Raw genomic sequence first — 109,079 nt, forward strand, 5'->3', positions numbered from 1 at the left:
AGTGCGCACCATCGACACGGCCAGCGAGAGCGGCTGGCGCGAGGAAGTGGTGGACCTCGCCATCGGCGGAGACAAAAGCGGCATGACAGGCTCCCACGGCGGCGGAGACCTGCGGCTGGTGGAGGACTTTGTGCGCGTGCTGCAGGGCGAACAGCCGTCCATCTCCTGCACGAACATCAACGATTCCCTCAATGGCCATCTGGCTGTGTTTCAGGCGGAAAAGGCACGCAAAACGGGAACCGTATGCACGATGCCGCAGATATAAAAACGCCGCATCCGGCCGGTTCATACAAAAAAGCTCCCGCATGGAGGCCGCATCTGCGGCCCCCCGCGGGAGCTTTTTTATTGCTCCGCAATAAAAACGTATCTCAATGGCCGCGGGTAAGGACGGCCCGCGTGGCCGAAAGAATAGCCTGTGGCTGTTTTTTGTCGGACATTGCGCCTGAGCGGCGGCGAACAGCCAAAGCGATGCGCCTGAGGACGCAAGGCGTCATCCATCCTCCAGTGTGTATTTCAAAAGAGAAAGCCCGCGGAACGCGGCGTATTCCTGCGCGCGTATTTCCAGCATGCTTTGCTGCCGTGCCGAAAACGCCTGCCAGGCTGTGACGGAAAGCTCCAGCCTGTCCCGGACGGTCCGGGCCGTCCACATGCCGGAGATGCGGCCATCCAGCACGACAGCGCCGGGATTGCCGACGGTGCGCCACACCAGCTTCTGAAGCGCTTTGTCGGGCAGCAGCACGTCCCGGTCCCGGGTGTCGAGGTAAGGGTCGTGCGGCCCGAGCAGGAGCAGCCGCTCCTGCGGGCCGCAGGGATGGGCCAGCGCATCGCGGTCGGCAGAAAGGAGCCAGCGCGCTTTGCCCTCCACAGATACCGGCTCCAGCTCCTGCGCCACGCTGTTCCAAAGCCGCCGCGCCTGTGCGGGCGAGCAGCCGAGCCACTCTGCCAGGAGGGCCGGCGTGGAGGGGCCGTGGCAGTGCAGGAATTTTCGGACCAACAGCCTGTCCGCGTCCGGCGGAGTTTCGGGCGCGCGGCCCAGCCAGCTTCGGAACGACGCAAAGGTCGGGCTGCCGCCCTGGCGGCAGCCAAATACCACAAGGCCGGAAAAGGAACAGGGCCGCAGCAGGAACGATACGGCCGCGCCGCCCACAGTCTGCCGGTCCGGCGCGCCGTACATAGAGGGTGCGTCCCACAGTGTCCGTTTTTCCGACGGCAGGTGTTCCCGTACGGCATCCGCCAGTACACGGTCCAGCGTTTCCTTGCCTTGAACGGTGTGGGCATCCAGATACCCCGCTGCCTGCTTCACAAGCGGCAGCAGGCTGTCAAAGCTCATTTGCAGGTGCTCCAGCGCCAGAGCGATGCCGCGGGTATAGATCCACGGCGCTTCCCCCTTAAGCGCGGCGAGCGGGGAGAGAAAAATTCCGCTTTCCGCAGTGGGAAACACAACGGGCACGCCCCGGTAGCTCCAGGCCTGCAGCAGGGTTTTCCGGCGGTACAGCGCGTCGTGCAGCTCCGGCAGAGTGCAGCCTTCCACGCGGTTGAACAGAGCTGTTTCCCACGCACCGGGCGGCGAGTTCTGTACTCCGCAGGCCCCGGCGGCGGTTTCAATTTGCCCGGATGGGAGCATTTTGTCCAGATGATGTGCCCGGAGCCGAAAGCTCCGCACAGCTTGCGCACGGATGTCCACAGAATACGCCCCGCTTTCCTTTTTTGAATCGTCTTGTCATCATTATACCATGACGCCGCGAAGCGGCCACAACAAAACCGCACGTGCTGCGGTTTTGGATGGTTCAATGTTCTCAAAGCCCTGTGCGCCGGCACAGGGGCGTGTGCCTTGCACACGCACAGCCGCGAAGCGGCAGCTTTGAGGTTATTATACCATGACGCCGCGAAGCGGCCTCAACAAAACCGCATTGAGCGCGGCGCTTTCGCCCAAAGGGCGAAATGCGACCGGATGGGAGCAAGCCGCCTCGCGCGAGGATGTGCCTTTGAGCGCGGCGCTTTCGCCCAAAGGGCGAAATGCGACCGGATGGGAGCAAGCCGCCCCGCGCGAGGATGTGCCTTTGAGCGCGGCGCTTTCGCCCAAAGGGCGAAATGCGACCGGATGGGAGCAAGCCGCCCCGCGCGAGGATGTGCCTTTGAGCGCGGCGTTTTCGCTCAAAGGGCGAAGTGCGTGCGGGCTGCGGGCCTGGCCAGCCCGGTTGGCACAGCAAATGCCTGCCGGGGAAAAAATCCGGCCCGGTCTGTTTGAAAAGCGAAAGCCGCTTTTGCCGCAGACCGGGCGGGGAAAGACTGTGTCACGCCTGCCCGGGAGCAGGCAATTCCTCCGGCGGCACGCTGTGCACGACGGGGGAACAGACGCGGTGGATGAGATAATGCAGATAGTCGATATCCTTGAACAAATCCAGCCCCTGAGACTGGGATTTCATTGTGCCCTGCAGTGAGCGCATTGCTACAAGCAGGCCCGGCGCTTCGTCAAATTTCACCGTCAGCCCGCCGTCCGGCCGGAACACGAATTTCAGCAGACGGGAGCTGGAGCTTTCCAGAAAACAAAGCGTCACTTTCAAAACGGGTTCGTCGTCCTCGTTGGCGGTAAAGCGCCCCGTCACGCCCACGGCGAAGCGGTTGCCACCCAAGTCCAGCTCGTATTCCAGCGCGTTTTCAAAGCCCACGGGAATGCAGTACTCCACGCCGCCTTCGGTCCAGAGCAGCGAAAGCGTGTTGTCCCCCACACGGAAAGCTGCTTTTTCCGAGCCTTTGGTATACCAGTCCTCCATGCAGCCCAGAATGGCGGGCAGCAGGCCGGCCCGGTTTTCCTCCAGCCGGTATGTTTGGGCGAGAGCGGGGCGCACGCTGTCCGGGATAGGAGAGGGAGCAGACGGCGCGGCAGGGGGGAACAGTGCGTTACGGACACGCGCGTACCAGGGATGCCTGACGGGAACAGGCGGTTCCGGCACAGCCTCGCCGAAGCGCAGATGCGCCGCCGTAAAGGCAAGGCGCGCGTCTGCGGCGGGGTCGGCCGGCAGGGGCGCGGGAGCACGGGCCACGGCCTTCAGAAATTCTCTCACAGCGGTGTAGCTGCGGCTGCGGGTAAATAAATTGCCCGCGCCTGCGTTCACGGCCAGCACCAGGTCCAGGTCCGGCGCAACGACGACATACTGGCCGAACATGCCGTTGAACATATAAGTGTGGTCGGCGCTGTGCGGCCAGAGCTGATAGCCGTATTCTTCGCCGTTCTCATGCACGGTGTCGGGTTTGACGGCGGCTTCCACCCAGGCGGCGCTCAAAAGGCGCTGTTCCTTTCCGTCGGCACCCGTCCATTTGCCCTTTTGCAGATAGAGCTGGCCCAGCTTGGCGATGTCCTCCAGATAAACGTACATGCCCCAGCCGCCTTTTTCGATGCCCTGGGGGCAGGTCTCCCACGCTACATCGCCGAAGCCCAGCGGCTCGAACAGGCGCGGGCGCAGATAGGCCGAAAGACCCAGCCCTGTTTTGCGCTTGACGATGGCGGAAAGCATGTAGCTGTTCATGCTGTTGTAATCGAATGCGGAGCCGGGCTCGAACAGAACATCTGCGTCCAGAAAGCCTTTGACCCAGTCGCCTTCCAGAACCGCGCCGGCCTCCTTGAAAGCGACGCCGCTTGTCATGGTGACGAGGTGCCGCACTGTGACGGCGCGCATGCGGCGGCTGGTGAGCAGGCCGCACTTTTCAGGAAAGATCTCGCATACATGCTCATCCAGTGAAAGGCGGCCTTCATCTGCCAGCATGCCTATGGCGGTGCCCGTCACGCTTTTGCACATGCTGTGCGTCACATGCCAATACCGGCTTGAATAGGGCGCGTACCATCCCTCGCTCACCACACGGCCGTGGCGCAGTACGATGCAGGCATGGGTGCCGCACTCGGCGCCGGACAGGCTGCGGTACAGCGTATCCAGCGCGGCAGCAGGCACACCCTCGTCCCGCGGCGCACTGCGCGGCAGGAGTGTGGGCAGCCTGCCCGTGCGGGGCGGCTTTTGCGGCCGCACGGGGAACGGCAGGATGTTGTCCGTATCGTTCAGCAGATATTTGCGGGCGTAATTCAGCATTTTGATGTTGCTGCGCAGTTCCATGAATGGTTCTCCCTCAGCCCGGGCGCGCGCGGAGCGGCCTGCCGGGCGGTCTGTCTGTAAATACTTTCCGACAACTAAAGTATAGCATCTTTGCACAGTTTTTCTATAAACAGTTTGTAAAGAATGTCGTGAGCCTGTGTCTGCGCCCGCTTCCCGAACGGCGGGCGGAAGCGCGGCCGTGCGCGCGAACGGGGGATGCAGCATACCGGCCCTCCTCCGGGAGAGTTCTCCCGTTTCTTTTGAGGATGGGCGTGCAGGGCGCGGTGTAATCCGCCGTTCGGGGGAGGCGGCAAAAAAGCATGCGGCCAGGGGAAAAGCAAACGCCCGGAACCGCCGGAAAAGACGGTCCCGGGCGCGGAAGGGTCATTCCACCGTCACGCTCTTGGCCAGATTGCGGGGTTTATCCACGTCGCAGCCGCGCAGCACGCTCATGTAATAGGCAAACAGCTGCAGCGGTACGATCAGCAGCAGCGGCATGAACACGCCCTCAAATTCGGGCAGGCGCACCACATGATCCGCTGCGTCGGCAGGGACCTTTGCGTCCTGTTTGCAAAGCAGGATCACCCGGCCGCCGCGTGTCTTTACCTCCTTGACGTTGCTGATGGTTTTTTCATATACGCTGTCCTGTGTGGCAAGCGCCACTACGGGCGTGCCCTCCACGATCAGAGAGATGGTGCCGTGCTTCAGCTCGCCGGCCGCGTAGGCCTCGCTGTGCACATAGCTGATCTCCTTCAGCTTGAGGCTGCCCTCCAGCGAGAGCGCATAGTCGAACCCGCGTCCCATGAAGAACAGATGATCGCTGTTCATGAACTGGCTGGCGAGGTATTTGATGTTGTCACAGTCCTTCAGAATGGGGCGCAGCAGCTCCGGAACGCGCTGCAGCTCGACCGTCAGGTGGCGCACGATGCATTCGTCCTGTGCGCCGCGGGCCAGCGCCAGACGCAGCGCGAACAGATACAGCACGGCCATCTGCACGCTGTACGCCTTGGTGCTGGCGACGGCGATCTCCGGCCCGGCGTAGGTGTACAGAACCCAGTCGGCCGCGCGGGCGATGGAAGAACCAACCACGTTCACCACAGCAAGCGTTTTTGCGCCGCGCTCCCTGGCAAGCTTCAGTGCGGCCAGCGTATCCAGAGTCTCGCCGCTCTGGCTGATGATGACCACCAGATCGTTTTTGCCAAGGACGGGGTCCCGGTAGCGGAATTCACTGGCGATGTCTACATAAACGGGCACGCGGGCGATGCGCTCAATGGCGGTCTTGCCGACCATGCCGGCGTGCATGGCTGTGCCGCAGGCAACGATGTGGATATTCTCCACTCCTGCAAGGTATTCGTCCGTCAGTCCGGGCACGCCCAGCGCGGGCAGGCCGTCCTGTACGCGCGGATTGACGGTGGCGCGCAGGGCCTCCGGCTGCTCGTGGATCTCCTTGAGCATAAAGTGAGGATAACCGCCTTTTTCGGCGGCGCCGATGTCCCAGTCGGCCGTGAGGTGCTGCTTTTGCACCGGATGGCCGAAAGCGTCGTATACGTCGATCTTATCCGCGCTCAGCACAGCGATTTCGCCCTCTTCCAGCACCGCATAATCGCGGGTATAGCGCAGCAGAGCGGGAATGTCGCTGGCGAGAAAGTTTTCTCCGGCGCCGTAACCGACGATCAGAGGGCTTTCCTTGCGCACGGAGAAGATCTGCCCGGGAAAATCTTTGAACAGGATGGCGAGCCCGTAGCTGCCGCGCACCTGCTCCAGCGTCCGCAGGATGGCGTCCAGCGGTTCGCCGTGATAGTTGTGGTCCAGCAGCTTTACCAGCACCTCGGTGTCTGTTTCGCTGCAGAATTCATAGCCTCGTTTCATAAGGTGCTCCTTGAGCTGGGCGTAGTTTTCAATGATGCCGTTGTGCACCAGGCTGACGCGCGCGGCGCAATGGGGATGGCTGTTTACGTCGCTGGGGGCGCCGTGCGTAGCCCAGCGTGTGTGCCCGATGCCGCAGTGCGAGGCCATGGGCGGCATGCCGTTCAGTTTTTCTGCCAGAACGGCCAGCCTGCCCTGTGCTTTGACGACCCGGATCTCATCGTTTACGCACAATGCGACTCCGGCTGAATCATAGCCCCGGTATTCCAGCTTGGAAAGTCCGTCCAGCAGTACGTCCGTGCTCTGGCGCGAGCCGATATATCCAACAATTCCACACATAAATTCTATCTCCCAACATTGTCATTTGAAAAATGGTACAATGCGAAAGACGCAAAAACACAAAACAATACCAAGGCCATGCCGCCGCGCAGAAAAGCGCCGCATGGCCTGCCGAAAGACACAACACGTCCGGGGCGTACCCCGCCGGCGCGCCCGCGTTTTTGCGTCTTTGCATTTATGTATTTTGTGCCGCGCCGCTTAAGCTGCGGCACAGCCGAAGAGACAGGCGTACCGCGGCGGCGCCCGGAGGCTGCCGCGGTCGGATAACGTCTGTCCGGGCGGCGTACTGCACCGCCCGCAAAAAAACGCCGCCCGCCGCGCGGGGACGCAAAATTTTATGTGTAAAATCCCGGTGTGCCATGCGTCTCTGTTTCGGCGTTGCCGCCGTGTTTTGCCCGCATGGTGTCGGCCGCCCGGAACCCCGGCCGTGGGAGCATCCGCCGAATCTTTCGATGCCGCCCGCTTCGGCACATTGCCGAAAACGGGTTATCTCCCATCCTCGTCACCCTTCGTGGCGGTGGGCAAGCCCATGGGGAAGCAGCGCTTCCCGCTCCGCTGTTGCAAAAGGGCCCGGCGCTTCATAGCTGCATGGAATATCAAACCTCCCGGTGTTGTAAAGCCGGCGCCCCGCGGCTCAGTGCATTTTCATCAGCCTTGCCCGAAAGCGGGCGCAGTACAGGCCGATGATGCGGGCCACGGCGACGTCGTATATCACAAAGGTGACGTTGCCCATCAAGAGCAGCAGCCCCGTGAACGGGATGCCCATGCTCTCGAATTCCTCGACAACGGCGCCGATGGGAAACAAAAATAAAATGATGCCGTACATGCCGACGATGCATGCGTTGAACACGGCCAGCTTGACGGCCCACTGGGCCGCACGGGAGCGCATGCGCTCGATGCTGGCCTTAAGCAGGGGATAAAAGCCAAGAAAAAAGACGAAGATCAGGCTCATTTCCTTGTCGGGAACGACAAAGAGCGAGAGCAGGCCGATGGCGGCGTACAGAACATAGCCTGTTTTTATGCCGAATTCAATGGCCACGGGCACGATGAGAATGCCCGCAAGCGCGGGCGCGACGTAGGTGGCCAGCGGCAGGATGCCGCCCATCAGCATCAGGACGGCGGCCAGCGAGCCGAACACGCCGGAAAGCGCGATCTTACGGCTTTCACTGCTGCGTTTCTGCATGGCGTCAGCAGCCTCCCCGGCCACAGCCGCAGCACATGTCCATGCACATCATGGCCGTGCACATGTCGCAGCAGGAGCAGCCCACGGCCTGAGCGCCCGCCATACCGTTGTTCCCATAAGGGTTGCCGGGCATCGCGCCGCCGGCGCTGTTCTGCAAATTGCGCAGCGCGGCCTCATATTCCCGGTTGCCCGGAGCAAGGCGGCACGCCGTCTGGAAATAGCGCAGCGCGTCGGCTACCCATCCCTTATAATAATATGCGCTGCCCACAAGGAAGTTCCATTCCGCGTCGTTGGCACCGCCCTGGATCGCGTTCAATTCCGCAAGGGCCTGCTCCACCGCGCCGCTGTTGATCATCTGGCGGATGGCTCGGTAGCGTCCGTTGGCCGCCGCGCCTGTGTCCGGCTCCGGCTCGCCTGCGTTTGCAGCGCGCCTGCTGTTTACGGGCGTGCCGGTGCGGATGGCGCCCATCAGCGCGTCGAAAGCCTCGTTCAGTTCGGTCATTTTGGCCTCGGCCTCCTCGCGCAGGGGGCCGGCCTCATAATTGTCCGGGTTGTACTTCTGCGCCAGAGCCCGGTATGCGGTTTTGATCTCTTCTTCTGTCGCGCCCTCGGTAAGGCCCAGAACTTTGTATGCGTCCATTTGAATTCCTTTCTGTTGTCGGATGTCAGGCTGTATGTTTCCGCCGCACGGAGCGGAGATGCATCACGTTCCGCGCACAGCTTTATGCGCCGTGCCTGGGCTGCGTGCGCTTTTGCCCGGCCAGTGCGATACTCTGCGGCAGGCCGAGAAAGACGATGTTGTCCAGGATCGCCTTGCAGGGCCCCGGCTCCAGCAGGTTGTAGGCCAGAGCCGCCTCGCCCGCGCACATGCGGCACAGGCGCTGTGCCTCGGCCACTGCCTCCGCCTTGGAAAGGCCCTGCAGCGCAAACACATTGTACGCGCCGTTCCGGATGTCCTTTTCGTAATCCTCGGCCGCGTCCAGGTAATAGATGATCTTCCCCACAAACAGGCCCATGCGCTCCAGCGCACGGCTGCCCGGCGCGGCCAGGCGGAACAGCGCGGCCGTCATGCGGGCCGTGGGGTCCGCCGCTTCATCGGCGCTTTTGCTGGCGCGGCGCTCCAGTGCCTGCTGGGTGGCCGTCTGTTCGCGCAGCGTCTCGTCCAGCGCGGGCCTGCGGACCGCCGCCTTTTTGCGCATGCGGCTCAAAAAGGGCCACAGGACCAGAGCGGGCAGACGCTTGAAAAAACGTTCGTCCGCAAGGTCGTCCGCCAGCTTGTAATACACCGTCAGCACCAGCGCGTCCGCAGCCAGGGCAAGGCCTGCGGTGCTTTGGCACATCGGCCGTTTTTCCACCGGGTTGGCCATGCAGCGCTCCGGGCACATACGCGCCTGCGTGCCCGCCATACCGTCCGCCAGCAGAGCCGGCAGGACAAGGTCGTAATTCAGCAGAAAACGGGACAAAAAGCCATATTCACGCTTCAGCTCCTTGCACAGGCCGCAGTAATAGGCGCGGTAGGCGTGCCACTCGCGTACCTTCAGCTCTGCTGTCAGGGGCAAAACATAGCCGAACATGTGCGCACGCCCTTTCCGCTGCAAGATACGAAACACATTCAGTATACAATATCTTGTGCCTTTTTACAATTCTCACGACGGATTTTCAGGCTTTTTGCTGTTAAAATTTGCATTTTTTTCATATTCCGGCCGTATTTTGTCCACAGCAGGCGGGGCGACGGCGGCGGTTACGGCTTTTTTTCCAGATGGTCCACGGTATCGAATCGGTAGCCTGCATTTTTGAACCAGCGGATAACATCCGGCAGCGCGGCGGCCGTGTTCTTCGTGGCGTTGGTGTCGTGCATCAGCACCACGCAGGTGTTTTTGTCGCCGACCTCGCGGATGATGTTGTTGTAAATGGTAGAGGCCGAGGGGTGGCCGCCGAGGGAATCCTCCGCGCACACGTTCCAGTCGACATAGGTGAAGCCGCGGCTTTCCGCATCGGCTTTCAGCTTTTTCATGATATCACTGCCGCCGTAGCGGTGGCTGACGGTGTTGGTGCTGCCGCCGGGAAAGCGCAGCCATTTGATTTCATGGTCCGCGGGCACATATGGAAGCAGCTTTTCGCGCAGCTTCTGCAGATCATCCCAATAGGCGTCCGGGCTTTTATAGATGCTTTTGTAATCGTGGCTGCAGGTGTGCAGTGCGATGAGATGCCCTTCCTGGACGGTGCGCTCCAGCAGGGGCAGGTATTCCTCGTTGTTGTCTGCCGCCATGACAAAAAAAGTAGCGGGCACGCCCTCGGCCTTCAGCGTGTCCAGCACGCTTTCCGTAGTGGCGGAGGGGCCGTCGTCGAATGTCAGATAGACCACCTTGTCCGCGGCCGCGCCGCTCTGCGCGTCCGTGCTGCCGGAGACGGAAGCCTGCACGGCCATGACGGCCCGCGTGTCCGCAAGGTCCTCCTGTGTACAGCCTACAGGCGCGCCGCCCGGCAGCAGGTGCATGCCCAGCCCCGCCGCCGCGCACAGGCACAGCCCCAGCACGGCGCCGCGCCGCGCCCGTTTTGAAATGCGTACTTGCTTCAGCTTGTCAAACAAATCCATCGCCGCCTTCGTTGTTGCTTTATAGGGGAATTCCTCGTATACTATACTTTATGAAAGCGCCCCCGCGGATATCACACAACCCGGGAGGCAAGGCAAAGGAGACAAGCGAATGACCGAATATATTACACTGGCGCTGGCGGGTATCGCGGCTGTTTTGTCGCTGGTCTGCGTACTTATCAGGCCGAAACAGGGGGCGACACTGCGCGACCTGCAGAACCTTTCACAGGAGCTGCAGGAAGAGATGCGCGCGCTGCGCACGGAGGTGGGCGGCACCATCCACGGAACGCTGCAGTCCACGGCGGAGCTTCAGGCAAACGCACAAAGGCAGGTGGCGGAGGCGCAGAACACCCGCCTGCGGGAGCTGAGCGAACAGCTTGCCGTGCGCCAGACTGCGCTGCAAAAAGCCGTGACGGACCAGCTGCAGTTCATTGAGCAGCGCATGAAAACGGGCGCGCTGGAGAGCGAGCAGAAGCTGGAGAACATCCGCACCACGATGGAAACGCGCATTGCGGCCATGCAGGCGGACAACGGCAAGCGCCTGGACGAGATGCGCCACACTGTGGACGAGAAGCTGCAGAAAACGCTGGACGAAAAGCTGCAGCAGTCCTTCAGCCGTGTGAGCGAGCAGTTGGAGAGCGTATACAAGGGCCTGGGCGAGATGCAGACGCTGGCAACAGGCGTGGGCGACCTGAAAAAGGTTTTGAGCAATGTGAAAACGCGCGGCATTTTGGGAGAGATCCAGCTGGGCGCGATTCTGGAGCAGATCCTTGCGCCGGAGCAGTACGCAGAGAACGTGGCTACCGTGAAGGGCAGCAGCGAGCGCGTGGAATACGCCGTGAGGCTGCCGGGCGACGGCACCTCCTGTGTGTATCTGCCCATCGACGCAAAATTTCCCATCGACGCATACAACGGCCTGCTGGACGCCTACGACACCGCCGATGCGGCGCAGGTGGAGGCGGCCGCCAAGGTTCTGGAGCAGCGCATCCGCCAGTTTGCGAAGGACATCCATACTAAGTACATCCATGTGCCTGAAACGACGGATTTCGGCATTATGTTCCTGCCCATCGAGGGCCTTTACGCCGAGGTGGTGCGGCGGGGCATGGTGGAGCGCCTGCAGGCGGAGTTCAAGGTCGTCATCGCAGGGCCGACGACCATGGCTGCGCTGCTGAACAGCCTGCAGATGGGCTTCAAGACGCTGGCCATCCAAAAGCGGTCCAGCGAAGTGTGGGATGTGCTGAGCAGTGTGAAATCCGAGTTTGAAACGTTCGGCACGGCACTGGAGCAGGCACAGACGCGCATCAATCAGGCGGGCAACGCGCTGGAGAGCCTGGTGGGCGTGCGCACACGTCAGATCCAGCGAAAGCTGCGCAGCGTCACCACGCTGCCGGAAGCGGGCGCCGCCGGAGAAGCGTTGGAGGAATGAGCGAAGCGGGCCGGGCGGCGGGGCGCCCCGGCCGGTATTTTGCCGCGGCGCTGCGTTTTGCCCGCACCACAGGGCATACTGGTATTGATGTTTCAGCGGGCGGCGGCCGAAGCGCGCCGCGAAAGAAAGGGGCGAATACCATGTGCGGACGGTATCAGTTTTCCTGGGAGGAGAGCCGGATGCTGGCACGCATCCGGGAGGCGGTGCGGAAGGCGGGTGCGCAGGCGCCGCGGGATGAGGTGTTCCCCTCGGACGGCGCGCCGGTGCTTGTTTTGCGGGAGGGGAAGGTCGTTCCCGCGGTGATGGGTTGGGGCTTTCCCGGTATGCAGGGGGGAAGGAATGTCATCAACGCCCGGGCCGAGACGGCCGAGGAACGGCCCATGTTTCGTGACGGCGTGGCCGCCCGGCGGTGTGTGGTGCCGGCCACCGGCTTTTATGAATGGGACGCGGATAAACGCAGATATCTTTTCCGTATGCCCGCCCGGACGGAGCTGTATATGGCGGCGCTGTACGGCGTGTTCGGGGGAGAGGCGCGGTACTGCATCCTGACGACGCAGGCCAATGCCAGCGTGGCCCCGGTGCACCACCGTATGCCGCTGGTGCTGCGCGCACAGGAGGTGCGCCCCTGGCTGGAGGATGAACAAACCGCGCGCCGCCTGCTGCACGAAACGCCGCCGGAGCTGGAGCGGCGGGAGACGGACGGCCAGCTGCGGCTGTGGTAAAAAAACGCGCCCCGGAAACCATCCAGGGCGCGTTTTGTATGCCGGAAGCAGGCGCGCCGGCGCCGCGTTTATTTGGAGCCTGAGCCGTTCGTTTGAGCCGTGCCGGAGAAATCCTTGGGGCTGATGCCGTATTCGGCCTTGAAAGCGCGGTAAAAATTGGAGTAATCCCCGAAGCCGCAGTGCTGGTAGACGTCGGTGGGCGGCAGGCCGTCCGAAAGCATCTGTTTTGCAATGACAAGCCGCTTTTGAATGACATAGCGGTAGATGCTGGTGCCCACAAGGCGGTTGAACTCATGGGACAGGTGATATTTGTTGACAAAGAAGCGCGAGGCCAGCATGTCGAGGGAAAGCTCCTCGTGATAGTGGTCGTTGATATAGTTGAGCACGTTCGTCACGATCGGCCCGGACTTATCCGTCAGCTCGTGGTGCTGGGCGGAGTTGGCCGCTTGCCGGTTCAGCTCCACCAGAAGCTGGATGAGGCAGCCGATGGAAGCAAGGTCCGAGCCGTAATCGGCGCTGTTGGTCTCGGCCACAAGGCGCTCCATCAGGTCTGTCACATGCTGGCGCGGCGTGGGCGCCAGACGCAGCAGATTGGTGTGGCCGGGCACGGTGGAATCGAAGCAGTGCGTCAGCGTGGTGTGGGGCGTGCTGAACTGCTCCAGAAAGCTTTTGTTCACCCACAGCACGATACGCTCGTAGGGATGCTTTTCCAGCGTGATGCGGGGCTGGTGCAGCTCCAGCGGGCTGATGAGCAGGATGTCCCCCGGCAGAAGATGGTAGTTCCGGCTCTCGATGGTATAATTGACGTTCCCGTTTAAAAACAGGTATACTTCATAGAAATCATGATGATGCAGCGCCACGTTATTCAGATAGGAATCCCGGTAACGGTAGATCTCGTAGTTATTGGTGAGCATCTGTTGGCGCACGGTGAATTTCTGGATCTTATTTCCCAACACAGTCCCTGCCTTTCCTCAGCCTGAACCGGCATTCGGCGGCTCGATCACCCTTAATGATAAAGTATGATAGCCTTGTAAACAGTTTAAGACAATTTTCGCAATGTGTCAAGCAATAATAGCAATCACGGTTGCAAATCGGTGTGCTATACTTGACATAGTACCTAATTTTGGACCATGCTGCCCTGATGAATCATGGCACAACAACCAATCGGCAAGAAAAGGGGTAACGTATTTTATGAAAGAAAACATTTATATTTCCGGTTTTGCGGACGAGATCAGTCCGGATTTTACCGAGCAGCTCAAGACGGTGACGTCGCTGGGCATGCATTACATCTCCCTGCGCTCGGCGGACGGCAAGAACATTGCCGAATACACGCCGGATGAAGTGCGTGAAAAGCTGATGCCGCGCCTCGCCCAGTATGGTGTGAAGGTGTCGTCCATCGGTTCGCCCGTCGGCAAGGTGGGTGTGGAGGACGAGGCCGGCTTTGCCGAGCATCTGGCGGGCCTGGAACGCCTGTGTGAGATCTGCAAGCTGCTGGACTGCCGCTATATCCGCATGTTCAGTTTCTTCATCCCCCACGGCAAAGATCCGGACAGCTACCGCGACGTGGTGATCGAAAAGCTGCGCAAGTTTGCCGCCGTGGCTGAAAAGCACGACGTCATCCTGCTGCACGAGAATGAAAAAGACATTTACGGCGACACCGGCGCGCGCTGCAGGGTCATTTTTGAAGCGCTGGCCAGCCCGCATTTCCGCGCGGCATTCGACTTTGCGAATTTTGTGCAGTGCGGCGAGGATACGGAAAAGTGCTGGGAGCTGCTGCGCCCCTATATTGAGTATATCCATATCAAGGATGCCGTCTCTCACGACAAGGAGAATGTGCTGTGCGGTACAGGCGAAGGCAAGATCAAGGCACTGCTCACCCGCGCCATCCGCGACGAAGGCTACGAGGGATTCCTGACACTGGAGCCGCATCTGGTGCTGTTCGCGTCGCTGCAGTCCCTGGAGACGGAGGATGCTGCCAACATCATCAAGAAGAACAAGGCGAAAGACGGCGCGGAGGGCTACGCCATGCAGTACCACGCGCTCAGGGAGATCCTGGACGCCATCTGAGCTGTTTTCCCGGCGGGTGGTCCCGCTTTTGACATACCGGCAATGAAATGCAAACATAAAGGAGAGAGTGTACTTATGGAAAAAGTAAGATTTGGCCTCATCGGCATCGGCGCCCAGGGCGGCGCTTACGCAGGATTTTTGACAGGCCAGGGCGGATTCCCCGGCATGCCTGCCCCTCAATGCCCCCCGCACTGCGCGCTGGGCGCCTTGTGCGACATTGACCCCGAGAAGGAGAAAATGTGCCGGGAAAAATATCCCGACGTCCCGTTCTTCAAGGATTGGAAGGAAATGGTTGCCTCCGGCACAGTGGACGCCGTTATCACCACGGTTCCGCACTATCTGCATCACGAGATCGCTATCTACTGCCTGGAGCACGGCATGAATGTTCTGGTGGAAAAGCCCGCCGGCGTGCGTGCGAAGGACGTTATGGCCATGAACAAGTGCGCCGAGGAGCACCCCGACGTTGCGTTCGGCATCATGTTCAACCAGCGCACCAATAAGCTGTACCAGAAGATTAAGGAGATCGTTGCCTCCGGCGAGCTGGGTGAGATCCGCCGCTCCAACTGGATCATCAACACCTGGTGGCGTCCGGACAGCTACTACCAGCAGAGCGAATGGCGCGCCACCTGGGGCGGCGAAGGCGGCGGTGTTCTGGTGAACCAAGCTCCGCACCAGCTCGACCTCTGGCAGTGGATCTGCGGCATCCCCACGAAGGTCACCTCCAAGAACATCAATGGTTCTCACCGCAAGATCGACGTTGAGAACGATGTCACCATCGTGACCGAGTACGCCAACGGTGCTACCGGCAGCTTTATCACCTGCACCCACGATGCCATCGGCACCGACCGGCTGGAGATCGACCTGGACGGCGGCAAGATCGTTGTTGAGGACAGCAAGAAAGCCAAGATCTACCGCATGAAAAAGACCGAGCCTGAGATGAACGAGACCATGTCCATGATGGACGTTGCCAAGCTGACGATGGGCAACGCCGCGGGCGGCCTGTATGACCTTGAGGAGTTTGAGAACCAGGACGGCTGGGGCTATCAGCACACTACTGTTATGGAAAACTTTGCCTGCCACATCATTGAGGGCACTCCGCTGCTGGCTCCGGGCTCCGACGGCATCAACGGCGTGAACCTGGCCAATGCTTCCCAGCTTTCCGCCTGGACGAACCGCACCGTAAGCAACCCGGTGGATCCCGAGGAATATGCGGCCGAGCTGAACAAGCGCATCGAGGCCGAGGGCAAATTCCCCGTCCGCGAGTAAACAGCACCGCGCGGCGGGACAAAGCGGCGGCGGCCGTTCGCCGTCCGCCGCTTTGCCTGTTTTGCCGCTGAAAGCGAGGAAAGAATATGAAAAAAGCAGCAGTGATCGGTTTGGGAGATATTTCTCCCATCCATCTGGCCGCCATCGCGGGCAACCCGGACATCGAGCTGTGCGCGGTGTGCGACATTGATCCCGAAGCAGGGCAGCGCGCCCCGGAGGGTGTGCCCTTTTACACGGATTATGAGGAGATGCTGCGGGAGGCAAAGCCGGACTGCGTACACGTTTGTCTGCCGCATTACCTGCATTATCCCGTCTCGAAATATTTTGCCGAGCACGGCGTGAACGTATTCTGCGAAAAGCCCGTGGCGCTGAACACCGCGCAGGCAAAGGAATTTGCCGCGCTGGAGACCGCGCACCCCGAGGTGCACATCGGCATCTGCCTGCAGAACAGGCTGAACGAATCCGTCGAGATGCTCAAGAGCATCATCGAGAGCGGTGAATACGGCAGGGTGCTGGGGACAAAAGGCATCGTGCCCTGGGCGCGCCCCAAGCAGTATTATGACTGCAAGCCCTGGCGCGGCAAGTGGGAAACGGCCGGCGGCGGCTGTATGATCAACCAGTCTGTGCATACGCTGGACCTGCTGTACTTTCTCGGCGGCCCGGTAAAAAGCCTGCGGGCAAGCGTCAGCCAGCTTTTGGACTACGGCATTGAAGTGGAAGACACCGTGGCCGCGCAGCTCACCTATGCGGACGGAGGCAAAGGCCTGTTCATGGCCACCAACGCCAACTACAAAAATGAAAGCGTGCAGATTGGCGTACAGTTGGAAAAGGCGGATTTCGCCATCATCGAAAACGTGCTGTACCGCGTCGCCCAGGACGGTTCCCGCGAGGAGCTGTGTGAGGACGCGCGCCTTCCGGGCACCAAGTTCTATTACGGCGCCAGCCATGCAAAGCTCATCGGCAAGTTCTACAAGGCGCTGGAAGACGGTACGGACGGTTACATCCATGTGCGCGACGCCGAAATGAGCATACGGCTCATCGACGCTGTGCAGGAGGCAGGCCGCACGGGCGGCAGTGTGGCGCTGTAAGCGTGCAGGGCCGCAAAAAACGAAAGAAAAAGGAGCAGAACTTATGAAAAAAGGTTTGATCGGCGTTCAGATGAGCACCATCGCCCCCGCCAAAATGCCCAGCTTCGACGCGTTTGACGCAATGAAGAAGCTTACGGATATCGGTTATCACTGCATCGAGATCTCTCAGGTGCCCATGACGCCGGAGAACGTGGCGGGTTTCCGCAAGTCCATCGACGAGCTTGGTATGAATGTTTCTTCCTGCACCGCTTCCGTGGCGCCCATGGTGCCCGGCATGCCCGGCGAATATCTGAACAACCCGGACGATTTCAAGAAGATTGTTGAGGACTGCCGCAAGCTGGACTGCGATATGCTGCGCATCGGCATGCTGCCGATGACCTGCATGGGCAGCTACGAGAAGGCCATGGATTTCGCCAAGGAGGCGGACGAGACCGCTGCCAGGCTGAAGGAAGAGGGCATCGATCTGTACTACCACAACCACCATGTGGAGTTCGCACGCTACAACGGCAAGTATCTGCTGGACATCATCAAGGACAACACCAAAAACCTGGGCTTTGAGCTGGACATCCACTGGATTCACCGCGGCGGCGAGAATCCCGTTGAGTTTATCAAAAAGTACGCGGGCCGCATCCGCCTGCTGCACCTGAAGGATTACCGCATCGGCGAAATGAAAATGCCCGAGGGCGGTATTGATTTCACCAATCGTGAGTCCATTATGAAGTTCATGGGCGGGTTCAACAACGTGGTGCAGTTCGCCGAGGTGGGCGAGGGCACGCTGCCCGTGGCCGCCTGCATCGAGGCGGGCCTGGCCGGCGGCAGTGAGTATTTCCTGGTCGAGCAGGACGACACCTACGGCCGCGACCCGTTTGAGAGCCTGAAAATCAGCCACGATAACCTCGTCAAGCTGGGCTACGGCGAGTGGTTCTAAGCGCATAAACGGTGATTTTTCCGCCCATGCTTTGCGGACGGAAAAACAGCAGCCCTCCGGCCGGTTCGTCCGCAGCCGGGGGGTTGTCTCTTTTCGGGGCGCGCAAGCATTGCAATGCAAGAAGCAATAATAGCAATTTCTATTACAAATCCGTATGGTAAACTTGAGACAGCAGATAAAAGGGCCGGTGTTTTGCGGTGTTCCCGTGTGCAAAATGCGGCGCCCGGAATAAAATGAACAGGAGGAACGATCCCAATGAAACCCTTTATGGACAAGGATTTTTTGCTTTCCACTCCCACGGCGCAGAAGCTCTATCATGAATATGCGGCGGATATGCCCATCATCGACTATCACTGCCACGTCAGCCCGCGGGAGATCTTCGAGGACCGCCGGTTTGAGAACATCACCCAGGTGTGGCTGGGCGGCGACCATTACAAATGGCGTGTGATGCGCTCCAACGGCGTGGAGGAAAAGTACATTACGGGCGATGCGCCGGACCGGGAGAAATTCCAGAAATTTGCCGAGGCTCTGCCTCGTGCCATCGGAAACCCCATGTACCATTGGTGCCATTTGGAGCTGAAAAAGTACTTCGGTTATGAGGGCGCTCTGAATGGAGAAACAGCCGAAGAGGTCTGGAATCTGTGCAACGAAAAGCTGAAGGAGCCGGGCATGAGCGTGCGCGGGCTGATCGCCCAGAGCAACGTGGCCTTTGTCGGTACCACAGACGACCCTGTGGATTCTCTGGAATGGCATCAGAAAATCAAGGAAGATCCGTCCATTACCACTGTGGTGGCGCCGTCTTTCCGCCCGGACAAGGCTCTGAACATCGACAAGGCGGGTTGGAAGGAGTATATTGCGAAGCTGGCCGAGGTGTGCGGCTGCGAGATCAAAGACAGCGCCGCGCTGGAGTGCGCGCTGGCCTCCCGCATCGACCATTTTGACGCCGCGGGCTGCCGCGCGTCCGACCACGGCCTTGACTATGTCATTTACCGCCCGGCGGACCGCGCTGCAGTGGATATGGTGTTCAGCAAGGGGATGAACGACGAAGCCCTCACCGTGGAGGAGATCGAGCTGTTCAAGACGGATCTGCTGCTGTTCTGCGGCCGTGAGTATGCAAAGCGCGGCTGGGTGATGCAGCTGCACTATAATTGTCTGCGCAACCCCAACAAGAAAATGTTTGCGAAGCTCGGCCCGGACACCGGTTACGACGTGATCAACACTGTCAATTGCGGCGAGGCTGTGGCCGGTGTGCTGAACGCGCTGGAGGAAACAGGCGAGCTGCCCCGCACCATTCTGTACAGTTTGAATCCGGCGGACAACCAGCTGCTGGATACCATCATCGGCGCGTTCCAGGGCACTGAAGTGGCGGGTAAGGTCCAGCACGGCAGCGCCTGGTGGTTCAACGATACAAAGACGGGCATGCAGGAGCAGATGACCAGCTTGGCCAACCTGAGCCTGTTGGGCAACTTCGTGGGTATGCTGACGGACAGCCGCAGCTTCCTGAGCTACACCCGCCACGAATATTTCCGCCGCATTCTGTGTGAACTGATCGGCGGCTGGGTAGAGAACGGCGAGTATCCGGCCGATATGGAGATGCTGGGCGGCATTGTGCGCGATATCAGCTTTAACAATGCTGCAAGGTATTTCGGCATTGGACGCTGAAGCCAATATATTGCGAATATTGCAGAAGGTTTTTCGTCGCTTTAAAAGGAGGGCTCCTTAGGGAGCCTTCCTTTTTTATTGCGTCCTTGTAAATTTTTTTATTATGACTCTTAATTTCATAAAAAATCCCCTCTATTTTGAAATCAAAATATGAAAAACAATTTCAAACTGTGTGCGTGATGTACAAAAAGAAAATAATTTTTATTGCAGAATGTCAATGAAGCAATATTTGCAATATCGGAACCGCAATAATAACATATGTATTGTTGTTAATAAACTGTTAAGATATCGATAAGAAGTCTTAACTTCTTTGCGCGGACAAAGGAGCTGAGGAACAGTAAGAAAGAAAAGGAGAGGGTATCATGAATGATTCCAAAGCGGTCCCGGCGGCGGGAATGCATCGTGCAAAAACCTGGGAGATCGGTTTTTATGCACTGAACAACACCTCGACGAATACATACATGATGATGATGATGTATGTGTCCTACCTGGTGGGAGGAATTATGGGCGTTGGATTCGCCTTGGTGAGTGTTCTGCTTACTGTTATGCGCGTATGGGACGGTGTGACGGATCCGATCATCGGGTTCATGGTAGACAAGACGAACGGCAGGCTGGGGAAGAACCGTCCTTTCATCATCATCGGAAATTTGATCTTGATGGTGTGCTCGTTCATTATGTTTTTTGTGGGCCCGCAGCTGCCGGAGAATTTTGTGCTCCGCCTGCTGTTTTTCATTGTAGTGTATGCAATCTATATCATCGGCTACACCTGCCAGTGTGTTGTCACCAAATCGGCGCAGTCCTGCATGACGAACGATCCAAAGCAGCGGCCGACATTTGCCATCTTTGACTCTATCTACAACGCTGTTATCATGACGGGCCTCGGCATGCTGGTGACGATGTATCTTGTGCCGAAATACACGGTGGGTGAGGTATCCGGGTTTATGAATCCCGCGATGTTCCGTGAACTGTGGTTTATCTGTGTTTCGATGGCCACGGTGTTCGCGATCCTAGCGCTCATTGGCATCTGGCGCAAGGACCGTCCGGAATATTTCGGTTTGGGTGTGGCACAGCGTATCCGTATTCGCGATTACTGGGAAGTGCTTAAAAACAACCGTGCCATTCAGATGCTGGTCGTCGCTGCTTCTACGGATAAACTGTTCATGAGCGTGCAGTCCAATACGACCATCATGGCGGTGCTTTACGGCGTGCTGTTCGGCAACATCGCGCTGCAGGGGCAGATGAGTTCGCTGGTGCTGATCCCGACTGTCATCATCAATTTTCTGGGCATCAAATTCATCGCTTCCCGGATGGGGCAAAAGAAAGCGCTGCTGTTCGGCACCTACGGCGCCATCGGCACGTCCGTGCTGATGTTCTGCTTGATGGTTTGGGGCGACCCCGGCTCGTTCAGCTTCACAAATATCAGCTTTTTCACCATCGCGTTCTGCCTGCTGTGGATCTTCCAGAAGGGCTTTTCGGGCATCTCCGGTAATATCGTTATCCCGATGACCGCCGATTGCGCGGATTATGAGACATACCGCACCGGCAAATACGTCCCGGGCCTGATGGGCACTCTGTTCAGCTTTGTGGACAAGGTGATCTCTTCGCTGGCTTCCACCATCGTCGCCCTGATGTTCGCGCTGGTCGGCTATGCGCAGGAAGTCCCCACCGATAAATCGCCGTGGAGCGAGGGCCTGTTCTGGGTCGTAGTGATCGCGTTTACCATCGTCCCCATCATCGGCTGGCTGTGCAATGTGGTGGCGATGAAGTTCTATCCGCTGACCAAGGAAAAGATGGAGGAGATACAGGAAAAGATCGCGGAGATCAAGGCAAAGAACCTGGCGGAGAACGAGGCCGCCGCCGCTGCGGAAGCAGTCGAGGCCGAGCTGCCCTGACCCGTGGAGGGATCTCTCGTTCAAGAGCCTATGCCTGCAAATCAAAAAGGACCGTCCTGCTTTCACAGGACGGTCCTTTTTAATGGCGCCTTCCGGCGGAGCGGTCAAAGCAAGACGCCTTCCAGGCGCAGCAGCGCTTCTTTCTTATCCAGCCCGCCCCCGTATCCCGTCAGCTGTCCGGATGCGCCGATAACGCGGTGGCAGGGCACGAAGATGGAAAGCGGATTGCGCCCGTTGGCGCGGCCCACCGCCCGGCAGGCGGCAGGACGGCCGATCTGCCGGGCGATGTCCGCATAACTGCGTGTTTCTCCATAGGGGATGGTGGACAGCGCCTGCCAGACCGTACGCTCAAAGGGTGTACCGATTTCAAACTCCAGCGGCAGCTCGAACTCCGTGCGCAGGCCGCCGAAATATTCCGCAAGCTGCTCCGCGGCCTTTTGCAGCAAGGGCGTTTCCCGTATCTCCGCATCCGCCGGGTGTTCGCCGTGCAGCAGCACGTCTGTGACAGCGCGGCCGTTTTCTGCGAGGCCCAGCCTGCCGATGGGAGTGTCGTAATAGAAAACTGATTTCATGGCGTTCGTTCCTTTCTGTCCTTCGTATGGCTCGTCTGCCCTCATTCTACCATGTTTTGCGCAAAAAATCTTCCAGTTTCGGCGCAAATCGTTTATACTATACAATTGAGGTGATACCAATGAAACTGTTGTTTGCAAGCGACCTCCACGGCTCCGCCTATTACGCGGAAAAGCTGGAGGAGCTGATTCGGAACGAGGCGCCCGACAAGACTGTCCTGCTGGGCGACCTGCTGTACCACGGCCCCCGCAACGACCTGCCCCGGGAGTACGATCCCAAAAAAGTGACGGCCATTCTGAACGGCCTGAAAACACAGGTGCTGGCTGTGCGCGGCAATTGCGACGCTGAGGTGGACCAGATGGTGCTGGAGTTTCCCATCATGGCGGATTACATGGCTCTGTTTCTGGAAGGACGCATGGTGTTCGTCACTCACGGGCATTTGTTCAACGAGGAAAATCTGCCCAATTTCAACCCGGGCGACGTACTCATCCACGGCCATACCCACGTGCGTGCTGCGGCGGACCGGGGCGCTTATTTCTTCCTGAACCCCGGAAGCATGGCGCTTCCAAAAGGCGACGGCGTTCACAGCTATATGGTGTATGAGGACGGCGTGTTCACCACGAAGGATATGGACGGCGCGGTGCTGGAAACGCTGGACATCCGGCGCTGACCCATGGAAAAGACGGTAGAGATAGAGCGCAGCATCATCAAAAAATACAAGAAACCCATTTGGCATCGGTTCATCGGCGGCTGTAAGGACTATCGGCTGGTGAACGCGGGGGACCGCATCGCGGTGTGTATTTCCGGCGGAAAGGACAGCTTTCTGCTTGCCAAATGCATGCAGCAGCTGCAAAAGCACAGCGACGTTCCGTTTGAATTGGAATTTTTGTGTATGGACCCGGGCTACCGCCCGGAAAACCGCGCCATGATCGAGCGCAACGCCGCGCTCATGGGGGTGCCGCTGCATATTTTCGAGACGGATATCTTTGACACAGTGGTGAATATCGAACAGTCGCCGTGTTATCTGTGCGCGCGCATGCGGCGCGGACATCTGTATAAAAACGCACGGGCGCTGGGCTGCAATAAGATCGCGCTGGGGCACCATTTCGACGACGTGATCGAAACGACGCTTATGAGCATGCTGTGGGGCGCGGAGGTCAAGACCATGATGCCGAAGCTGCACAGCACCAATTATCCGGGTATGGAGCTTATCCGTCCGCTGTACCTGGTGCGTGAGACGGATATTTTGGCGTGGAAACGCTACAACGGTCTGACATTTCTGCAGTGCGCCTGCCGTTTCACCGAGCAGGAAGCGGATGAAGGCATGCACGGCGCACGCAGCGAAACAAAGGCTCTCATTGCGGCACTGCGCAAAACGAATCCGCAGGCAGACGTAAATATCTTCCGAAGCATGCATCATGTCAATTTGAACATGGCGCTGGGATGGACGCAAGACGGGCAGCTCCGCAGCTTTCTGGACGGCTATGAAACACAGCGCACTGCGGCGGGCGGCGGGCCGGAAAACGAGTGAACAGGCACGAAAAAATCCCGGACGGTATTGGACCATACGTGCCATTCCGTCCGCTTCGCGGCGGGCGCTGCCTGTGCAGATGACTGCCGTGTCAGCATGGGCAAAGACAAAAAACAGCACCGCGCCCCGCCCGGTTCCTGCCGGGATGGGCGCGGTGCTGTTTCGCGCAGGGGAAAAGGGCGCACGCGGGCGGCAGCGTGCGGCGGTCGAGGCTGCACAAGACGTACGGAAAGGTGGGCGGCAGCCGCTTGCCCGGCGGACTTCACAGTGGCGCCGCAGGCGCGAAAACGGAGTTCACGCCGCCAGTGCCGCGGGCTCAACAAGGCTCCACACGCCGTTTTCGCGTACCAGTGCAAGACCATCCGGTGTGGGACAGGCGTATTCGTAGCGGCAGGGAACAGCTTCCGCGCCGTCGGCATTGAGGAAGCCCCAAAGCCCGTCCCGGCACACGGGGGCGTAGCCGTTGCGAAGCGGGTAGCCGCAGCCCGGGCGGGCATACACGACCTCGTCTGCATAAGTGCCTGTTTTTTCGTCCAGCACGCTTTGTGTGGCGCAGCGAGCCGCCCACACGCCGTCGTAAAGAAAATCTGTCACGGCCCGGCCCTCGGCGTTGAGATAGGCGGTCTTGCCATTCTTATATACGGAGCCGAGTCCTTCCCGAAACCAGCCCACAGCCTCGTAGGCTTCTTCGGTGAGCAGGTGCGGCGCATCCGCCTCGGCGGGCCCGGCGAAATTGTAGCAGAAAGCGCTGTCGATGGGCTGGGGATACAGCCCGCCCGTCATCTCGCTTTCAGCCATGACGGAAAGCTGAACGGGGAGGAATACGCCGTATCGCTCATAATCGGCGGCGGTGACAGGAGAAGGGGCTTGTGCGGCTTCACCCGTCCGGCAGAAGCCGGGCGCGGATGCGTCCACGTCCCAATAAAAAAGTGTGCCGCTGCCGCCGTGCCCCACTTCCAATGCGCCGTCCCCGGTTTCGGACAAGCGGGCGTTGACTGCATCCAGTTCATCCCAGTTCATTCCGTCGCTGCCCCATGACCAGTGCCCCAGATGGCACCGCGTCACGGGCTGCGGTGCGCGGCATTCCAGCACAACGGTGAAATCTTCCCGCATCAGGCCCCACAGGCCGCCTCGGCACATGGTGTAATACACAGGTCCGCTGCCGTCAAAGCCGCAGGCAAGGTACGGGTACGGTGTGGCATGATCCGCCACAGGCTGAATCTTTTCATAGGGAAGGTCCAAAGGCGGCGCTGCCTGTCCGGCCGTGCCGGAAGCCGGCGGTAGGGAGGAGGCTGCGGCGGAAGAGGATGGCACGGAGGCGGAAGAAGCGCCCGGCTCCGGCGCACACGCGGCCAGAACAAAGCACAGCGCCAGCGCGGCGGCACAGACATGTTTTTTCATAGAAGCTCCTCCTTGCGTGGATGTTTCCCGGATATGTCCGGCTCTGTCTGCTGTATTCAATATAGACGTTTTTTGTATCCGCGTTGTAACGAAAGCAGTGGAAACCAAAAAATGGCTGTCGCAAAATGCCCTTCAAAAGCACTTTGCGACAGCCATTTTCGTTGGCGGCCGAACCGTATTTTAGCCGATCTCCACCATGACCTTGGTGCCTTCGCGCACGGCGGCAGCACGCATGACCACGCGGATCGCCTTGGCGATGCGGCCCTGCTTGCCAATGACGCGGCCCATGTCGTCCTCCGCAACGGTGAGGTGATACACGATGATTCCGTCCTCATTGGCCTCGTCCACCGTAACCTTTACGGCGTCCTTGTCTTCCACAAGGCCTTTGGCGACTGCTAATAATAGCTCTTCCATTGTGTGCTCCTTCACGATTACAGAATCTCGTTCTTCTTCAGCAGAACACGAACGGTATCGGTGGGCTGAGCGCCGGTCGCGATCCACTTCTTCGCCTTCTCAGCGTCGATCTGGACAACAGCGGGCTCCTTGGTCGGGTCATAGTAACCGATCTCTTCGATGAAACGGCCGTCGCGGGGGAAGCGGGAATCCGCAACAACCACACGGTAGAACGGAGCCTTCTTCGCGCCCATGCGGCGCAGTCTGATTTTAACAGCCAATCCTGTCACCTCCTGTAATTTTTTAAAAACTGTATATCAGCGGGGCAAAGCCCCGTGATTACCGAAATAAAAGCGGCGCTTAGCGGAACATGCCGCCCAGGCCTTTCATGCCGCGCCCAAACCCCTTGGGGTTCTTTTTGAACTGCTTCATCATCTTCTGCATCTGTTCATACTGGCGAAGCAGGCGGTTAACGTCCTCCACGCGCGTTCCGCTGCCGGCGGCAATGCGGCGCTTGCGTTTGGGGTCAATGGTAGAGGGTTTGGCGCGTTCGCCCTTTGTCATGCTCTGGATGATAGCCTTCATGCGGCCAAGCTCTTTTTCGCTTTTGTCCAGCTCGTCGTCCGAAATGCGTCCCGCGCCGGGGAACATGGACATCATGGCGGCAGCGCCGCCCATTTTCTTTACCTGTTCGAACTGATCCAGCATATCGTTCATGTCGAATTTGTTCTGCATCAGGCGCTTGGCGGTTTCTTCGGCCTTTTTCTGGTCGGCGGTGTCCTGCGCTTTTTCAATCAGCGTCAGTACGTCGCCCATGCCCAGAATGCGGCTGGCCATGCGGCTGGGATGGAATACCTCCAGGTCGTCCAGCTTTTCGCCCACGCCCGCGAATTTGATGGGCTTGCCTGTAACGGCACGCACGGAAAGCGCACTGCCGCCGCGGGTATCGCCATCCAGCTTCGTCAGGATAACGCCGTCCAGGCCGGTGCTTTCAGAGAAGCTTTTGGCTACATTCACAGCGTCCTGGCCGGCCATTGCGTCGATGACGAGCAGCGTTTCGTCCACCTGGACGTTTTCCTTGATGCGCTGCAATTCGGCCATCAGGTCCCCGTCCACATGCAGGCGGCCCGCCGTGTCGAGGATGACGATGTCGTTCCCGTAGTCCTTTGCGTGGGCCACGGCCTTTTTGGCAATGGCCTCGGGCTTTTCACCCGGAAGGGCGAACACCGGCGCACCGGCCTTTTCGCCTACGATCTTCAGCTGATCGACTGCGGCGGGGCGGTAAATATCGCATGCGGCGAGCAGCGGGCGGTGGCCCTCCTTGATAAAGTGTTTGGCCAGCTTGGCGGTATGCGTGGTTTTGCCCGCACCCTGCAGGCCGCACATCATGATCACCGTCGGCGGCTTGGACTTGATGTGGATGCGCGCGGCCTCGCTGCCGCCCATCAGTTCCGTCAGCTCGTCGTTGACGATCTTGATGACCTGCTGCGCAGGGGTCAGGCTCTCCATGACCTCCTGTCCCATGGCGCGCTGGGTGACGCCGGCGATAAAATCTTTCGCAACTTTATAGTTGACGTCCGCTTCCAGCAGGGCCATGCGCACCTCGCGCATAGCGTCCTTAATGTCCTGCTCGGTCAGCTTGCCCTTGCCGCGCAGCTTTTTGAATACCGAAGCCAGCTTATCGCTTAAACTCTCAAATGCCATCGGCGGCACGCCTCGCTTTCCGTTCGTTATGCAGCGCTGTTCACGCCTCGCTCATGCGGTTGATGATATGCAGCATCTCGTCCGCAGCGCGATGGATGTCCTCGGACATCGCGTAATTGTTGTTGTTGTAGAAATTGATGTCGCGGGCGAGCTGCTCCAGCGATTCAATGCCCTCCTGTACAGCGCGGTACCGCCGCGCAAAGCCGACCTTGTCCTCCAGCTCCAGGATCGTACCCTCGCCGCGCTTGATGGCGTCGCGTACACCCTGGCGGGTGATGCCGAAGTTGTCCGCGATCTCAGAAAGGGAGAGGTCGTCGTTGTAATACTGCTCCATCACGTCGCGCTGTTTTTCCGTCAGCACGTCGCCGTAAAAATCAAGCAGGTACGAAATTTCGAGGTTTTTTGTAACCACCGCGGCCGCTCCTTTTCTCAAAATCATTGTGTAAAGCAAACCACTTTACACATCTTGTTCATTATACCGCACATGCGGTGTAAAGTCAAGGCCTTTTCAGCGGTTTGCCCATTTTTTTTGCAGCTTTTTGTGCGCTTGGCGCATGCCGGCGGCGAAATGCAAATTTTATGGAAAACGCATTCCCAAAACTGGGATTTTATAGTATAATAATCGTGATATTGTGTGCGGTTTCGCCGGGAAGGGAGCTGTTTCGTTTTGAATATCCACAAAAGCTATTATGAAACGCTGTACAGCCGCCCCGTGGTGGCGCTTTCCGGGTACTGTGCGAAGTACGATCTGCCGGATTCCCTGTATGCATATCTGGCCTACGGCGGGACGACGGGCTCCGCAAAGGACGCGCTGGCCGAAGGAATGCTGGCTCTGGCCACGGAAAAAGGCCTTTTGCAGCCGGGCCAGACGGTGATCGAGTGTTCCAGCGGCAGCTTTGCCGTGGCGCTGGCCGTGGCCTGCGCCCACAGCCGCCACCCGCTGATGCTCTGCATGCCGGCTACCGTGCCGCTGGAGCGCCAGCAGATGCTGACGAAGTTCGGCGCGCAAATCGTGCTTTCCAACTATGTTTACGGCCGCAGGGGCGTGGAGCAGCGCGCGCAGGAGGCCGTGGAGCAGACGGGCGGCTATTTCCTGAACTATTTCGACAATGACTTGAACGCTGAATTTCACCGCCGTGTAACGGGCCCGAACATCGCCAAGGCAACGGGCGGCGCGCTGGACGCGGTTGTTGCGGGCGTAGGCAGCGGCGGCACTATTACGGGCGTGGGCGAATACATCAAGGCATGGTACCCGGATGTAAAGGTGGTTGCCGTAGAGCCTTACGAGAGCCAGGCCATCGGCGGCGGGTACATCGGACGGCACAACATCCCGGGCCTGGGCGCGGGCTTTGTGCCGGAAAACTATAACCCGTACATCGTGGATGCCGTGATGGCCGTGCCCAGCCATACGGCCAACGTCACGGCGCGTGAGGTGCTGGAGACAGACGCCATTCCGGCTTCGCCCAGCGCGGGCGCCGTGCTGACGGCAGCGCACCAGTTGATGGCGGAGCACCCGGATCTGAAGCGGGTGGTCTGTGTGTTTGCGGGGCAGGTTTTGTATGAATAGGCAGCTGCCGTGCAGCCCGGTCCGGGCTGCGGGCAATAAAACGGTATAAAAATGAAGCGCGTGTGGAAGCCCACACGCGCTTTTTGAATGCTCCGGTATGCCGTGCTCACAGAAACAGCGCCGCGACCACGGTGATCAGCCCGCATACGCCGATGGCGATGCCGCTCATCGCCCCCTGAACTTCGCCCAGCTCCGCCGCCTTTGTGGTGCCCAGCGCATGGCTGCATGCGCCGATGGCAAGGCCCTCGGCCACAGGCTCCGTCACGTGCATCAGCTTGGCGAACAAAGGGGCGCACACCGCGCCGATGAACCCGGTGACGAGCACGGCCACCATGGTGATGGCCGCGATGCCGCCATGGCTTTCGGCAATGCCTACGGCGATGGGCGTGGTGCAGCTTTTGGGCAGCAGCGCGGCGGTGACGGCTTCGTCCAGCCGGAACAGGCGGCACAGCAGCAGCACACTTGCCAGGCTGAACAGGCTGCCCGCGGTGCAGCCCACTAAAACGGGTACGAAGTGGCGCTTGAGCACGGCATACTGGTTGTAGATGTTCAAGGCGAGCACAGCCGTGGCGGGGCCGAGCATCATGTTCACGATATCGCCGCCAATGGCGAAATCCTCGTAAGGAATGTCGAATATAAGCAGCACGCCGATGCACAGCAGAATAGCGATGACCAGCGGGTTTGCCAGTGTCAGCCCTGTTTTTTTCTGGACCCAGCGCCCGATCTGGAACGTGCCGATGCACAGCACGATGCCGAACAGCGGCGAGGTGGTGACAGCCTCAATCATGACGGGCCTCCTTTTTCTGAATGGCGCGCATGGTGAGCTGCACGGCCCAGGCCGTAACGCCGTACACCAGCGGCGTGGTGATGAAGCAGATGGCCAGCAGCGGCAGCAGGTTGGCCCACAGCACATCCGCATAGCGCAGGATACCCACGCCGGCGGGCACAAAAAAACAGGCCATGTTGGTGATGAGAAAATTGGATTTTTCTTTGATGTGGTGGGGGCGAAGCAGCTTTGTGGCAAGCAGGAGGAACAGCAGCACCATACTGATGACGCTGGCGGGGAAGGGGATGGGAAGCAGCGCCGCGATGCCCTCGCCTACCAGGCAGACCGCAAGCACGATGCCGATTTGTGCCATGATACCCATTGTAAGAACTCCTTTGGCATTTTTACAAAAAGAACGGTTATAATTATAGCACAATACTGATGCGCGAAAAAGACGGGTTCCCCAAAACACAGGGAAACCGCCGCGGTTCGGCCGCGGCGGTTTAGCGGAACTTCAAAAGCAGATAAGGCTCAATTTCAAGTGCGTCGGCAATGTCGAACAAAGTGTCCAGCGAAATGCCGATTTTGGCCGTTTCAAGGCGGCTGAGATGTTTGGGGCCGATGCCGATTTTTTCGGCCAATTGTTCTTGAGTGTAATTGCTTTTTAAACGGTAGTGCTTGATGTTCAGACCGAGTTCTCGCTTGTATTGTAAATTTTTATCGTCCATATCCGTTCACCACCTGTATTAAGTTTACAGATGAGAGCGGAATTTATGTACTATGCAAGAAATCAATTTTCCTATTTGACAGATTGATTTATGGCCTTTATACTGAGAATTATCAACTTGTGGTTACCAGTGAGGAAAGGGGAAAATATGGATTTTTTCGAAATCATTTATGGCCTGATGTACGGCGAATATGTCCTGGAAGGATACCGTGTGCCGCTTTCCCACATTGTTCGGCATGAGTTTCGTCCCGGTTCAAAAGCAAGCCGCATCTGGCAGAGGGCGGGCGATGCGCGGGAACGCATCGCCCGGCGCCTGGGCACGGATGATGAAGACCCGGACCTGCTTGCAATGGTGGAGAGCTACGAGGAGCTTCAGGAGTATATGTGCCGGCGCTGCTATGAATACGGCAGGCTTTGCCTGCGCCCGGCCCGGCACGGCGGGCAGAAGGGAAAAAGGCACGCGGTACATCGGCGCGCGGCCCAATAAAAACGGGGAACCCCGGCCCTGCGCCAGATAACGCAGCGGCCGGGGTTCCTGTCCCCAAGCTCTTTATACTTTCCCCAAAAGCACGCCGGTGAAAAAAACAGAATCCTCCACACCGGCATGCTTTGTTCGTGTGCGCTCAAATTTCCGCGCAGATGGCGTCGCCCATGGCCCTGCAGCCCACAGGCGTGCAGCCCTCGCTCATCATGTCGCCCGTGCGCAGGCCTTTTTCCAGCACCCGGTTCACCGCGGCCTCAATGGCGTCGCTTTCCTCTGCAAGGCCGAAGGAGTATTTCAGCATCATCGCGGCGGACAGGATGGTGCCGATGGGGTTGGCCTTGTCCTGCCCGGCAATGTCCGGCGCGCTGCCGTGGATTGGCTCATATAGCCCGCGTGTGCCTTCGCCCAAACTGGAGGACGGAATCATGCCGATGCTGCCCGTGATCATGCTGGCTTCGTCCGAAAGAATATCGCCGAACATGTTCTCCGTCACGATCACGTCAAACTGGGACGGGTCTTTCACGATCTGCATGGACGCGTTGTCCACATACATATAGTTGACCTCTACCTGCGGGTAGTCCCCGGCCACGCGCGCGGCCACGGCGCGCCACAGGCGGCTGGTGTCCAGCACGTTCGCCTTGTCCACCACCGTCAGCTTATTGCGGCGCTTCATGGCCGTTTCAAAGCCCACGCGCAGAATGCGCTCGATCTCATGCTCAGCATAGGGCATCACGTCTGTGGCCACGCGCTCGCCGTTTACGGTCTCGGTTTTGTGCTCGCCGAAGTACACGCCGCCGATCAATTCCCGCGCCACCATGAAGTCAATGCCTCTCGCCACGATGTCCCCCCGCAGAGGGCTCGCGCCGGCCAACTGCGGGAACAGCTTGGCCGGGCGCATATTGGCGAACAGGCCCATGGCGCTGCGGATGCCCAGCAGGCCCTTTTCCGGCCGCTTATCCCCGGGCACGCCGTCCCACTTGGGGCCGCCCACCGCGCCCAGCAGCACGCTGTCCGCCTCAAGGCAGGCGTCGATGGTCGCCTGGGGCAGGGGCGTGCCGTAGTTGTCGATGGCCACGCCGCCGATATCAACAAAATTATAGGCGAAATGGTGGCCGTATTTTGAAGCTACGGTCTCCAGCACCTTCAGCGCCTCGTTTACGATCTCCGGCCCGATGCCGTCGCCCTTCATCACTGCAATGCGTTTGCGCATGGTATTCCTCCGTTCCGGGCCGCCCGCGCCCTGCGCAAGAGCGGCCTGATTGATCATTATTTCAGCGAGTTCAGCAGCCCGCCCCTGTTCACGATGTTCTGAATGAACGGGGGCAGAGGCTGGGCCTGGTAGGTTTCGTTTTTCGTCAGGTCGGTGATGACGCCTGTGTCGAAATCCACACGCACCTCATCGCCCGCCGCGATGCCGTCGCTGGCGGCCTCGCACTCGAAAATGGGCAGGCCGATGTTGATGGCGTTGCGGTAGAAAATGCGCGCAAAGGATTTGGCGATGACGCAGGCCACGCCGCTCTCCTTGATGGCGATGGGCGCGTGCTCCCGGGAGGAGCCGCAGCCGAAGTTCCAGCCCGCCGCCATCACGTCTCCGGGCCTTACGTTGTTTTTGAACTGCGCGTCAATGTCCTCCATGCAGTGGGCGGCCAGCTCCTTATGGTCGGCCGTGTTCAGGTAGCGCGCGGGGATGATGACGTCGGTATCCACGTTGTCGGGATATTTGTGTGCTTTGCCCTGTACCATTGTGCCGTTCCTCCTTACACTGTCTCCGGGCTGGCGATGTGCCCGGCAATGGCGCTTGCCGCGGCGACGGCCGGGCTTGCGAGATACACTTCGCTGGCGGTATGGCCCATGCGGCCAACAAAGTTGCGGTTGGTGGTGGCAACACAGCGCTCGCCCTCGGCCAGAACGCCCATGTAGCCGCCCAGGCAGGGGCCGCAGGTGGGTGTGCTCACAACGCAGCCCGCGTCGATGAACGTGTCCATATAGCCCAGCCGGATGCACTCCTTATAGACGTGCTGCGTGGCGGGAATGATGATGGCGCGCACGCGGCGGGCCACCTTTCTGCCCTTGAGGATGGCCGCCGCCGCGGCCATGTCGGACAAGCGTCCGTTGGTGCAGCTGCCGATGACCACCTGGTCGATCTTCACGTTCAGCGCCGCAGCCTCGTCGATGGTCTTTGTGTTTTCGGGCAGATGGGGGAAGGCGACTGTAGGCTGGATGGCCGAAAGGTCGACGTCGATCACCTGCTCGTATGGCGCGTCTGCGTCGGGAGCATACACGGTATATGCGTGCTGCGCCCGGCCGTCCATGTAGGCGCGGGTCACGTCGTCCACCTCGAAAATGCCGTTTTTTGCTCCGGCCTCGATGGCCATGTTCGCCATGCACAGGCGGTCGTCGATGGAAAGGCTGGCCAGCCCCGGCCCGCCGAACTCCATGCTTTTATAAAGCGCGCCGTCCACGCCGATCCTGCCGATGATGTGCAGGATCACATCCTTGCCGCTGGCATGGCCCTGTAAAGCGCCTGTCAGGTTGAAACGGATGGCGGCGGGCACCTTGAACCAGCACTGGCCCGTGGCCATACCAGCGGCCATGTCCGTGCTGCCCACGCCTGTGGAAAACGCGCCCAGTGCACCGTAGGTGCAGGTGTGGCTGTCCGCGCCAATGACGCAGTCGCCTGCGGCCACAAGGCCTTTTTCGGGCAGCAGCGCGTGCTCGATGCCCATTTCCCCCACATCGTAGAAATTCAGGATATCGTATTTGTCCGCAAACATGCGGCTCTGCCTGGCCTGCTGCGCGGCTTTGATGTCCTTATTGGGGACGAAATGGTCCATCACCAGGCTGATCTTTGTTTTGTCGAACACGGCGTCAAAGCCCGCCTTTTCAAATTCGTTGATGGCCACGGGGCTGGTGATGTCGTTGCCCAGCACCATATCCAGCTTTGCCATGATGAGCTGGCCCGATACAACGGAATCCAGCCCGGCATGCGCCGCCAGGATCTTCTGTGTCATTGTCATTCCCATCGTTTTGCTTCTCCCTCCGGTGTTGTGTTTTTTGGACGGGTGTTTCCGTCAAATCAAAACAGTTCGCTCTGCCGGCGCCATTCGTGATTGTTGATGGCGCTTGCCAGTGCCTTGACGCTGGCCACCATGATATCCGTGTGCTGGCCCGCGCCCCATGTGGTTTCTCCGTCGGCCCACGTCAGGCCCACATAGGCCACGGCGTGGCTGGTGGAGCCTGTCTCCAGCGCGTGCTCTTTGTAGGTGAGCACCGAGAAATCCCGTCCGCTGCCTTTTTTGATGGCGTTGGAAACCGCATCCAGGCGGCCGTTGCCCTTGCCGGTATACTCCATGGTAATGTCGTTTTCCGTGACGGTGACCATCGCGTAAATGCCGTCTTTCTGGATGTAATGGGCCTCGGGAATGGCGAAGGGCGTTTCTTTATTGAGAAACTCGCTTTCAAAGATGCCGTAAACATCCTTGGGGTTCAGCTCCTTGTGCAGATGGTCGCTGACATCCTTCACCGCGTAGCCCAGCGCCTCGCGCATCTTGGGCGGCAGATCGTAGCCGTAATTCTGCTCCAGGATATATCCGATGCCGCCCTTGCCGGACTGGCTGTTGATGCGGATGACGTCCGTTTCATATTCGCGGCCCACGTCGTGGGGGTCGATGGGAAGATAGGGGACGGTCCATTCGTAAAGGTTTTTCTCCTCGCGCCATTTCATGCCCTTGGCGATGGCGTCCTGATGGCTGCCGCTGAACGCTGCGAACACCAGCGCTCCGGCGTAGGGGGCGCGCTCATATACATGCATGCGCGTGACCTTTTCGTATTCGGCAACAATGGCGGGCATGTCGGAAAAATCCAGCCCGGGGTCCACGCCGTGGCTGTACATATTCATGGCGACGGTAACGATGTCCACGTTGCCCGTGCGCTCGCCGTTGCCGAACAGCGTGCCCTCCACGCGGTCCGCGCCGGCCAGCAGGCCCAGCTCGGTGTCGGCCACGCCGCAGCCCCGGTCGTTGTGCGGGTGCAGGCTGAGGATGACGTGCTCACGATACTTCAGGTTGTCGCTCATGTATTCGATCTGGTTGGCATACACATGGCTCATGCTCATGGCCACGGTGACGGGCAGGTTGATGATAACGGGCTTTTCCGCCGTGGGCTCCAGAATGTCCAGCACCGCGTTGCAGACCTCCAGCGCGTATTCCGGTTCGGTGCCCGTGAAGCTTTCGGGGCTGTATTCAAAGCGGAAATTGCCCTCGTATTCGGCCGCGAGCTGCTTGACGAGCGCCGCGCCGTCCGTGGCGATCTTCCTGATCTCCTCCTTCGATTTTTTAAACACCTGCTCGCGCTGCGCCACGCTGGTGGAATTGTAGAAATGCACCACCGCGCTGGGCGCGCCCTTGAGGGCGTCGAAGGTTCTGCGGATGATATGGTCGCGGCACTGGGTGAGCACCTGCACCGTCACGTCGTCCGGGATGAGGTGCTGTTCGATGAGCGCGCGCAGAAATTCGTACTCCGTTTCGCTGGCGGCGGGGAACCCGACCTCGATCTCCTTGAAGCCCAGCTTGACGAGAAAACGGAAAAAATCCAGCTTTTCCTCCAGGCTCATGGGTACGATAAGGCTCTGGTTGCCGTCGCGCAGATCCACGCTGCACCAGATGGGCGGTTTTTCAATGTGGTCTTTTTTTGCCCAGCGCATTTCGCACCGGGGGGCGGGAAAATATCCGGGTTTGTACTTGTCTGCATGCATCATGGTTCCATTCTCCTTTTCCTGTTCGGTTTTGGGGGATGGCCATGGGAACGAAAAAAGCTCCGTCTCATGGCCGTTTGGGCCAAGAGACGGAGCTTTAAAAATCAGCTTCGCGGTACCACTCTTGTTGCCGGGAAACACCCGGCCGCTTCGTGCCATCAGCCTGCAAAACAGGCGAACAGCCTGACATGATAACGGTGTCAAACCCGGCTGCGCCTACTTTGCGAATGCATTTCAGCTTGCTGCTCGGGGGCCAGTACGCATCACGCCCGGCGCTGTTTTTCACCAGCCAACAGCTCTCTGCGGCTCGGGACTGTGTGCGGTTTCCCCGTCGTTGCATTTTTTCATATTGCTATTATTTTAATGGCCCGAGCGAGGTTTGTCAAGAGTTTTTTAGATGAGAAGTTTGATATATCAGCACCTATAAAAGCTCTTTAATGAGTGCAAACCAATATACTTGATTGTAAGTGGCGGCAATAGCGTCTTTTGAAACAGATTCTCCCCGTTCACGGCGAAGAAAAATTGGGTGGATACGAAGGAATTCTTCAAATGTGAACCCGCGAGGAGAAGATATATGGCATGAGGGAATATGCGATTGGGCATTGCTTACAAAAATGAAATTGTTTTTTGCGCATGCGCAAAACCAGAGAGGCGTACGTTGAGAACGTGGAACAGTATGAAATTCACAAGGGTGGAAAGAGTATGGAGCATATGCTTCCAAAGGCTATACATTTGATTGTCAGTCACTTTTGTCACCTCGGCTTCAGCCTACATTGATGTGCGCCTGGGGCTGTACGGCCCGGCGTGCTGCAGCACTGTCCTTGCGGGCGGAAAGGCTGATGGCCAGCGAAACCGGCCCCACGCGGCCGATGAACATCGTCAGCATCGTCACCACGCGGGCAAAGGGGTTCATCAACGGCGTCACACCCACTGAAAGCCCCACGGTGCCGAAGGCAGACACAGCTTCAAACACGCTGTTCACCTCGTTCAGCTCCGGCCCGGTATTGTAGAACAGCGTCATGGAGGCAGCGATCACAGCGAACAGAGAGAGCATCAGGATGGTGAGCGATTTATATACGGTTTTATGGTCGATGCGGCGGCCGAAGATCATGGCCTCGTCCCGGCCGCGGACGACGCTGGCCACGGCCAGCAGCACCACGCTGAGCGTGGTGACCTTGATGCCGCCGCCCGTGCCGCCCGGCGCCGCGCCAATGAACATGAGCAGAGACATGAAGATCTTGGTGAAATTCGTCATATCCCCCAGCGGGATGCTGTTGTAGCCCGCTGTGCGGGCGGAGACAGACTGGAACGCCGCGTTGGTGATCTTGTCGAACAGGTTCATCGGCCCCAGCGTGAGCGGATTGTTATACTCCATGAACAGGATGCCCGCAGTGCCCAGCAGGAGCAGCCAGCCGGTGATCCACAAAACCAGCTTTGTGTGTGTGCGCAGGTGGTGTGTACGGTGGTAGGCCGAAAGGTCCTGCCAGACAAGAAAGCCCAGTCCGCCGCTGATGATGAGCAGTGAAATAACAGCCAAAACGTACGGATTGCTCTGATAAGGAATAACGCTGCCGCCCGGCATGACGCGGCCCAGGATATCGAACCCCGCGTTGCAGAACGACGAGATGGAAATGAACACCGAGATGAAAATACCATCCGCACCGAACTGAGGGACGAACACAAGAGCAAGCAGCGCCGCACCGATGGCCTCGAAAACAAAGGCGACCTTCATAACGAACTGCAGCAGCGCCCGGGCCTGGCTGGCGTCCGAAAGGTTGATGCTCTCGCTGGCAAGGCGAAGGCTTTTGAAGCCCAGCCGACGCCCGACGGCAATGTTGAAAAATGTGGTAAGCGTTACCAGCCCCAGCCCGCCCACCTGAATGAGCAGCAGGATGACTACTTGGCCGAACGTGGAGAATTGCGTGTAGGTGTCAAATACCACAAGGCCCGTCACGCAGGTGGCGGAGGTAGCGGTGAACATGGCGTCCAGCATGTCCAGCATCTGTCCGTCCCGGTTGGAGACGGGCAGCATCAGCAGCAGCGTGCCGCACAGGATAACGGCAAGAAAGCTGCCGACGATCAACCGGGTAGGGTTGGTGTTTTTGCGCCGGGCGTTGTGGGAAAGCGCCTCGGCCAGAGAAAACCCCTTCAACAGAACACCTCATTTTGCGTGTTTGCATAGAATAATAGGTTATTAACAGGAACCGCCTATTTTTTTGCATGCTATTAATATACACTACCTCCGGACCAAATACAACCGCCAAAGGCGGAGGAAATGAACAAAAGCCGATTTCGCAGCGCGGGCTTGCAATTTTTTTACCGTGCCTTTATAATGGAATAGCCGCAGAAATGCGGTGGTTTTGTCTCCGTAGCTCAGTTGGATAGAGCGAACGCCTCCTAAGGTTGTGCTCTACCAGCTGCCTTACGGGGAAAAGTGATCGTTGCCAGTCTCAATTTAATATAAGTCTCTGTAGCTCAGCAGGATAGAGCGTTCGCCTCCTAAGGTTGTGCTCTACCAGCTGCCTTACGGGGAAAAGTGATCGTTGCCAGTCTCAATTTAATATAAGTCTCTGTAGCTCAGCAGGATAGAGCGTTCGCCTCCTAATAATCAGGTCATCAAAGTCCTGGGAGGCGAGTTGCTCCATCCTTGACCATAATAAATTGAATATGTCTCCGTAGCTCAGCTGGATAGAGCACACGCCTCCTAAGCGTGGGGCCGGCAGTTCAAATCTGCCCGGGGACGCCATAAATGCCGTAACTGCAAGAGGTTGCGGCATTTTCCTTTTCTTTTTCTTCTATGGGGATTAGAACGGATTACCTATTTGTCACCGGTTAGGAAGGAAATTCTTTATTCCTATCCGCTCCAATTTCCATTACAGGACTCGAACGATTTTTTGATCAATCTTGAAAAAATCGCTCATTTTGCTAATGAGCACTGCCGCAGCGTTTTGTGTCGTTTCATATCATCCTGTGTATTTATGCACCAATTAGTTTTTTGGCTAACTGGCTCATAATCTGTTCGCCATACTGCTCAACAAACTTTTTTGTAAAGGCATCCATGAGTTCAGGTTTAGCTGCCAACTGCTTCATCAGAGCTTCAGAATCAGGTTCAGCAGCGGCGCTCTCTGCGCGAAGCCTTTGTTCGACACCCCGCATATCCGCGTTTGCATAAAAGGCCATTTCAAACTTTTGGGCATTGACTTTTCGATCTTCATCCAGGATGTGCGCGTAAACCTGGGTAACCATGTCGCTTTGTGCATGGCCGGTATCCCCCTGCGTTGCCTTGACATCCCCCTTATTGATTTTCAGCTTATAAGTTGTGCTGGAGTGTCGGAGGGAGTGAAAAACTACATTTGGAAGACCAGCAGATTTTTTCAAACGTTCAAACTGGTTACCGATAATCCGATCTTCGCAGGGGCGTCCCGTTTCCTGTGCCAAAACCAAGTTATAGTCAATGTAATCGTCGCCCATAAATTCTTTGAGCTTGTCCTGTTTTTCTTTCCATTCCCGCAAAATATAGGCAAGGGTTCGGGGAATCCAAACTTTACGAATGCTACTTTCGGTTTTGGGCTTTTTCAAAACCAACCGTGTAGAAGACTTTCCACCCATCAAGCGTGGGAATACAAAAAGGATGTCTTTTTCACCAACCGCGTTAATAGCTTTCTGGTCAACACGGGCTAGTTCCTTTTCAATCCAGACGAAAGCGTCATCGCGAGCAATCTCTTCATCTGATATGTGAACACAGTCCCAGGTCAGTCCAGTTATTTCGCCCATTCGCATGGAGCAGGCAAAAGCCAGATTGATTGCAACATACAGTTTTCCGTCTGAACAGTGGTTGAGCGCATCCCGGATTATATCAGCGGTCCAGATAGCCCTTACTTTTTTCTCCCGCTTGGGCAATATTGCATCCTCAAATGGATTTTTCCCAACGATGTCCCAGCGGACAGCCTGATGGAACGCACACCGCATCAGTTTAACAATTTTTTCAATGGTGCAGGGTGTGACAAATTCTGTTCTGGCGTGTCTGTATGGAGTTTCAACGGGAGCTGTTTTCTGCAGTTTCTGGATGAACTGATCCACTGACCTGCGATTGATGTCCTGAACAATTTCATTTCCAATCAATGGGTTAATATAATTGTCGATCAAGCCATTATTTGAAGCATAAACAGACAATCCCCATCTTTTTGTTCCATATAGTTCAACAAAATCTTTCAGGAATTCTTTTACAGTCAGTTCGCTGGGAGGAATAAATGTGCCGTTGTTGATTTCGTTTTCAACTGCTGCTTTTCGTTTCAGTGCCTCTTTTTTGGTTGTGAAAGTTTCCCACTTTTGTTTCTTTTCACCTTTCGAGTCATCATAGGTGTAGACAACAGCGTATCTCTTTCCTCGTTTCTGTATTGATGCCATAGTTGTAGGCTCCTTTCCAAATCAATCGGAACCGTCAAGCCATTCGTCAAAGGACTTTTTGGAGATCCTTAATTTGGTTCCTATGCGCACGGATTTAAAAGCTCCGCTGGCACACAGGTTATAGATGGAGCGTTTGCTGACGCCCAAGATCTCAGCAGCCTCTGAAACAGAATAGCTTCGTTTTTCTGCGTTATTCCGATCTGTGTTTTCAAGAAATTGTTTATCAGCCACGATATGCCTCCTTTCTGTGTGGCCGACAAAGAAGCCTACGATTCCCTACATATATCATATACGCTTTCCCTGCCGCCACATCAACAAAAAGTAAAAAAACAAGGCGTTCGAGTCCAAAATATTTAATTGAGCTGCTCCAGGTCATTTCCTGCGCCGGGCTTTCCGCCGCGTATTACCAGGGCCTGCTATGCAGTATTTCAACCGTGGGTGAGCTGACAAGCCTTCGCACACTATCCGCGCTCCCTGTATAACCCCTGAAACAGAGTTATTCTTTTTTCAAAGTACAAAAGGCGTGCAGACCAACAGGAAAACCGTGTCATGTCTGTACACCCTTATAAATAGTGGACCGGAGCTGAATTTCTGCACTTTTTTGATTTTAAGGCAAAAAATTTTTGAAGTATGGTTTCTCCATCCGATAAGGCACAATATATAGAAATATCCTATTGACTAAATCAATATATTGTGTTATAGTGGTTTTGTAATTGATTTTTGTGCGTTTCCCTTGTGGGATACAGACCAAGTTTCTGTACCGCAGGCCGTTGGCCCGCATTGCACACGCGGTTAAGATTGTATTTGTGCCAGTAGTATTGCTGTGCCCTTTGGGGCCGGTGTATTACTGGCTTTTTTTATTTTTCGGGGTTTTGCCCCACCAGCGAGGATGACATTGGTTCATAGGCAGCTATGGACGACAGGCGTTTCGCCCTTTGTCAGTCTCGCTTTTTTTGTGCCCAAATGCCGGAAACGGCTTTGAGGATATATCAAAACTTACAGAAAGGAAGGATGCACATGAAGGCGAAAAAGAAAAGGCAGGAGTCTGTGGCCAAAAAGAAACAGACGGCGGAGAGCTGGCAGCAGTATCAGAAACCGTCCAAGTCCATCGGGGTCTGCAATCCGATGATTCGAGTACACGCTGTTCCCCGTCGAGCCCGGAGGGGGTGTTGAAGATGCCGTTGAGCAATGTGTCTGCTGAGGACCACGGCGGGCCCAGGGTGCTGGTGGAAACGGCAAGCCTGTCTGAAGAAGAATGGCTTGCATACCGCCGAAAAGGTATCGGCGGCAGTGATGTAGCGGCCCTGTTGGGAATCTCACCTTGGCGGACTGCAAGAGACCTCTACTTTGACAAGCTGAATATCGTGGCAGTCGAAAACAATGAAGACAACTGGGTTTCCTTAGAGATGGGGCACCTGTTGGAGCCGTTGGTAGCAAAGATATTCCAGCACCGCACAGGGTACGAGGTCTATCAGGTCAAAAAAATGTTTCAGCATCCGCAGTACCCGTGGATGCTGGCCGATGTGGATTATTTTGTAAAATTGCCGGATGGCAGTACCGCTATCCTGGAGATCAAAACCACAAACTACAACGCCAAAGACAACTGGTGGCTGGATGGCGAAGAAACTGTTCCGGTCTACTACGAATCTCAGGGGCGACATTACATGGCCGTCATGGATGTGGATCGCTGCTTTTTCTGCTGCCTGTATGGCAACAACGAAGATGAGACCATTATCCGGGAGATCCGGCGGGATGCTGCTTATGAGGACGAGATGATTTTCCTGGAGCAGAATTTTTGGGAGAACCATGTCCTTACCAGAACACCTCCGCCCTATACCGAGGACGGTGACTTGGTGATCGAAAGCGTGCGGCGGCATACGGGTCCCGCAGATCGGGACGCCCCCACTGTAACATTTGATCTGAGTCTGACGGCCAAGCTGATGCGCTATTTGCAGCTCCAGGAGCTGAAAAAATGTGCAGAGGCGGACAGAAAAGAAATTGAGGAAGATATGAAGCGGCTGAAGGCTGCGCTAGTTGCAAACATGGGAAAGAGCTGCATGGCGGTGTGTCAGCAGGATGGAGTGAACTATATCGTCACTTACAATCCGGTAAAAACACCCGGAATTGATAAAAACAATCTGCAGCGGCTGAAACGGGATCACCCGGATATCTATGAGCAGTATGTGACTGTTTCAGAGTTTCGGCGTTTCAATGTGAAGATTGATACCAAGTCAGCATAAGAAGGAGGGAAAAATTTGATCCATAAAGGAACTTATGATGGGACGATCTACCACAATCCCGCAAACAAGTTCTGTATCATCAGCGTAAAGACAGCAGATCAGGATGTGCCACAGGAAGCCCGGTCTACGCGCCGGTACAAGGATCACCTGATCCGGTTTGTGGCGACCGGCTATGAGCTGCCCCGCACGGACGCGGTAGAGCTGGAGCTGGATGGCGAATGGAAAAAAGGAAAGTACGGGATGCAGCTTCAGGTGGAGCAGTGGCATGAGATCGTTCCGCGGACCAAGAGCGGCGTAGAAGGTTATCTGGCCTCTGGACTTATCAAAGGCATCGGGCCGGCGACTGCCGCACAGATCGTTTCGCGGTTTGGTGTGGAAACGCTGGACATCCTGCAAAACCATCCGGAGCGTCTGCTGGAAATCAAGGGCATTACGGAGGGAAAGCTGGAGGATATTAAGACCTCGTATGCGGAGAGCCGTATGCTGCAGGATTTGATGACCCTGCTCTCCCCATTTAAGATCACGCCAAAGACAGCCCAGAAAATCTATCAGTATTTTGGCCCGGCCAGTGTGGATATCTTGAAAAAGAGTCCATTCGAGCTTTGTCAGGTGTCCGGCTTCGGCTTTTTGAGGGTAGACGCCATCGTCCAGAAAAATGGAGGCGACCTGCACGACCCTATGCGTATCAAAGGCGCGCTGTTTTGGGCGCTGGAGGACAGCAAAGGCAGTAAGGGGCATTTGTTTTTGACTAGCGAAGTTCTGCGCAAAGAGGCACTCCGGGTGCTGAACGCAAAGATCCCCATCCCGTCGCTTCGGCTCCATGAGCAGGAAGTTATTGATGTGCTTCAAAATATGGTCCTGCACGGTGAGATAGTTTCCGTCAATGAGAAGATCTATCTGCCTCGTGTGTTCGCGCAGGAGGACGAAACCGCCCGGCGAATCGCTATGCGTGTGGTGGAGCTGTCCACTCCGGAGAGGATCGAACAGATTTTGGAGCGGGTCAAGCGGGAAATGGGGCTGGCGCTGTCTTCTAAACAGGAGGCGGCAGTCCATGCAGCCTACCGCCATAATCTTTCCATCATCACAGGCTCTCCGGGTACCGGTAAAACGACGGTGCTGAAAACGATTTTGGAGGTCTACCGCCGCCTGCATCCCAATGGTGAGATCGTCCTGATGGCGCCGACTGGGCGTGCCAGCCGTCGAATGGCGGAAAGCACTGGGGTTGATAAAGCACGGACGCTGCACAGCGGATTGGGCCTTGCCAGCGAAGAGGAAGATGTCAGACGCAGCAACACTCAGGAACCGCTTTCAGCCGACCTGATTATCGTGGACGAGTTTTCCATGGTGGATATGTGGCTGGCAAATAAATTTTTCTCCCGCATCAAGGAGGGGGCACGGATTGTCCTTGTTGGCGACCCGGACCAGCTCCCCAGTGTGGGCGCCGGAAATGTGTTCCGTGAACTGATCGACTGCGGCCTTATCACTGTGACGGTGTTAGACCAGATCTTCCGTCAGTCAAAGGATAGCTTGATCGCCTACAATGCCAAATTTATCAATGAAGGCAACACCAAGCTGTATTACGGCCAGGATTTCATTTTCATGGCAAGCGATAACCAGACGGAGGCCGCTGAAAGAATCGTGTCCCGCTATTGTCGGGAAATCGAGGAAAGCGGCATTGACCGGGTGCAGATTCTGTCGCCTTTCCGCTCGGAGGGCGCGGCATCGGCGGAACAGCTCAACGAAGCCATCCGCGAAGTGGTCAACCCGTTTCGTTCCGCCGAGGAAGAAATCAAAGTCGGTGTCAAAGTGTTCAGGGTCAATGACCGCATCATGCAGACAAAAAACACGGCCAAGGTATCCAATGGCGACCTGGGGTTCATCCGCTATATCAGAAATGATGAGAAGGGTGCTCATGTCGGCCTTGACTTTGGCGCAGGGCGGGAGATGGAGTACAGCATAGAGGATATGGTCAATCTGGACCTCGCTTATGCCACCACAATCCACAAGGCGATGGGCAGCGAGTATGAAACGGTCATCATGCCTCTTTTGAAAGCACATACTGTCATGCTGTACCGGAATCTGCTCTACACCGGTATCACCCGTGCCAAAAAGCGCGTGATACTCATAGGTCAAAAGCAGGTACTGTTTATGGCGATCCACCGCAATGAGATCGGCAAGCGCAACACGCTTCTGGGTGAGCGCATCCGTCTGTACTATAAGGCGTATGCCCGGCGGGCAGGTATCCCTATTCCGGCGGCCATAGAAAAAGAATTGAAGCACGCAGGTTAAAAATGTGGCGCAAGGTGCAGAAAAAAGCCCGGCGTCCCCTATTTATTACACAGGAAGGAGAATTGTGAAGATGAACGACAGCAACAATGCCAAAACGATGTATGAAACTATCCCCGCAGCCGCAGAGCTGAACAAAGTGCCGGGGTTTGACCCGCTCAAATTCCTCCGGCGTGCCGGCAACTCCATGAAGTTGGATCTGCCCTACCAGAAACTCTGGTTCCGTATGGCGCATCCCAATGGGCGTATGCGTGTGACGGCAATGCGGATCACCGACCAGATGGCGATTTTCGAGGCCAAGGTATTCATGGAGCGCAGCGATGCGGAGCCGTTCAGCATGAGCATTGTCCAGCAGACTAAGCAGGACAATAAGGACTTTGTGAAGGCCGCCCAAAACGAGGCGTTGAGCCAGGCCCTTTCGGACGCCGGATTCGGTATTCAGCTTGTGAGTGCTGATGTACAGGCAGCTGGGGAGCTGGAAAATGAAGCAACGCCTGCAGTCAAAGCTGGTATGCCCCCTGTTACTCCCGCAGTGAAGACGACACCGCCGGAAAAGGCCGTCAGAGGCGCTCAGAAGGCCGATGGCGCGCCGGAGGGGAATTCGCCGGGCAGCGTTGTGACGCCGCACAAGGCGTCTGAGGCTGTCTACGCAGGCGTATCTCCCAATGCCGTAGTATTGGGTGCCGGAGAAACGGCGATGAAGGAGCAGCTGCCGGTAGAAACTGGCCGGGAGGCTGATGTGCTTCCTGCTGATATGGTGGACAGACCGGACGATGCGGGCGCCGCTGGTGAAGCGGATCAACTGCCTGTCAGCACGCCGGGAACCGAATTGCCGGTCCAGCAAGCGGAAGCGGCTCCGTCTGCCGCCGAGGAAACGCAGGAGCTCCCGGAAAACGGAGCTGTGCATGTGGCGGCTGCGTACACCAAGGACACGCCTGTGGAGGAGATCCTGAAGGCAATGTCGCTGGAGCAGGCGCAGCAGGTCGTTGTTGACAGCGGCGTCTGCCGGGGGATGACCATCGCGGAGGTGGCGAAGAAGAGGCCTGTCAATCTGCGGTTCTATCTGACTCCCGGCAACAAGAGCAAGGATAACATCGTGCGGGCCGCGGCTCAGCTGGTCCTCGATTCACTTCAGAAGGCCAGTTGATATGGAACCCCAGCGCGGGCATGAAGGGAGGAATGACAGATGGGCTCATACCCGGATGAATTTCCTTTTGGCATCATGGAAGTTGTCAATCTGCTGAATCTGCGCATTAGGCGCCAACAAGCGAACAGTGTTTATGTGGACTGTCCGTTTTGCGGTGACCGCCGGGGCAAGATGAATGTTAATTTTCAAAAAAATGTCTGGCGGTGCAACTATTGCGGGAAATATGGCGGGATGTTGGCTCTGTATGCTGAATTCAACCATACGACTACCTCTGATGCCTACTGGGAGATCGCAGAAGCTCTGTGTGACAATATCCAGGAGGAACACGCACGCTCCGGGAATGGCGCTCATCAGCAGCCGGCCAGCACCGGGTCCCCACCCTTGGGGACCCGGACGGCCGCTGCCGCTCATTCTTTTTCCGAGCGAGAAATGGTACCACAGTCAGATAAGGCCAGCCCAGCGGAGATCCATCAAACGCTGTCCCTGCTGCTGTCCCAGCTTTCTCTGCGGCCAGCGCACCGGGAACATCTGCGTTCTCCAAAACGTGGATTATCGGATAAGCAGATCGACGCTCTGGGCTTTAAGAGCACCCCGCCGCCTTTCCTGTGCCGCTCTATAACAGACCGGCTGATCAGGCAGGGCTGCAAGGTGCAGGGAGTGCCAGGATTCTATCGGGACGATAATGGACACTGGACCATGGCGTTCTACAAAAAGACAGCCGGCATACTGATCCCCGCCATCGGTTTTGATGGCAGGATACAGGGATTTCAGATCATGCTGGATGTCCCACTGAAGAACAAAGATGACCCACCGGAAAAAACAGGCGCCAAATATATCTGGTTTTCATCCTCTTCAAAAAGAGATGGAGCAGGTTCAGGCAGTCCGGTACATCTGGTAGGCGACCCATCTGCCCGTGTGGTCTATGTGATCGAAGGGCTGTTGAAAGCCGACATCTCCCACTGCCTGACTGGGCGTACTTTCGCTGCGATTGCCGGAGCCAACAATACCGGTCCGCTGGACGCGTTGTTTGCTATCCTGGCGCAGAACGGCACGGAAGAAATCATTGAAGCCCATGATATGGACAAGTACAACAATAACATGACCATGGCGGGAGCATCGAAGATTTACTTGACAGCTCGAAAGCACGGCATGAACTGTCGGCGGCTGACCTGGAATCCCAACTACAAAGGATTCGATGACTGGCAGTTGGCTCTGCGCCGCGAAAACCAACGGCAAAGAGAAATTGAAAAGCTGAGCTTCAAGGAGCAGTATCTGTGCGGCCTATGCGAGCTGGCCCACATTGAGGACTGCACTGAGCAGTGGCAGCATCGGGCTGAACAGAATGTCAGTCTGACGGAGTACCTGGGGCTGACGCAAGAAGAACATGAGATTTTTCTGCGCTGTGGCCGGGATGCCCTCGCTGGACTGCTGGAACCTCAGCGGAGAAAGCAGAGATTTGTGCTCTACCAGCTCCAACTGGACGAACAGAAAGCGATCCCGTTTGCATTCAAGGACATTACAGCGTTAGAAGATGCCGGTTATGAGCAGCCGCCTGCGGCGCTGTACTATGTGGCGGGAGCGGGCGAGATTTACTGCCCGGCTGGACAAGCCGATGACGCGCTTTTGAAACGCCTGTTTGCCGACTGCCGGGAGCATCTGCCTGAAGGCTGCCGTGGGCGTCCGATGACTCTTTCCGATGTGGTAGAGCTGGATCACGGCGCCAGACGGGACTATTACTATGTAAATGGGCAAGAGCAGTTTAAGCGGGTAAAGTTCTCACCGATGCTTGCGAAAAAAGCATGATGAGAGAAGTGTAGGAGAGGTTTTGATGATTGTCGTGAACGGGACGAAGGCGGCCCAGCTTATGGCGTTTCTGGAACGATGCGCCCATCTGGACGCAGATGTGCAATCCAGCGTAGAAAGGGGCTTTTTCACGGTGACGATACCGCCCCCGTGGAATGGTCCGGCTAGCAAAGCGGCCCAGGCAGTACAAGATAAGATCAAGGAATGGTCAAAGCAGTACCCCGATGTGGTGTGCTATTGCTTTGACAGCTACAGCACATTACTTTATGTGTTGTGACACAGTGTAACAGAGGCATGGAATGGGCGTTAGCCTGCTCCATGCCTTTTGCTTAACAACAGAAAGGAGATCACTATGGGATATTTTTCGGAAATGTCGCTGAATATGCAGGAGGGGCAAAAGTCCACCACGGAAGGGTTTCCGGTGGGAAATCCCTTTGAGGATGAGGAAACCTTTGACGAACTGCCGGTACCGCCGTCTGACGGGGCATCGACGCCCACGCCCGTAGAACCGGTATCTGCGTCCACTGCCGATGTGGATGGCGATTTGCAGGAAGTGGCGAGCGGAACGGAAGAACAGGATGAAACTGATTCCATAGACACGCAGGACACGGATGGGGATGATGCCGACCAAGAGCCGGAGATGCCTGCCGAGCCCAATGCGGCTGCCGATGAAGATAAGCGCCGGGCGGAACATGAGGCTGCTGAAGCCAGGCGTAAGGCAGAATGGGAAGCCAGGCAGGCTGAAAAGAAAAAAGCCGAGCAGGAGCAGCTGGACCGTCTGGCGGCAATGAGTGATGACGAGGTGGTGAACGCCTCCATGCAGAGAGTCAGCGCAGATACAGAAAAGCTGACCCGGCGCAACATGAAGGAGTGCGTGGCGGAATTTATCCAGACCAAGTGCCTGGAGGATATCGCTTTTGCCCGCCTCACCATGCACCCGCGCAAGTCAATGATCCACTGCTTCCAATATATCAGCCGCAAGGCCTGGGACTACATTCAGGACGAACTCAAAGCAAGCGGTATTCAGCCAGGCCCGGGCAGTCAGGGGTATGGCTGTGATGTTCCAGACGATCTGTGCTACCAGTGGGCAGAGGATTATTTCCGTGATCCAGACGCCAAAGAGGATCAGGAGCAGGAGGAAAAGTTTGTGCCGAAGCCCTACTACGGAAAGTCTTCCTCCAAGGCAACCAAGGCCGCCAAGAAGAAGCAGGAAAAGAAAAAGACGGACCCCAAGCCGAAGCCTGTCGCAGATAAAAAGCCTGCTGGTGACGGTCAGTTGTCCCTACTGGATCTCGGCATGGCAAAAGCGGGCTGAGGGGGTGCAGCATGATTGCATATAAGGGATTTCTTCCCGGCCTGATTTGCCGAGGCTATCAGTTCCAGATGGGACTGAATGTAACGGAGAAGGCGAACTGCGCTCAAAATGGTTTTCATTGTGCGGAAAACCCGTTGGACTGTCTGAACTATTACAGTGATGTGAATCAGGCAGAGTATTACATTGTGGATGCCGGCGGGGATTTAGACGAAGATAGCATAGATTCCAAAATAGCCTGTACAGAGTTGAATGTCCTGCGAAAGTTAGAGGCAGACAAATTGATTTTGCATGGACTTGCTTACATGGTAGATCACCCACAGCTTCCTTTGAGCAGCACAGTGCGACAAAACTATGCGGAAGCACACAATGGTTATGCAGTAGTGCGTGGGCCAGATCCGATTGCCCGAGGCAAGGTGGGAGATATTCTGGCTTTTGCCAAGGAATCCCCGGAGGGGGATGAAATTGAAAAGATAGCGATTAGTCGTGTTGATGGCAAAAAAATTCTACCAGACACATGGTATAGCGTGGATTGGGAAGTGAGGTTGGGACGATAATGAGAAAGAAAGAATTATTAAAATTGCCGGCGCTTCGTGCAACCAAGCAAATGGTAAGCCTCGCTATGGCAGATAAGTTGATGACGCGCAAAAGATACTACGGGGCGTATAGCTACGAATATCAGGGCTATGAGAGGGGCCGTTACATCCGGAGCCGTGTTTTTGATGGCATCCTGAAGGTCTCAATTTTTCTCCCGGAGCATCTGCGCATGGGAACAAAAGAACCGGCCTTTGAGGTATTTGTAGATGCAGAGAAGGCACAGTTTCTTACCTATGACCGGGTTGGGAACCGATGGCTGACCGCAAAACTGGACTTCCTGCCGTGGCCGAGCTATGTTCTGAATTCTTCGGAAATTTGGAGCGGAAAAGCCAGCTACCAGCACATCAAGGAATATCTAGGCGGCGAACGGGGCGGTTATGAGGGCCTGCTGGACTACCAGCTAAAAGTCCGAAAAGACGCACTCACGCAACTGTACCGCCGAGAAACAGACCCGTGGGATGCGGATCTTTCACAGATACCGGCTGTGCCAAAAGACTGGGACTGGTGGTGTAGGAAAGTCGGCATCCCGGAGAACTATATCTTTTATCAGTATAGCAAAAAAGGCGCGGACACAGGGTACTGCACCTATTGTGAGAAGGAGGTTCCTATCCGCAAGCCGCGTCACAATCAGAGCGGAAGATGTTCTTGCTGCGGGAGGCCCATCACCTATAAATCCATAGGGAAAAGCAGCCATAATGTATGGACGGAAACCGCATTCATGTACCTGATCCAGCGGTGTAGGGATGGGTTTGTGATCCGGCAGTTTTCCGGCACGAGATCCTATACAAGAACCGATGGGTATCGTCATTGTACCATGAGCATCACAGAACAGAGGCGGGCAATTTTTACGCCAAATAACTGGAAGGGACGCGTCTACTGTTGGGATGATTACAGGAACCGGGAAACTCGCTGGATTCCTTCCGACCGGGTCTATAGCTATAGCTATTGGCGCAATTATTGGCATCAGGACTGGGAAGGGGCAATTTACGGGAAAACTCTCCCCACCCTATTTGCCAGAGAACTTAAATATTCTGGGCTTCAGGAGGCAATTCATCTGCTCCATAAGATTGATCCGGAGCACTACCTGCGTACGCTAAACAAAAGGCCGATTCTGGAACAGTTGGTCAAAGCTGGCTTGGGCGGCTTAGCGAAAGATCTCATGCGGGACGCTTCGGAATATGAGGAAATCAAAATGCTCCCCGGAGTTGGCCTCGCCAAGACGTTGGGAATCAATGCGCAGGAGATGAAGCGGCTCCGTCAGGGCCAGGGTGGATGGGATTTCTTGAACTGGTTGCGGTATGAGAAAACCGCAGGCAGGGAGATTCCGAACCACATCATTACATGGTTCTGTGAGCAGAAAGTTGAGCCGAAAGACTTAAATTTCTTGCGTGGAAGAATGAGCCCGGTCCAGGTGTGCAACTATCTGCGCCGGCAAATGCGCGAATTGCGCATGGAATGCGGTCAGGTTTTGACCACATGGGACGATTATCTCGCTATGGCATCACGCCTTAAATTGAACATGGACAGCGCAGCGGTTTACCGCGTGAAAAATGTGAAGAAACGGCATGATGAACTGCTGAAGTTTTTCCATCACGATGCGGGTATGGCTATTCGAGCGGGAAATGTTCTCAAGAAGTATCCGCACATCGAGGAAATTTTTGAGGAGATACGACCCAAATATGAGTATGCAGACCAGCAATATACCGTCTTGGTTCCTAATCGGATCGAGGACATTATGACAGAGGGAACGGTACTCTCACACTGCGTCGGGAATGTAGAACGCTATTGGGAAAGAATAGAACGGCGTGAAAGCTATGTTTTGTTCCTTCGCCGGACCGAAGAAGTGGACAAGCCGTACTACACACTGGAAGTTGAGCCGAATGGGACGATCCGCCAAAAGCGGACACTGGGCGACAATCAGTTGGATGACATTAAAGATGCGTCTGGATTTTTGCGCAAGTGGCAGAAATCTATTGCCAAACGGTTGACAGCGGAAGATCTTGCACTGGCGAAAGCAAGCAAGATACTGCGTATGAAAGAATTTGAGGAACTGCGGGAAAATCAGGTCACCATCCGAACAGGGAAATTGGCCGGAACGCCACTTTTGACGGTGCTCCAAGCTGACCTGATGGAAGCCGCATAACACAGTAAAACAATGGCCGGGCGTCCTTTGGGGCGTCCGGCCAGCTGTATTAGGAAGGAGGTTTTATGAGCAATAGCAGGTTTTGGTATGAAATCCGCGGTTGTCGTTACGCACCGGAGCTCTTTCGTGCCTACAAAGGTTTGCAAGGTCAGAAGAAAATGGAGATTCCACTGACATCTGACCAGCGCGGCCAATTAGGAAACATCTGTTTGACTCAGGGTGGAAAAGTCGGCGTGGCCTTTTTGAAACACATTGAACGGGCAAAGGGGCATCGTTGCCATCGGTATATGACTTATGGCTTTATGCTCAAAGAAGAACCGCGCCGCTATGTGTATTGTGCTGACCTGTTATGCCGGGAAAGCGATCCGCTGGCGGTACGCCTGCACACCCTGCGTTCATTTCGGCAATATCTTGCCAGGGACGAAGGGCGTATTGAGCAGAGTACGGAGTGCGAACTGGATGGATATTACCGCCCCGTCAATGTGCGAAAGAATTATGTGACAGCTGACCTCAAGCGGCCCATCGTGATCTGGCTGCGGGTGGAATAAAAGGAGGAATCAATGAAACAGCTTGGGAATTTGGCCGTAGTCTGCGCCCAGCGCCCCGATGTGCTGATGCAGATCTACGATAAAACCGTAAGGGTACATGTGGGAGAGGGCCCCGGACGAACCACCCTCTTTGCTCCGTGGGAGGATGATGACGCTATCCTGCGGATCATTCAGGAATTGAATTTTGGGCGGTACGCAGTTGGCCGTGAACAAACTCAGGGCTCAAAAACAAAGTCTGAGACCGCGCCGCTGTATGCCCTTGTTCTTGCCTGGGATGACGATGGATTTCGCGGAACTAAGGTCATGGCCGTAAGCCGTGATAAAGATGAGCTCCGCAGGCAGATGAAGAAAAGTGTCTTGAATATCAAAGCTCAGAAAGCCGTGGATATTATCTGTGGTCCACCGATTGTATGGGAGGACGACCGTTTGCTTCCAGATGGCAGAGAGGGCCTGATATTTTCATACAGGCATCCTTTTTACTTAGGGATTTCCAGCACATGGATGCTGGAAATACAGGAAGCGGCTCTTATACCAAACGGAGGCAGACATGATTAAAAATCTAAACCAGCTCAAGCGCACGCTGCGGCCTGGCACTCGGCTGGTGGTCACCGACCATTGCCGGCCTGGATGTGTTGGGGAACTGCGGGAGGTCACACTGGCAAATACTCAGGGCTTTTACACCAAAATTCTTAATCCGCCTGCTCCCCGCATCAATGCGGCGAACGAAGGGCGCGGCTCCGTGATGTGGTGGGGAGCGGCCAGCACTTGGTCATTTGAGGATGGCGTATGCAGCTCATACATGAATCAAACAAAGACGGCGGAAACGCTGATCATGGCGTTTCGTGTTCTGGACAAGGAGGCAGCATAATGGATCAAACTATTTTGAGGAAGCAGCGGGAGCTGACGGATCGGCTCAACCGCTACCGCAACGAATACTATAACCACAACAATCCCAGCGTCAGCGATGAGGTCTATGACCGGCTCTTTGACGAACTTCAGAGCCTGGAAAAAGAAACAGGCGTTCAGATGGCGAATTCTCCCACGGCCACCGTGGGCTATCCCGTGGTGGGCAAGCTGGAGAAAGCCACCCATGAGATCCCGCTCCTTTCGCTGGACAAGGTGAAAAGCAGTTTGGAGCTGTGCCGGTTTATGGGTGAGCATCAGGTGATGTTTATGCTCAAACTGGACGGCCTCACCATCAAGCTGACCTATGAGGGCGGCGTACTGATGGAGGCTGCTACGCGGGGGGACGGCGATGTGGGTGAAATCGTCACCCACAACACCAGAGCTATCAGCGGCATCCCGGCCCGCATCCAGTATCAGGGGCGCCTGGTGGTCACTGGGGAGGCGTTCATCCGCCCCAGTGATTTCGAGCGGCTGAACACTTCGATAGTGGACGAAAACGGTGAGACCTACAAGAATGGCCGCAATTTAGCGGCCGGATCGGTGCGCCTGCGGGATGCCGGAGAATGTATGGGGCGGTGTGTGACCTTTATGCCGTTCAGCGTTTTGGTGGGCTTTGATGACCTGCCCCGAAAGTCAGAACGCCTCAAGGAGATTCAGAAATTAGGCTTCAATCCCTGCAAATATCTGGTGACCAAGCGGCCGTTGACACAGGAAGAGACCGAGGATGGCATCAAGCAGCTGCAGCAGTATGCGAAAGACAGCGATATCCCTATCGACGGTATTGTTGTAACCTACAATGACATCGCCTTTTCCAAAAGCCGCGGGCGCACAGGGCATCATTACAAGGATGGTCTGGCATTCAAGTTTGAGGACGAGCTTTTTGAAACAACGCTTCGTTCGATTGAATGGACGCCGGGACGGACTGGAGAGATTGCGCCGGTGGCTGTCTTTGCCCCGGTAGAAATTGAGGGGTGCGAGGTATCGCGGGCCAGCCTTCACAATCTGTCCTTCATTGAGGACCTGGAGCTGATGCTGGGCAACCGCATTCTGGTCAGCAAGCGGAATATGATTATTCCGCATGTGGAAGAAAACATCGACCGAGGCAGTTTCAGTCTGGACGGAATATTTCCGCACCAGTGCCCCTGCTGCGGGCAGCCCACCCGCATCCACGAAACCAAGGGGCGGGACGAAAATGGCAAGGAGCGGATCATTAAGACTTTGTTCTGCGACAATGCTGCCTGTGAGACGCGGAAACTCAAGCAGTTTGTCCATTTTGTCAGCAAGAAGGCGATGAATATCGAGGGACTGTCCGAGGCGACCCTGGAAAAGCTGATCGGCCGTGGCTGGATTCACAGCTACATGGACATTTACAGTCTGGACCAGCACAAGGATGAGCTCATTCGTATGGAGGGGTTCGGCGAAAAGTCCTGGCAGCGCCTGTGGGCCGCCATCCAGGCGAGCCGTAACACCACTTTTGAACGGTATGTGATCGCCATGGACATTCCCATGATAGGCAACACAGCCGGCGGCGTTCTGTGCCGGGAATTTCACGGCAGCCTTGAGGAATTCCGGGATGCCGTCTATGCGGGTTACGATTTTCGTCAGCTCCCGGATTTCGGAGATACGCTGCACAACAACATCCATGAATGGTTCTGCGATGAAGATAATTTTTGTGTTTGGGAGGAATTACAGATGATGATGAATATCCAGAAACCGGCCGCCGTTGAAAACCAGGCGACCGATCAAAGCAATCCTTTTGCTGGAAAGACGATTGTAGTGACTGGCAAGGTGGAGCCCTACACTCGCGACGAGATGAACAGCCTGATCGCCTCGCTGGGGGCGGTGGCCGGCAGTTCGGTGACCCGTAAGACCAATTATCTGGTCTGCGGTGAGAAGGCTGGCAGCAAGCTGTCCAAGGCGCGGGAGCTGGGTATCCCGGTGCTGATGCCCGAAGAATTTTTCCGTATGGCCGGCGTGGCGTGACACACTGAGTCATCAATGTTTGAAAATGGGGAGAGCGCCGCTTGCGGCCCTCTCCCCATACTTTTGATGGAGGAACTTCAAATGGAGAAAAAATATTTTATTCCCGTTGTCAATGATATTTACACCAACCGCAATGGCAGTCAATATCGCTGTACCGACCGTGTAAAGGGCATCCGCCCCTGTGAAACGATAGCTTACTTCACGAGGCTGTCCGACGGCTGGAGCCTGACTGCCCATGGCCCTCAGATCTATGATGATGGGACGATTGAATGGAACTACTCCACTGGCGGGTATTGGCCGCAGTAAAAGAAAAAGGAGGGAAATCTCGTGATCCAGGAAATCCTACCGGCATACAGCGCCTACCAGAATGTCGTTGACCTTACGCTGTATCATGCCTTTGCTGAACTGATCGTGCGGACGGCCCAGAACGATGAGGCCAGAATAACTTACCGCCAGCTGAAAGCAATACAGATCTGGCAGGAAGAACAGAATGTGTCCGGCTATTTTGAGCCTTATAATCTGCGCTACCCCGGCGAAGTGCTGGAGCGTTTTGAGGAAAAGCTGGGATCGGATCTGCGCATCCTCCGCGCGCTGGCGCTGGCCTTGGGCTACACTCGCCAGATTCAGGATAGCACAATGTTTGTGGGCAATCAGCGGAACAATTTCCTGCAGAAACTTCGCAGGGCTGATGGGACAGATGTTTACCTGCAAGGTGCGCTCTATCTGCTGGAAGACGACGCCCCTAAACGCCGCGCGCGGCTGGATGAATTGGCCGTCAGAGAATATGTGAGAACAGAAGAGGCGCTGTTTGTGCTCTCCCTGTTTGATGATCCGGAGGACGGCTACAGGGCCATGCGGCCGCAGTTGATACGGCTGTTTGGGCCGGACAGAACACTCTCCCTGGAATGGAATTTTGGCGTGCTGGAATGGTTCATCCGTATCTATACCAAAGAGGTCAAACGCTATCGAGGCAAGGCGGACCTTGTACTGCGGACGCTGATGAAGCTGCCCTATATGAACATGAAGGCTGACAGCCGGGAGTTTACTGTTCTGCACACTGCTGGATACAGCACGGAGGAGATCGCGCTGGCAAACTCTCTGGCAATGTGGGCAGACCGGATACCAGACCGGCTCTCGGCTAAAGGGATCACGGCAGAAAAGATTGCAACAGCCTGTGTCCAGACCTTGTTGAACCATTCGGAGGAACAGCCGAAAGAGATCTATGCGTACATCGGCTGGCTGTTTCGGTTTTACGGAAGCTTTGAGATCAAATATGAAGGCTATTCGGACTTGTGGGCAGCTGTCCAGCCAGGACTTGCCCCCACGGCGCCCCGTACCATCCTCTGGATGAATCTGGAGATTCAAAAACGGTTCCCCTATCGCGTTGATGTATTCGATCCGCAGTATGACATATTGGCAAAGGAGTTGGACAAGGAGCCCTATCTGGAACTGTTCACCGAACAGATGCTCCACTCCCAAGCGGCGATTCCGCTGCGGCGCTGGCTGGCACGTTATCGGGATCTGACCGGCGCAGAGTACGCCGAGTATTTTGACAGCTACCAATGGAATGGCCTTCGCAGCTTTGCTTTGCTGGTGGAACGCAAGGAGATTGATTTGTGGCAGTTCTTTGAGCAGCATAAGGGCGACGGGAATGATTCCTATCCTTTGAAGCTTTTGAAGGAGTATGCGCTGAAAATCTCCAGCTGGCGGTGCTACCGCTTTGCGCAAAAGCTGTTCAGCCAGTACACACTTTCCCAGCTCCGGAAGATCTTTGGAGACGGGTTCTGTTTCCACAAAAGTTTTGTCCAGGAGGAAGGCTATTACAGCAGAAGCGCCTTCAGGATGTCGATGACCCGTCCGTTCCTTACGGCGGAGCAGTATCGTCAGCTGTTTGACTGGATCGATGCCTCATTCTTCCAGATGGAACCGAAAGAATATGATTCGTTTGTCCTCTGTGCGCTCAAGAACCCAGAAGTACAGCACATCTATGAAAAGCCGTTGTTGGCGTCTGTCTTACGGCTGCTTTTGGCCCGTGGCGCCTGCAACAGCGGTGAGGCAAGGCAGTTGAAGGAGCAACTCTACTCCAAAGATGAAATAGAGGCTGACCGGAAAGCTGCTGCTGAAAAAGAAGAGCAGGAAAAGGAATGCCGGCGGCAGCGGGAGAGCATGGAGCGCCAGGAAAAACTGGAACAGCATTATGACGGCAGCGCAAAATCTTTGGCGCTATTTTTGCGTGGATATCGCTATGGCGAGTCAAGAGATATGGCGCTGGATATGGTCTATGAAAAGCTGCTGGAATGGCCGAAAGGCTGTGGCCAGACCCTTGCAGCAGAGGAAATGCAGCAATTCTTCGAACTGTGCGGGGATTTGGTGAAGTATGAACCCCGGCCAAGAGAAGAGATATTGACAATGGTACAGGCTATCGTAGGAGGTGAAGCCGCATGATCAACACGCTCAAACATTTGTCCCTGCTCACCCGTATGGAAAAAAGCGGTCTGAAACCGGAGTTGACGGCGAAATTCCCTGAGGATGCTCTGGATCAGACCTGCGAGCGGGCTGAAAGATTTGAATTGCAGGACAGGCTGCGCTCCGGCAAAGAGAACATGAGCATTCAGAAAGAACTTGTTAAGACGCCGGAATTTGCCGTACTCTATCGGGCGCTGTGTGACTATGGAGTTGATGACCAGCCGGTCACAAGTATGCTTCGGTCGGCGAAAGACTGCGGAGAGCAGTTGATACAGTATCCGCAGGAGCGGGTGCTGGCAGCGGCGGGTGCAGATCTTCCATCGTCCCTGCGTTTTTATTACATGAAATACTACCTGCCGCTTATCAAGTATGAGGAAGAAGAACAGGCTATCATTGATAATCTCAATACCTTCCCGGCAGCGGAATGGGATGAGATTTCCACATTGACGGATGCGCAAAGAGGTATGATGCGGCTTCCGTTTCTGGGGCCATACCTGTTCAACTGGCATGACAATGAGAGAACGGCGCTGGAATTACTGGAACAGAACCGGCCGCTCCAGCGGGTCCTTGCACTGCTCTACCGGCAGGGTGTGACACTGGCGCTGGATGCTGAGCGGATCAAAGACCTTGGCTGGGTGCAGATGGCCGATGTGATGAAGTTTCGCCGCCTGCTGGGCGTCTTCGACTTCGATACAGAGGATCTTGACGCCTTCTTTGAGCGGTGGCTGCAGAATCATGCGGGCCAATATGACCTCAACTGGTTTATCTCAGGCGTCCAGCCGCTGGACAAAGAACAACGGCAGGAGATCCTGTGCAATGAGCTGAGCTATCTCAATGCCCTGTACTCCGGCAGGCTCCGTCTGGATTTTGAAGCCATCCGCCGTTATCAGTTCCCCGTTCTTACTTATGCGGTGCAGCATGGGAAAAAGCATTTTCTGGACCTGGTAAGCGAGCACAGCGAGCTGTTCCTGTCTCTTGGGCGATATGCGCTTCTGTTCGAGGACAAGTTCCGCGAGCATAGCAACCTTAACAGCCTCACAGCGGAGAACCTGCAGGCGTGTGATACGGTAGAGCGCGGAAACAGCTACTTTGACCTGTTGGAAGATGGACAACAGTACACCTTTGAAGAAATGCGGCTGCTGTGGCGGCAGGATAAGGTCTATGTCCGCCTCTATACCCTGCTGACGCCCCTTTCGGTGGACAGGCGTCTGCTTACCCTCCGCCAGCTGTTGAAATATGATTTGATCAGTCCCTATATGGAAGATCAGGAAATAGAGCAGCTTGCCCAATGCCTGCTGGAAAAGCCGTTTAGTGAGTGGTACCGCGGCGCCTTTGGGCACATTCACGGCTTGACACGGAAGACGGCCATGCGGCTACTGCAACGGTATGCGCAGCTGCAAGCGTTCATCCCGGAACTCCAATCAGAGGCCGATGCTATCTTTGCGCTTAACAACGAGACGGTGATTGCCGGGCAAAAGGACTGGACGCAGGTTTGTGCCGCTGTCCTTACCATGGATCAGGACTGGCTGGACCTAAAGCAGAGGCTTTCCTTCACCGATGAATTTGTGGAGCAGCACAAGGAGCCGATTACCAATTTCCTGCTGCACGGCGGGAGTGCGATGGCGCACTCTCTGTACGGCTATCTGCAGGGTAACGACAAGGCTATCGAGGCTCTGCGCAGGATTGTGCAGGCTGAACTGATGGGGCAATTCTACACGCTGAAATACTTTACCGATGACCTTCAGCGGGAGATTCGATATCCCATCAGCGAGGCGCAGGAAACGGCATGGAAACACAATCTTACGCTGGAGCGGGGGCCGTTCTTCGCAGAAGAAGCAGATGATTTTTACCGTACGATGCGGTTGGGAGAGCTGCCCCATAGCACCTGCCTCTCCTGCTGGACTGGAAGCCAGCGGGAATGCCTGCTGGCGGCTTTTGACTCCAACAAGAAGATGATCCTGATTCGGAAAGGAGAAGATGTCGTTGGCCGCGCCTGCGTCCGGCTGACAAAGGGGGCGTTCCAAAGACCGGCGGACTTTGATTTCTCCTTTGCTGATCTGGCACAGGAGCAACCAACAGGCAAAATGACACCTGCAGACGAAAGGCTGGTTCTGTTTCTGGAGCGCATTTACACATGCAGTTTGAACGATGAAGAAACAAGGACTGTGATGAAGATGGCAGTTTCATTGGTAACACAAAAAGCGGCGGCCATTGGCGCCGTTGCCGTGTTGGCGAGAAATTATCTGGACTGCTATGACCGCGACCAATATATCAGCAGTCAGTTCTATGTGTATATCTCTAAATCCAAAAATGGACAGCAGTATCTGGATTCTATGGGGGGCGCTGCAGTGACTTCCCATAAAGAGCAGTATAAAGGAGCTGTTTTCCTCATTGAACAGGCGGCCATGCGCGCGGCAGAACCGTCACAGCAGAAGGAGGCGAAAACCGATGAATGATCGTACAATGGTAAAAGTAGAGTGTAGAGGGGAAATCCTTTTTATCCGCACAGTATCCTGGGGACGAAAATCCCCCTCCCGGTTTGCTCTCTTGCGCAGGGAATTTCAGCAGTTGGAGCAACGGCCTGAGAGCCACCTGGTTTGCAGCGACTGTGGCTCTTTTGCTTCCCTGCGGCTGGCAAAAGGGACGGATGGTGTGCAGATGCTGGAGATCCAGTTCACCTGGCTGCAGGAAGAAGGCAGAGGCAGCGTGCGGGGCTGGCAGGAAAGCGTTCGGCTGCCCTATGGGCCGTTTCACGCCTTTGCGCAGGCCGGAGAAAATGCGAATGACGCAAAGTGGCGCCAGCTCTCCATCCCGGAGAAGGTCACACGACGCTATGAGTTCCACAGCAGGAAAAATCTGCATCAGGTTGTTCAAATGCCGCGCCTGCGGCACAAGCTGGGGAAAACCCTGGAACACCATTTTCAGTGGCGGGATGCGGAGAAAATCTGTATTTATGATGACGGCGCGCCGTACAGCTTCTTTTTTGAAGAGGTCACATCTTGGGGCCCGGGAGTCTGCGGCGGTATCATACTGCATGGCGCCGAGGATTTGGCAAAGGCCCAGTACAGCGTACATACCTAAACTACGCGCTGATTTCGTGTAACAAATGCGGCACCGCCGGGCGGAGGGATTTTCCTTCTGCCCGGCGGTGTTTTGTATTTATTTTGTGGGGCTGATTGGGATTGGGTCATTTGCAGGAACATTGCTACCGAACCCAATAACACACCACAGCAGGAAAGCAAAATATAAGATGCATACGCTGATAATGATATAAGCAATAATCTTCATGCTTTTTTTATTCTTTTTCTTTCCTACTATGACCATGATACAACCAGCAATAAATAGCAGTATAGTGAAAGCTACGAAGGTATAATTGAAAAGAACTCCATTCACTAATCCTTCAAACACCAGCTTCACCTCACTCGAAATAGATAACCCCTTTATAGAGGCTGGAACCATTTACCCATGTAGAAAAAATCATATAAATTTTCCATAGACTAAAACATCGAAATCACCCTTTCCTTTCTGTTAGTGTTAGGTCACTGTGTTTATATTTTTCCTTGCAAGTATCTTCTGTTGATACTCTTTGGTAATTCCACCATCGATTGTGACCTCTTTCATTCTCTTATTCCTTAAACGAATGAAAGGAGCTATTTTGGACAGTTGTTTTTGCTTTTTATTTTGGGCATGGATGAGAAAGGCATTATCCTAGCGTAAAGGTCAGAATCCATGTAAAAGCAAAACTGGCCGGGTGGAGGAATATTCCTCTACCCGGCCTTATTTGCGCTATAAAACAGTTCAAGTCTGTAAATCAGGTACCCTTTTTATCTGGCTCTATACCAGAAACAAAGGACTCCAATTCTTTCTGCGGATCTATAATCGTGATTTTCATGTTCCGCTTTTGCATGTCACGCAGATTGCGCTCCAGCATTTCCCGTTTGCCACAGGAGCCAGAATACATGCCTATAGGAATGCCTTCACGCGCAGAGTGTTTCATCGACGAACCCCCATACTATATGATGCAATTTAGTTTATCACATGACAAACCATACAGCAACATCAATTTCGACATCCTACCCTTGCGCTTTCATATTTTATATGCTACTCTTATTGAGTATAGCACAAATGAACGCCCCTAATTGGTCGCTGAGTGCTCCAGAATGTGAATAGTATCAGGAAGGTGATTTACATGGCAGAGTCTGAAAACAAACGCCCGCGCCGCACCCCGCAGGAGAGAGCTACAGAGGTGGATTGCAAAATCGAAAAGGTAAAAGCGGCCATCGCAGAACTGGAAGAAAAAAAGCAGGCTGCCATAGCTGACTACGACGCCAAAATCGCTGCGGCGCAGGATCGCATAAAAGGGCTTGAGGCGAAAAAGCAGGAGATTTTGGCCCCTAAGCCTCCCCGCAAGCAGCGCAAAACAAAGAAACAGAAGATCCAGGAAATTGTCAAGCTGGCGCTGAAGAATGGGATGTCTGTTGATGAGATCGCCGACCAGCTCCATGTTGAAGTTGAAGACTAATAATGTAATGCCATCATAGATTAACTCTGTGGCAGTTTTGGTTGCGTTACTGTACAACTATGTACGACAGTCCCAAATATAAAAAGAAATCCGACACAGCTTAATGCGTCTGCATCTGCTGTGCCGGATTCTTTATTTTCTCATGGATGGGCAGCAAGGGAGCTGCACATCCAGTCCGTCCAGATAACTGGTTCCCCAATTACACATAGCCTCCAAAACGGGGACAATGCTTTTCCCAAAGGGTGTTAAAGAATAGATTGTCTTTGGAGGATTTTCCGGTATTACTTCTCTGGAAACCATTCCGCTTTGCTGAAGATCCCGGAGCTGCTGCGAAAGCATCTTCGCTGTGGCCTTTGGAATGAGCCGCTGAAGCTCCATGTAGTGAAGTGGCTGTTCGATAAGATGCCATAAGATGAGTGGCTTATATTTACCACCGATCAAGGATAATGTCGCCTCCACAGGGCAACTAAAGTTTTCTGCTTGCATATTCGTACCTCCCTTGACGAAAGAGCACTTTCCTTTTGGGTACTATCTTCCCGGAAAGTACATTCTTGTGAAAAAAATTTGCGGTGCTACAATATAGTCGATGGTTGATTTGACACATAGAACACACAGAAAGGATGTTATAACTATGGAACTACTTGAAATCGCTAAAAAGCGTTTCTCTGTCCGGAACTATACCAATCAGAAGGTGGAGCCTGAAAAGCTGGCCAAGATTTTGGAGGCCGCGCACGTTGCTCCGACGGCAGCTAATCTTCAGCCGGTTCATCTGATTGTTGCCCAGAGTGATGAGGCCCTTGCGAAAGTGGGCGAGGCCGCCGAGGTTTATGGAGCGCCGCTGGCAATTATCGTGTGTGCAGACCACAACAAAGCATGGGTGCGGCCCTTTGACAAAAAGCAGACTGGCGACATTGACGCCTCTATCCTGACGGACCACATGATGCTCCAGGCAACGGAACTGGGCCTGGGAAGTGTTTGGGTATGCTACTTTAAGCCGGACGTTCTGAGCAAGGCATTTCATCTGCCTGCCAATCTGGAGCCGATCAATATCCTTGCTATCGGCTACTCCGCCGAGGGCGAGGGCGATCCGAACCGCTTTGCCGCTCAGCGCATTCCTATGGATAAACTGGTTTCCTACGATATGCTGTAAACAATCGCCGTACCGAGGCGCAACCCTTTTTCACAGGGCTGCGCCTCTTTATCTTTCAGAGATATGGGCGTAGGTTTCTTCTAAAATCCACTTGATATGTTCGTCGCATAAAGCGTAGAATACATTTTTCCCGACTTTATGTGGGGAAACCAGCTTTGCAAATTTTAGAATTTTCAGTTGATGGGAAACTGCGGATTCGGACATATTCATTTGCGTGGCCAGTTCATTCACGCAATATTCCCGGCCCATAAGCGCCCATAGGATTTTCATGCGAGTGAAATCGCCCATTGCTTTGTGCAGCTCAGATAACCGATCTATGTCCGCTGCGTCAGGTATAAGTACGCATGATTTTTGCTGTTGCTCCATAGTGACCTCCAATCTTTCGTATTTGACAGCTGTACTATTTGCGGGTATTCTATTTTTGGAAAGGAGGCGGCCGATATGTCGCACTACCATTTGCCCCATAATCATGGACAAGACATTGATAAAGTTTTAGATAAAATGCCTGCGGAAGAAAACTTCCGGGATATAGCGATCCTTTTTCAGCAGTTGAGTGATCCGTCACGCCTGCGGCTCCTGTGGCTGTTGTGCCACAGTGAGGAATGTGTCTGCAATTTAGCGGCAGCGGTACAAATGAGCGCACCGGCCATTTCCCACCACTTGAAAAATCTGAAAAGCAGCGGTCTGATTACCAGCCGCAGGGAGGGAAAGGAAGTCTACTATACTTTATCCAACACAGGCCCTGCAAAACTTCTCCATAAAACCGTTGATGCCTTGTTTGAAATATCTTGTCCGACTGATTGATAAGTGAAATGCGCCGCTGTTTCCACAATGGACAGCGGCGCATTTTTATATCCCTGCTTATCTGTCAACGTGTCGCGGGGAGGAATTTCTTTACCCGCATCGCTCGAATCGCATTTAGAATAGCGATGACCGATACGCCAACATCTGCAAAAACGGCTGCCCACATATTTGCGTATCCAGTAGCTCCCAAAATCAAAACTAAAATCTTGACGCCGAGAGCAAACACGATATTCTCATTTGCGATACGGATTGTCTTTCTGGCAATCTGGACAACTGCGGAGATCTTCGAGGGTTCATCTGTCATCAAAACCACGTCCGCAGCCTCAATCGCCGCATCGGAGCCAAGACCGCCCATGGCAATACCTACATCCGCACGAGCAAGCACAGGCGCATCGTTGATTCCATCGCCAACAAACACCAGTTTCCCCTTTTCGGTGGTCTGCCGGAGCATCATTTCTACACGGTCAACCTTGTCCGCCGGGAGCAATTCGGTATATGCCTGATCCAGCCCCAGCTTTTGCGCCACTTTCTTTCCGACGGCATCTGCATCGCCGGTGAGCATGACGGTTTTCCTGACGCCGACTTCCTTTAACGCTTTGATTGCAGACGGAGCATCTGCTTTGATTTCATCTTCAATGACAATGTAACCAGCATATTTTCCGTTGCAGGCCAGATAGATGACTGTACCAATGGCATTCGAGGGGATATAGGCAATTCCTTCTTTATCCATCAGTTTTGCGTTGCCAGCGAGAATTGTTTTCCCATCTATGACAGCGCGGACGCCGTGACCGGCAATTTCCTGCACATCACTAATGCGGCTGTGGTCGATCTTCTTGCCATACGCCTTTTTTATGGAGAGTGAGATCGGATGGTTGGAGTAGTCCTCGGCATAAGCCGCCAGCTCCAAAAGCTGTGCCTCTTTCATGCTTACTGCATTGATCTGGCTGACCGCAAAAGAACCCTTTGTCAAGGTGCCGGTTTTATCGAATACCACCACCTCTGTATGGGCCAGCGATTCCAAATAGTTACTGCCTTTGACAAGGACGCCGATTTTGGATGCACCGCCGATGCCGCCAAAGAAACTAAGCGGAATAGAGATAACCAGAGCGCAGGGGCAGGAAATCACCAGGAAGGTCAGTGCCCGGTAAATCCAGACCGTGAATGGCTGTCCAGTGACAAGAGGCGGCAGAACTGCAAGGGCAATCGCTGCAAAGACCACAATCGGGGTGTAGTAGCGGGCAAAACGGCTGATAAAGTTTTCTGTTTTTCCTTTTTTGTCGCTGGCATTCTCCACAAGGTCCAAAATTTTTGCAACAGTGGATTCCCCATACTTTTTAGTGGTCTGAATGGTCAGGATGCCTGTCTGGTTGATGCACCCGCTGATTACTTCCATCCCAGGTTCCACGTCACGGGGCATGGATTCGCCGGTGAGAGCAGATGTATCCAAAGCGGACGTGCCTTTGATGATTTTACCATCCAGCGGCACCCGTTCACCAGGCTTTACTACAATCGTATCCCCGATGTTTACTTCTTCAGGATCGACCTGTTCAAGTTTTCCATTCCGTTCTACATTTGCATAGTCAGGGCGAATGTCCATCAGGCTTGCAATGGATTTTCTGGATTTGGAAACCGCATAGGACTGGAACCATTCTCCTACCTGATAGAACAGCATAACGGCTACGCCCTCAGAGTGTTCTCCTAAGATCAGTGCGCCAATAGTGGCAATCGTCATCAGAAAGTTTTCATCGAATACCTGCCCATGCAGGATATTGGTGAGAGCCTTCCAGACAATATCCCAGCCGATTACAACATAGCAGACCAGAAATACTGCCATTTCCGCAGTCGGATCAAGTGTGAGCAGACTGCCGGCAGCGAACAGCACTGCCGCAATGATAATGCGGAAAAGCAGGTGCTTTTGTTTTCGTGTCATAATAAACATCTCCTTTCAGTCAAACACCGGCTGCCGTTTCTGGCAGCCGGTGTTCAGCTTTTCTTACGCCTTGACCGTTACATCCGGCTCAATCTTTTTGATAAGCGCCTTGGCCTCAGCCAGAATTGCGTCGAAGCGGTCATCCGGAGCATCCAGAACCATCTTCTGGCTCAGAAAGTTCACTTCCACGTCATTTACGCCGTCGATTTTCTGTACGGCTTTCTGAATCTTGGCGGCACAGTGGCCGCAGTCAAGGTCGATCAGCTTAATGGTCTTTTTCATCACAAAGACCCCCTTTCCTTTTAGTATTTGGTTGGTTTGACATGGCCGAACAATTAAACATTCATTTAACTGTTACGGGCACAGTATATTCACACAACGGCTTAAAGTCAATGGATTGGGAAAGGGTTCTGCCCTTTGGATTGCAAATCCTGCTGATTGGAGCAGACGATGGCAACTTACACTTTATATAATCTTTGTGATGGAACAACAGGGCATATTAGCATTATATATTCAAAGTACACAGCAGTTCCGGGCACACTTAGAGCTAATTAAGAGAGAGGCTGATAGATATGAGCAATAACACTAAAATCCTTTTTGGCATCTTTTGCTTGATGCTCACTCTTGTATTTCTCTATGCTTTAACAGCACTTGACTTCAACGGAAATGATTCGGCTTTTATCATTCTGGTTTTAGCGATAATATCTCTGGTAACTGGATTGTTCTTTGGTATTTCGGGGATTCTTTCGAGCCGAAAAAAATGATAATACTATGCCACTCTCAGCTTTGGATCGTTCTCAGTTTCCGGTGGTGGTTCTTCAGACGAACGGCGTAATCAAAAAACTTTTAGCTATTAAGAGGTCGAACAATGAGGGTTGTAATTTCTGTCCTATTTGGAATTATCAGTGCAATAGCCGGTACTGCATGTGCCTTTTTTAATCCTGGTATTGGTGCAGTAGTGTCAATCAGCATTATTGGGAGTGGAGTCATCTATTTTGTGTCCCAAAAAGATGATTGATAATAAATTTGGCGGAGATGCCATTGTCGGTATCCCCGCCAAATTTGTAAAAAGGCCAAATGGAGCAAAAAACCTGCCTATCGGAGCGGACAACCAATCAAGCCAATGTCTATAATGAAAAATGGTCAAAGACCTTGCACGCAGACTTTGTGATCGGGGCGGCGGCATCTTTCCCCCAAGATACCGAAAGCCCCTTTTCATAACAGTTTTTAGTTCCCTACGGGGGAGGGGTACTGCGGCGCAAAATTATATTTCAGAAAGAAGGGATGATTTTGCAAAAAGAACAATTTGATATTACGGGCATGACCTGTTCGGCCTGCTCTGCCAGGATCGAAAAGAGCGTCGGTAAGCTGCCCGGAATCAAAGAAGTATCGGTCAATCTGTTGAAAAACAGCATGGTTGCCTCTTATGACGAATCCGTTCTGGATACGGCGGGAATCGTCCAGGCTGTTGAAAAGGCCGGATATGGAGCCATACCAAAGACCTCTGCTCAAAGCAAAAACCGCTCACCTGCACCAGCATCGAAAGCGGAAGTCAGTACGGCTCAAGCCGAATACAAGCAAATGAAACAAAGGCTGTTGCTTTCCGCGCTTTTTACGATTCCACTGTTTTACATCTCCATGGGACACATGATGGGGTGGCCGCTCCCCGGTTTTCTGCTGGGAATGGAAAATGCAATCAGCTTTGCATTTACCCAGTTTCTTTTGTTGATTCCGGTGGTATTTATCAATTTCAAATATTACCGGATGGGGTTTAAGACCTTATTCCACGGCTCCCCCAACATGGATTCCTTGATTGCCATAGGTTCCAGCGCCGCAATCATTTATGGTATCTACGCCATATATAAGATCGGCATTGGGTTCGGCCATGGGGATATGGCTACGGTCCATAGCTTTATGATGGACCTGTATTTTGAATCCGCAGGCATGATCCTCACGCTCATTACCTTGGGGAAAACGCTGGAGGCCCGCGCCAAAGGTAAGACCTCAGATGCGATCACAAAGCTGATGAATCTGGCCCCTAAGACCGCTACGGTGGAACGGGATGGTCAGGAATTCCAGATACCTGTGGAAGAAGTGCAGTTGGGTGAAACCATAATCGTAAAAGCCGGTGAATCGGTGCCGGTGGATGGAACCGTTATCGAAGGCTTTGCGTCCATTGATGAATCCGCTTTGACCGGCGAAAGCATCCCTGTAGAAAAACACATTGGGGACAAAGTGATCGGTGCAACGACCAGTAAGTCCGGCTATTTCAAAATGCAGGCCACCAAAGTGGGGGATGATACCACATTGGCTCAAATCGTCCGGCTGGTGGATGAAGCGACCAGCTCCAAAGCTCCCATTGCAAAAATGGCAGATAAGGTCAGCGGTGTGTTTGTGCCGGTAGTCATCAGCATTTCCCTGATTGCAATCATTATATGGCTGCTGTTAGGGTACGGATTTGAATTTGCCCTGTCCATCGGTATCTCTATTTTAGTCATTTCCTGTCCCTGCGCGTTGGGGCTGGCTACTCCCACCGCCATCATGGTGGGAACCGGAAAAGGCGCAACAAACGGGATCTTAATCAAATCGGCGGAGGCCCTGGAAACGGCTCACGACATCAATACGGTTGTTCTGGATAAAACAGGAACCATTACACAGGGAACCCCGGTGGTAACGGATCTGCTCTGCAAGGCAGGCATTCAGAAAAAGGAACTTTTGCAGATTGCTGCTTCCTTGGAAAAGCTGTCGGAACACCCGCTGGCAGATGCGATTGTGGCAGAGGCAGATAATGAGAAACTTCCGCTGCTGCCGGTCAGTGAATTTACACAGATTCCAGGCCAGGGAATTGTCGGAAGAATCGGGACTGACCTCTGTTTGGCCGGAAATCGCCGGTTGCTGAACAACCATCAGATTGAAGGCGGCCATCTTCTTCAGCTTGGCGAGGACATGGCTATGGACGGAAAAACGCCATTGTTCTTTGCCTGTGGAGGAGAGTTGATCGGTGTGATTGCCGTGGCAGATGTGGTGAAACCCACCAGCAAGCAGGCGGTGCAGGAGTTGAGCCGATTAGGGCTTGAAGTCGTTATGCTGACCGGGGATAACGCTAAGACCGCAGAGGCCATCCGGCGTCAAGTCGGCGTGGATCGAGTTGTAGCGGAAGTGTTTCCGCAGGATAAAGAGAAAGAGATACGGCGGCTGCAAAGCGAAGGGAAAAAGGTTGCCATGGTGGGAGACGGTATCAATGACGCTCCTGCCCTTGCCAGAGCCGATGTTGGTATCGCCATCGGAGCAGGTACAGATGTTGCGATTGAGTCAGCGGATATTGTTTTGATGAAAAGCGATCTGCTGGATGTGTCTACCGCCGTACAGCTCAGCAAAGCGGTTATCCGTAATATCAAGCAAAATCTGTTCTGGGCATTTATTTATAATGTCATCGGGATTCCGGTAGCTGCCGGATTGTTCTATTTGTCTTTTGGGTTGAAGTTGAACCCGATGATCGGAGCCTTTGCCATGAGTTTCAGTTCCGTATTTGTTGTATCCAATGCGCTGCGGTTAAGATGGTTTAAGGCGAAACACATTTCCTCTATGGAGCTGGGGACATTCCAGTCAGACAGCTCATCAAATAGCAAAGAAGATAGAAAAGGAGAAATTCACATGGAAAAGACACTGAAGATTGAAGGTATGGTTTGCGGGAACTGCGTAAAGCACGTCGATAAGGCGCTGCGGGAAATCCAGGGCGTGGAACAGGTTGAAGTCAGCCTGGAGGATAAGTCGGCAAAGGTACAGATGGGTTGTACCGTATCGGACGATGTGCTGAAAGCGGCTATCGAAGATGCTGGCTATCAGGTTGTCGAGATCCAGTAAGCGGCCTGCCTATGAAAGCAAAAAGGAGCGACATCACCCACAAACTGAAAATTGCGAGAGGGCAGATAGACGGAATCCTGCAAATGGTGGAGGAAGATCGCTATTGTGTGGATATATCTACCCAAATTCAGGCAACAATGGCATTGCTTAAAAGCGCCAACCAACAGATATTGCAAGCCCATATTCGGAGTTGTGTCCGGGAGGCGCTGCAAACGGATGCTGAAAATCCAAAGTTGGAAGAAGCCTTGAAACTGCTGGAGAAAATGGCACAATGATACCGGGAGCGGAAAGGCGTTCAGCCTTTTCCGCTCCTGATTTTGTGTCAATTTGGATTGCTATTCCTGCGGTTTGGAGCGTACAAACGCCCCGCAATTTTATATACTTTTTATGGTTAGACGTGGCTAATATCAAATAGGAGGTAACGTGATGAAACAATCACTGGATACAAGAACAAAGCTGCTTACACAGCGCCCCTTCTCGCTGATGCTGGAGCTGAGCATCCCTGCGGTCCTCGGCATGGTTGTTGTGGGCCTCTATAACATGATGGATTCCATCTTTGTCGGACAGATGGTTGGGGATATTCAGATGGGAGCCGTATCGGTTTCCTATCCGTTTACCCTGATCAACGCCGGTTCCGCAGCCATGTTGGGCGTGGGTTCCGCCTCAGTCTTATCGAGAGCCATTGGCAAAAAGGACAACGATACGGTAAAGAAGATCATGGGCAATCTGGTTGCTGCTGTTGTGATCCTATCTGTGATTTACACAGTCATCGGCATGGTCTTTACCCGTCAGCTTTTATCTCTGGCCGGAGCCAGTGACAATATCCTGAACTACGCCGAAAAGTATCTGCGGATTATATTTGCTGGTTCTCTGCTGGTCAACTTCTTCCAAAGCGCAAACATGGTGATCCGAGGAGAAGGCCAGCTCAAGAAAGCAATGTTCATCATCGCCAGCGGTGCTATCCTGAACATTATTCTTGACCCCATTTTTATTTCCATTCTGAATCCTTATGGGATGGGGATTGAGGCTGCTGCTTATGCTACTGTGCTGTCCCAGTTTGTCCAGGCTGCGATTACTGTGTGGTACTTCAAAAAGAAAAGTCGAAATGTAAAAATAGGCCGTATCCGTATTGATGGGCCTATTCTCCGTCAGGTGCTTGCGGTTGGCATCTCTGCTCTGTTGATGCAAGTTTTGACCCTTGTTCAGCAGACCGTGATTTACCGTGTAGCTGCCAACTATGGCGGAGAGACTTCACAGATCCTTTTGGGTGCTGCCCTGCGGTTCTGGAATTTCTCCTTTGTCCCTCTGTGGGGAATCAGTCAGGGATTCCAGCCTGCGGCCGGTACGAACTACGGAGCAAAGGATTACGACCGTGTAAAGCTACTGACCAAAGTATTCATTGCGGCGGCCACCGTCCTGTCCCTGCTGTTCTGGATTCCCGCCGAGCTGCTCCCGGAGCAGGTGCTTTCTATGTTCATTACAACGCCGGGGGTGGCAGCGTCAGGAGTGACGAATTTCCGCATTATGTTCAGCACCTACATTTTACAGGGAAGTTTTCTGATTGCGGTCACACTGTTCCAGTCCTTGGGTAAGGCGAATAAGGCCACATGGCTGGTGCTGTTCCGCCAGATTATCCTCTTTATTCCGCTGTGTGTCCTCTTGCCGATGATCGGCGGCCTGGGCATTCGCGGCGTATGGCTGGCGATTGCTCTGACAGATGCGGTTCTGGTTGTAATCACGATTGCGATGATGGCGTCTGAATTTCGTAAAATGCCGCGCACTTTGCAGGCTTTGCGGTAAGGAGGGGCGGCTATGTATCTCTGTGACGGAACCGTAGGAAACAGCTATAAAGTAAAAGAAATAAAGTTACCGATCAACATTGAAAAGCGCCTTGAAGCATTGGGAATGACACAAGGAACGCCCATTGAGGTACTGAACAGCAAGGGGCATGGAATCCTGATTGTGAAAATACGAGGAACCCGGTTTGCATTGGGGCGCAATATCACGAAGAATATTTTAGTGGGGTAAATTCTGATGAGTGAAAGTATGACAATCGGTTTCATCGGAAATCCAAACTGCGGAAAAACCACACTGTTTAATGCCTATACGGGCGCAAACCTAAAAGTGGCAAACTGGCCGGGAGTCACCGTTGAAAAGGTGGAAGGTGCCATCAAGGACCATGATATGACCATTCGCCTGGTTGACCTTCCCGGTACTTACAGCCTGACTTCTTATACGATGGAGGAGCAGGTTTCCAGACAGTTCATACTCAGCGATGAAGTCGATGTAATTATTGATGTTGCAGATGCCTCCGCACTTGAGCGCAATCTGTATCTGACCCTGCAGCTTCTGGAACTTGGAAAGCCGGTTGTATTGGCGCTGAACATGATGGACATTGTGGAAAAGCGGGGCATGGAGATCGACACGCACAGGCTCCCGGAAATGCTGGGGATTCCGGTCATTCCGGTTTCCGCCAGAAAGCGGACCGGTCTTGATGTGCTGCTCCATGCGGCTGCACATCATAAAGACTGCAAAGACCCGGATTGCCTGATCCATCATCACAACTATACGTCAAAACACCGGCATGACCACCATTCCGAGTATGCAATGGTTTACAGCGATACCATTGAGGATAAGATCGACCTCATTATGGCGGAACTGAAAAAGAAGTATCCCGGTCTGACGAATTACCGTTGGTATGCAATCAAGCTGTTGGAGCAGGATAAGGAAATCACGGAGCATTACCCGGTGGATCTGCCAGATGTGCTGGACCGGAATTATGAATCCGACATTATCAACGAGAAGTACGATTTCATTCAGGAAGTCATCCGTGAAGTGCTGGTCAATAAAGACCGCCAGGATGCTTTGACACAGAAAGTAGATCGTGTGCTGACCCACCGGGTATGGAGTATCCCTATTTTCCTGGCAATTATGGCCTTAGTCTTTTTCCTTACCTTTACGATTGGAGACTGGCTGAAGGGATATTTTGAAATGGGAATAGAAAGCCTGTCTGGCGCAGTCAACAGCGGATTGATTGCTGCTGGCGTCAACGATGTGCTGCGTTCTCTATTGGTAGATGGCATCATCGCTGGCGTAGGTGGTATTCTGACCTTCCTTCCAAATATTTTCATCCTGTTTCTTGCTCTGGCCTTTCTTGAGGACAGCGGTTATATGGCGCGTGTTGCTTATGTCATGGAGGGGATTATGAGCAAGCTGGGGTTATCCGGCAGGGCCTTTATTCCGATGATACTGGGCTTTGGATGTACCGTCCCGGCAATTATGGCATCACGAACTCTGGAAAACCGGCGAGACCGTTTTAAGGTCATGCTGGTTACTCCCTTTATGAGCTGCAGCGCCCGTTTGCCAATCTACATCCTGTTTGCAGAGATGTTCTTCGCAGAGCGTGCGATGCTGGTGGCATATTCCATGTACCTGATCGGCCTGGTGGTTGCAATCCTCGTGGCGGCGGTCATCCATTTGATTGACCGCAGGACTTCAGAAAACTATCTTTTGATTGAGCTGCCGGAATACAAAACACCCAGCTCCAGAACCGTTGCAATTTATGTTTGGGAAAAGGTAAAGGACTATCTGACCAAAGCAGGCACCACCATTTTTGTGGCCTCTATTCTCATGTGGATCATCCTGAATTTCGGGCCGCATGGCTACACAACAGAAATGACGGAGAGTTTCGGAGCTATTTTGGGACATTGGCTGGTTCCGTTCTTTGCTCCCATTGGATTGGGGTTCTGGCAGATTGCCGTCGCTTTGATTGCCGGTATTTCCGCGAAAGAAGTGGTGGTATCCAGCTGCGCCGTCTTGTTCGGGATCCCGAATATCAATTCTGCTGCGGGGATGGACACGCTGGTTGGTATCCTGGGTGCAGCAGGCTTTGGGCAGCTTAATGCCTTCTGTCTGATGATTTTTTGCCTGCTGTACATTCCCTGTGCCGCTACATTGGCAACAATCCGTAAAGAAGCGGCCAGCACCCGGTGGATGCTGTTGTCCGCCCTGTTCCAGTTAGTTGTAGCATGGGTCATTACCTTTATTATTTATCGAATCGGACTTCTTGTGTGAGGTGGGAATTATGACATTTAAAAAGTTTTTACGTTTCGCCATCATTATTTCTGCGATTGGCGTTGGATTTTTAGCAGTAAGGAATCTTCTGCGCGAAGAATAAAAATGGGAGAAAGCTGACAGAGTCCATTTCTGTCGGCAGAAAGACAAAATGAGCATTATTGAATCTGTAAAAAACACGGCCTTCACTGCGGCCGTCAATATGGCATTGAATTACCTGGAGAAAGATCCGGAAACCAATATTCCAAAAGCCATGAATCTGATTGATAAGGCTTTGCCTGATGGCTGGTATGAGAGCCAGCGGGCGGCCTTCCGAAAGGCGATTGATGAAAAGGGAAATTGGTATGAGCTGATTTTGAAAGCCTACCAGTTGGATACCGGCGTGCGAAAAACCTTGTTCCAGAATTTCATCATCAATTCGGCCTTAAAAGGTGGAGCCATCCAGGAAGAGATGCGGGAAAAAGAAAAATGCAATGTTCCATGGGCAATTCTGCTGGACCCTACATCAGCCTGCAATCTGCATTGTACTGGCTGCTGGGCTGCCGAGTACGGCCACAAGCTGAATTTGCGCCTGGAAACGATTGACCGTATCATCCAGCAGGGTAAGGATTTAGGCGTTTATATGTATATCTACACAGGCGGGGAGCCAATGGTTCGTAAAAAGGATCTGATTACCCTCTGTGAACGGCACCCTGATTGTGCGTTCCTGTCATTTACAAATGGTACGCTGATTGATGAAACATTCTGCCAGGAGATGCTGCGGGTAAAAAACTTTGTCCCGGCGATCAGCTTGGAAGGATTTGAAACGGCAAATGACGGGCGCAGAGGCAGCGGCGTTTTTGAAAAGGTCATGCACGCCATGGATTTGCTGCGGGAACATAACCTGCCTTTTGGCGTTTCCACCTGCTATACCAGCGCGAACTATGAGGACATCAGCAGTGAATCATTTTTCGATATGATGATTAACATGGGCGCTATGTTCGTGTGGTTTTTCCACTATATGCCCGTTGGCAATGAGGCGGTTCCGGAGCTTTTGCCAACACCGGAGCAGAGAAGAACAGTCTATGAGCGTATTCGGGCATTTCGGAGTACAAAGCCGATCTTCAGTATGGATTTTCAGAATGATGCGGAGTATGTGGGCGGCTGCATCGCCGGAGGGCGTAATTACCTACATATCAATGCTGCCGGGGATGTTGAGCCTTGCGTATTCATTCACTACTCTAATGTGAACATCCATGACTGCACTTTGCTGGAGGCACTGAAAAGTCCAATCTTTATGGCTTACCATGATGGGCAGCCATTCAACAAGAATATGTTGCGGCCCTGCCCTCTGCTGGAGAACCCGCAGATCTTGAGAGAGATGGTAAAGCGCACCGGTGCAAAATCGACAGATTTGCAGTCACCGGAATCGGTAGACCATCTCTGCGACAAGTGCGAACTGTATGCAAAGAACTGGCAGCCCACGGCGGATGAGTTGTGGAGTGCCGGCCAGAAAGGAGTCTGAATGATTGTAACAGGCGTAATTGCAGTCGGAATTGTTCTCTATGCGGTATGGGCTGTTCGGAAGATCCATCGGGATCGGAAGAATGGCTCCTGCTGCGGTGGTGGTTGCTCCGGCTGTATAGGCAAGGAGTATTGTAATAAATAAACTGTATCTGGCCGATGCCTCTGTTTGACAAAGGGTGTCAGACCGTATCACAAAGGCGACCGGCGCAGGATGGCGGCAGCTGTCCGGGCGGATATACCGGATATGGACGGGGAAATGCGGGCGCTGGCCTGCCAAACCTCCACCAAACCGGACGCCATGAGCGACACCGACTTTGAGGCGCGGCGGTTTCAGTTTACAGACGGGTAATCAAACAAAATCGAAACGCCGGACGTGGGGCTGTTTGGCCTCTGCGTCCGGCGCTTTTTAATAATATGGATTTTGCTACCTCTTTCTTCCAATATATCTACATACTTTTTTTCTATATTCCAAGTATTCCTCTCCGAATGTTTTTATCAAGAAAGCTTCCTCCACTTTAACAATCTGTAAGTGAAACATAACAACCGTCAACACTGTTATCACTAACAAGCCCCAATTAAAAAATATAAAAAGGATGGATAAATAGATTAAATCAAAACCCAAAAAGGCAGGATTGCGGCTATATGCATATATTCCAGACGTGATAAGTTCTGTTTTTTTATCATCAGGGACACCAGTTCTCCAACTATCACGCATCGTAAGTACGGATACCGCAAACACCACAACTCCTAATATTCCCAATATACAGCCCAATACCCTTACCCATGTCAGATCAATATATGTGTCCATAAAAATACTAATCAACTCAACAATGGGCGCTACAAATGTTACAATTTTCAATGAATCTTCTATGGCCTTTACAAAGCCTTTCTTTCCCTTGCCCAATAAATTTGTTTGTATTCCCTGCTTTCGCTGACTAATAAGTTTTATGTAATAAATACCGTAAAACGCAGCCAGTATCAATATTGCAATAATTTTATATGCCATACTGCAACCTCCAAATTTATTTTTATCACTGGATTGATTATACCTCATTCATCAAGACAAGCATAGCAGAACTTTGTAAATACTTGATGAATGGCAACAGGAAGTTGGGGCCTTCCCCAACAAGCAAAATTTCCGGACCGACAGTGGTGGCCGGGGCAGAAAAGGCCATCATACAGCAGCACCGACAAAGGACATAGGTTTTCCATTTGCACAGTTAGCCATGACGTACTATAATGCAAAGTGAATTCTATTTGGATTTAAAATCCTGCTGATTGGAGCGGTGCAATATGAGAAGAAACCTTATAATAAAAAATGCCAGGAAAACCCTGGCACAACAGATAAACAATAAAAATGTAACGGAAAGGACAGTTATGGAGCATACCCCACTTTCATCAACAGGGTTGTCCGCAGTCATTCCGGAAGATAACGACGGCTATTGTACCGTCTATAAAATGGATTGTGCGGATGGCCTTGGACTTATGACGGTCTATCAGGTCTATCCCGGAATACAGCTTATTTATAATGACTTTGAGGCAACGAGCTGCTATTGGGATGGGAACATTGATAAAAATATATTGGAGATCAATCATTGCCGGGAAGGCCGTGAGGGATGTCGCTTAGCAAGCGGCTCTTGTCTTTACCTCGGAGAAGGAGACCTGTCAATCCATACCATGGATAATTGTGCGGCGGAAATGTCATTTCCATTAAAGCATTATCGGGGGATCTCCGTTGTTATCAATTTATCTGTGGTGATGAGAAACCCTCCTGAAATCCTCTCCGACAGTGGCATAGATATTCTGCAATTTAAAGATAAGTTTTGTTCTGGTGGAAACTGCTTTATCATGCGAGCGAAGGATGAGATTGAACATATATTTTCAGAACTTTATTCTGTGCCGGATTGCTTACAGAAACCATATTTTCGATTAAAGGTACAAGAACTACTTTTGTTTTTGTGTATGGTCGATGTGTCCAAAGAGAAACGGAGAGAGCTATACACTTCCCCACAAGTGGAGATTATCAAGACGATCCATAAAAGGCTGACATCCAATCTTCAGGAGCGGCCAACCATTGAAGATCTATCTAAGGAATATTTGATAAACACTACAACCTTAAAGGATACCTTTAAAGGGATTTATGGACAGCCTATCGGAACTTATATGAAAGAATACCGCATCAGGCAGGCTGCGATTTTATTGAGGCAGACGCAGGCCACCATAGCTGAAATTGCGAATCAAGTTGGATATGAAAATCAGAGCAAATTTGCCACAGCGTTTCGTGATGTTCTAAAGATTGCGCCAGCGGAGTATCGCAAAGAAAACAGTGGTGAATAAGCTCACCATAATTTCTTCATAGTATAATAATGGTGCAACAGAGGGCGTGGGAAATGTAGAGGCGATAAGCATTAAACTTGGTAAAATGAAAGGGGGTGAGGCTAGTGGTGGTGAAGCCCGTACTTATATACGGCAACTTGTGCATTGATCCTAACCAACGCAAAGTTTGTATTGGAGAAGAAAATGTACGATTGACAACTATGGAGTTTGACGTTTTATACTATCTGGCCTCTCACCCCGGATGGTCTTTCACACGTGAGCAGATATATCAGTGTGTAAGGCGGGATGATTTTAGTGCTGGTCCGGAAAGCGTCACAAGCAGAATCTACCAGATACGAAAAAAGATAAAAACTGATGCCATTTGTACCATTTATGGATATGGCTATCGCTTTGAATTGTAAAGAAGGAGTACCGTTCCAAAACAATTTCGGAACGGTGCTCCTTCTTTCTATGTACCTACAAAAATTGATGCTAAAATTACTTTTTCTCTGTTGAGAAAGGCGTCATCCAGGCGTAAAGGATATGTATAAAGCAAAAAAAGGAGGTACATACCTATGTTAATTGGTGTCGATCATGGAAACAAGCAGATCAAAACCGCCCACGGCGAACCCTTTGTGTCTGGACTGCAGCAGAGCCTGACCCGGCCATTCGGTCAGAGCCTGCAATACCGCGGCACTTACTACACGCTCTCCAATGAACGCATTCCGTTCCACAAAGATAAGACGGAGGATGACCGCTTTTTCGCCCTTACCTTGATCGCCATCGCGGAGGAAATTACGGCCCGTGGCATCAGCGAAAAAGAACTGCACCGTATCCAGCTGGCCGTTGGCCTGCCCCCGGCACATTTTGGTGCTCAGTCCGAGAAATTCGCGTCCTATTTTCAGGGCCGTGGTCTTGTAGAATTTATGTATCGGGATAGGCACTATGCCATCAGCATTGAGGATGTGGCCTGCTATCCGCAAGCATACGCAGCTGCGGCCACGATGCTGCATACCCTGTTAGATGACCCGAAGGCAGTCGTGCTGGATATCGGAGGCTTTACGGCGGATTATCTGCTGCTGAAGAACGGAAAAGCCGACCTTGCTTCCTGTGATTCGCTGGAAAACGGCGTCATCCTGCTATACAATAAAATCAGGTCCAGAGGAAATGCGGAGCTGGACTTGCTTCTGGATGAAGGCGACGTGGACGCCATTCTCTCTGGAAAGCTGACGCAGTACCCTGCGGATGCCGTGCAGCTTGTGGAGCGACTGGCGCAGGAGTTCGTCAATGACCTATTCAGCACTTTGCGGGAGAGGATGCTGGATCTGCGCTATTGCAGAGCAGTGTTCGTGGGCGGCGGCGCCATTCTGCTGCGCCGGCAGATCGAGGCGTCCGGTAAGGTGGGGATGCCGCTGTTCGTCACGAATATCAATGCCAATGCGGCCGGATTTGAGTACCTGTATCGGCTTGAGACGATGGGCAGGTGATGACTATGGCGGCCAAAAAAGAACGGGGACGGTTCTCCCTGCGGTTCAACATCGGAGACCCCGCACAGCGGGCCGCCATCGAACTGTTGGAATTGCAGCCGCCCCATAGCAAATCCCAGTATATCGCAAATGCGCTTGTATATTATAACGCTCATTTTGCTGATGACCCGCAGCCGTTAAAAATGCCGGCTATTGATCGGACGGCTATTGAAGCGATAGTGCGGGAGATTATGCGCCAGGAGAGACAGGCCCCAGGCAAGAGTGTTCAGGCCGAAGAAACCTCCCCATCAAGGGAAAAGAAAATAGCCCCACCGCCGCAAGAACAGGCGATAGAGCTATTAGAAGGCGCAACGACAGATGGAGTATCGGAAGTTGATGATATGACCCGCGATTTGATTGCCAGCACAATGGCGGCTTTCCGCAGAAATGGCTAAAAAAGAGGTATGGGAGCGAAGCTGTGCCGACTCTCATACCTCTTCCTTTTCCTGCGTGGCCGCAATGAAGTGATCAATGATCTGCTCCAAATGGCGGTATTGGCTGGGGGTCAATGTAGAAATTTTCTGTTGGAGCAATGAAGCATCTGCCTCCAGAATCTCACCACGCAGTAAATAGTCTGCGCTGATACCGAGGGCATCACAGATCTTCAGCATGGTTTCCGGGCGCATCGCCTTTTGTCCTGTTTCCGCATACGAGATGGTCTGCGATGTGAGATGCGTCAAATTTGCCAAAGTCTCCTGCGTCATATTTAATTGTTTTCTCCGGTCCAAGATCCGCTGACCCATATCTTTCAAAAGCTCGTTCATTCGCAATCCTCCATACTATAGTTACATTTTATCCACTATGGCATAAAAAATTAAGCGACCATGGTTGAGTTTAGTCAACCATGGTATATATAATAGGTACAAAAGTAAAATTAGGAGGAGATGCAAATGAGTCTATGTTCTTGCGCAGTTATTGGACAACATCCTACCCGTTTTAAATTCAAATACAATGAATATATGACCTCGTGCAAGCGCATAAAAAAACGGATGCACGATGTATTTGTGACGCTTTACCAGCGCGGCGTGCGCTGTTTTTTCATTGGCGGCGCCCTGGGGGTGGATATGTGGGCAGGAGAGATCCTGCTGGAGATGCAGCGTCAGGAGGAATTTCAGGATCTGGATGTTGTGATGATCTGCCCTTTTCCCGGTCATGATGCCCGATGGGACCCGAAGAGCCGGGCACGGCAGCGGAAACTTCGAGAAGGCTGTGCCGAGGTACTGATGGGAGCGGAACGCCCAGGAGCCGAAGGGTATAAAAAGCGCACAGAATATATGATGGAGCGCGCGGACTATGTTGTGGCCGTTTATGATAATGACCCATCTCAGTACAGCGGTGTCAAAACTGCGATGAGCATTGTTGAAGATCGAAATTTGCCCATAGTGCTGATCCACCCAGACACGGGGAAAATCAGATATGAGATGTGAGTCAATGCCGGATATGGACGAAGAAATGCGGGCGCTGGCCCGCCAGACCCTTGATAAGCTGGACACCATGAACGACGCCGACTTTGAGGCGCAGCGGTTCCAGTTTACGGACGAGTAACACAATCAAAAGCGAAGCGCCGGGCGCGGGGGCTGTTTGCCCTCTGCGTCCGGCGCTCTTTTTATAAACTTTGATGTAGTATATGATACAGTTTTTCGTATTTATCAACCATTATCCTCAAAGAGAAATTTTCGCTGATATGTTTTTTACAAGCACATCTCATTGCTTCGTATTCTTTATCCGAGAGTGAGTAAATTAGATTTACTGCCTCAATCAATCCTGCAACACCGCACTGTTTAATTAGATAATTTCCTCTTATATCATCTTCGGATGAATTTATCAAAAATCCTGTTTTACCATCCTTAATGATTTCTGGGGCGGCCCCTCTCGCATAAGTAATTACAGGCGTTCCTGCCGCCATAGACTCAATATAAGTAAGGCCAAAAGATTCCTCACATTTTACCGGAATAAGAGAAACTTTTGCCTCTTGATAAAACATATCCTTTTCTCTACGAGTTTGAAATTGCTTTTTTCTAATTACATTGTCATGCAAAACTGTCATTATTGTATTCCTAAAATACGCCTCATTTTCAATAAAGCCCACATACTTTAGGCCATAACCTGTTATTTTTGATACTTGTATTGCATCTTCAAGTCCTTTTGGCGTATCTGGATCAATTCGCCCAACCCAAATCAAATCTCTATGCTGCTGGCTGACAGCATTATCGCTCACAATCTCTGTCCCATTATAAATGCGCTGTTCTGCTATCGGGAAATTTTTCATTTGATAGTCTGAAATAGCGATATAATGCACATTGGAATGGGAAAGGTAACGATTGATACATGGAAGCTGATAGTCCAGGGAAATTGGCATATGCAATGTTGACACGACCGGCTTATGAAAAAGATCGAGCATACTTGCTATAATGGAGGAACCTGAATTGTCATGGAACACATCTATCTCATTTTCATATTGTTTTGCGGTGAGAATATTTCTTACTGCCAATATCTGTCCTATATTCGCCCTTTCGCTGGTACTCAACTCTGCATGGTAATCATCATAAGCTAATTTCTGAATGTCGGCAAGGCTATGAGATGTCGAATTAACAATCCTACATCCTTTAACATACGAATTGCCGCCTGCAAAAATAGTTACTTTATGGCCTCTCTTTACAAGTTCTTCTGCTAAATCTGATACAAAGACTTCGGTTCCGCCGCAGGCCATTTTCGTTGTTGGTTTATCATTTACACTAATTAACCCAATATTCATAATTATATCCATTCCTTTCGCTTCGCTCAGGCACAAAACGTTATGAAAATGTTCCCCTGAGCTTATTTTTTCTTTATAATTCATTCTGTAGGGAACTCGGTATACTACAAATCACGGGAAGGTGAGTGGGCTGTCCGGTTTGCCGGATGACCGAATAATTATATGTGTAGTCCGCCTTTTCAAGCACAAATAAGTGTGACGCAAGAGCACGTAATCTTATCTTTGTTTAAACAATCTCGTTTATGCCTTAGGCGTTCAGTCAATGCCGTCTCTCCCTATAATCTTTAGCGAACTTTCTGGTTCTGAAAGGAGTCCCTATGGCTTTAAAAATCGTGTACAAAATCTGCTGTGGCATTGATGTCCACAAGACTTTTGTAGTGGCCTGCATTGCTTCTACTGACCACAATGGTGTGACCACCTATGAGAGCCACCGTTTTTCAACCTACACGAGCGGTCTGAAAGATTTGTTACAATGGCTTCTCAAGCACAACTGCAAGGATGTCTGTATGGAATCTACCGGTAAATACTGGATTCCTGTTTACAACGTTTTAGAAAACGATTGTACGATTGTCCTTGCCCATCCCAAATATGTTAAGGCTATCCGTGGAAAGAAAACTGACAAGAAAGATGCCAAATGGATCGCTGACCTGTTTAAGCATGACCTTGTTGCCGGAAGCTTTATGCCGCTCGCTGACATACGCCAGCTCCGCGACCTTATGCGTTACCGTTTCAAACTGACCTGCTTCCAATCAAGCGAAAAGAATCGTTTGCAGAACTGTCTCACGGTTTCCAATATCCAGTTGGGAAACGTTGTTTCGGACACCTTCGGCAAATCTGCTCAGGCCATACTGGATAAGCTTTTGGAAAATCCCGCAGATACTTCTTTTGACCTTGAGCCTCTCGTTTATAAAAATCTGAAAAAGAAACTTCCTGAACTCCGGGATGCCATTGACGGTTATATCACACCGGAACAGGCTGGCAAACTTAAGGTGATCAAAGCTCATTATGAAAACCTTGTGTCCCGGAAAGCAGAGCTTGAAAAACTCATTCTTGCGCTCGCCGCTCCCTATCAGCAGGAACTTGCCATTCTTCAAACCGCTCCTGGTATCAGCAGTGATTTCACTGCTATCGGAATCATTTCCGAGATTGGTACCAATATGGAGGCTTTTCCTTCGGCGAAACACTTATGCTCATGGGCCGGACTGACTCCGACCAACAATGAAAGTGCAGGGAAGAAAAAATCTGTCCGGGTTTCCAAGGCCGGATGCTATATCAAACCACTGCTGGTACAGTGCGCCAATGCTGTCGTTACCAGCAAAAAGCATCCTGAGATTCGCAACCGTTATCTCCGTCTCAAGAAGCGTCGCGGTCACAAGAAGGCAATCATTGCCATAGCAAGAATGCTTCTTACCGCATTATACCACATGCTGAAAAACAGTGAAAACTATAATGCGGAACTTTACAGGAAATCCGACCTGCCTTCCATTGACCGTGAGATCACGGTGGAGCAGGCAATCCTTATCGCAAGAAATCAAGGTTATCGAATTAGGTCAGAAACTGCATAGCCTTAACAATCTCGATATTCAATTTTTAAAGCAGCCACCGAAAGATGGCTTATTTGTCGTGTGCTTAAGGGAATGGATACCCTCTACTTTTCATTTTCAATCTTGCTCCTTGCTTGATTTGCTGCTGATTGTAACATCATCCACAAGTGATTTACACGCTTTTCCTTATTTAAGAAATCATATCATTTTGTGCTATACCTGTCTATATATAATGTTCTATTATGTATGCCTGTTGCAGAGAATAATTCATCCGGGACAAGAACCTATTGTAAAGTTCTTGTCCCGGATGTTTTTCATGCCTGTTCCATCGGAAAGTCCGGCAGTTTTTCCAGCAGCTTCATAATTAGGTGCAGCTTCATATCTTCATCAACGGCCAGCTCGTCAATGAAAGGGGCATAGTGCTTTATCACCTTTTCCGTGGCCCACTTCTCACCGGCGACGGCGGCCTTGATCGTGGTGTAGTCCAATAGCGTTTCCTGGCTGTCCATCCCGTCCACTCCTGTCCTTGATTATCGTCCTGTCCAGCATACCACAGAAGCGCCGGGAATACCAGGGGCGGAAAGATTTCCTACGCATTTAGAAACCCGTTCTGGCGAGGATTTGATAATCTGTCCTGCCTCCCCGCCGACCATACGGAAAAAGCCTTGAAATGGCGGAGATTTTACCGCCCTAAATGCGTAGAGTACAGGTATCTTTGGTGTTGTGCGTTTTCTCCCGCGTGATCTTTGGCTTAAAGTGCCGCCCTACCCGGACACTCTCGGACAGGGACGGTTCGCCCCATGTGCGGGTAGACGAGTACATGAAACATCACCTGCAAAACAAACTTATGTATGGCCCCGTCAATCGCGCCCTCAATGATTGACAGATATTGTTCGGGGCATAGTTTCAGCTTGTGGCTGACCCTTTGGCGCTGTTCGCTTTCCTCCCGCATGATCTCCGGGTTAAAGTACCGCTCCACGGGAAGCCCGCAGGCTTTAATAAGCTGGATGATAACCGGCAGGCTGGGGATAGTCCCCTCGTTCTCAATATTGGCAAGATAGCGGTTATCTATGTTGACGATCTCCGCCAGGGCGCGGCGGGACAAACGCCTTGCTTTCCGGGCCGCTTTCACGTCTGCGCCAAAACTTTCAAAACCGGGACAATCTTCAATGTTCGCCATATAGCACCTCCCACCTACATTGTATATTTCATATTCTGCCGGTGAAATGTTGCTATATGCACCTTTTCTGAACTTTACATTTCCTATTTCTTGTTCTTGCATTGACCTGTTAGGTAAACAGGTGTATAATAGTTTTGACCTAATAGGTCAACAAGAAAATGGGAGGAAAAATCGTTGGCTACATTATTAGATTTAGATAAACAGAGGCGCAATGCGCTTTTAAATGCTGCATTAAGAGAATTTACATCACAGGGCTATGATAATGCCTCAACCAACATAATCGCAAAGGAAGCTGGCTTTTCTAAGGCTTTGATGTTTCATTATGTAGGTAGCAAACAAGAACTTTTTTATTTACTTATGATTTTTTTAGTGCATTACTTGACCGAGAATATTACAGTAAAATGGATTATTCAATCAAGGATATTTTTGAGCGGCTACGAACATCTTATCTCATCCAAATAGAGTTAATGAAGCAATATCCGAAAATATTGGACTTTGCTAAACTTTCTGCAAGGACAAAATCAGACGAGATTAACGCAGCACTTGAAGAACGAGAAAAAAGGCGAAAAACTTATGAAATATTCGATATGATAGACACTACAAAATTTAGAGCTGATCTCAATATTGAAAAATGTAAACAATTTATTTTGTGGGCGAATATTGGTTTTACTGAAGAAATCTTAGATGACATCAGGAAGTCAAAATATCAAAATCTTGATTATAGCCATATTGTGGAAATCCTGGATGATTACTTTGCTGAATTGAGGAAAGTTTTTTATGAACCAGCTTACAGATAGATTGTTTACCACAAGACATATTTCAAAAAAACGCCGAATGATTGTTGCTGTTATTATTATGACCTTATTTTTCTTTAGTCGCGTTGGCAATCAATGGATGGATAGGAGCTGCGAAATGAATAACCCAATTATTGTAGAATTTCCATTACGGGGAGAATGGAACTCCCCAAATACACCCGGAAGCAAAATTCCAAGTCATGGGACAAATCAATTAGGCACAAGGTATGCTTATGACTTTATTCAGGTTGATTGGAATAGCATAGGCTATCCTGCATACCGTGTTAGTTTTTTGCAATATCTATTTTCAGGAGTTTCACTCAATGACTATTATTGCTGGGGACAAAAAGTTTTTGCGCCTTGTGATGGTGTCGTTGTTGTTGCAGAAGATGGCTACGAAGAAAGACCCCGAACAAACCTTTTGTCTGACTTATCAAGTGCCTATAAAAATGCCCATTACTTTGACCCGGAAAAAGACGATGTTCAATCAGTTGCGGGTAATTATATTATCATAGAGTATAAGGAAAATATTTACGCAGCACTTTGCCACCTACAAACAGGTTCCATTCAGGTAAGTGTCGGGCAAGAAATTAAAAAAGGAGATTTCATTGGGCGAGTAGGACATTCTGGAAACTCTTTTGCGCCACACTTACATTTTCAGCTTATGGACAGTTGTGACATAGCTACTGCAAATGGCTTGCCCTGTGCTTTTGAAAAATATGAGATATACCAAGATAACAAATGGCAGACAGTAACAAATAGTATTCCTACAAGCAAAGATAGGATTAGATTTATAACATCCGCTTCGCAAGATGTTGATGGAGGCACTTCCCTTGAGTAAAAATACAAATGGGCGTTATGCCCTGTATGTGGAAATAAAACACGAATAAAACTTCGAGAGGATACTATACTTGAAAACTTCCCGCTGTACTGTCCGAAATGTAAGCATGAAACACTGATCGCAGTCCGTCAACTAAATATAACCGTTATCAAAGAGCCAGACGCACAGACGCAGAGCCGATAACTCACAAGGTTGTTCTTCTTGTGGTTATCGGCTTCTTTTTATCTCCATACACGATAACAGCCTGCCCCGCCTGACGGGGAAAGAAAAAAACCGTTGCCGGGCAGGTTGCTTTCGTGCGTCAATTTTACATCATCCTCCAGTGGCGGTTTTGAGAAAAACAAAGCCGCCGTTCTTTTTCCCCTCAAACTGACGACGCCCTGACGCTGGCGAGATCGGCGGCTTATGGAGGGAGCCGCCATTCAACAAAATAAGGAAAGTACCAGTCTCGTTTGCAGTACATATCGCCAAACAGGAACATATACCGTTGTCTATCAATGGGGATCGCACTTTCTTCATGAGTCAAAAAACTGGAATTAAGATGGAAACAGTGATAATTGAATCAGAATTTGGTCAGATTTGCCTACTACAATAAAAATAAATCTCTGATCTGCACAGACTGTATTCGAGTGAAAGGGAGGAATGTGTATGAAAACTAAAAACCGAAATAGCAGAGGAAACTTCAAGTTACTTTAGGCGGCCTTATTCCTGAATGGATGGGGCCGCCTTTTAATTTATCTTCCGACAAAAAACTACAAAAATCGAATTACTGAACTGGATCATTGGCATACCTGCCGCTCACATTGATGGGCACAGCAGGTTCGTGTGCAAAGTGCGGTTCAGATGGCAAGGAGCCAGATGCGCATGGAGAGTTTGAAAACCATGCACATAAAAAGGTTCGTCGCCCATCTGCTTACATTTCGACACACAGTTTACTATCGAAAATGGTTCTTTCGCCGCCCTTCTCAGAGGATGGGGCGGGAACATCGCAAGACAAGCGATAAACCTCCTCCTGCGGGCGTCGGAAGTCGTGACGGACTTCTTTATGTGCATCACGCAGCCGACTGCTCACCTTCGAGGTGTGTAGCCGGCTGTGTTGCTTTATATAGAAAGCAAAGACGCCCATTAACACGGTGCCGGTCACCTCCAAAAGTTCAAGATCTTCTGAAATTTCTTGAACAATTTGGAGGACAAGACCATGTGGTATCGAAATAATGGACAAATAGAAGAAGAACTACAAATCAGATTTACAGGTTACTTAATCCAGGCAGTAAAACATACACGGCGCGACTACCTGAACGCGCGCAACCAGTACAGTGACCGTGAAATACCGACAGATACGATCTATACTACGGGCCAGACTTTAGAGCAGGAAGTTGCAAAGCATCTTCCCCTATGGGACATGATCGAAAGTAGTGCGCTCTTTTACGCGCTCAAGCGGCTGAATGAGCGAGAGCGATATGTATTCCTGTCGCATGTTTTAGACAACTGCCCTTTTGAGGTGATCGGTGCAAGATTGGGGTTGACCTATAAAGGTGCCGCCGCAGTCTACTACCGAGCCATCCGAAAACTTAGAAAAAGCATCGAGGGAGGTGGACGAAATGATTTTTGAACAACTGCTGCTTCAGGCAAAGCAGGGTGATCCTAAGTCAATCGCTGATATTTTGAATATGTATCAGCCTTTGCTGCTTAAATACTCCGTGATTGATGACCGGCTGGACGAGGATCTGTATCAGGAGCAGTGCATCACGCTGATTCGGGCGATCAAACTGTTCCGGATTTGAGTTTATGAGAAAGGCTCCGAGACCTTTTTTCGATCTCGGGGCCTTTCCCGTGGATTCAAACAGGGAGCCTCTGGCTTAAAGATCCCCATTTAAACATTTTACGATGATGTCACGGCGGCACAAATCTGTATCCTTTTCCATACACGGTTTGGATGAAGTCAGCGTTTAGTTTATGGCGCAATTTGTAAACGATACTGGTGATTCCCGTCCAACTGCTTTCAAAGGAATCCGGGGCGACAAACTCATAGATCTCCCTTTGGGAAAACACCCGTCTAGGATGTCGAGCAAGCAACTGAAATACATCGAACTCCATGGGAGTTAGTTCGATAGATTTTTCCTGCCAAAATACTTGACGGCACATGATGTCGATGCGCAAGCCCTTGTAGCACAGGAGTGCGGAGGGAACATCTGCATATTTGACCAGCTCTGTTGACTCTATGAGCGCCATAATCTTCTCCACGGTTTCATCATCATCTTCTGCAACCGATAATATGAACAGCTTCCCTATACTATCACTCCCTCCAATAACTTCACCCGGCCAAAAATTTTCTCCTTCAAAATATGGCGTCCGGAAAATACACAAAACAGCATCAGCAGAGATTTGTATCTGAGCAGTGATGGCTGTCGATATGGCCGATGCCTTTCGCACTGCTTATGGAGACTATAGCCCGCCAGAGGGTGGTCTTCCACCGGAAATTGGACCAGTCCTGGAGCCGAGTGAACTCAGGTGCTGGAAGGCCGGGCACGAGCTGGCAAAGCTACGGCGTGGCACCAATCTCCACCCGGGCCAATGAGGCGGCTCAGCATTTCTACCGAAAACTGGTGTGTCAGGACTGTGGCTGCCTGCTCGTCGATATGCCCCCTACACCCAGCCCACGGAGCTGGTCGTTGCAAAGATGCCGGCCTGACCGCTGGCTGCGGGGCGGCATCAAAGCCTCCCCGCAGGCCATGCGGAAAAAGCCTTGAAATGGCGGGGATTTTACCAGCCTAAATGCGTAGAGTGCAGGTTCAGTTTTGATGGAGCCTTTCAATAATGCTGCTTTTGGCAAACTGTCGATAAAGAATTGTGGGGATAATCACCGTTAAACAAATAAGGAACGGATAAACAATCAACATCGGCCAAATTACAAAGTGATAGGTGAAGAACCAAAAGCTGCTTGCTACCGCCTGCACAATAACGAGGGAGAACAGCACCCCAACGATCAACGAGGCTATAATTGTTCCCACAGCATAATACAACCCCTCATAGGACAACATCCGCTTGAGCTGTCTGCCTGTCATGCCAATACTTTGCAGCATAGCAAATTCTTTTTGCCGCGTAATAATGCTTGTCAATACCGAATTGATGAAATTTACTATGCCGATCAGACCGATAATAACGCTTAAAGCACCGCCGATTGTAATAATAAGGGATGTCATGCTATGAAAGGACTGAACGTAAGTTTCTTTCGATTCATAGTCCATGCTCGGCTCAATGTTTTCCACATAGTTGCTTAGAAAGCTGCTCATGTCGCTGTCCATTCCGTCCTTAACATTGAACGGAAAACTTACCAAAAGGAGATTGAGGCAGAGCGGCTTGAACTGTTCTGTGGGCAAATAAAAACGTGCCGCGCCCGTGTTTCGTTCTGTATCGGTATTTTCATTGATAAGAACTTTTGCCATAACGGTAAGGTCAAAGCTGTTATCCAGTGTACCAGCTAACCCGTTCATCTTCCAGTGATGAAAGGTGATCGTATCTCCAACATGGATAGATGGATTGTCAATTATATTCCCATTGTCATCCATTGTAAGCGCGTACAGCGTGTATTTTCCCGTTTTAAGAGCGTCCCAATCAATTTCGCCCTCGACTACATCCATCGAGTTTAGAAGAAAATCGTCTGCCCCATACAGATCAATAAGAGGATTTCCATATTCGTCCTTGTTGTAATTTGTTACGGCGTCTGTTTCAGCGGAAAATCTTTCTTCTGTCACCTTGCTGGAATATAGTCTTCCGCCATCCTCGTAGGCGTCCTGTTGTTGGACAGCATTGATAAAGGTCTCGGACAAGTATGTTTCGCCGCGGGCGAAGTTATAGTTGAAATAGTCCGCGGAAGAAATGATAAAATCCTTGTTTAAGAACTTCTCAACATACTTATCAATATCAAAACCACTGGATAGAGTAAATACGGTGTTAAACAGTACCAAGCTCAATGTCATAGACACGATTACAAGGATCGTTCGTTTTCGATTTCTCCCCAAATTTGCCAAGGCCATCCGATGAATTTTTGCGCCGCTGGTTGATTTTTTTACAGCCAGCCGGTTCTTTGTTTGAAATGCGCCTGCGTCATTTTCTGTGTAGCGGATAGCCTCAATCGGCGAGATCGCTCCCGCGATCTTAGCCGGTTTTCGCACACTGATAGAAACAGTAACAAAAGCAAAGATAGCCGAGCCAATGAATATCAGCGGATTTACTGTCACCACAACGCCAGCGTCGGAAGTATAAGTTGTGCCGTTCATCAGAGCCGGAACTAAAGCGCGGCCAATAAAAAAGCCGATGATCAGGCCAATGGGGATACCTACCGCAGACAGAAGCAGAGCCTGTTTGTTTATAATCTTTTTGATCTGCCGCCTCGTGGTTCCCAATGTTTTAAGCTGCCCGTAAGACTGAATATCTTGAATAACAGAGATTTGAAAAATATTGTAGATAATCAAATAGCCTGTTGCCATAATCGCGAGTATTCCCACAATACCGGCAATAAACAGGGCGGAATTTTCACCGATAGGGCTGCTTTGATAAGCGGGGCTGACACGGGCGACAATATAGTTTTCGTCTGTGGGCTGTCCTCCAAGCGTGTCACAGGTGTAGCCAGTTTCTGTAAGGAGCTGCTGCAATTTTTCTTCTACGGAGCCGCTGCCACGGAACATGATATACGCCGTCACAATGCCAGAATAATCATTGTCCACAGGATAGGTATAGGTGAGTAAGTCGGCATGGCTATCCAAAAAGGCTTTCGATACAATAATACGCCCGATGTTACTTAGGCTGTCTGTTTCCCAAAAGCCGCACAGTGTAAAATCAGTTGTGTACTCCTTACCCTTAATTTCATAATCAAGGGTGACTGTCGCGCCGATTTCAGCCGGAACCCCCAATGCCTCTAATGTCTTTGTGTCGGCTATGATCTCATTTTCAGCTTCGGGGCGGTGTCCTGTTGTCGGCTCGTATCTGGCAAATTCCAATGCGGTATCATCCATATACCACATATCAGAACGCCATTTCGCAAGCCCCGGATTGTTAAGATGGTAAGAAACTGCCTTTGTATAGGCAATCCGGTCAATCAATTCGTTGCCCTTTACATCATCAAAAACTTCGTCACTAATGTAGTTGAGAACAGCTTGACCGTCCCCGCCCATCTTTCGGATATTTTGGTCTTGTACCGTATCAATTAAACCGGAACCCAGTGTGAAGATAGTTGTGAACAAGACGGTTGTAAGAATAATGGCAACAATAGCAATGATATTCCTGCTTTTGCTGGCCTTAAAGTACCGCCTGGACAATTTCTTAATAATGGGTCTGTTATTGTTGCCAAATAAAATATCGTTCATTTTCAACACCCCCTCATTCAGAAATTTTCCCATCCTCAATACGGATAATCCGATCTGCAAGCTGGGCGATCTCGTTGTTATGGGTAATCATTACAAGGGTCTGGTGAAATTTCTGGCTGCTTACTTTCAGCAGGCCAAGAACATCACTGCTTGTCCGGCTGTCGAGGTTGCCCGTCGGCTCGTCCGCCAAAACAATCGCCGGTTTCGATACCAGAGCGCGTGCAATCGCCACGCGCTGCTGCTGGCCGCCGGAGAGATTATTCGGCATATTGTTCAGCCTATCTTCCAGGCCCAGCATCCGCACCACTTCCTGCATATAGTTCTTATCCACCTGATCGCCGTCCAATTCCACCGGCAGAACAATGTTTTCATAGACATTGAGGACGGGGACAAGATTGTAGTTCTGAAAGATAAAGCCGATTTTCCGTCTGCGGAAAATGGTAAGCTGCTCGTCTTTCAGGGTGGACAGGTCTTTTCCATCCACAATGACCTTGCCGGAAGTAGGGACATCCAAACCGCCGATCATGTTCAGCAGCGTGGATTTACCGCTGCCGGATGTGCCGACAATGGCGACAAATTCCCCGTGTTCCACCGAAAGGGAAACGCCGTCCAGCGCCTTTGTAATGTTCGGTTTTGCACCATAGTATTTTTTCAAATCTGTTGTCTGTAAAATAGGCATAAGTTCTACCACCTTTCTTTTTGATGGTTCCATTGTAAAACGCAATCCTCACAGAAATGTCACGGCGGTTCTTGAATTTCCCCTTAAAACGCCTTGAAATGTCACAATCCTGTGACATTTCAAGAGTGAGGCAGGAACACAGAGAACGTGGAGCCGGTGCCGAGTTCCGAAGATACGCGGATAAAGCCGCCTTGCCGGGTGATAATTTCACGGGCCAGATACAGACCAATCCCAATACCGGGGGCATCATGTACGCTGCTTTCACGATAGAAACGCTTGAAAATCGTTCCTTGATGTTGTTCAGGAATACCAATGCCGGTATCAGAAATATCAATCTTCACATACATTTCCCAACACACAACAGCCACATGGACTTTCCCGCCCTCTGGTGTGTATTTCACCGCGTTATCCAGAATGTTGAACAGGGCTTCGGTTGTCCATTTTCGGTCATGGGCCGCAATTACCGTCTCCGGGCAATCCACTGTGACCGCGATTTTTTTCTGTTCAGCGTTCAGCAGAATACCGCCCAGCGCAGCGGCAAGGGTATCATAAATGGCCTGCGGCTGTGGTTGCAAAGAAATCACGCCGGTTTCCAGCCGGGAAGTTTTAATCATTGCCTGCATGAGAAAATCCAGCTTGTCAAGCTGGCTATCCATAGCAACAAGAAATTCTCTCTGCTTTTCCGGCGTCACCGTTTGTTCCAGCAGCGTTGCGTCCAGCATTTTCAGGTTTGCAATCGGCGTTTTGACTTGATGGGATATATCCGAAATCAATTCCTGCAAGTCGGCCCGTTCCTTTGCAATGCTGCTTTTGCTTTCCCGCAGCACTTCATAGAGCCGGGAAAGGCGGTGCTGGATTTTATAAAACAAGTTTTCTTCCTCGGTGTACTGCGGCGGAGCCTGATCTGCTGACATCATATCGTCAAGCAGCTTGCACAAGGCGTCGGAAAACAGCGTCAATTTCCGACGCACAAAAATAAGAAAAGCCGCCATACACCCGGCAACGCAGATGATATAGAGCAATCCGCAATATACCGCCAGTACATTTTGTGTCAAAAAATATATGGACAACGACATAGTTACAGAAAGCAGAAAGAGTGCTGCACACACGGCAACACATACTTTATTAACGGAGAGCTTTTCTGTTCTCATTTGCTACCGCCCCCAATCCACATATAACCCATGCCGTAAACTGTTTTGATATAGGCTTGATCTGGTTTTTCGATTTTTGTCCTTATCCGGCTGATGGTTGAAGTCAAAGCGTGTTCATCCACAAAGTTCCCGTCAATATCCCACAGCTTTTCCAATAGCACCTGCCGGGTCAAAACGATCTGCGGATTTTTTGTCAACACTTTCAAAAGCCGGTATTCCATCGGCGTAAAGGAAATGCTTTCCCCGCCCTGGGTGGCGGACATTTCTGAAAAATTGATAAACAGATTGCCGTCATTGTAGCAATCACCGCCAGACTGTTTTCTAATTCGGGCCAATAGAGCAGATACTTTTTTCTGAAATACGCTCATGGGAAAGGGCTTTGTCACATAATCATCCGCCCCCAGCTCGTACCCTTTCAGCATATCGCTTTCCATATCGTTTGCCGTGAGGAAAATGACCGCTGTGTCCGGGTGCCGTTCTTTTATATCCCGGCAAAAATCAAATCCGTTTCCGTCCGGCAGATTGATGTCAAGGACAATCAAATCATATTCCTGCTTTTTGCACAGACGTTCCGCAGCACTTTTTGTCAAGGCAGTAGCGACCTCATAGCCTGCGGCAGACAAATTATAACAAAGAGTTGTATTCAAAATGCGGTCATCTTCAACCACTAAAATTTTCATGTGCGTTCACATCCTTTCTTTATATAGAGTATCAACCAAATGTCACAGAAACCTCACAACAAATAAGATCCCGAAAAATATTTTACCTCATATTAGAAATAGCAACAAGCGACTCAGTACGATGAAAGGAGCGGAGAAAGCCTCTGTATCATTCATCATTGTCCAACAAAGTGATTCCAAAAGAAGAAAAGGAGACCGCAGATTGGGAAGTCCCAACCTGCGGCCCCGTTACAACAAGAACTGGTTTGCTGTGCTTTTCCTTTGTTTACTGAGTACCCTCCACAGCGTTTTTGTCGTAATAATGGACATAGACATTGTAATCCCGAAAACGGGTGATCAGTCTGATCCAGATATACAAATGCTCTGTTTCAGAATAGAGGTTGAACTCTGTCGTTCCATTGGTAGGCTGCGCATATCTGCAGAACCGCTTCATAGTGTCCAAAGTCCGAAAAGCCGGCAGCTTAAACAGAGTGTTTTGGAATTTGTCGATTTCCGCTACCAGTTCCGGCGCCGGCTTTTGTCCACGCTCATTGTGCCAAGTCGTCCACCATTTGTATCCGTCATAATCTGAGCGAGAATAAACAACTTCACTGACGGGACGTTTGATGATCTGCATAGGCGGCGTGTAGGTGTGCTGGAACACCTCTTCAAAGGTGCAATTTGTGGTCAAGCAGCAGATGCGGCCTTTTTCCGGTTTGGGGAGCCAGCCTTGTTTGATGGCCTCCCATTCCTCAAGGGGGATGGGCTTGCGGGCAGCATCCCGAAGGGCTTCATCCATGCCGCAGGACTCGCAGATATATACATTTGCATAGCGGCTAAGCGCGTTGATGGGAAGGTGGGCAGCGAGGACAGCGCCGCAACGCAGGCACTTGGGCGGTTCCGCTGCGTCATCGTCCACATAGAGCTTTTTATCCTTGCGCCAGGCCATTTCCAATAGTTCTTTTGGGTATAAAATGATCTTCATACTTAACATCCTCCTTCTTTGTAAATCCGATCTTTAGTCCTTGAAAAAATCGCATTTCTGACGCCGTGCCTCGGGCCATGGAGAAGAGGCAGGCAATTCGCTTTGAAATAAGGCCAGCAGATCAGTCCCCAAGTCATCGCGCCGGCGATGTAAAATCTTTTGCTCGGTGTGTGTATCGCAGTCAATGATGATTGTTTGGATCATAATGCCATAGTGCTTGAAAATGAAGCGCCGGTGATGAACGGGATCTTCTGCCTCGACCCACAGTGGGAGCGTAGCGGAGGACTGTTCCAGACACCGCCATCCGCTGTAATCCGAATAGGAGAACCCTGGAACCTCCTGGCGTCGCTGGTTCAAGGCCGCATATATTTCTTTGTATTTCATGCGCTGTGCCTCCCATTCTGCAGAGCCAGGTAGCCGGAATATCCCTCCGCGTCGATCTGCTGAAGCCGCTCCGCCCGGAATCGGTATTCCGGGTATTTGCAGTTTCCGCTGTGCTGGACGATTCCCGTGGGGATCGCCAGGCCGTGGCGGATCAGCCAGACAGGGAAATCAGGGTCTCCGTTGGTGTTGATGAAAGCACAGTCCTTTTGCCGAGTACCCTCCAGGTTGACCGTCAGGGACGCCCAAGGCTCCCCATAACCATTCTCCCAGGTAAGCATGGCAATCGACAGGTTCCCGTCCATATAAGCGGATATTTTTAGCTGGATAGGATGTATGGCGCCGTATTTCTCATAAGGGAACGTAAGGGGCCCGTGATTCCCCCAAGCCGGCGCTGGGGCCTTGACCGGCGCCGTTCCAACATTGGGAATCAAATCCAGTTCCCAGCATATTGAGAGAATATCGGACGGACCCACACGGTAGTTATATCGTCTGGCATACTTTGGATGAAAGAAAAGCTGCCCATCCTCCATAAAAAATTTGCCTTCTTTGGAGTTGTAGGTATAGCGGCGGCCATCCAGAAGATGTTGTATCTTTTTGGCGTCCGCAAAGATCTTTCTCTCGTCATACCAAATGGTGCGCTGTACGGCAACCACCAGATTGGGATTTGAGCTGAACTGTGTCTCCAGAAAGTCCAGGACACGCCCACAGACCCCTGCCCTTTGTTCTACAGTTTGAGCAGAATTAAATGTCAGTGTGAAATAGGAGTAGTCCCGGCCGGAAAGTCCATAGCCGTGAAGGGTGTTGCTGAAGTCATTGCACCAGAAAAACAAGTCCCAGGCGGGGCTCCCATAAGGAGCAGGATCTTCCGCCTCATATTGATAACAGATAAACTCTCTGGCGATAGCCGCCATAACAGAGGCCATTACAGCATTTCTGGACTCAGCGGCCCGTCTAATATTGTGGTACGCCTGATCGGGGCTGGCGTCGGACATCTGGCGATTTGCTTCCTGCTGTTCTTCGGTGTAGAGATATTGCAGTCTCAGGGAATGAACATCTTCCCTGGCATAGCCCCGGTCCATCCATTTTGTGCTGGAGCTATTGATAAAAGATCTATCATCCAGTATATTCATGGTGTTTCTCCTTTAAATGTTGTTGTTCAGGCTGTCTCTTTGCTGGAGGAATATGGCTGACCTGAAAAATGCTCGCTCACAAAGTCATCCTTCCCCCATATTCAAGCAAATTGTAGTCGATGCACCGGGCTGTGCTGCCCAAAATATTTCGTACTGCCTCTTGGACCACATCATCCGTATCCGGGCACTCCTGTTCGTTGTTCAGGCGTGTCAGCTCGTGGTGCAGTTTCTTCATCTGCTCCGGTGTTACCGGCTGATTGGTTTGGACCAGCACATCAGCAAAATCGCCGCAGCCGTTGATGTTCAATTCCCGAATCAGCAGCATTCCCATAAACTCCCCTCCTTCAGCAGTCCTCCTGCCAGTCGTAAAGCAGGAGGTCATGGCTGGATGTGTTGGGGCGTAGAGCCGCAGCGCGAAACCGATAATTTGTAAAAACAAAGCCGGTAGGCCTGTGAGTGTACTGGACAGCGAGGACATGGTACTCCCGGCCCATCCAGTGAGCAGGTTCCAGCACCTGCTCGGTTTCGTTATCAAAATCAAGGTCAAAGACCCAGTTGTCCCGGCAGCTGTCCGGATCAGCGTATGCCTCCCCGCCCGGCAGGGACAGGAGCTTTTGCTTCATGTCTTCATAGCCATGAAGTCCCGGGTGCTCTTTCAAAAACGACTGCTCCAGTTCCTTCCTAAAGGTGTCGAACGGGATGAAAGGCCGTTTCTCTTCAAAATCACCGTTCCCATCCAGCGCAATTACCCGGCCATCCGAGATGACCTCAATGATAACGTCCTTTCGGATGCGGCTGTCGTTTTCATAGCAATCCGACGTAGAAGTGTACCAGGTGCCGTCTACCATATCACGATTGCAGTAGTAGTGGGGCTGGCTGACAGACCGGAACACATCTTTACAGAAGCCGGTGTCCTCAAACAGAAAAGTAAGTTGAATTCTTTTCATTGCAGATCCCTCCATAGTAATTGTTAATTTCTTCAGACAATGACATTCTCTAAAAAGCAAAAGGGCCGGCAAACAGCAAATGCGCTGTTTGTCGGTCCCTTTTCAAAAGTGGCCCTTGCCAGAGGGCAAGGCAGTTGTTGTTGAAAAAAGTATATCCAGTTGCGCCGGCTAATCAGTCGGAAGGCGCTTTTAGGTGCCGAATGATCCAGTCATGCAGTTCCTGCTCACCCGCATCGCCGTTTGCAATGGAGATGAATCTTTGCCTGGAGTTTGAAAGGCCAATCATTGTTTAGACACCTTGGCATTTTCATGCGGCTTTATCCGCTTCATCCGCCGGGGGCAATTCATGGATGACGGGAGCGGAGAGCAAGAGGTCCATTCCGGTATCCTCCATCGGCTGCCAGGCGCCGTCACGCCAGATGCAAGAGGTGGCCTTGTTATAGATCTCCGGGACTTTCTGGGGATCGTTGATGCATTCGTGAGAGACAAGCAGGCACATGTGCTGTAGGTAGAAATAGTGAAGGGACTGCTCGATCTCTCCCCGCAAGGTGTGGGCCAATGCTTCGATCTCATCCATATCCTGCCGCTGGAAGGCTGCATTAGAAATCTTTTTCAGGCACTGCGTTTGCTGAATCGCCGCATCAATATAGGTTTTAGCTTCATCAAACAGGCTATGCCTGATGCGGATATTGCTCAGGGCCACATGACGAGTGTATGCTGTGGCCGCCTTGCAGATCTTTTCCCGCAGTTCATCATAAGGCTTTTTGTATTTTGTTTTCAGCACGTCCAGCGATACGACCTCCAAGTTGCGCCGGAGGGTATCCAACTGAATTTCAAGTGTCTTGCGCAATTCTTTTTCGTCCATAGTGTTCCTCCCTTTCCCAAGAGATTACCAGCCTGCTACCCATGTAGAGGCCGTTTACAAATGATAGTTCCGTAAAAGTTCCTGTGCAGCCTCGGATACTGCGTCCCAATAACAATCCCAATAGGCATCGCAGCGCCCCAGATAGTGGTTGATGCGCCCCCGAATATCCTCGTCTTGGAGCAGCTGCTTTTTCTGCGCCTCCGTCAGCGCCAGATATTCAGGCAGTTTCCCAGCCTTCTCAAGAAGATCCTTTTGTGCGCATTCATCGTCATAAATCGTGGCCACAGTACGGATAAATTGGGGAGCCAGCGGCAAGGACCGCTTCTCAACCGCAATCAGGAAATGGTTCTCGCAGTATTCTCCATCCAGATAGCACTCGTAGCTTTCTGCAGTTTCCTCCTCTACAAACTGGCTGTTCTCACGCCACTTCTCGATGCAGCCGTCGTTCAGCTCAGCGGTTAAGTCATCATGGAATTGCCGCCGAGCGTCCACCAAATTGGTGAACGGGATTTCATAGGAGCCAAATTCTCCATCTGTGGCCCAGTGTGATACGACCACATAGAGGTCTGCCTGAGCGTATTCCTGCTCCGGGACGGCGAGGGGCGTCAGCATCTCAGGCGCCATGATGACCAGATCCAGCCCCAGCTCTTCCACGCGCTTTGGCGTATCATAGAGTTGAGAAAAGGTCTGCTCCAGCGCAGCGCGGGCGGCAGAAAGAGGCGGCGGATCAAAGGCACAATAGATGTCCGGCGTATCATTTTCGGTTTCCCGGTCATCACCTGTGCGGATCTCAAGGATGCGCCCAAAGAGTCCATCATACTCACTTGCCTCATTGGCGAGAACGCGCCCACCTACTATGTAGGCGGCGTTTTCATACATGAGCTTCTCGCCCGGTTCTTTGTAAATCATAGCAACTCCTCCTTAAAAAATTGAATCAGAAGACTGCCCAATTTTCATCGGCAAGATATGTTCGCTATCCGCGCCGAAAATGACGGCACCGCTCATAAACATGAAAATGGGCGGCGGAATAGGAACGATATGCCTGAAGACTCTTGGGCGGGTCCTGCCAATGACCAACAGACCGTTTGACGATGCTGTAAACGGCTGGTTTCCTGATATTTTTGAGTTTCTTTTCAATAGAGATTTGCATCACCTTTATCGCCCTCCTTGATCGAATGGGGCAGCGCCCGTTGAAGATGTCGGGAGCATCCTTGCGGGGACTCCCTGCATTTGCTGCGGCTTTACCACATATCGCAGTCGGCGGGAACAGAAACATACAGGTCTCCATCCTTCTCATAAACATCGGCCCCGTAGCCGCTGCGCATGATCGAGGTGATCACATCGGCTGTGCTTCTCTGATAATATGCATTCCATACGCCATGCCGATAGTAGACCTGCGGCCTGTCCCGAATCAGTTCTACGGCCCGTTCAAAGGCCAATTCGCATAAAGTTTCCATCATGTTTCCTCCTGTGCCTCGCTGGCCTCAATGATGCCGCGCTTTCGCTTTAATTCCGCAATTTTCTGTTTCCATGCCTTTTTTGCCTGCTCAGCGCGCGCCAGTTCCGCCTGCTGATCTTCTGGGGAGAGAGCAGAAAATTCCCACTCCCGGCGGTCCCTGTCAATATCCGCGATGATGCGGCGTACCAGACGCATGGCAAGTTCGTTCTTTGTCGGAGGCAGCTGCTCCATAGCAGCCTGCCCCTGCTGGAAGAGAAGCAGATACCGGTCATACTGGGCTTCGGTGATGAAGCCCCAGCCGAAATCATCCTGGATCTCCCGCTCGTTGCGGTACTGCATCACTTTTTTAAATTCAGCCTGCCGGGCATCGCCTTCTTTCTCCACCGCCCGGGCAAATTTAGCCTCTATGCGGTGCAGATCTCGAAGCACTTTCGTGCAGGCTGCCGCTTCCATCAAATAGCCATGATCCCGCGGCTTCAAATATCTACTCATCTAACACCTCCATTTGCTTATCATCAGTGCTGCCCAGGGGGCAGGCGTAGCTTTTATCAATGCTGGGCATGGTGCAGCCCATATCAGGGTCATTACAGTCACAGTCCCAGCAAGGATCGAGTGGTTCTGGCCGGAGCCGGGTCCCTAAGACGATATACCTGCTCCATCTCCCACAAAAAGGGCAAGCGATGGTTCCGGCATGGGAGCGGTCAATTTGCTCTTGTGTGACGGGACCGACCTTCTGACAGCACTCATTTCGCACAAAAACGATATTGGCGGTCTCCAAGACCTCTGGACGGTATTTTTTGTTGAATGGGATAAAGTCGATCCATTGCGGATCATCGAAGAATCTGGCCACATGGAGCTGCAGGGCATCTTTTCGTATCTCAGCAGCAGAAGCCTTGACATAGTTGTGCTCAGTGCACCACTGGATCAGGTCTTTCAGCAGCTGTGTCTCATTTTCTCGCTCAATCAGGGCCTCCGCCAATCTGCACCAGTTTTTTTCTTCGATTTCCCCCAGCTTGGTTTTTACAGCGTTCCAGTAAAAAGTTATTTTGTCTCTGCCAGAGCCTGTTCGTTCATAGCGGAACACACCGGTTTGCCAGAGGATGTCCTCATAGGTAATGGAAGAGAATTCTACTCCTCCGGGCAGCTTATAGTTCTCCTGATTCATATCCTCAGTACCTCGTAAAAATTATGGCTGGCAGACTGTGCCAAACATAGTCTGCCAGCCGTTGTGCTTATCTCCAGCCTATAAAGCCTGTGGGGCGTCGCTGTCCTGATGGGAGCTATTTGTCGGAGGGGCTTTGCCGCTCATAACAAAAGAAAAAACCGCGCTCCAAATAGTCAAGGGAACAGGATCGTTGTCGATCTCTCTCAACGCCTCATCCATCCAGCACCTTTCGCAGATATGCACATGAGCGTACCTGCTCAAAGGGTTTAGAAAAGAGTGTTTCCCAGTGTATAATTCATTGCGACCGCACCTCGGACAGAGAAGCTGTTGTTCTGCTTCCTGCATCGGCAAAAGGCTTTCAAGGAATCGCCTGGCTTCATCTTCGGAGATTTTCATGCTATATCCTCCGCCGCGATCATTGGGATTTTATTGGCACCAGCTCGGCCGGTGTCGATATAAGGTCAGGCCTACTATGCGGTGGATCTCCTTGTCATTGGTGATCTGGATAAATCCTTTTTTGCGGGCTACAACCCTGACATCCTCGTTCATATCGAGGCAAAAGACCTGTTCGCCATCCATCTTCCGAAGTTCCTGCGTGGTAAGAGGAATTTCGGCATCCTGTTTGCTTCCAGGCAGCATAAGTCCGGCCGCCAGCATGTTCACAGCAGTCCGATAGCCGGACTCAAACGCCTGCTCCACCGTGGCGCCGTTGCGTTCGCTGACGGCAAGCTGGTAGGCCTCAAAAGCGGCTGCGGCCGCAGGAATACCGGCGAATATCTGCTGAAGCGCCTGCTCAGCGGCAGAAACCCTGCGGTCAAGCGCCCGCTGTTCTACGCTCTGTTCTGTAAACACGCTCGGCTCATATTCGCCAAAATAAAGATCGTGCAGGAAGTTGGGGTCAACCGTCACACCGCCTGTCATAGAGGAAGAGGACTTGGACAGATCATCAGCAATTCTCTCCAGCGCCTTGATGAGCCTGGGCAGCTGGACCTCGTAAAATATATGCCCATATTTTGTTTCGTGGAAATTCAAAAAATTGACACCTCCTATTGTCGATAAGCAGCCGCCGCAGCTTGGAGCCTGCGGCGGTCTATGTGAAGCCGCCAATAGCGGCAGATTCCTTGGCTGGTTCGGAACAGCTTAGACAGTAAAGCCTTCCATACTGCATCGCAGGATGATGTAATCGGTCCGAAGGCTTTTCATGTGCTGTAAAATATCATCTTTGGATTGGTAACCCTCCAAATTCAGCACTTGCCGTTCAGAATGCCCTTCCTCATTGGTCAAGTTGCAGTACCAGTATCCGCTTTTGGTCTGGTAGACCTTCCGAGTTCTCTTGTGACCGGGGATCGTGAGCGTCAAATGCAGACCGCCGGCACCACACTCTGCATGTACGAGCATAAAAGTCGATTTATACAGCTCACGTTCTTCCTTTTCCACAAAACCTTTTAGGTCTGGTAGTCTGGGGCATCTTCCGGATGTGTGAGTCATATCACGCCGGTTCCGTTGGTATTTCCCTCGGCACCAGCAATTTTGCACTTCGCATTTTCCGCAATCCACACCGCCATAAAGAGGCGGAAAATAATGTTTCTGCTCCATAGATAGCCTCCTATGCTGCTTTCTTTTTACTTTGCTGTACAGATAGCCTGACACGCCATTCTTCCGGATGGGGTTGATTCAGCCGGATTCGTTCTAAAAGGGCTTTGTTGGCGCAGAAGGCATATTGCTTCCATTGACACCGCTGTGGGTGTTCCGGCCCTTGAAGGGTCAGATGCTCCAACGCATAAATCATAGCGGCATCCTACCTTTCCAACTCGAACCGCCGGAGCCGCTCCAGCAGCAGCCGGGTGTTCTGCTCGTACTGAGTGAGGAAGAGCGCATCCAAATCGAAGTTATAGTAGCGGTAAAACATCACCTGAAAGACTACCTGTTTATCTAGCATTGGATCAATAGAGCGCATCCGTTTTCCGATTTCTGCAATGGATGCATACTCCTGTTTCAAATATTCTTTGTCCAGTCTGGGGAAGTTGTGATAGAACCAGTCTTTGACGGAGACTTTCCCACCGCTGAAATGATATTGCTGATTGCTGTCGAAACAGAGGCAGTATTCAAAATCATGGCCCCGCTCGCCAGGCCCAACAGAAAAAGGGTAAAGCCGGCAGGTCCGGGGACGCGCTTCATAGATGCTGCACAGGCCGTTTTTCAAGAAAATGCAGGAATCATCCGGTCCGGTGGTTTTCAGTGTAAAAATGGGGAAGCAAGTATCCGTCAGCGGCATGGGCTCGCAGTATCGGGCCAGCATTTCATCTATGGTGGAGATGCTGGGATCTCGGTCACGCAAATACTTTGCCAGCCGGTAGGCATCCAGGCTTTCCACCATCACACTGTTCTCAATATGGCGGCAGCATTGACCGCATTTGCGGCATTGATAGTTAACAACGTCTTTTGTGTGGACCAACACCGCCATTGTTTCTTGTTTATCCATGGCAATCCTCCGAAAAAGGCCGTGACGGGAGATCCGTCACGGCCCAAAACATATAGGACAAATTCTGTTGTCCCCGTGTCATCTTACAACCGCTTTACGCACATGCGGCCAAGCTCATCATCGGGAGCGGGTTGCAGGCCGCCAGCGGAAAAGGGGACATGGAGAGGCAGTAGATGGAATTGAGCGTTTCAAAGCGCACCAGGTCATCCGACTGCTCATGGACGGCAACCACACGGGAAGTATGGTAGATCTTACCGCCCGCGTGAAGAAGGGCGCTCTGCCCAAGCGCCAGAGGGCGCAGAAGAGCTCCGCGCATCACAATGGATTTCTTTGATTTCGTCATATAATTCGACCTCCATTCTATTCAAAATAAGTCGATGATCACTCGTGGCATAACCGCAGAAACACGGTGCGAGTTTCCTCAAGGAGCTCTTGGATGCGTTTCATCGGTAATTTCTCGTGTCGGGAGATCTCCCTGATGCCATAGCCGTAACCCTTCATGCGGACGATCTTCATCTGCTGCTCAGAAATATGGGCGGCCAGTTCATGGAGCATCTGCTGCATTTCAAATTCCTGCATCACACGGTCTTGAGCCGGCAGTAATTCCTCCAGCGGAGTACCGTCCGGGTATAGGCCCAGATGGATGCTGATGATTTCCGCATTACGCTTACGACGTGCTTGAACACGAAAATGGTCATAGACACATAAACGCATTCGATGTCTGGCAATAGCCGCGAATGAGAAATGCCGTGCCGATTCATCAGAAAAGTAATCTTTGACAGCTTTCAAATACGGGAAAATGACCACATCATAGAATTCACTCTCTGGCAGATGGTTGTCATTGAGAAATTTATAGACCAGGCCGTGGTGCTCTGCAGCAAACTCCTGCTGTTCTTTGGTCAACGGTACTTCGCTTAACATCTTATTTCCTCCATTCTAAAATGAAAAAAGGGATACCCCCGGCCTGAGCCGAAGGTATCCCCTTGCTGACATTTCATGCGGCATCGCCGCAACAAAAACAGTTACGCCGGCAACTTCTCATAGTCGCCGTTGACTTCCCCGACCACATAGCTTCCGTCCGGGCCCGGCGCCGCAGTCGCAGATTCCGGGATCACATAGTCGCAGTCGCTGGTGCGCTGCTCCTCATTGATCAGGGCGCGCTGGATGTTGATGGCCTTGATCTGCTCCTTGAAGACATTGGCATAGGCGCGGATCTGAGCCAGCTCATCACCCTGGAAGTCGCGCACAAGGCGGAAGGTGGCGACGCTGTAGTCGTTGCCATTGTTCTCTTTCTTGAGCGCAATCTGGATCAGGCTGCCATAGGTGGCGCGCCGGCGGTAGACAAAGGCCCTGTTCAAGAATTCCTTGAACGGCTTAATGCTGGTGGGCGGCAGAGAGATCTGCAGAGGCATATACTCGCCGCTGCGCAGCAAGTAAATGTCCCGCATGTTCTTGCATGCCTTGCCGCGGCCGCCGTCCCGAGCCGAACCGTATGCGTTCATCGGGCAGGTGGCGCAGGCGCCGCCCGGTTCGCCAATACCAGTCTTGCCGTCCACAGAGGAGCAGAGGGGCTTGGTGTCCTCATCGTATTCGCTGCCTTCCGGCCAAAGGGTATAGGCGGAATGATTGTAGAGGATGACGCCCTCCAGCGTCCGGGCGTAGTCCGGGTTGTCGGGGTCCTCCGTAGGGATCTCAAACTGCAGGGCGCCGCCGGCGGGGATCTTGACCCGCTGGAAGCTCATCATCTGCAGGCCGTCCGCGTCCTCCGCGATCTCGTCACTGCTGAAATCCCCCATCCACCATTGCCGGGAGCATGAATTTGTTCTGCTCGTTTGCGGTCATCATAGAAGTGTTCTGTTCGTACATAGTTCGTTCCTCCTGTCAAATTTAGATGGATGGCAGCCGTCTAAGCGGCCATCTGGTTAATTCGGCTCCACTGCCGCGCCGGCATGGAAAGAATGTTGTAGCCAATGCCTTCCAGAGCAGTCGCCCGGTCATAATCCTGGACATCCTGGCTGTGGCGGGTCACGGCGTTGGACAGACCATATAAAGTCAGATCATTGCCTTCGATCAGCCGCTGCAGAACACCGGAGCTTTCATCGTCCGTGATATGGAAATCTTTGCTGACGAGCTTCACAATGCCAGGAACATCGACAGTATTCATGCGAGCATTCTTGGCTTCCCGCATCATGTTGACCACACGGGTAAAGCGAACCTCATCTACCACGGCCCGAACAGTGTCCTGGATCTTCATGGCGAACGCCTTGTCCTCAGCTTCCAGTGTCTTATCCGAGTACAGTTGGTAATTCTCCGATACCTCGTTGACACGCCCCACATGGTTACGGCGGGTCTGCGCATCGTTTACCACCATGCCGTTGCTGCACACCAAGCGGTAGACCAATGGCTGGATATTCACCGAGCCGAGGCCCACCTCACTGTTGCTGATGATGATGCCGGACTGAACGATGTCACCAGGCACGACCTCAGCCTCCAGGCGGGTATTGACCACTTTGATGTACATACGGCTCTCGGTGAGCTGGCAGCTCTCGAAATGCATCCCGTCCATGTCCTGAAGGACAGGGAGGACAATGCCCGCAATATCCAGATTGTCAATACGCCGGTAGCGGGTACTGAGAAATGCACGCGCCGTACCTCCGATGGTCCGAACCAAACGGACGGAGGGATCGCGCTGGAACCAGGCGTTCACGTTCTGCGCCAGCAGTTCAGGATACTCCTCCAGCATCTTGTCATAGTAGGACGCCGGAATTTTCAGGTGGGTACCGATCTGCCGGTGGGCGATGGAATTGATCTCCAACGGCTCCAGCGCCGGGACACCGGGCTGGTCATAGGCATTGAGATACAGCTTCGAGCCATACGGCTCCAGACTGAGGTTGCGGGTGTCCAGCGCATAGTCGGCTTTTAAGTCGGCCTGGCGCTGGATCTCCTTTGCCATGTCCACAAGACTGATCCCAGATTTCATATTATTTCACTTCCTTCCTGCAGCAATAGTGGTCACCAGGAGACCTGAATGCCCTGTGTCGTTGTTTCAGCCGCCAGACCATTGCTCTCCAGCACCTCCACCAGACGAGGCCAATAGACCTTTGCCGGAAAATTGGAGAGGTGTTCCTGCGGAACAAGCTCTTCGCCCTGCTGAATGCAAATATCGCCGTTTTCTTTCAGCGTGAGCTTGCTGTGCCCACGGGAGTTCAGGTCAGCGATCAGCGTTTCCATGACCGTGCGCCCGTTGTTTTCATACCAGATACGCGGATCGACGGGCTGCTTGTTGGGCGGAATGTCGGCCTGTTCGTCCTGCTCCGCCCCTGCTTTGGTGAGCGGCACGATCTTGAGCAGGTCACAACGGATCGTTGCGTCTTTGCCAAATGTGATGTCGGCGTGGTCAAACGCCTCCACATTGTAAAGGCGGATGCGCCCAGTACCATTTCCACGGATCAGATCCACCGGCCGCTTTTCACACCACTCGAAGCAGGCGTTGGAAAACGATGAACGCAGATAGGTCAGAATCCGATGGTTGGCATAGCGGAGCAGCAGATCATCCGGTACTGGTGCTTCAATTTCCGGCACCGTAAAGGTGTTCTGTGCGATGCCCTCGGCATGGAGCTGACGCTCTCGATGCTGGCGCTGGCGGCGGCGCTTGGCCTGCTGCATATACGGGAGCAGGAGGATCAGCACGATCCAAAGCCCCCAGAGGGTGAATACCCCAATCAACAGCCATGCTTGCCAGGGCCCGCGAACCAGAGCCATGATAGCGATGACAGCACCTATCAGGATCGTAATGCTGCCACTCAAAAGTCCCTTGTCATTACTCATGTGGTTACCGTCCTTTCTTTCGATTTTTGCCTGAAAACAAAAAAAGAGGGACCGCACCAAGCTTCAGTTCATTCTGAAAACTTGATACGGTCCCTCTTACAGCGCCGGATCTATTCCGGCAGGGATTCGCGGTCACCGTCCATTACCTCGGAAGGCGCTGGAGCGGTTGCCGCTGTGTCGGAGTCATGCTGCTCACATTCAGTCTTCGCTCTGGAGGTTTGCCCAGGAAGAAATCCAAAGTCCGTCAGCCATATTTTCAGCTTCTTAACTGTGGTTCCGTCCTTTTGGCGTACATCCACCAGCTTTTGCGATCCAGTGAGCCAAATCATGCTTCCCTTTTTGATTTTGAGCCTTACGAGCCGGGCAACTTGGTCGCCGCGAGCCCACACTTGGTAGAAGTCCGGCGGGTTGTTGCCGGAACGCTCCATCAGGTCAAAACAGACATACGGCTGTTTTGACTGGCTCTCTTTTGGGACAAGATCGTGCATGACCCGGCCAAATACATGGATTTGTGCCATAACACTTCCTTTCTTCGCCGTCGGCGTTAATATCTATATATAAAAAGTGCCAGCAGATATCGGCCCTGAATGGGCGCAACGATACCACTGACACTTGATACAGCATACAAACTTAACTGCGTGTGCAATGCAAGGGTTTTGGCCTCGCGGTACAGATACAAGATCTGTATCCCACATGGGGAACGCACAAAAATCAATTACAAGCTAAGTGTAACACTATATCTTGCGTTTGTCAAGCGGTATAATACTATATATAGATATTTCGCCGTAGCGAGTTACAATATGTGGTTCATGTCGCGGTAGTAATCGTCCAACAGATAGAATCTCAGCTCCCTGGCCCTGGGCGTGCCATAGTTGAAGGTCAGGGCGTATAAATTGCCGGTTCCGTCCACACCGAGCGGCCCCAGCCAGCAGGTAAAAGAGTTGCCGTTAAAATACCAGAGCTGGATGTCACGATAACCATCCTCCGAGACAAGGCCGGACGAAGCCATGCGCCATGCGTCTTCATCGTCAATCATGGGATGAGAGAGAAAGCGGTGGTAGAGCTCGTCCGACAGCCCAAGGGCCTGCTGGTAAGTCAGCGGATTAGGATGGTCCAGCCACCAACGGGTGATTTCTTCAAAGGTGCGCAGATGCGGCTTAGGGTCGAGCGCATGAAATTGGCGGATGAAGGCCTTTACCTTTTCCAAATCTGCGGCAGGGGGAATTGGGATCTCGCGGACCTCATTATCCGAGAAGGAAAAGGCGATCCGTTCACCGTTTTTATCCTCCAGCATGAGTGCGGTACGGGACAGTGGAGAAACCAGAAAGTGGTCGATGGCAAAAGTGTGTTCCAGAAACTGCTGGACTTTGAATTGCTCAATGGTGTGTGGCTTGTACATGGGGGTAAACCTCCTTTTTCAGTGTTCTACTTATTAAATAGGAAAAAGCTTCGCTTTTTCTGCAAATTGATCAAACTTTTTGAAAAAAGAAGGCATAATTCGCTTTTGCGTTCCCGGCAATAAAAGCTGGAAGATGCTTGCAAAGGCATTGCACGATAGAGATGATCTTCTCTGATCAACTTTCCTTTTACACAGAGCGCAGAATTTGCTATACTGAATACATCGCGTGTTTTGGAGTGAAAAGATGAACAAAATTCTAGTTTTAGAAGACGATCTTGCTTTAAGTGCCGGCCTCTGCTTTGAACTGGACAGTCAGGGCTATCTCACCGTGGCCGCTTATAACTGCCAAAAGGCCCGTCAGCTGCTGGCGGGCGATGCCTTTGATCTGGCCCTGCTGGATGTGAACCTGCCAGATGGCAGCGGCTTTGATCTGTGCCGGGAAATCAAGGCGCAGCAGTCTGATTTGCCGGTGATCTTTTTGACCGCCAATGACCTGGAGGCGGATGTGCTGAATGGATTTGATATGGGTGCCGAGGACTATGTTACCAAGCCCTTCAATATGCAGATCCTCCTGCGCCGGATAGAGGTGGCACTACGCCGGATGGGAGCAAAGCAGCCTGCGGCACAGGCCGACCGCTGGAGCGATGGATGGCTGACCCTGGACTTTACCGCCCTCACCGCCCAGCGAGGAGCGGAAAAACTCGCCATCACCCCAAATGAATATAAGTTGCTCAAGACCCTCACGGAACATAGTGGACAGATCCTTACCCGGCAGGTGCTGCTGGACCGTCTGTGGGACAGCGCGGGAAACTTCATTGATGATCACACCCTGACGGTGACCATGAACCGGCTGCGGTCCAAGATTGAGGACGAGCAGCACAGTTATATCAAGACTGTGCGGGGCATGGGCTACATCTGGACAG

113 protein-coding genes, 1 tRNA gene and 2 pseudogenes are annotated in these 109,079 nt (G+C 52.7%); 55 read left to right on the forward strand and 61 right to left on the reverse strand.

Going from position 1 to position 109,079, the window contains the following annotated elements; translation table 11 throughout:
• A pseudogene (locus TQ39_RS21230) lies at nt 1–265 on the forward strand (Gfo/Idh/MocA family protein); the annotation flags it as partial.
• 225 nt (nt 266–490) lie between these two features.
• On the opposite strand, the gene TQ39_RS08440 reads toward TQ39_RS21230, so the two are convergent.
• The 7 genes from TQ39_RS08440 to TQ39_RS08475 all read right to left on the reverse strand — a co-directional run bounded on the left by TQ39_RS08440 (nt 491) and on the right by TQ39_RS08475 (nt 10,069).
• Entirely contained in the window at nt 491–1,684 is a 1,194-nt protein-coding gene (locus tag TQ39_RS08440) for a winged helix DNA-binding domain-containing protein (RefSeq protein WP_050005218.1), read from the reverse strand.
• Between the two features lie 610 nt (nt 1,685–2,294).
• On the reverse strand, nt 2,295–4,106 hold the full coding sequence (locus TQ39_RS08445) for a serine hydrolase domain-containing protein (RefSeq protein WP_050005219.1): 1,812 nt from the start codon (nt 4,104–4,106) through the stop codon (nt 2,295–2,297).
• A gap of 363 nt (nt 4,107–4,469) precedes the next feature.
• Nucleotides 4,470–6,290 carry a glutamine--fructose-6-phosphate transaminase (isomerizing) gene (glmS, locus tag TQ39_RS08450; protein WP_050005220.1) on the reverse strand — a complete coding sequence of 607 codons (1,821 nt, stop codon included), beginning with the start codon at nt 6,288–6,290 and terminating at the stop codon, nt 4,470–4,472.
• A gap of 634 nt (nt 6,291–6,924) precedes the next feature.
• Complete coding sequence (locus tag TQ39_RS08460) at nt 6,925–7,473, reverse strand: hypothetical protein (RefSeq protein WP_050005221.1); 549 nt, start codon at nt 7,471–7,473, stop codon at nt 6,925–6,927.
• Nucleotides 7,474–7,477: 4 nt separating this feature from the next.
• Complete coding sequence (locus TQ39_RS21830) at nt 7,478–8,113, reverse strand: J domain-containing protein (RefSeq protein ID WP_050005222.1); 636 nt, start codon at nt 8,111–8,113, stop codon at nt 7,478–7,480.
• 82 nt (nt 8,114–8,195) lie between these two features.
• Entirely contained in the window at nt 8,196–9,047 is an 852-nt protein-coding gene (locus TQ39_RS08470) for a DUF5685 family protein (RefSeq protein ID WP_009324464.1), read from the reverse strand.
• Between the two features lie 167 nt (nt 9,048–9,214).
• Nucleotides 9,215–10,069, reverse strand: coding sequence for a polysaccharide deacetylase family protein (locus tag TQ39_RS08475; RefSeq protein ID WP_242853472.1), 855 nt, complete (start codon nt 10,067–10,069; stop codon nt 9,215–9,217).
• 109 nt (nt 10,070–10,178) lie between these two features.
• Between TQ39_RS08475 and TQ39_RS08480 the strand changes: the two genes are divergently transcribed.
• Both TQ39_RS08480 and TQ39_RS08485 read left to right on the forward strand, forming a co-directional pair.
• Nucleotides 10,179–11,492 (forward strand): DNA recombination protein RmuC, encoded by a 1,314-nt coding sequence (locus TQ39_RS08480; protein ID WP_009324407.1) that lies wholly within the window; start codon nt 10,179–10,181, stop codon nt 11,490–11,492.
• Nucleotides 11,489–12,214 carry an SOS response-associated peptidase gene (locus TQ39_RS08485; protein WP_050005223.1) on the forward strand — a complete coding sequence of 242 codons (726 nt, stop codon included), beginning with the start codon at nt 11,489–11,491 and terminating at the stop codon, nt 12,212–12,214. The genes TQ39_RS08480 and TQ39_RS08485 overlap by 4 nt, the downstream gene beginning before the upstream one ends.
• A gap of 68 nt (nt 12,215–12,282) precedes the next feature.
• Here TQ39_RS08485 and TQ39_RS08490 read toward each other — a convergent pair whose 3' ends face one another.
• Nucleotides 12,283–13,167, reverse strand: a complete 885-nt coding sequence (locus tag TQ39_RS08490) for an AraC family transcriptional regulator (protein WP_009324405.1) — start codon at nt 13,165–13,167, stop codon at nt 12,283–12,285.
• Between the two features lie 238 nt (nt 13,168–13,405).
• Between TQ39_RS08490 and TQ39_RS08495 the strand changes: the two genes are divergently transcribed.
• The 6 genes from TQ39_RS08495 to TQ39_RS08520 all read left to right on the forward strand — a co-directional run bounded on the left by TQ39_RS08495 (nt 13,406) and on the right by TQ39_RS08520 (nt 21,117).
• Complete coding sequence (locus TQ39_RS08495; RefSeq protein ID WP_009324404.1) at nt 13,406–14,281, forward strand: sugar phosphate isomerase/epimerase family protein; 876 nt, start codon at nt 13,406–13,408, stop codon at nt 14,279–14,281.
• Between the two features lie 75 nt (nt 14,282–14,356).
• On the forward strand, nt 14,357–15,547 hold the full coding sequence (locus TQ39_RS08500) for a Gfo/Idh/MocA family protein (protein ID WP_050005224.1): 1,191 nt from the start codon (nt 14,357–14,359) through the stop codon (nt 15,545–15,547).
• Between the two features lie 86 nt (nt 15,548–15,633).
• Nucleotides 15,634–16,635: a Gfo/Idh/MocA family protein gene (locus TQ39_RS08505; protein ID WP_050005225.1), complete on the forward strand. Its 1,002-nt coding sequence runs from the start codon at nt 15,634–15,636 to the stop codon at nt 16,633–16,635.
• 43 nt (nt 16,636–16,678) lie between these two features.
• Complete coding sequence (locus tag TQ39_RS08510; protein ID WP_009324401.1) at nt 16,679–17,563, forward strand: sugar phosphate isomerase/epimerase family protein; 885 nt, start codon at nt 16,679–16,681, stop codon at nt 17,561–17,563.
• Between the two features lie 255 nt (nt 17,564–17,818).
• Nucleotides 17,819–19,225, forward strand: a complete 1,407-nt coding sequence (gene uxaC, locus TQ39_RS08515; RefSeq protein ID WP_050005226.1) for a glucuronate isomerase — start codon at nt 17,819–17,821, stop codon at nt 19,223–19,225.
• A 362-nt stretch (nt 19,226–19,587) separates the two neighbouring features.
• On the forward strand, nt 19,588–21,117 hold the full coding sequence (locus TQ39_RS08520; RefSeq protein ID WP_050005227.1) for an MFS transporter: 1,530 nt from the start codon (nt 19,588–19,590) through the stop codon (nt 21,115–21,117).
• 104 nt (nt 21,118–21,221) lie between these two features.
• Here the strand turns inward: TQ39_RS08520 and TQ39_RS08525 are convergent, their stop codons facing one another.
• Entirely contained in the window at nt 21,222–21,689 is a 468-nt protein-coding gene (locus TQ39_RS08525) for a methylated-DNA--[protein]-cysteine S-methyltransferase (RefSeq protein WP_050005228.1), read from the reverse strand.
• A 119-nt stretch (nt 21,690–21,808) separates the two neighbouring features.
• Here TQ39_RS08525 and yfcE point away from each other — a divergent pair, with 119 nt between their 5' ends.
• Nucleotides 21,809–22,357, forward strand: coding sequence for a phosphodiesterase (gene yfcE / locus TQ39_RS08530; RefSeq protein WP_009324397.1), 549 nt, complete (start codon nt 21,809–21,811; stop codon nt 22,355–22,357).
• 3 nt (nt 22,358–22,360) lie between these two features.
• Nucleotides 22,361–23,218 carry a tRNA 2-thiocytidine biosynthesis TtcA family protein gene (locus TQ39_RS08535; RefSeq protein WP_050005229.1) on the forward strand — a complete coding sequence of 286 codons (858 nt, stop codon included), beginning with the start codon at nt 22,361–22,363 and terminating at the stop codon, nt 23,216–23,218.
• A gap of 294 nt (nt 23,219–23,512) precedes the next feature.
• Here TQ39_RS08535 and TQ39_RS08540 read toward each other — a convergent pair whose 3' ends face one another.
• The 5 genes from TQ39_RS08540 to ylxM form a co-directional block, all read right to left on the reverse strand.
• A complete protein-coding gene (locus TQ39_RS08540; RefSeq protein WP_050005230.1) occupies nt 23,513–24,619 on the reverse strand; it encodes a WG repeat-containing protein in 1,107 nt (368 codons plus the stop codon).
• Nucleotides 24,620–24,799: 180 nt separating this feature from the next.
• Complete coding sequence (locus TQ39_RS08545; RefSeq protein ID WP_009324394.1) at nt 24,800–25,033, reverse strand: KH domain-containing protein; 234 nt, start codon at nt 25,031–25,033, stop codon at nt 24,800–24,802.
• A 17-nt stretch (nt 25,034–25,050) separates the two neighbouring features.
• Entirely contained in the window at nt 25,051–25,293 is a 243-nt protein-coding gene (rpsP, locus tag TQ39_RS08550; RefSeq protein ID WP_009324393.1) for a 30S ribosomal protein S16, read from the reverse strand.
• A 79-nt stretch (nt 25,294–25,372) separates the two neighbouring features.
• Complete coding sequence (gene ffh / locus TQ39_RS08555) at nt 25,373–26,716, reverse strand: signal recognition particle protein (protein WP_009324392.1); 1,344 nt, start codon at nt 26,714–26,716, stop codon at nt 25,373–25,375.
• Nucleotides 26,717–26,756: 40 nt separating this feature from the next.
• Nucleotides 26,757–27,128, reverse strand: coding sequence for a YlxM family DNA-binding protein (ylxM, locus tag TQ39_RS08560; RefSeq protein WP_009324391.1), 372 nt, complete (start codon nt 27,126–27,128; stop codon nt 26,757–26,759).
• Between the two features lie 255 nt (nt 27,129–27,383).
• Between ylxM and TQ39_RS08565 the strand changes: the two genes are divergently transcribed.
• A complete protein-coding gene (locus TQ39_RS08565) occupies nt 27,384–28,283 on the forward strand; it encodes a PLP-dependent cysteine synthase family protein (protein WP_009324390.1) in 900 nt (299 codons plus the stop codon).
• A gap of 106 nt (nt 28,284–28,389) precedes the next feature.
• On the opposite strand, the gene TQ39_RS08570 is transcribed toward TQ39_RS08565, so the two are convergent.
• From TQ39_RS08570 to TQ39_RS08580, 3 genes are all read right to left on the reverse strand, one after another.
• The gene (locus TQ39_RS08570; protein WP_009324389.1) at nt 28,390–29,070 is read right to left on the reverse strand and encodes an LrgB family protein; all 681 of its coding nucleotides are present in this window, start codon (nt 29,068–29,070) and stop codon (nt 28,390–28,392) included.
• Nucleotides 29,063–29,431 (reverse strand): CidA/LrgA family protein, encoded by a 369-nt coding sequence (locus TQ39_RS08575; protein ID WP_050005231.1) that lies wholly within the window; start codon nt 29,429–29,431, stop codon nt 29,063–29,065. Before TQ39_RS08575 ends, TQ39_RS08570 begins: the two co-directional genes overlap by 8 nt.
• A gap of 121 nt (nt 29,432–29,552) precedes the next feature.
• The gene (locus TQ39_RS08580) at nt 29,553–29,777 is read right to left on the reverse strand and encodes a helix-turn-helix domain-containing protein (RefSeq protein WP_050005232.1); all 225 of its coding nucleotides are present in this window, start codon (nt 29,775–29,777) and stop codon (nt 29,553–29,555) included.
• A 147-nt stretch (nt 29,778–29,924) separates the two neighbouring features.
• On the opposite strand from TQ39_RS08580, the gene TQ39_RS08585 reads away from it, so the two are divergent.
• On the forward strand, nt 29,925–30,263 hold the full coding sequence (locus tag TQ39_RS08585) for a hypothetical protein (protein WP_050005233.1): 339 nt from the start codon (nt 29,925–29,927) through the stop codon (nt 30,261–30,263).
• A gap of 136 nt (nt 30,264–30,399) precedes the next feature.
• On the opposite strand, the gene leuB is transcribed toward TQ39_RS08585, so the two are convergent.
• The 5 genes from leuB to TQ39_RS08610 all read right to left on the reverse strand — a co-directional run bounded on the left by leuB (nt 30,400) and on the right by TQ39_RS08610 (nt 37,165).
• The gene (leuB, locus tag TQ39_RS08590) at nt 30,400–31,470 is read right to left on the reverse strand and encodes a 3-isopropylmalate dehydrogenase (RefSeq protein WP_050005308.1); all 1,071 of its coding nucleotides are present in this window, start codon (nt 31,468–31,470) and stop codon (nt 30,400–30,402) included.
• A gap of 56 nt (nt 31,471–31,526) precedes the next feature.
• Complete coding sequence (gene leuD, locus TQ39_RS08595; protein WP_050005234.1) at nt 31,527–32,003, reverse strand: 3-isopropylmalate dehydratase small subunit; 477 nt, start codon at nt 32,001–32,003, stop codon at nt 31,527–31,529.
• Between the two features lie 14 nt (nt 32,004–32,017).
• A complete protein-coding gene (gene leuC / locus TQ39_RS08600) occupies nt 32,018–33,283 on the reverse strand; it encodes a 3-isopropylmalate dehydratase large subunit (RefSeq protein ID WP_050005235.1) in 1,266 nt (421 codons plus the stop codon).
• Between the two features lie 53 nt (nt 33,284–33,336).
• Entirely contained in the window at nt 33,337–35,016 is a 1,680-nt protein-coding gene (locus tag TQ39_RS08605; protein WP_009324381.1) for a 2-isopropylmalate synthase, read from the reverse strand.
• A 760-nt stretch (nt 35,017–35,776) separates the two neighbouring features.
• On the reverse strand, nt 35,777–37,165 hold the full coding sequence (locus TQ39_RS08610) for a TrkH family potassium uptake protein (protein WP_050005236.1): 1,389 nt from the start codon (nt 37,163–37,165) through the stop codon (nt 35,777–35,779).
• A 517-nt stretch (nt 37,166–37,682) separates the two neighbouring features.
• On the opposite strand from TQ39_RS08610, the gene TQ39_RS08615 reads away from it, so the two are divergent.
• A tRNA-Arg gene (locus tag TQ39_RS08615) sits at nt 37,683–37,759 on the forward strand.
• A 230-nt stretch (nt 37,760–37,989) separates the two neighbouring features.
• Here the strand turns inward: TQ39_RS08615 and TQ39_RS08620 are convergent.
• Both TQ39_RS08620 and TQ39_RS08625 read right to left on the reverse strand, forming a co-directional pair.
• Entirely contained in the window at nt 37,990–39,420 is a 1,431-nt protein-coding gene (locus TQ39_RS08620) for a site-specific integrase (RefSeq protein ID WP_050005237.1), read from the reverse strand.
• Nucleotides 39,421–39,441: 21 nt separating this feature from the next.
• The gene (locus TQ39_RS08625; protein ID WP_082052181.1) at nt 39,442–39,651 is read right to left on the reverse strand and encodes a helix-turn-helix domain-containing protein; all 210 of its coding nucleotides are present in this window, start codon (nt 39,649–39,651) and stop codon (nt 39,442–39,444) included.
• Nucleotides 39,652–40,595: 944 nt separating this feature from the next.
• Here TQ39_RS08625 and TQ39_RS08630 point away from each other — a divergent pair.
• The 16 genes from TQ39_RS08630 to TQ39_RS08705 all read left to right on the forward strand — a co-directional run bounded on the left by TQ39_RS08630 (nt 40,596) and on the right by TQ39_RS08705 (nt 59,932).
• Nucleotides 40,596–41,660 (forward strand): YqaJ viral recombinase family nuclease, encoded by a 1,065-nt coding sequence (locus tag TQ39_RS08630; RefSeq protein WP_050005239.1) that lies wholly within the window; start codon nt 40,596–40,598, stop codon nt 41,658–41,660.
• 15 nt (nt 41,661–41,675) lie between these two features.
• A complete protein-coding gene (gene recD2 / locus TQ39_RS08635; RefSeq protein WP_050005240.1) occupies nt 41,676–43,949 on the forward strand; it encodes an SF1B family DNA helicase RecD2 in 2,274 nt (757 codons plus the stop codon).
• A gap of 70 nt (nt 43,950–44,019) precedes the next feature.
• Entirely contained in the window at nt 44,020–45,093 is a 1,074-nt protein-coding gene (locus TQ39_RS08640; RefSeq protein ID WP_050005241.1) for a hypothetical protein, read from the forward strand.
• Nucleotides 45,094–45,132: 39 nt separating this feature from the next.
• Nucleotides 45,133–46,896, forward strand: a complete 1,764-nt coding sequence (locus TQ39_RS08645; RefSeq protein WP_050005242.1) for a YodL domain-containing protein — start codon at nt 45,133–45,135, stop codon at nt 46,894–46,896.
• Between the two features lie 25 nt (nt 46,897–46,921).
• Nucleotides 46,922–47,173, forward strand: coding sequence for a hypothetical protein (locus TQ39_RS08650; protein WP_050005243.1), 252 nt, complete (start codon nt 46,922–46,924; stop codon nt 47,171–47,173).
• 75 nt (nt 47,174–47,248) lie between these two features.
• On the forward strand, nt 47,249–48,211 hold the full coding sequence (locus tag TQ39_RS08655; protein ID WP_050005244.1) for a Cas9 inhibitor AcrIIA9 family protein: 963 nt from the start codon (nt 47,249–47,251) through the stop codon (nt 48,209–48,211).
• A gap of 11 nt (nt 48,212–48,222) precedes the next feature.
• Nucleotides 48,223–48,765, forward strand: a complete 543-nt coding sequence (locus TQ39_RS08660) for a DUF7666 domain-containing protein (protein WP_050005245.1) — start codon at nt 48,223–48,225, stop codon at nt 48,763–48,765.
• Nucleotides 48,765–50,948, forward strand: a complete 2,184-nt coding sequence (locus tag TQ39_RS08665; RefSeq protein ID WP_050005246.1) for a PcfJ domain-containing protein — start codon at nt 48,765–48,767, stop codon at nt 50,946–50,948. Before TQ39_RS08660 ends, TQ39_RS08665 begins: the two co-directional genes overlap by 1 nt.
• Before the next feature lie 65 nt (nt 50,949–51,013).
• Nucleotides 51,014–51,496, forward strand: a complete 483-nt coding sequence (locus TQ39_RS08670) for a hypothetical protein (protein WP_050005247.1) — start codon at nt 51,014–51,016, stop codon at nt 51,494–51,496.
• A 12-nt stretch (nt 51,497–51,508) separates the two neighbouring features.
• Nucleotides 51,509–52,051, forward strand: a complete 543-nt coding sequence (locus tag TQ39_RS21640; RefSeq protein WP_242853473.1) for a hypothetical protein — start codon at nt 51,509–51,511, stop codon at nt 52,049–52,051.
• Complete coding sequence (locus TQ39_RS08680; RefSeq protein WP_050005248.1) at nt 52,044–52,364, forward strand: hypothetical protein; 321 nt, start codon at nt 52,044–52,046, stop codon at nt 52,362–52,364. Before TQ39_RS21640 ends, TQ39_RS08680 begins: the two co-directional genes overlap by 8 nt.
• Nucleotides 52,364–54,385: an NAD-dependent DNA ligase LigA gene (ligA, locus tag TQ39_RS08685; RefSeq protein ID WP_050005249.1), complete on the forward strand. Its 2,022-nt coding sequence runs from the start codon at nt 52,364–52,366 to the stop codon at nt 54,383–54,385. Before TQ39_RS08680 ends, ligA begins: the two co-directional genes overlap by 1 nt.
• Nucleotides 54,386–54,400: 15 nt before the next feature.
• Nucleotides 54,401–54,691: a hypothetical protein gene (locus tag TQ39_RS08690; RefSeq protein WP_156146248.1), complete on the forward strand. Its 291-nt coding sequence runs from the start codon at nt 54,401–54,403 to the stop codon at nt 54,689–54,691.
• A gap of 21 nt (nt 54,692–54,712) precedes the next feature.
• Complete coding sequence (locus TQ39_RS08695; RefSeq protein ID WP_050005251.1) at nt 54,713–56,830, forward strand: hypothetical protein; 2,118 nt, start codon at nt 54,713–54,715, stop codon at nt 56,828–56,830.
• Complete coding sequence (locus tag TQ39_RS08700) at nt 56,827–59,307, forward strand: hypothetical protein (protein WP_050005252.1); 2,481 nt, start codon at nt 56,827–56,829, stop codon at nt 59,305–59,307. The genes TQ39_RS08695 and TQ39_RS08700 overlap by 4 nt, the downstream gene beginning before the upstream one ends.
• Nucleotides 59,300–59,932 (forward strand): hypothetical protein, encoded by a 633-nt coding sequence (locus TQ39_RS08705; RefSeq protein WP_050005253.1) that lies wholly within the window; start codon nt 59,300–59,302, stop codon nt 59,930–59,932. Before TQ39_RS08700 ends, TQ39_RS08705 begins: the two co-directional genes overlap by 8 nt.
• Nucleotides 59,933–60,662: 730 nt before the next feature.
• Here TQ39_RS08705 and TQ39_RS20825 read toward each other — a convergent pair.
• The gene (locus TQ39_RS20825; protein WP_156146250.1) at nt 60,663–60,848 is read right to left on the reverse strand and encodes a hypothetical protein; all 186 of its coding nucleotides are present in this window, start codon (nt 60,846–60,848) and stop codon (nt 60,663–60,665) included.
• A gap of 192 nt (nt 60,849–61,040) precedes the next feature.
• Here TQ39_RS20825 and TQ39_RS08720 point away from each other — a divergent pair, with 192 nt between their 5' ends.
• Nucleotides 61,041–61,373, forward strand: a complete 333-nt coding sequence (locus TQ39_RS08720; protein ID WP_050005256.1) for a restriction endonuclease subunit S domain-containing protein — start codon at nt 61,041–61,043, stop codon at nt 61,371–61,373.
• 132 nt (nt 61,374–61,505) lie between these two features.
• On the opposite strand, the gene TQ39_RS08725 is transcribed toward TQ39_RS08720, so the two are convergent.
• Nucleotides 61,506–61,859: a winged helix-turn-helix transcriptional regulator gene (locus TQ39_RS08725; protein WP_050005257.1), complete on the reverse strand. Its 354-nt coding sequence runs from the start codon at nt 61,857–61,859 to the stop codon at nt 61,506–61,508.
• A gap of 145 nt (nt 61,860–62,004) precedes the next feature.
• On the opposite strand from TQ39_RS08725, the gene TQ39_RS08730 reads away from it, so the two are divergent.
• The gene (locus TQ39_RS08730; protein ID WP_050005258.1) at nt 62,005–62,523 is read left to right on the forward strand and encodes a nitroreductase family protein; all 519 of its coding nucleotides are present in this window, start codon (nt 62,005–62,007) and stop codon (nt 62,521–62,523) included.
• 48 nt (nt 62,524–62,571) lie between these two features.
• Here TQ39_RS08730 and TQ39_RS08735 read toward each other — a convergent pair whose 3' ends face one another.
• A complete protein-coding gene (locus TQ39_RS08735; RefSeq protein ID WP_050005259.1) occupies nt 62,572–62,889 on the reverse strand; it encodes an ArsR/SmtB family transcription factor in 318 nt (105 codons plus the stop codon).
• A gap of 75 nt (nt 62,890–62,964) precedes the next feature.
• On the opposite strand from TQ39_RS08735, the gene TQ39_RS08740 reads away from it, so the two are divergent.
• Nucleotides 62,965–63,327 (forward strand): ArsR/SmtB family transcription factor, encoded by a 363-nt coding sequence (locus tag TQ39_RS08740; RefSeq protein WP_050005260.1) that lies wholly within the window; start codon nt 62,965–62,967, stop codon nt 63,325–63,327.
• 64 nt (nt 63,328–63,391) lie between these two features.
• Here the strand turns inward: TQ39_RS08740 and TQ39_RS08745 are convergent, their stop codons facing one another.
• A complete protein-coding gene (locus tag TQ39_RS08745; protein WP_050005261.1) occupies nt 63,392–65,257 on the reverse strand; it encodes a heavy metal translocating P-type ATPase in 1,866 nt (621 codons plus the stop codon).
• Between the two features lie 63 nt (nt 65,258–65,320).
• Nucleotides 65,321–65,539, reverse strand: a complete 219-nt coding sequence (locus TQ39_RS08750; protein ID WP_050005262.1) for a heavy-metal-associated domain-containing protein — start codon at nt 65,537–65,539, stop codon at nt 65,321–65,323.
• 1,002 nt (nt 65,540–66,541) lie between these two features.
• Between TQ39_RS08750 and TQ39_RS08760 the strand changes: the two genes are divergently transcribed.
• The 8 genes from TQ39_RS08760 to TQ39_RS08790 all read left to right on the forward strand — a co-directional run bounded on the left by TQ39_RS08760 (nt 66,542) and on the right by TQ39_RS08790 (nt 75,050).
• Nucleotides 66,542–69,121, forward strand: a complete 2,580-nt coding sequence (locus tag TQ39_RS08760; protein ID WP_242853474.1) for a heavy metal translocating P-type ATPase — start codon at nt 66,542–66,544, stop codon at nt 69,119–69,121.
• 11 nt (nt 69,122–69,132) lie between these two features.
• Nucleotides 69,133–69,396: a metal-sensing transcriptional repressor gene (locus TQ39_RS08765; RefSeq protein WP_050005264.1), complete on the forward strand. Its 264-nt coding sequence runs from the start codon at nt 69,133–69,135 to the stop codon at nt 69,394–69,396.
• 151 nt (nt 69,397–69,547) lie between these two features.
• Entirely contained in the window at nt 69,548–70,921 is a 1,374-nt protein-coding gene (locus tag TQ39_RS08770) for an MATE family efflux transporter (protein WP_050005265.1), read from the forward strand.
• A 12-nt stretch (nt 70,922–70,933) separates the two neighbouring features.
• On the forward strand, nt 70,934–71,149 hold the full coding sequence (locus tag TQ39_RS08775; RefSeq protein ID WP_050005266.1) for a FeoA family protein: 216 nt from the start codon (nt 70,934–70,936) through the stop codon (nt 71,147–71,149).
• A 6-nt stretch (nt 71,150–71,155) separates the two neighbouring features.
• Entirely contained in the window at nt 71,156–73,195 is a 2,040-nt protein-coding gene (feoB, locus tag TQ39_RS08780) for a ferrous iron transport protein B (RefSeq protein WP_050005267.1), read from the forward strand.
• A 151-nt stretch (nt 73,196–73,346) separates the two neighbouring features.
• Nucleotides 73,347–74,699 (forward strand): radical SAM protein, encoded by a 1,353-nt coding sequence (locus TQ39_RS08785; protein ID WP_050005268.1) that lies wholly within the window; start codon nt 73,347–73,349, stop codon nt 74,697–74,699.
• Nucleotides 74,700–74,843 (forward strand): FeoB-associated Cys-rich membrane protein, encoded by a 144-nt coding sequence (locus TQ39_RS20210; RefSeq protein ID WP_077138570.1) that lies wholly within the window; start codon nt 74,700–74,702, stop codon nt 74,841–74,843.
• 24 nt (nt 74,844–74,867) lie between these two features.
• Entirely contained in the window at nt 74,868–75,050 is a 183-nt protein-coding gene (locus tag TQ39_RS08790) for a transposon-transfer assisting family protein (RefSeq protein WP_050005269.1), read from the forward strand.
• Between the two features lie 75 nt (nt 75,051–75,125).
• Here TQ39_RS08790 and TQ39_RS08795 read toward each other — a convergent pair whose 3' ends face one another.
• Entirely contained in the window at nt 75,126–75,707 is a 582-nt protein-coding gene (locus TQ39_RS08795) for a methyltransferase family protein (protein WP_050005270.1), read from the reverse strand.
• 287 nt (nt 75,708–75,994) lie between these two features.
• On the opposite strand from TQ39_RS08795, the gene TQ39_RS08800 reads away from it, so the two are divergent.
• The 4 genes from TQ39_RS08800 (at nt 75,995) to TQ39_RS08810 (ending at nt 78,938) form a co-directional block, all read left to right on the forward strand.
• Complete coding sequence (locus tag TQ39_RS08800) at nt 75,995–77,038, forward strand: helix-turn-helix domain-containing protein (RefSeq protein ID WP_050005271.1); 1,044 nt, start codon at nt 75,995–75,997, stop codon at nt 77,036–77,038.
• A gap of 110 nt (nt 77,039–77,148) precedes the next feature.
• Nucleotides 77,149–77,439 (forward strand): winged helix-turn-helix domain-containing protein, encoded by a 291-nt coding sequence (locus TQ39_RS21970; protein WP_276325255.1) that lies wholly within the window; start codon nt 77,149–77,151, stop codon nt 77,437–77,439.
• A 153-nt stretch (nt 77,440–77,592) separates the two neighbouring features.
• The gene (locus TQ39_RS08805) at nt 77,593–78,504 is read left to right on the forward strand and encodes a ParM/StbA family protein (protein ID WP_050005272.1); all 912 of its coding nucleotides are present in this window, start codon (nt 77,593–77,595) and stop codon (nt 78,502–78,504) included.
• 5 nt (nt 78,505–78,509) lie between these two features.
• Nucleotides 78,510–78,938, forward strand: coding sequence for a hypothetical protein (locus TQ39_RS08810; RefSeq protein WP_050005273.1), 429 nt, complete (start codon nt 78,510–78,512; stop codon nt 78,936–78,938).
• A 33-nt stretch (nt 78,939–78,971) separates the two neighbouring features.
• Here the strand turns inward: TQ39_RS08810 and TQ39_RS08815 are convergent, their stop codons facing one another.
• On the reverse strand, nt 78,972–79,307 hold the full coding sequence (locus TQ39_RS08815) for a helix-turn-helix domain-containing protein (protein ID WP_050005274.1): 336 nt from the start codon (nt 79,305–79,307) through the stop codon (nt 78,972–78,974).
• A gap of 126 nt (nt 79,308–79,433) precedes the next feature.
• Here TQ39_RS08815 and TQ39_RS08820 point away from each other — a divergent pair, with 126 nt between their 5' ends.
• Complete coding sequence (locus TQ39_RS08820; protein WP_050005275.1) at nt 79,434–79,970, forward strand: SLOG family protein; 537 nt, start codon at nt 79,434–79,436, stop codon at nt 79,968–79,970.
• A complete protein-coding gene (locus TQ39_RS20220) occupies nt 79,960–80,088 on the forward strand; it encodes a transposon-transfer assisting family protein (RefSeq protein WP_082052183.1) in 129 nt (42 codons plus the stop codon). The genes TQ39_RS08820 and TQ39_RS20220 overlap by 11 nt, the downstream gene beginning before the upstream one ends.
• Before the next feature lie 61 nt (nt 80,089–80,149).
• Here TQ39_RS20220 and TQ39_RS08825 read toward each other — a convergent pair whose 3' ends face one another.
• Nucleotides 80,150–81,382, reverse strand: coding sequence for a glycosyltransferase (locus TQ39_RS08825; RefSeq protein WP_082052184.1), 1,233 nt, complete (start codon nt 81,380–81,382; stop codon nt 80,150–80,152).
• Nucleotides 81,383–81,615: 233 nt separating this feature from the next.
• Here TQ39_RS08825 and TQ39_RS08830 point away from each other — a divergent pair, with 233 nt between their 5' ends.
• Nucleotides 81,616–82,863 carry an IS110 family RNA-guided transposase gene (locus TQ39_RS08830; RefSeq protein WP_050005277.1) on the forward strand — a complete coding sequence of 416 codons (1,248 nt, stop codon included), beginning with the start codon at nt 81,616–81,618 and terminating at the stop codon, nt 82,861–82,863.
• 293 nt (nt 82,864–83,156) lie between these two features.
• Here the strand turns inward: TQ39_RS08830 and TQ39_RS08835 are convergent, their stop codons facing one another.
• Complete coding sequence (locus TQ39_RS08835; RefSeq protein WP_050005278.1) at nt 83,157–83,351, reverse strand: helix-turn-helix domain-containing protein; 195 nt, start codon at nt 83,349–83,351, stop codon at nt 83,157–83,159.
• A 242-nt stretch (nt 83,352–83,593) separates the two neighbouring features.
• Nucleotides 83,594–84,022: a helix-turn-helix domain-containing protein gene (locus TQ39_RS08840; protein WP_082052185.1), complete on the reverse strand. Its 429-nt coding sequence runs from the start codon at nt 84,020–84,022 to the stop codon at nt 83,594–83,596.
• Between the two features lie 174 nt (nt 84,023–84,196).
• Between TQ39_RS08840 and TQ39_RS21450 the strand changes: the two genes are divergently transcribed.
• From TQ39_RS21450 to TQ39_RS08860, 6 genes and pseudogenes are all read left to right on the forward strand, one after another.
• Entirely contained in the window at nt 84,197–84,484 is a 288-nt protein-coding gene (locus TQ39_RS21450; RefSeq protein ID WP_082052186.1) for a TetR/AcrR family transcriptional regulator, read from the forward strand.
• Nucleotides 84,424–84,819, forward strand: coding sequence for a hypothetical protein (locus TQ39_RS21455; protein WP_050005279.1), 396 nt, complete (start codon nt 84,424–84,426; stop codon nt 84,817–84,819). The genes TQ39_RS21450 and TQ39_RS21455 overlap by 61 nt, the downstream gene beginning before the upstream one ends.
• Nucleotides 84,800–85,657 (forward strand): M23 family metallopeptidase, encoded by an 858-nt coding sequence (locus tag TQ39_RS20240; protein WP_242853475.1) that lies wholly within the window; start codon nt 84,800–84,802, stop codon nt 85,655–85,657. The genes TQ39_RS21455 and TQ39_RS20240 overlap by 20 nt, the downstream gene beginning before the upstream one ends.
• A 6-nt stretch (nt 85,658–85,663) precedes the next feature.
• Nucleotides 85,664–85,840, forward strand: a pseudogene (locus TQ39_RS20245) (cysteine-rich KTR domain-containing protein); the annotation flags it as partial.
• Between the two features lie 1,015 nt (nt 85,841–86,855).
• Nucleotides 86,856–87,269 (forward strand): sigma-70 family RNA polymerase sigma factor, encoded by a 414-nt coding sequence (locus tag TQ39_RS08855; protein ID WP_050005281.1) that lies wholly within the window; start codon nt 86,856–86,858, stop codon nt 87,267–87,269.
• Nucleotides 87,259–87,441 carry a helix-turn-helix domain-containing protein gene (locus TQ39_RS08860; RefSeq protein ID WP_050005282.1) on the forward strand — a complete coding sequence of 61 codons (183 nt, stop codon included), beginning with the start codon at nt 87,259–87,261 and terminating at the stop codon, nt 87,439–87,441. Before TQ39_RS08855 ends, TQ39_RS08860 begins: the two co-directional genes overlap by 11 nt.
• 109 nt (nt 87,442–87,550) lie before the next feature.
• On the opposite strand, the gene TQ39_RS20250 is transcribed toward TQ39_RS08860, so the two are convergent.
• From TQ39_RS20250 to TQ39_RS08990, 27 genes are all read right to left on the reverse strand, one after another.
• Nucleotides 87,551–87,901, reverse strand: coding sequence for a winged helix-turn-helix domain-containing protein (locus TQ39_RS20250; RefSeq protein WP_156146255.1), 351 nt, complete (start codon nt 87,899–87,901; stop codon nt 87,551–87,553).
• Between the two features lie 548 nt (nt 87,902–88,449).
• Nucleotides 88,450–91,023 carry an FtsX-like permease family protein gene (locus tag TQ39_RS08870; protein WP_050005284.1) on the reverse strand — a complete coding sequence of 858 codons (2,574 nt, stop codon included), beginning with the start codon at nt 91,021–91,023 and terminating at the stop codon, nt 88,450–88,452.
• A gap of 13 nt (nt 91,024–91,036) precedes the next feature.
• Nucleotides 91,037–91,702, reverse strand: a complete 666-nt coding sequence (locus tag TQ39_RS08875; RefSeq protein ID WP_050005285.1) for an ABC transporter ATP-binding protein — start codon at nt 91,700–91,702, stop codon at nt 91,037–91,039.
• 119 nt (nt 91,703–91,821) lie between these two features.
• The gene (locus TQ39_RS08880) at nt 91,822–92,853 is read right to left on the reverse strand and encodes a sensor histidine kinase (RefSeq protein ID WP_050005286.1); all 1,032 of its coding nucleotides are present in this window, start codon (nt 92,851–92,853) and stop codon (nt 91,822–91,824) included.
• Complete coding sequence (locus tag TQ39_RS08885; RefSeq protein WP_050005287.1) at nt 92,850–93,533, reverse strand: response regulator transcription factor; 684 nt, start codon at nt 93,531–93,533, stop codon at nt 92,850–92,852. Before TQ39_RS08885 ends, TQ39_RS08880 begins: the two co-directional genes overlap by 4 nt.
• 265 nt (nt 93,534–93,798) lie before the next feature.
• Complete coding sequence (locus TQ39_RS08890) at nt 93,799–94,497, reverse strand: hypothetical protein (RefSeq protein ID WP_187120505.1); 699 nt, start codon at nt 94,495–94,497, stop codon at nt 93,799–93,801.
• Between the two features lie 33 nt (nt 94,498–94,530).
• Nucleotides 94,531–94,881, reverse strand: coding sequence for a hypothetical protein (locus TQ39_RS08895; RefSeq protein ID WP_050005288.1), 351 nt, complete (start codon nt 94,879–94,881; stop codon nt 94,531–94,533).
• Nucleotides 94,878–96,011, reverse strand: coding sequence for a DUF4313 domain-containing protein (locus TQ39_RS20255; RefSeq protein WP_050005289.1), 1,134 nt, complete (start codon nt 96,009–96,011; stop codon nt 94,878–94,880). The genes TQ39_RS08895 and TQ39_RS20255 overlap by 4 nt, the downstream gene beginning before the upstream one ends.
• 76 nt (nt 96,012–96,087) lie before the next feature.
• Complete coding sequence (locus tag TQ39_RS08905; protein ID WP_050005290.1) at nt 96,088–96,342, reverse strand: hypothetical protein; 255 nt, start codon at nt 96,340–96,342, stop codon at nt 96,088–96,090.
• A gap of 13 nt (nt 96,343–96,355) precedes the next feature.
• Nucleotides 96,356–96,958: a hypothetical protein gene (locus TQ39_RS08910; RefSeq protein WP_050005291.1), complete on the reverse strand. Its 603-nt coding sequence runs from the start codon at nt 96,956–96,958 to the stop codon at nt 96,356–96,358.
• 307 nt (nt 96,959–97,265) lie between these two features.
• The gene (locus TQ39_RS08915; protein ID WP_050005292.1) at nt 97,266–97,823 is read right to left on the reverse strand and encodes a hypothetical protein; all 558 of its coding nucleotides are present in this window, start codon (nt 97,821–97,823) and stop codon (nt 97,266–97,268) included.
• 54 nt (nt 97,824–97,877) lie between these two features.
• Nucleotides 97,878–98,732, reverse strand: coding sequence for a hypothetical protein (locus TQ39_RS08920; protein ID WP_050005293.1), 855 nt, complete (start codon nt 98,730–98,732; stop codon nt 97,878–97,880).
• 332 nt (nt 98,733–99,064) lie between these two features.
• On the reverse strand, nt 99,065–99,283 hold the full coding sequence (locus TQ39_RS08925; protein WP_132587408.1) for a hypothetical protein: 219 nt from the start codon (nt 99,281–99,283) through the stop codon (nt 99,065–99,067).
• Nucleotides 99,280–99,774: a hypothetical protein gene (locus tag TQ39_RS08930; protein ID WP_050005295.1), complete on the reverse strand. Its 495-nt coding sequence runs from the start codon at nt 99,772–99,774 to the stop codon at nt 99,280–99,282. The genes TQ39_RS08925 and TQ39_RS08930 overlap by 4 nt, the downstream gene beginning before the upstream one ends.
• A complete protein-coding gene (locus TQ39_RS08935; RefSeq protein ID WP_050005296.1) occupies nt 99,767–100,447 on the reverse strand; it encodes a hypothetical protein in 681 nt (226 codons plus the stop codon). The genes TQ39_RS08930 and TQ39_RS08935 overlap by 8 nt, the downstream gene beginning before the upstream one ends.
• 78 nt (nt 100,448–100,525) lie before the next feature.
• A complete protein-coding gene (locus tag TQ39_RS08940; protein ID WP_050005297.1) occupies nt 100,526–100,843 on the reverse strand; it encodes a hypothetical protein in 318 nt (105 codons plus the stop codon).
• A 30-nt stretch (nt 100,844–100,873) separates the two neighbouring features.
• A complete protein-coding gene (locus TQ39_RS08945; protein WP_050005298.1) occupies nt 100,874–101,479 on the reverse strand; it encodes a DUF6809 family protein in 606 nt (201 codons plus the stop codon).
• A 108-nt stretch (nt 101,480–101,587) separates the two neighbouring features.
• Nucleotides 101,588–102,043, reverse strand: coding sequence for a hypothetical protein (locus TQ39_RS08950; protein ID WP_156146257.1), 456 nt, complete (start codon nt 102,041–102,043; stop codon nt 101,588–101,590).
• A 10-nt stretch (nt 102,044–102,053) separates the two neighbouring features.
• A complete protein-coding gene (locus tag TQ39_RS20840) occupies nt 102,054–102,236 on the reverse strand; it encodes a hypothetical protein (protein WP_156146259.1) in 183 nt (60 codons plus the stop codon).
• Between the two features lie 9 nt (nt 102,237–102,245).
• Complete coding sequence (locus tag TQ39_RS08955; protein ID WP_050005300.1) at nt 102,246–102,929, reverse strand: YkgJ family cysteine cluster protein; 684 nt, start codon at nt 102,927–102,929, stop codon at nt 102,246–102,248.
• Between the two features lie 94 nt (nt 102,930–103,023).
• Complete coding sequence (locus TQ39_RS08960) at nt 103,024–103,272, reverse strand: hypothetical protein (RefSeq protein WP_050005301.1); 249 nt, start codon at nt 103,270–103,272, stop codon at nt 103,024–103,026.
• Nucleotides 103,273–103,310: 38 nt separating this feature from the next.
• Nucleotides 103,311–103,850: a hypothetical protein gene (locus TQ39_RS08965; RefSeq protein WP_050005302.1), complete on the reverse strand. Its 540-nt coding sequence runs from the start codon at nt 103,848–103,850 to the stop codon at nt 103,311–103,313.
• 101 nt (nt 103,851–103,951) lie between these two features.
• Complete coding sequence (locus TQ39_RS08970; protein ID WP_242853476.1) at nt 103,952–104,725, reverse strand: hypothetical protein; 774 nt, start codon at nt 104,723–104,725, stop codon at nt 103,952–103,954.
• A gap of 110 nt (nt 104,726–104,835) precedes the next feature.
• The gene (locus TQ39_RS08975) at nt 104,836–105,909 is read right to left on the reverse strand and encodes a DUF932 domain-containing protein (protein WP_050005303.1); all 1,074 of its coding nucleotides are present in this window, start codon (nt 105,907–105,909) and stop codon (nt 104,836–104,838) included.
• Between the two features lie 32 nt (nt 105,910–105,941).
• Nucleotides 105,942–106,757: a hypothetical protein gene (locus TQ39_RS08980; RefSeq protein ID WP_050005311.1), complete on the reverse strand. Its 816-nt coding sequence runs from the start codon at nt 106,755–106,757 to the stop codon at nt 105,942–105,944.
• Between the two features lie 110 nt (nt 106,758–106,867).
• The gene (locus TQ39_RS08985; RefSeq protein WP_050005304.1) at nt 106,868–107,275 is read right to left on the reverse strand and encodes a single-stranded DNA-binding protein; all 408 of its coding nucleotides are present in this window, start codon (nt 107,273–107,275) and stop codon (nt 106,868–106,870) included.
• Between the two features lie 275 nt (nt 107,276–107,550).
• On the reverse strand, nt 107,551–108,156 hold the full coding sequence (locus TQ39_RS08990) for a hypothetical protein (RefSeq protein ID WP_050005305.1): 606 nt from the start codon (nt 108,154–108,156) through the stop codon (nt 107,551–107,553).
• Nucleotides 108,157–108,400: 244 nt separating this feature from the next.
• Here TQ39_RS08990 and TQ39_RS08995 point away from each other — a divergent pair.
• A partial coding sequence (locus TQ39_RS08995; RefSeq protein WP_050005306.1) for a response regulator transcription factor occupies nt 108,401–109,079 on the forward strand: 679 nt, incomplete at its 3' end.

Origin of the sequence: Ruthenibacterium lactatiformans (assembly GCF_000949455.1) — a bacterium.
Classification (GTDB): Bacteria; Bacillota; Clostridia; order Oscillospirales; family Ruminococcaceae; genus Ruthenibacterium; species Ruthenibacterium lactatiformans.

Bases quoted from the DNA above. Each gene is read 5' to 3' on its own strand.
- TQ39_RS08445 (WP_050005219.1), bottom strand. From the start codon at position 4,106: ATGGAACTGCGCAGCAACATCAAAATGCTGAATTACGCCCGCAAATAT.
- glmS (WP_050005220.1), bottom strand. From the start codon at position 6,290: ATGTGTGGAATTGTTGGATATATCGGCTCGCGCCAGAGCACGGACGTA.
- TQ39_RS08460 (WP_050005221.1), bottom strand. From the start codon at position 7,473: ATGCAGAAACGCAGCAGTGAAAGCCGTAAGATCGCGCTTTCCGGCGTG.
- TQ39_RS21830 (WP_050005222.1), bottom strand. From the start codon at position 8,113: ATGGACGCATACAAAGTTCTGGGCCTTACCGAGGGCGCGACAGAAGAA.
- TQ39_RS08470 (WP_009324464.1), bottom strand. From the start codon at position 9,047: ATGTTCGGCTATGTTTTGCCCCTGACAGCAGAGCTGAAGGTACGCGAG.
- TQ39_RS08475 (WP_242853472.1), bottom strand. From the start codon at position 10,069: ATGGATTTGTTTGACAAGCTGAAGCAAGTACGCATTTCAAAACGGGCG.
- TQ39_RS08480 (WP_009324407.1), top strand. From the start codon at position 10,179: ATGACCGAATATATTACACTGGCGCTGGCGGGTATCGCGGCTGTTTTG.
- TQ39_RS08485 (WP_050005223.1), top strand. From the start codon at position 11,489: ATGAGCGAAGCGGGCCGGGCGGCGGGGCGCCCCGGCCGGTATTTTGCC.
- TQ39_RS08495 (WP_009324404.1), top strand. From the start codon at position 13,406: ATGAAAGAAAACATTTATATTTCCGGTTTTGCGGACGAGATCAGTCCG.
- TQ39_RS08500 (WP_050005224.1), top strand. From the start codon at position 14,357: ATGGAAAAAGTAAGATTTGGCCTCATCGGCATCGGCGCCCAGGGCGGC.
- TQ39_RS08505 (WP_050005225.1), top strand. From the start codon at position 15,634: ATGAAAAAAGCAGCAGTGATCGGTTTGGGAGATATTTCTCCCATCCAT.
- TQ39_RS08510 (WP_009324401.1), top strand. From the start codon at position 16,679: ATGAAAAAAGGTTTGATCGGCGTTCAGATGAGCACCATCGCCCCCGCC.
- uxaC (WP_050005226.1), top strand. From the start codon at position 17,819: ATGAAACCCTTTATGGACAAGGATTTTTTGCTTTCCACTCCCACGGCG.
- TQ39_RS08520 (WP_050005227.1), top strand. From the start codon at position 19,588: ATGAATGATTCCAAAGCGGTCCCGGCGGCGGGAATGCATCGTGCAAAA.
- TQ39_RS08525 (WP_050005228.1), bottom strand. From the start codon at position 21,689: ATGAAATCAGTTTTCTATTACGACACTCCCATCGGCAGGCTGGGCCTC.
- yfcE (WP_009324397.1), top strand. From the start codon at position 21,809: ATGAAACTGTTGTTTGCAAGCGACCTCCACGGCTCCGCCTATTACGCG.
- TQ39_RS08535 (WP_050005229.1), top strand. From the start codon at position 22,361: ATGGAAAAGACGGTAGAGATAGAGCGCAGCATCATCAAAAAATACAAG.
- TQ39_RS08540 (WP_050005230.1), bottom strand. From the start codon at position 24,619: ATGAAAAAACATGTCTGTGCCGCCGCGCTGGCGCTGTGCTTTGTTCTG.
- TQ39_RS08545 (WP_009324394.1), bottom strand. From the start codon at position 25,033: ATGGAAGAGCTATTATTAGCAGTCGCCAAAGGCCTTGTGGAAGACAAG.
- ffh (WP_009324392.1), bottom strand. From the start codon at position 26,716: ATGGCATTTGAGAGTTTAAGCGATAAGCTGGCTTCGGTATTCAAAAAG.
- TQ39_RS08570 (WP_009324389.1), bottom strand. From the start codon at position 29,070: ATGATTGAGGCTGTCACCACCTCGCCGCTGTTCGGCATCGTGCTGTGC.
- TQ39_RS08575 (WP_050005231.1), bottom strand. From the start codon at position 29,431: ATGGGTATCATGGCACAAATCGGCATCGTGCTTGCGGTCTGCCTGGTA.
- TQ39_RS08580 (WP_050005232.1), bottom strand. From the start codon at position 29,777: ATGGACGATAAAAATTTACAATACAAGCGAGAACTCGGTCTGAACATC.
- TQ39_RS08585 (WP_050005233.1), top strand. From the start codon at position 29,925: ATGGATTTTTTCGAAATCATTTATGGCCTGATGTACGGCGAATATGTC.
- leuB (WP_050005308.1), bottom strand. From the start codon at position 31,470: ATGCGCAAACGCATTGCAGTGATGAAGGGCGACGGCATCGGGCCGGAG.
- leuD (WP_050005234.1), bottom strand. From the start codon at position 32,003: ATGGTACAGGGCAAAGCACACAAATATCCCGACAACGTGGATACCGAC.
- leuC (WP_050005235.1), bottom strand. From the start codon at position 33,283: ATGGGAATGACAATGACACAGAAGATCCTGGCGGCGCATGCCGGGCTG.
- TQ39_RS08605 (WP_009324381.1), bottom strand. From the start codon at position 35,016: ATGATGCATGCAGACAAGTACAAACCCGGATATTTTCCCGCCCCCCGG.
- TQ39_RS08620 (WP_050005237.1), bottom strand. From the start codon at position 39,420: ATGGCATCAATACAGAAACGAGGAAAGAGATACGCTGTTGTCTACACC.
- TQ39_RS08630 (WP_050005239.1), top strand. From the start codon at position 40,596: ATGCCGTTGAGCAATGTGTCTGCTGAGGACCACGGCGGGCCCAGGGTG.
- TQ39_RS08640 (WP_050005241.1), top strand. From the start codon at position 44,020: ATGAACGACAGCAACAATGCCAAAACGATGTATGAAACTATCCCCGCA.
- TQ39_RS08645 (WP_050005242.1), top strand. From the start codon at position 45,133: ATGGGCTCATACCCGGATGAATTTCCTTTTGGCATCATGGAAGTTGTC.
- TQ39_RS08650 (WP_050005243.1), top strand. From the start codon at position 46,922: ATGATTGTCGTGAACGGGACGAAGGCGGCCCAGCTTATGGCGTTTCTG.
- TQ39_RS08655 (WP_050005244.1), top strand. From the start codon at position 47,249: ATGGGATATTTTTCGGAAATGTCGCTGAATATGCAGGAGGGGCAAAAG.
- TQ39_RS08660 (WP_050005245.1), top strand. From the start codon at position 48,223: ATGATTGCATATAAGGGATTTCTTCCCGGCCTGATTTGCCGAGGCTAT.
- TQ39_RS08665 (WP_050005246.1), top strand. From the start codon at position 48,765: ATGAGAAAGAAAGAATTATTAAAATTGCCGGCGCTTCGTGCAACCAAG.
- TQ39_RS08670 (WP_050005247.1), top strand. From the start codon at position 51,014: ATGAGCAATAGCAGGTTTTGGTATGAAATCCGCGGTTGTCGTTACGCA.
- TQ39_RS21640 (WP_242853473.1), top strand. From the start codon at position 51,509: ATGAAACAGCTTGGGAATTTGGCCGTAGTCTGCGCCCAGCGCCCCGAT.
- TQ39_RS08680 (WP_050005248.1), top strand. From the start codon at position 52,044: ATGATTAAAAATCTAAACCAGCTCAAGCGCACGCTGCGGCCTGGCACT.
- ligA (WP_050005249.1), top strand. From the start codon at position 52,364: ATGGATCAAACTATTTTGAGGAAGCAGCGGGAGCTGACGGATCGGCTC.
- TQ39_RS08690 (WP_156146248.1), top strand. From the start codon at position 54,401: ATGTTTGAAAATGGGGAGAGCGCCGCTTGCGGCCCTCTCCCCATACTT.
- TQ39_RS08700 (WP_050005252.1), top strand. From the start codon at position 56,827: ATGATCAACACGCTCAAACATTTGTCCCTGCTCACCCGTATGGAAAAA.
- TQ39_RS08705 (WP_050005253.1), top strand. From the start codon at position 59,300: ATGAATGATCGTACAATGGTAAAAGTAGAGTGTAGAGGGGAAATCCTT.
- TQ39_RS20825 (WP_156146250.1), bottom strand. From the start codon at position 60,848: ATGAAACACTCTGCGCGTGAAGGCATTCCTATAGGCATGTATTCTGGC.
- TQ39_RS08720 (WP_050005256.1), top strand. From the start codon at position 61,041: ATGGCAGAGTCTGAAAACAAACGCCCGCGCCGCACCCCGCAGGAGAGA.
- TQ39_RS08725 (WP_050005257.1), bottom strand. From the start codon at position 61,859: ATGCAAGCAGAAAACTTTAGTTGCCCTGTGGAGGCGACATTATCCTTG.
- TQ39_RS08730 (WP_050005258.1), top strand. From the start codon at position 62,005: ATGGAACTACTTGAAATCGCTAAAAAGCGTTTCTCTGTCCGGAACTAT.
- TQ39_RS08735 (WP_050005259.1), bottom strand. From the start codon at position 62,889: ATGGAGCAACAGCAAAAATCATGCGTACTTATACCTGACGCAGCGGAC.
- TQ39_RS08740 (WP_050005260.1), top strand. From the start codon at position 62,965: ATGTCGCACTACCATTTGCCCCATAATCATGGACAAGACATTGATAAA.
- TQ39_RS08745 (WP_050005261.1), bottom strand. From the start codon at position 65,257: ATGACACGAAAACAAAAGCACCTGCTTTTCCGCATTATCATTGCGGCA.
- TQ39_RS08750 (WP_050005262.1), bottom strand. From the start codon at position 65,539: ATGAAAAAGACCATTAAGCTGATCGACCTTGACTGCGGCCACTGTGCC.
- TQ39_RS08760 (WP_242853474.1), top strand. From the start codon at position 66,542: ATGATTTTGCAAAAAGAACAATTTGATATTACGGGCATGACCTGTTCG.
- TQ39_RS08765 (WP_050005264.1), top strand. From the start codon at position 69,133: ATGAAAGCAAAAAGGAGCGACATCACCCACAAACTGAAAATTGCGAGA.
- TQ39_RS08770 (WP_050005265.1), top strand. From the start codon at position 69,548: ATGAAACAATCACTGGATACAAGAACAAAGCTGCTTACACAGCGCCCC.
- TQ39_RS08775 (WP_050005266.1), top strand. From the start codon at position 70,934: ATGTATCTCTGTGACGGAACCGTAGGAAACAGCTATAAAGTAAAAGAA.
- feoB (WP_050005267.1), top strand. From the start codon at position 71,156: ATGAGTGAAAGTATGACAATCGGTTTCATCGGAAATCCAAACTGCGGA.
- TQ39_RS08785 (WP_050005268.1), top strand. From the start codon at position 73,347: ATGAGCATTATTGAATCTGTAAAAAACACGGCCTTCACTGCGGCCGTC.
- TQ39_RS20210 (WP_077138570.1), top strand. From the start codon at position 74,700: ATGATTGTAACAGGCGTAATTGCAGTCGGAATTGTTCTCTATGCGGTA.
- TQ39_RS08795 (WP_050005270.1), bottom strand. From the start codon at position 75,707: ATGGCATATAAAATTATTGCAATATTGATACTGGCTGCGTTTTACGGT.
- TQ39_RS08800 (WP_050005271.1), top strand. From the start codon at position 75,995: ATGAGAAGAAACCTTATAATAAAAAATGCCAGGAAAACCCTGGCACAA.
- TQ39_RS08805 (WP_050005272.1), top strand. From the start codon at position 77,593: ATGTTAATTGGTGTCGATCATGGAAACAAGCAGATCAAAACCGCCCAC.
- TQ39_RS08810 (WP_050005273.1), top strand. From the start codon at position 78,510: ATGGCGGCCAAAAAAGAACGGGGACGGTTCTCCCTGCGGTTCAACATC.
- TQ39_RS08815 (WP_050005274.1), bottom strand. From the start codon at position 79,307: ATGAACGAGCTTTTGAAAGATATGGGTCAGCGGATCTTGGACCGGAGA.
- TQ39_RS08820 (WP_050005275.1), top strand. From the start codon at position 79,434: ATGAGTCTATGTTCTTGCGCAGTTATTGGACAACATCCTACCCGTTTT.
- TQ39_RS20220 (WP_082052183.1), top strand. From the start codon at position 79,960: ATGAGATGTGAGTCAATGCCGGATATGGACGAAGAAATGCGGGCGCTG.
- TQ39_RS08825 (WP_082052184.1), bottom strand. From the start codon at position 81,382: ATGAATTATAAAGAAAAAATAAGCTCAGGGGAACATTTTCATAACGTT.
- TQ39_RS08830 (WP_050005277.1), top strand. From the start codon at position 81,616: ATGGCTTTAAAAATCGTGTACAAAATCTGCTGTGGCATTGATGTCCAC.
- TQ39_RS08835 (WP_050005278.1), bottom strand. From the start codon at position 83,351: ATGGACAGCCAGGAAACGCTATTGGACTACACCACGATCAAGGCCGCC.
- TQ39_RS08840 (WP_082052185.1), bottom strand. From the start codon at position 84,022: ATGGCGAACATTGAAGATTGTCCCGGTTTTGAAAGTTTTGGCGCAGAC.
- TQ39_RS21455 (WP_050005279.1), top strand. From the start codon at position 84,424: ATGGATTATTCAATCAAGGATATTTTTGAGCGGCTACGAACATCTTAT.
- TQ39_RS20240 (WP_242853475.1), top strand. From the start codon at position 84,800: ATGAACCAGCTTACAGATAGATTGTTTACCACAAGACATATTTCAAAA.
- TQ39_RS08855 (WP_050005281.1), top strand. From the start codon at position 86,856: ATGTGGTATCGAAATAATGGACAAATAGAAGAAGAACTACAAATCAGA.
- TQ39_RS08860 (WP_050005282.1), top strand. From the start codon at position 87,259: ATGATTTTTGAACAACTGCTGCTTCAGGCAAAGCAGGGTGATCCTAAG.
- TQ39_RS08870 (WP_050005284.1), bottom strand. From the start codon at position 91,023: ATGAACGATATTTTATTTGGCAACAATAACAGACCCATTATTAAGAAA.
- TQ39_RS08875 (WP_050005285.1), bottom strand. From the start codon at position 91,702: ATGCCTATTTTACAGACAACAGATTTGAAAAAATACTATGGTGCAAAA.
- TQ39_RS08880 (WP_050005286.1), bottom strand. From the start codon at position 92,853: ATGAGAACAGAAAAGCTCTCCGTTAATAAAGTATGTGTTGCCGTGTGT.
- TQ39_RS08885 (WP_050005287.1), bottom strand. From the start codon at position 93,533: ATGAAAATTTTAGTGGTTGAAGATGACCGCATTTTGAATACAACTCTT.
- TQ39_RS08890 (WP_187120505.1), bottom strand. From the start codon at position 94,497: ATGAAGATCATTTTATACCCAAAAGAACTATTGGAAATGGCCTGGCGC.
- TQ39_RS08895 (WP_050005288.1), bottom strand. From the start codon at position 94,881: ATGAAATACAAAGAAATATATGCGGCCTTGAACCAGCGACGCCAGGAG.
- TQ39_RS20255 (WP_050005289.1), bottom strand. From the start codon at position 96,011: ATGAATATACTGGATGATAGATCTTTTATCAATAGCTCCAGCACAAAA.
- TQ39_RS08905 (WP_050005290.1), bottom strand. From the start codon at position 96,342: ATGGGAATGCTGCTGATTCGGGAATTGAACATCAACGGCTGCGGCGAT.
- TQ39_RS08910 (WP_050005291.1), bottom strand. From the start codon at position 96,958: ATGAAAAGAATTCAACTTACTTTTCTGTTTGAGGACACCGGCTTCTGT.
- TQ39_RS08915 (WP_050005292.1), bottom strand. From the start codon at position 97,823: ATGGACGAAAAAGAATTGCGCAAGACACTTGAAATTCAGTTGGATACC.
- TQ39_RS08920 (WP_050005293.1), bottom strand. From the start codon at position 98,732: ATGATTTACAAAGAACCGGGCGAGAAGCTCATGTATGAAAACGCCGCC.
- TQ39_RS08925 (WP_132587408.1), bottom strand. From the start codon at position 99,283: ATGATGGAAACTTTATGCGAATTGGCCTTTGAACGGGCCGTAGAACTG.
- TQ39_RS08930 (WP_050005295.1), bottom strand. From the start codon at position 99,774: ATGAGTAGATATTTGAAGCCGCGGGATCATGGCTATTTGATGGAAGCG.
- TQ39_RS08935 (WP_050005296.1), bottom strand. From the start codon at position 100,447: ATGAATCAGGAGAACTATAAGCTGCCCGGAGGAGTAGAATTCTCTTCC.
- TQ39_RS08940 (WP_050005297.1), bottom strand. From the start codon at position 100,843: ATGAAAATCTCCGAAGATGAAGCCAGGCGATTCCTTGAAAGCCTTTTG.
- TQ39_RS08950 (WP_156146257.1), bottom strand. From the start codon at position 102,043: ATGGAGCAGAAACATTATTTTCCGCCTCTTTATGGCGGTGTGGATTGC.
- TQ39_RS20840 (WP_156146259.1), bottom strand. From the start codon at position 102,236: ATGATTTATGCGTTGGAGCATCTGACCCTTCAAGGGCCGGAACACCCA.
- TQ39_RS08955 (WP_050005300.1), bottom strand. From the start codon at position 102,929: ATGGATAAACAAGAAACAATGGCGGTGTTGGTCCACACAAAAGACGTT.
- TQ39_RS08960 (WP_050005301.1), bottom strand. From the start codon at position 103,272: ATGACGAAATCAAAGAAATCCATTGTGATGCGCGGAGCTCTTCTGCGC.
- TQ39_RS08965 (WP_050005302.1), bottom strand. From the start codon at position 103,850: ATGTTAAGCGAAGTACCGTTGACCAAAGAACAGCAGGAGTTTGCTGCA.
- TQ39_RS08970 (WP_242853476.1), bottom strand. From the start codon at position 104,725: ATGGGGGATTTCAGCAGTGACGAGATCGCGGAGGACGCGGACGGCCTG.
- TQ39_RS08975 (WP_050005303.1), bottom strand. From the start codon at position 105,909: ATGAAATCTGGGATCAGTCTTGTGGACATGGCAAAGGAGATCCAGCGC.
- TQ39_RS08980 (WP_050005311.1), bottom strand. From the start codon at position 106,757: ATGAGTAATGACAAGGGACTTTTGAGTGGCAGCATTACGATCCTGATA.
- TQ39_RS08985 (WP_050005304.1), bottom strand. From the start codon at position 107,275: ATGGCACAAATCCATGTATTTGGCCGGGTCATGCACGATCTTGTCCCA.
- TQ39_RS08990 (WP_050005305.1), bottom strand. From the start codon at position 108,156: ATGTACAAGCCACACACCATTGAGCAATTCAAAGTCCAGCAGTTTCTG.